We start from the raw sequence: 111,827 nt of genomic DNA, 5'->3' as shown, positions 1-111,827 counted from the left end.
GAGTTCCCAGCCCCGCCGGGCGTCCCCGCCCCGCCCCCGGCCGTCGGCGGGCGCGGACGGCACCGCCACCGTGCGCGGCCCCGCGGCCTGTCGGCCACCGGCGCCGGCGCGGTCCGCGGTACCGCCGTTCTTGGCGTCGCCCTCGGCGCCGGCCCCGGGATCCCGATCGGCGGCCGCCGTCGTCCGCGGGGCCACGTCCGGACCGAACTCCCGTACCAGGCGGGCCCGCACCTTCGCCGGGTCCCCGCCGGTGACGGTCCGCTCGCCGTCCGCCGTCGTGCAGGTCAGCGCCGCACCGTGCCGTCCGGTGAGGGCGGCGGCCAGCAGCGCCGCGTCCGTCTCGTGCTTGGCGTACGCCTGCGGATAACCGCTCTTCTGCACCCGCTGCGCGGCCACGGTGAGCGGCAGCCGCGAATAGCCCTGGATCTTCACCAGGCCGTCGAAGAACTCGTTCGAGGCGTAGACCGGGTCCATGATCTGCGCCGCGGTGCCCCAGCCCTGCGAGGGACGCTGCTGGAACAGGCCCATCGAATCCCGGTCGCCGTGGTCGATGTTGCGCAGCGCGGACTCCTGCATCGACGTCGCCAGCGCTATCGCCACGGCCCGCTCCGGCAGTCCGCGCGAACTGGCCACGGCGGCGATCGTCGAGGCGTTGGCGGCCTGCTGGGGCTCCAGCCGCAGCGTCCCGCCCTCGGCGGTCACCGTGCACTCGACGGGCCCGGGGCCCCCGATCACGCCGAAGTGATGGGCGGCGTAGCCCGCGACCCCCAGCAGCACCAGGGCGGCGGTGACCACCCGCACGGCCCGTCCCCGCTTCTTCGGGGCGCGCGCGGCGGGGCTGGACGTCGACGTCGGCTTCGGCACGCGCACACCGTACCGAAGGCCGCTGTGCCGACCACGGTATTCGTCCCCCGGTAGGGTCGGCCCCATGGAACGGCCCGTGCTCGATCTCAGTCAGGACGCCGCCGCGGTGACGGCGCAGCTCGTCGACATCCCCTCCGTCAGCCTCGCCGAGAAGCCGCTGGCGGACGCCGTGGAGGAGGCGCTGCGCGCCCTGCCGCACCTCACCGTCGACCGCGACGGCGACGCCGTGGTCGCCCGCACCCGTCTGGGGCGCGCCGAGCGGGTCGTGCTCGCGGGGCACCTGGACACCGTGCCCATCGCCGACAACGTTCCCTCCCGGCTGGACGACGACGGCATCCTGTGGGGCTGCGGCACCACCGACATGAAGTCCGGCGTCGCCGTGCAGCTGCGGCTCGCCGCCACCCTCCCCGAGCCCAACCGCGACCTGACCTTCGTCTTCTACGACGCCGAGGAGATCGAGGCCGAGCGCAACGGGCTGCGGCGGCTGGTCCGGCATCACCCCGACTGGCTGGAGGGCGACTTCGCGGTCCTGCTGGAGCCCACCGACGCCAAGGTCGAGGGCGGCTGCCAGGGCACCCTGCGGGTCCGTGTCGAGACCTCCGGCCGCCGCGCCCACTCCGCGCGCAGCTGGCTCGGGGAGAACGCCATCCACAAGGCCGCGCCGGTGCTGGCCCGGCTCGCCGCGTACGAGCCCCGGCAGGCCGTCATCGACGGCCTGACCTACCGCGAGGGCCTCAACGCCGTCATGATCGAGGGCGGTCACGCGGGCAACGTCATCCCCGACGCCTGTGCGGTCATCGTCAACTTCCGCTTCGCCCCGGACCGTTCCGAGGCCGAGGCCCTCGACCACGTCCGCGAGGTCTTCGAGGGCTTCGACGTGCTGCTCACCGACAGCGCCCCCGGCGCCCTGCCCGGCCTGTCCCACCCCGCCGCGGCGGCGTTCGTGGCGGCCATCGGCACCGAGCCGGCGCCCAAGGACGCCTGGACCGACGTCGCCCGGTTCTCCGCGCTTGGCGTCCCCGCGGTGAACTACGGCCCCGGCGACCCCAAGCTGGCCCACACCCGCGAGGAGCACGTCGCCGTCGCCGCCGTCCTGGAGGCGGAGCGGAAACTGCGCGCCTGGCTGGCGTAACGAGCTGTTAAGCGGCGCGTTCTTGATCCGCGCGGTGGGCGCGTGCGTACCCTGACCGGACCGGGGGACGCAGCGAAAGGAGCGCGACATGGACCATGACGCGGAGGAGGCGGCGGCGGCCGAGACGGCGGCGGCGGAAGGCAGCTCCGCAGGGCGAGGCTGGCCCGAGCGCCACACCGGCCCGGTGGTACGCCGCCGGGGCCAGGTGCAGAAGTCCACCACCGACCAGCGGCTGCTGGACACCCGCGGCCCGTCGGACTGGGTGCACGGGGATCCCTGGCGCGTGATGCGCATTCAGTCCGAGTTCGTCGAGGGCTTCGGCGCGCTGGCCGAACTCGGCCGTGCCGTCAGCGTCTTCGGTTCCGCCCGTACGCCCGAGGGCGCCCCGGAGTACGAGACCGGCGTCCGGATCGGCCGGGCCCTCGCCGAGGCCGGCTTCGCCGTCATCACCGGGGGCGGCCCCGGCGCCATGGAGGCGGCCAACCGCGGCGCGTGCGAGGCGGGCGGCCTCTCGGTGGGGCTCGGCATCGAGCTCCCCTTCGAGCAGGGCCTCAACCCCTACGTCGACATCGGCGTGAACTTCCGCTACTTCTTCGTCCGCAAGACGATGTTCGTGAAGTACGCCTCCGGCTTCATCGTGCTGCCCGGCGGCTTCGGCACGCTCGACGAGCTCTTCGAGGCCCTCACCCTGGTGCAGACCCGCAAGGTCACGCAGTTCCCCATCGTCCTGTTCGGCACCGCCTACTGGCAGGGCCTGGTCGACTGGGTCCGGGAGACCGTCGTCCACCAGGGCAAGGCGTCCCCGGTGGACCTGGAACTGCTGCACCTCACCGACGACGTGGACGAGGCCGTCGCGCTGGTGACCAAGGAGAGCGGCGACTAGCAGGCCGTCCCGGCCGGCGGCCGGCGCGGGCGGGTCCGTCAGGCCAGTCCGCGCCGGGCGACCGCCGGCGGTCGCCGGCCCGCGATGGAGGCGACCATGTCGAGCACCTGGCGGGTCTCGGCGACCTCGTGCACCCGGTACACCCGCGCGCCCAGCCAGGCCGACACCGCCGTGGTCGCCAGCGTGCCCAGCAGCCGTTCCTTGACCGGCCGGTCCAGCGTCTCGCCCACGAAGTCCTTGTTGGACAGGGAGACCAGCACCGGCCATCCCGTCGCCGTCATCTCCGGCAGCCGCCGGGTCGCCTCCAGGGAGTGCCGGGTGTTCTTGCCGAAGTCGTGCCCGGGGTCGATCAGGACGGCGTCGCGCCGCACCCCGAGGGCCACCGCCCGCTCGGCGAGCCCCACGGTGACCTCGAGGATGTCCGCCATCACGTCGTCGTACCCCACGCGGTGCGGCCGGGTGCGCGGCTGCGCACCGCCCGCGTGCGTGCACACCAGGCCGGCGCCGTGCTTCGCGGCGACCTCGGCGAGCCGGGGGTCGACGCCGCCCCACGCGTCGTTCAGCAGGTCGGCGCCGGCCTCGCAGACGGCCTCGCCGACCTCGTGGCGCCAGGTGTCCACACTGATCACGACGTCGGGGTGGCGCCGCCGCACCTCGGCGACGAAGTCGGCCGTGCGCCGGATCTCCTCCTGCGCCGAGACCTCCGCCCCCGGGCCCGCCTTGACGCCGCCGATGTCGATGATCGCGGCGCCCTCGGCCACGGCCTGCGACACGCGTGCCAGGGCGGGTTCGTCGCTGAACGTGGCGCCCTGGTCGTAGAACGAGTCCGGTGTCCGGTTCACGATCGCCATGATCACGGGCTCGTGCTCGCCGAATTCCCGTGTGCCCAGCCTCAGCATGTCGCGCCCGTCTCCTCGAAATGTGGTCCGCCGATCGAAGATAGTCGCCGTCCGCGCACCGCGCGCACAGCGCGGCGTGGCACGATCGTGCCGTACACGTCGGGCCGACCCCGGGAGAGGTCTTGTTCTGGTTCTTGCTCATCGCGCTGGTCGCGGTGGTCGCCGCGGTGGCCCTCGCGGTGCTCGGTGACGGCGGGGGGCTCCGTGACGTGGAGCCGGACCGGCTGGACGACCGGCTGCCGCGCGAGCGACCGGTGGGGCGCGCCGACATAGAGCAGCTGCGGCTGCCGGTGGCCGTGCGCGGCTACCGGATGCTCGACGTCGACGACGTGCTGGACCGGCTGGCCGCGGAACTCGCCCAGCGCGACGCGCACATCGCCGACCTGGAGGCGGCGCTGGCCGGGGCGCACGCCACCGCGTTCGGCGGCCCCTCCCTGGTCAAGGACGCCGCCCAGGACGCGGAGGACGCCGCCCACGAGCCCAGCGGGCCCGGCGGCGAGCGATGAGCGCGGTGGTCGTCGGGGCGGACGGCAAGGCGCGCTGCCCCTGGGGACTGGAGACCGGGACCTCCGCGGACTACCGGGAGTACCACGACACCGAGTGGGGCCGCCCGGTGCACGGCGAGGCACCGCTCTTCGAGCGGATCTGCCTGGAGGCCTTCCAGTCCGGGCTGTCGTGGATCACCATCCTGCGCCGCCGCGAGGGCTTCCGGAAGGCCTTCGCGGGCTTCTCGCCGGACGCAGTGGCCGTCTTCACCGACGAGGACCGCGAGCGGCTGCTCGGCGACTCCGGCATCATCCGCAACCGCGCCAAGATCGACGCGGCGATCTCCAACGCTCGGGCCGCGCTGGAGCTGCGCGAGGGGTACGAGGGCGGCCTTGACGCCCTCGTGTGGTCGTACGCGCCCGACCCCGCCGGCCGGCCCGCCCCCCGCACCTCCGCGGACGTCCCGGCCGTGACTGCGGAGTCCACCGCCTTGGCCAAGGACCTCAAGAAGCGCGGTTTCCGGTTCGTCGGCCCCACCACCGCCTATGCGCTGATGCAGGCCTGCGGCCTGGTGGACGACCACCTGGCCGGCTGCTTCGCCCGCCGCTGAGGCCGCGGGGCAGCCGGCCGCCGGAGGCCGTCAGCGCCCCAGGTAGCGGGGCTTCTCCTTCTTGAGGAACGCCTCGACCGCGATCCGGTGGTCCTCGGAAGCGCCCGCGAGGGTCTGCAGCTCGTCCTCCTTGGCCAGCGTCTCGACCAGCGAGTGCTCCTCGCCGTACGCCAGGGACGCCTTGACCGCCGCGTAGGCGACCGTGGGGCCCTCGGCGAGGCCGCGGGCCACCGCGGCGGCCTCGGCGGCCAGGTCGGCCGCCGGGACGAGCCGGTTGACGATGCCGAGTTCGTACGCCTCCCGCGCGGGCACCGTCCGCGGGAAGAGCAGCAGGTCGGCGGCGCGGCTGCGGCCGATGAGCCGGGGCAGGGTCCACGAGGCGCCGGAGTCGGCGGTCAGCGCGACGCCGACGAAGGAGGTGTTGAACGCCGCGGTGTCGGCGGCCACGCGGTAGTCGCAGGCGAAGGCGAAGCCGGCCCCCGCGCCGGCCGCGACGCCGTTGATCCCGGCGACGACCGGCTTGGGCATGGTCGTGATGGCCGTGACGATCGGGTTGTAGTGCTCCCGGACCGTGGACATGGCCGCGCCGCCGCCCGCCTCGCCGCTGAGCGCGACGTGCTCCTTCAGGTCCTGTCCCACGCAGAACGCCCTGCCGGTCGCGGTCAGCAGCACCGCCCGCACCACCCGGTCGGCGCCCGCCGCCCGCAGGGCGTCCCTGAGGGCGACCTTGGTCTCGATGTCCAGCGCGTTCATCGCGTCGGGGCGGTTCAAAGTGATGGTGGCGAGCCCGTCGCTCACCTCGTACAGCACGGTGTCGGCCATGTGATCCCCTTCGTCGCGGCTCGCGTTCGGGGTCAGCATGCCGGAGATCGCCGTACGCGAACATGTGGCGTCCATCAAACGCACGCGAGTGGGCGATCACCGAAATGGACGGTTTTGCGGGACCGGGTTCTCGAACGGATGGGAACCGATGTTGGTCATCGGGTCACCCGATGCGGGATAATGGCCGAGAACCAATGTGTTCGAGTCCGGTGGCGCCTGGGCCACCGTGTGCGAAGAGCTGGTTTCAGGAAGGGGAACGAGCATGGCGGCCATGAAGCCGCGGACGGGTGATGGCCCGCTCGAGGTGACCAAGGAGGGGCGGAGCATCATCATGCGCGTTCCGCTCGAGGGCGGCGGACGGCTTGTCGTCGAGCTGACCCCGGACGAGGCGGATGCACTCGGCGAGGCATTGAAGAAGGCCATCGCCTGAACCGGCCAATCCAAGCCTTGGGCCCCCGGCAGCACACCTGCGCCGGGGGTCGCTTGTTTGTTTTTCCGAACGGCCGGACGGTTGGCGGCGCGCCGGAATGCCGCGCGGAGCGGCACGGGCGGCGCCGGAATTGTCAGCCGCGCCGTACCGCGCAGAGCAGTCCGTCGTCGGTCGGCAGCAGGACGGGGGCGAGCGCGGGATTGTCCCGGACCGTGCGCATCAGCTCGCGCAGCCGGATCACCTCGGCCTCCTGGTGGGCGGCGTCCATCGCGCGGCCCTGGGCGAAGGCGCCCTCGAAGCAGACCAGCCCCCCGGGCCGGAGCAGGCGCAGGGATTCGCCGAGGTAGTCCGGGTACTCCAGCCGGTCCCCGTCGCAGAAGACCAGGTCGTAGCCGCCGTCGGCGAGGCGGGGGAGCACGTCCAGCGCCCGGCCGGGGATGCAGCGGGCGCGGTTGGTGGCGAAGCCGGCCTCGCGGTAGGCGCCGCGGGCCAATTGCTGGCGGTCGGGCTCGGTGTCGACGGTGGTCAGCACCCCGTCGGCGCGCATGCCGTGCAGCAGGTGGATGCCGGAGACCCCGGTGCCGGTGCCGATCTCCACGACCGCCTTGGCGTCGGTGGCCGCGGCCAGCAGGCGCAGGGTCGCGCCGGTGCCCGGGGAGACCGGACGCACGCCCGCCTCACGAGCTCGCGCGCGGGCTCGTATCAGCGCGTCGTCCTCGGCGACGAAGGCGTCCGCGAACGCCCAGCTCGCCTGCCGGTTGCCGGTAATTGCCCTCTCCTGTCCGCGTGACGGTTGCAGCCCGCCCGGCGACTGTATCCGTTGCGGTCGGGAACCCGGAGATGGGACCAGTCGTTGGGAGGTTCGACGGATGACGGGAAACGAGGGCCGCGCTGATGAGCTCGGCACTTATCCGGAGCTAACGGGCGAGGTGGATATGGTAGGGGCTCTACTGGACACCACCAGAGCCGATAGGGGAGGTGCGGCTGCGGCGGGTCACCGGGGAGTGCTGTCGCGCTTCCGCAGGTCGGCCGGCGAGCCGAAATCCGTGACCGATACAGCTGACGACCGTCCGCGCTCCGACGAGTCCTCGACAGTGGCCGCCAACGCGACCTTCGCCACCGACGGGGGTGCTCAGACGTGGACCCCTCCCTCCTGGGAGGAGATCGTCAGTACCCACAGCGCCCGGGTCTACCGTCTGGCCTACCGCCTGACGGGCAACCAGCACGACGCCGAGGACCTCACGCAGGAGGTCTTCGTCAGGGTCTTCCGTTCGCTGTCGACGTACACGCCCGGCACCTTCGAGGGCTGGCTGCACCGCATCACCACCAACCTCTTCCTGGACATGGTCCGGCGCCGCCAGCGCATCCGTTTCGACGCCCTCGGCGACGACGCGGCCGAGCGGCTGCCCAGCCGTGAGCCGTCCCCCGCGCAGCACTTCGCGGACACGCACTTCGACGCCGACATCCAGCAGGCGCTGGACACCCTCGCACCGGAGTTCCGCGCCGCGGTCGTGCTCTGCGACATCGAGGGCCTGTCCTACGAGGAGATCGCGGCGACCCTCGGGGTCAAGCTCGGCACCGTGCGCAGCCGCATCCACCGCGGCCGCTCCCACCTGCGCAAGGCGCTGGAGCACCGGGCGCCCGCCGCGCGTCCGGGCCGGGCTCCCGTGCTGACCACGGGCCGGGCGGCCCTGGAGGGCGGGAGCACGTGAGCAGCACCCGCGGCCGGCATCTGCTCTGCGCCGAGCAGCACCTGGGGGACCATCTCGCCGCCTTCGTCGACGGCGAATTGCAGGACGACGCCCGCGACCGGGTGCTGGCGCACCTGGCGACCTGCACCGAGTGCAAGGACGCGGCCGACGAGCAGCGCCGCATGAAGGACGCGATCGCCGCCTCCGCGCCCCCCACCCTCTCGGCGGGCCTGCTGGCCCGTCTGCAGGAGCTGCCCGCGGGCGACGGCGACGCGACGGGCGGCCCCTTCGACGGCGGCGGCATGATCCAGGCCGCCGGCCTCGGCGGCGAGCGGCTGAACGGCGACCTGTTCGGCAAGGCCCGAGAGGAGTTCGCGCTGCCGCTGTCGGCATCGTCGTCCCGGGGCTTCCGGATCCACGAGACGGCGCGTCCGAGCACCCCCGCGGCGCCTGGCCCGACGGGCTCGGCCGGCCGCGGCCGGCGGCGGTTCGCCTTCGCGGCGGCCGGCGCGTTCTCCATGGCGGCCATCGCCCTGGGCGGTGCGCTGCCCCTGGACGGCGCCCCTGAGCCCGGCATGGACGAGACCGGTGCCGCGGTGACCCCCCTGAGCTCGCAGCAGTCCGCCCGGCCCGCCGCCGATGTCTGGGCCAGGCCGACCGGCGACCTTCTGCACCCGAGCAGCGGTACGCGGCCCTTCGCGCTGACCTCGCCGACGGCCGGGGGCCGGATCGACCCGGCGGCCGTCGCGCGGTCCCTCCTGGCACCGGACCGGCGGGCGTCCGCCTCGCCCTCCGCGTCCGGGACGGCGGTACCGGCCACCCTGGCCGTCCCCGCGCCGGGCACGTCGGCCACGGCCTCCCCGCGCCCCGGCGGGAGCGCCCCGGCCTCGCCGTCGGGATCCGTTCCCGTCGCCTCGACCACCCCCCTGCTGGGCACCTTCCCCGTCAGCCGCTGAGCGGGCGGCTGCGGGCGGCGCCGAGTCCTGGTTCAATCCAGTCAGGACAGGTCGTCGTAGGGGAGCACTGTGGACCAGGGGAAGGCCGGCGGGCCGAAGTGGTGGAGCCGCCCGGAGCCGGTGTCACCGGCCCCGCCGGAGGCGCAGGCCCCGCCCCGGTCCGGGCCGTCCGCCGCGCAGCCCTCCGAGCCCGCGCAGGACGCCGTCCCGCGGCACGGCTCCGACCCGTACGACACCCCGCCGTACGGCGAGCCCGGGCCCTGGGCGCCCGCCCCTCCCGTCACCCGTCCGGCGGACACCGCACCGCCCTCTCGGCCTCCCCTGCCGCCCGCGCCGCCGTACACCGCCAACCCGGCCCCGCCGCCGCTCCCGGTCGGCCAGTGGCACCGCTACGACCCCTGGGCGGCCCCCGGGCCGCTGCCCGCCGCCCCCAGGACCTCCCGCCGCCGCGGCCCGCTGGCCGCCGGCCTGGTCGCCCTCACGCTGGTCGCCGGCGGCATCGGCGGCGCCCTGGGCGCGTACGTGGCGCAGAACGACGGATCGGAGCAGGTGACCCTGCCCCAGGTCACCCGGGACGCCGGGAAACGGGCCCCGGACAGCGTCGCGGGCATCGCCGCCAAGGTCCTGCCGGGCGTGGTCTACATCCACGTCAAGAGCGACAGCGGGGAGGGCACCGGCACCGGCTTCGTACTGGACGACGAGGGCCACATCCTCACCAACAACCACGTCGTGGAGACCGTCGCGAAGAGCGGCACCATCTCGGTGACCTTCAACGGCGGCCAGATCCGCTCCGCGAAGATCGTCGGCCGGGACACCGGCTACGACCTGGCGGTCATCAAGGTCAGCGGGGTCAAGGGCCTGCGCCCGGTCGCCCTCGGCAACTCCGACGCGGCGCAGGTGGGCGACCCGGTGGTCGCCATCGGCGCCCCGTACGGCCTGGAGGGCACCGTGACCTCCGGCATCATCAGCGCCACCCAGCGCCCGATCACCGCGGGCGGCGAGACCGAGGGCAGCGACGTCAGCTACGTCGACGCCATCCAGACGGACGCCCCGATCAACCCGGGCAACTCCGGCGGCCCGCTGGTGGACTCCCGGGGCCTGGTCATCGGTATCAACAGCGCCATCCGCTCCGCCGACACCGGCTCGGACCCCTTCGGCAACGGCGGCCAGGGCGGCAGCATCGGCCTGGGCTTCGCCATCCCCGTCAACCAGGCGAAGCGGGTCGCCGAGCAGCTGATCAACAACGGCAAGGCCACCCACCCGGTGATCGGCGTCAGCATCAATCTGCAGTACGAGGGCGACGGCGCCCAGGTGAGCCCCGAGGGCGAGGGCGACGGGGAGTCCATCACCCCCAACGGTCCCGGCGCCAAGGCGGGCATCGAGCCGGGCGACGTCATCACCGCGATCGACGGCAAGCGTGTGCACAGCGGCGAGGAGCTGATCGTGCGCATCCGCAGCCACCGTCCCGGCGACAAGCTGGCCCTCACCCTCAAGCGCGGCGGCAAGCAGCGCAGCGTGCAGCTGGTCCTCGGTTCGGCCACCGGCTGAGGCGGCCACGGGTTTACCCCGGCGCGGCCTACTGTTGACCCCGGGCCACTCCCGTCCACCTGGTTCGGGCAGGTACGGTGAGATGCGCCGGATTCCGTCCGCCGGCCGAGGACCGCGAGGAGCTGCACGGTGTTTTCAGACATAGGCGCGCTGGAGGTCGTCGCGCTCGTGATCCTTGCCGTGCTCGTGTTCGGGCCCGACAAGCTGCCCAAGGTCATCAGGGACGTCACGCAGTTCATCCGCAAGGTGCGTGAGTTCTCCGACAGCGCCAAGGCCGACATCCGCAAGGAGCTGGGCCCGGAGTTCAAGGACTTCGAGTTCGAGGACCTCAACCCGCGCAACTTCGTCCGCAAGCAGCTGCTGGACAACGACGAGCTCGGCCTGAAGGAGATCCGCAACGGATTCGACTTCAAGCAGGAGATGTCGGCGGTCACCGACGCCGTCCACGGGCGGGACAGCGGCTCCAGCGGCGGTTCCGGCTCCTCGGGTACGCCGGACCGGCTGCGCAAGCGGGACGGGCTGGAGCCGGGCGAGGCTCCGCCGTTCGACTCCGACGCCACCTGAACCGGGGCCCCTGCCCCGTTCAGGTCGCGCGAGTGGCTATTCTCCCTTTGTTTGCCCTTATGGAGGAGGCGCCGCGCGTATGGAGACCACAGCCGATCCAGCGGATCGTACGATCGACGGCTATCTCAGCGCCGACTTCGCCTGGTACGGGCTGGACGAGGCCTTCACCGGGCACCGCTGGCTCGCCCCTGTCGGCAGGAGCGCGGACGGCACCGTGGAGCACGGCTCGACGGGCCACGGAGACGAGCCCTCCGTGAAGGTGGAGCCCACACCGGACAACCGGCGCTTCACAGTGGTCGTGACGGTCGCTCAGCGTCCGGTGCGGCGCAGCGCCGACGGAACGGGCGTCCTGGAGGAGACCTCGGTGGCCTCCGCCGCATGGCTGGCCGGCTCCGGGCTGCTGTCGTGCACCTGGCCCACCCAGATGGAACGCCATCTGCGCGACGACTGGCTGGACCAGCAGACCGCCATCGCGTGGGACCTGGCCGACAACCTCGACGGTGCCGACTGGTCGACGCTCACCCTGCCGGTGGACGGTGAGCCCACGCCCTTCCACTACCGCGAGTCCGAGTACGGCTGGGTGATGGCCGGGTCCGCGCGCGGGGTGCACCTGGGCGCGTTCGGGCGCGGCATGAGCGCCTACGGTCTCGGACTGTCGCGGGTCAAGGACATCCACGCCTACGGGCGCTGACGCGCGGTCGCACACCAGGGGCGCCCTCGCGAGAGGACGCCCCTGACGCGGCGGCGCTGCCGCTCAGAACTTGTTGCGCGGCGTGATGCCCAGGGACATGCCGGCCAGACCGCGCTGGCGCCCGCCGAGCTTGCCTGCGATGTCGCGGAGCGCGGAGCCCGCCGGGGACTGCGGGTCGGTGAGCACGACGGGTCGGCCGTCGTCGCCGCCCTCGCGCAGCCGGACGTCGATCGGGATCTGGCCCAGCACCGGCACGTTGGCGCCGGTCGTGCGGGTCAGGCCCTCCGCGACGCGCTCGCCGCCGCCGCTGCCGAAGACGTCCACCATCTCGCCGCAGTGCGGGCAGGGCAGCCCGGACATGTTCTCGATGACGCCGACGATCTTCTGGTGGGTCTGCACGGCGATGGTGCCCGCGCGCTCGGCGACCTCGGCCGCCGCCTGCTGGGGCGTGGTCACCACGAGGATCTCGGCGTTCGGTACCAGCTGGGCGACCGAGATGGCGATGTCGCCGGTGCCGGGCGGCAGGTCGAGCAGCAGCACGTCCAGGTCGCCCCAGTACACGTCGGCGAGGAACTGCTGCAGCGCGCGGTGGAGCATCGGGCCGCGCCACACCACGGGGGCGTTGCCCGGGGTGAACATGCCGATGGAGATGACCTTCACGCCGTGCGCCGAGGGCGGCATGATCATGTTCTCGACCTGGGTCGGACGGCCGTCCGCGCCCAGCATGCGGGGCACGCTGTGGCCGTAGATGTCGGCGTCGACCACACCGACCTTCAGGCCGTCGGCGGCCATCGAGGCGGCGAGGTTCACCGTCACCGAGGACTTGCCGACGCCGCCCTTGCCGGAGGCCACCGCGTACACGCGGGTGAGCGAGCCCGGCTGTGCGAAGGGGATCTCGCGCTCGGCCTGACCGCCGCGCAGCGAGGAGGCCAGTTCGCGGCGCTGCTCGTCGCTCATCACGTCCAGTTCGACGCTGACGCCGGTGACGCCCGCGACCTTGGCGACCGCCGTGGTCACCAGGCTGGTGATGGTGTCCCGCATCGGGCAGCCCGACACCGTCAGGTACACACCGACCCGCACCGCGCCGCCGTCGGCGATGTCGACGGACTTGACCATGCCCAGGTCGGTGATCGGCTTGTGGATCTCGGGGTCGTTCACCGTCGCGAGGGCGGCGCGCACCGCGTCGAGCGAGACAGCGCCTGCGGGAGTGTCGTCAGCCATGGATCGATGGTACGTCGCGCGTGAACGGCCCATGACCCGCGGTGGTCGGGTTCACACGGCCCCGCGGGCCCTCACTCCGCGTCGGCGCGCGCCTGCTCGTGGATGTCCTTGAGCAGTTCCTGGAGTTCCGAACGGATCCAGTCGCGGGTGGCGACCTCGCCGAGTCCCAGCCGCAGCGCGGCGATCTCGCGGGTGAGGTACTCGGTGTCGGCGATGCTGCGCTCGTTGGCCTTGCGGTCCTGCTCCAGGTTGACCCGGTCGCGGTCGTCCTGCCGGTTCTGGGCCAGGAGGATCAGCGGGGCGGCGTAGGAGGCCTGCAGCGACAGCATCAGGGTGAGGAAGATGAACGGGTACGGGTCCCAGCGCATGCCGGGGGGCGCGAACGCGTTCCACGCCACCCAGGCGATGATGACCACGGTCATCCAGACGATGAAGCGGCCCGTCCCCAGGAAGCGGGCGATCTTCTCCGACAGCCGTCCGAAGGCCTCGGGGTCGTAGGCGGGCAGCAGGCTGATCCGGCGGACCAGCGGCTGGTCGAGCCGGACCCGGGGGCGCTCGTCACTCATCCCCGGCCACCCCGTGCAGCTCGGTCTCGCGCCAGTCCTCCGGCAGCAGGTGGTCCAGGACGTCGTCGACGGTCACCGCGCCGAGCAGCGAGCCGCCCTCGTCCACCACGGGCACGGCCACCATGTTGTACGTCGCCAGGAAGCTGGTGACGGCCGGCAGCGGGGTGTCGGGGCGCAGCGGCTCCAGGTCGTTGTCGAGCAGGGAGCTCACCAGCGTGAACGGCGGGTCGCGCAGCAGCCGCTGGAAGTGCACGGTGCCCAGGTACTTGCCGGTGGGGGTCTCGTCCGGTGGCCGGCAGACGTACACCTGGGCGGCCAGCGCGGCGGACAGATCAGGATTGCGGACCCGCGCGAGGGCGTCGGCGACGGTGGCGTCCGGGCGCAGCACGATGGGCTCGGTGGTCATCAGACCGCCCGCGGTGCGTTCCTCGTACGACATCAACCGCCGCATGTCGGCGGCCTCGTGGGGTTCCATGAGCCCGAGGAGGCGCTCCTGCACCGGCTCGGGCAGCTCGGCGAGCAGGTCGGCGGCGTCGTCGGGGTCCATCGCCTCCAGGACGTCGGCCGCCCGCTCCTCCTTCAGCTTTCCGAGGATCTCCACCTGGTCGTCGTCGGGCAGCTCCTCCAGGACGTCGGCCAGCCGGTCGTCGTCGAGGGCGGCGGCGACCTCGGCTCGGCGCTTGGCGGACAGGTGGTGCAGCACGCCGGCGAGGTCCGCCGGGCGCAACTGGTCGAAGGTGGCGAGCAGCGCCTCCGCGCCCTGCGCGTGCTCGTCCAGCGAGAAGCCGGTGACCGCCGACCACTCCACGGTCAGGGTCTCTCCCCGCCGCCCGCCGACGCCCCGCCACGCGAGCCCCACGCGCCCCTCGAATTCGCGCCGCAGCCCGCGTCCCCTGCCGCGGCGGACGAAGACCTTGTCGATCTCCCAGTCGCGGCGGGCCGGCAACCGCACCATCGACACGTCCAGCACGGTCACCTCCTCACCGGTGTCGACCAGCGTGACCCGCCGGTCCAGCAGCTCGCCGATGACCAGGGTCTCGGTGGGGCGCTGCTCGAAGCGCTGCATGTTGACCACGCCGGTGGTGATGACCTGGCCGGACTCCACACCGGTCACCCGCGTGATGGGCAGGAAGATCCGGCGCCGGCTCGCCACTTCGACCACCAGGCCGGGCACGCGCGGCGGGCGGCCGCCGACCCGCAGCATCACGATCACGTCCCGGACCCGGCCGACCTGGTCCCCGTTGGGGTCGAAGACCCGCACGCCGGACAGGTGCGAGAGAAAGACCCGGGAGGTTCCGGCTGCCATGCGGTCAGGCTAACGCCGCAGGTCGCACCAGGCGCGCGGGGATGCTCCACGGGGGCTTCGCACCGTGTTCACAGCTGTTCACCCGGCCGGGGGTACGCTTCGGTAGCTTCGGCTCCGCTTCGCCGTTCGAGACGGCGACGACGACCGCAGGAGGAAGAGAACACCGTGATCCCCGGCCGCCGTTCAGCCGCCCTCACGAGCCTCGTGTGCGCACTGGCGCTCACCCTGCTGACGGGATGTGCGGGTGATCCGGACGCGGGGACCAACGGCGTCGGCAAGCTGCCCCCCACCACCATCGAGAAGCGCGCCCGCACCGCGGCGGAGGCCGCCGACACCGTGCGGCTGTCCGGCACGGTGGTCAGCCAGGGCCGCACCTACACCCTCGACATGCGGCTGCGCGGCAACGGCGGCTTCGGCGAGGTCAGCACCAAGGGCAGCACCTTCGAGCTGCTGCGGGTCGGCAAGGACCTGTACCTGAAGGCGGGCGCGGGTTTCTACGGCGACGAGGTCGGCGCCAAGCTCAAGGACAAGTACGTCAAGGTGCCCACCGGCGATCCCGCCTACCGCCAGTTCAGCGGCTTCACGGACAAGGAGGTGCTGCTGGACGGATTCTTCGTGCTGCGCGGCGACCTCGCGCTCGGCGACCACCGCAAGGTCGGCTCCGTCCGCACCGTCGCCGTCACCGCGGACGGCGGCAGCGGCGGCACGATCGACGTCTCCCTGGAGGGCACGCCCTACCCGCTGCGCTACGAACGGGCCGGCGGCGCGGGCACGCTGACCATGGCCGACTGGGGCAAGGACTTCACGCTGCGCGCCCCCGACAAGGACGAGGTCGTCGACTACGGCCGTTCCGTGACGCCGTAGCCGCCCTCACCGGCGGCCGCGCCGCCGGAACAGCAGCTTCGGCAGACCGGCCGGAGCCGGCCGGCGGGTGGTGGCGGCGGTGGGAACCGGGACCGCGGCGCCGCTGTGCTCCGGCATCAGGCCGGGCCGCTCGGTGGGCGCCCCCGCGGGCTCCAGGCGCAGTACGCGGCACTCGCGCGCCCAGCGCCCGGTCATCGTCTCGGCGTCCGGCGCGTTGAGCCGCTTGCCCTTGAGCTCCGTGACGGCGGCGGTCCACGCGTCCTCGTGCGCGGGCAGTTCCGAGACCACGGCCGGGAAGGCGACCAGCCGGCCGCCCTTGTCCTTGCTGCGGAGCGTGACCAGGGCCGTACGGCCGGGGGTGAGTCCGGGCAGCGGTTGCTCGCCGGGGCCGCCGCCGACCACCACGACCGCGCCGTCCACCCAGGCGTGCCACAGCGCCTGACCGTCGACCCACAGCAGCCCGGACTTCTTCGCGGCCTCCTCGATGAGTGCCCGGTCCAGCAGGGGCTGCTCCACGGTTTCCGTCATGCGCCCAGCCTATTGCCTGCCCCTGCGGGGCCGTCGGCCGCACGCATCGTGAGACGACAGGGGCTCAGGTGGGGTACGGGCCTTACGCTGTGGGGGTCGTCGTCCCACCGCCCCGAGGAGAACCCGCGTGTCCGCCGCGCCGCCCACCAGCAGTTCCGGTTCGACGACGGCGGTGGCTGCCCCGGGCGCCGTCCCGCAGGCCAAGGCACCCCTGGACTTCGTCCTGCTGGCGGTGGCCATCGCCGGGGTGTCGCTGTCCGCCCCGCTCATCGCCGCGACGGCCGCGCCCGCGCTGGCCATCGCGTTCTGGCGCAACGCCATGGCGGTGGGTGTGCTCAGCCCGTTCGCGCTGCTGCGGCACCGCGCGGAACTGCGCGGCATGGGCCGGCGGGCCCTGGTGATGTCGCTCGCCGCGGGCGCGGTGCTGGCCCTGCACTTCGGGCTCTGGCTGCCCAGCCTGTCGATGACCTCGGTGGCCTCCTCGACGGCGATGGTCACCACGACGCCCGTCTGGACCACGCTCTTCCTGCGGCTGCGCGGGCAGCGGCAGCCCGCGCTGGTGTGGGCGGGCACCGGCCTCGCCGTTCTCGGCGTGGTCATCCTCACCGGCGTCGACCTGTCGCTGTCGCCCCGCGCCCTGGCCGGGGACGCGCTGGCGCTGGGCGGCGGCATCGCCGCCGCGGGTTACGTACTGCTGGGCGCGGAGGTGCGACGGACCGTCAGCACCACCGCGTACACCTTCGTCTGCTACGCCACCACCGCCGTGGCGCTGCTGGCGGCCTGCCTGCTCTCCGGCTCCGCGCTCGCCGGCTACTCCGGCACCACCTGGCTGAAGCTCGCCGCGCTGACCGTGGCCGCGCAACTGCTCGGGCACAGCATCCTCAACCGCGTGGTGCGCGGCCTCGGCGCCTCGACCACCTCCACGGCGATCCTGCTGGAGACGCCGGGGGCCGCGCTGGTCGCGGCCCTCTGGCTGGGTCAGACCCCGCCCGTGGCGGCCTACCCGGCGCTCCTGGTGATCCTGGCCGGGCTGGCGCTGGTCGTCCTCGCCGACCGCCGCAAGGGCTGAACCGGTCCGGTCTACAACCAGCCGTTGCGGCGCAGGATGCGGTGGATGGCGAGGCAGATGCCACCGATGGCGACCAGCACCATCGGGTACCCGTAGCGCCAGTGCAGTTCGGGCATGTGCTCGAAGTTCATGCCGTACACGCCGCAGATCATCGTCGGGACGGCGATGATGGCCGCCCATGAGGTGATCTTGCGCATGTCCTCGTTCTGCGCGACCGCCGCCTGGGCGAGGTTGGCCTGGAGGATCGAGTTCAGCAGGTCGTCGAAGCCGACGACCATTTCGTGGACGCGGGCGACGTGGTCGGCGACGTCCCGGAAGTACTTCTGGATCTCCGGGTCCACCACGCGCATCGGCCGCTCGCTGAGCATCTGCATCGGCCGCAGCAGCGGGGAGACCGCGCGCTTGAACTCCAGCACCTCGCGCTTGAGTTGGTAGATGCGCCCGGCGTCGGTGGCACGCGGGGACTTGCCCTGCGCGGAGAAGACGTCGATCTCCACCTCGTCGATGTCGTCCTGGACGGCCTCGCTGACCGCCAGGTAGTCGTCGACGACCTGGTCGGCGATGGCGTGCAGCACCGCAGAGGGGCCCTTGGCCAGCAGCTCGGGGTCGTCCTCGAGACGGTGTCGCAGCGCGCGCAGCGAGCCGTGGCCGCCGTGCCGGACGGTGATGACGAACTGCCGGCCGGTGAAGACCATGACCTCGCCGCTCTCCACCACCTCGCTGGTGGCGGTGAGTTCGGCGTGCTCGACGTAGCGGATGGTCTTGAACACCATGAAGAGCGTGTCGTCGTACCGCTCCAGCTTGGGCCGCTGGTGGGCGTGGACGGCGTCCTCCACGGCCAGCGGGTGCAGCCCGAAGACGTCCGCGATCTCGGAGAACTCGCGCTCCGACGGCTCGTGCAGCCCGATCCACACAAAGCCCTCGTCGCCACCGCCGCTCACCTTCTCCAGCGCCTCGCGCGGAGTGATGTGGTCGCTGCTGCGGCGGCCGTCGCGGTAGACGGCGCAGTCGACGACGGCGCTGGGCACGGTGGCGTTGCGGGAGCGGTCCGGGCCGTAGTCGTACGAAGTGCTGCTCTTGCGCAGGGCGGGACGGACGACTGCGCGGAGGTCGCGGATCATCGACATGGCAAGCTCCTTCACGGACTGGCCGGACTGAAATGCGGATCAGGGCAGGGTGATCACCGTTGATCACTGCGCAGTTCAGCGAGCTCTTCCGGAGGCGGCGGGCGGCCCGGGCAGACCAGGGTGCGGGCAGGGCGGCGACAAGGCACGCGGGTGCTCGCGGAGTGTTCCGAAAATCCTCTGGAGTTCCGTGAAATTTCTTGGTTTCACGGCCGGGTGGCCGGGTACGGAACGCTGGGGATCAGGAGAGATGCCGGGCGGAAGAGCTGCCGGTACTGCACGGTCGACTAGGATCCATTGCAGCCCCACCTCCTCCGGCCTGTCCCCGCTGGGGGAATACGAGCACGCCTCTACCGGCGTGGCCGACGGCTCACCATACCAGGAGCCCAAAGCGTCACAGCGCTCCTTTGCCCTTTTCATACGCGCTCTATGCTCGGCTCATGGTCGATGTACTGGGGCTGGTCGAGGCGCGTCTGCGCATGTCCTTCGGGGAGCCGGACGCGCGCGCGGCGATCACCTTCCTCGGGACCGAGCGCATCGAGGTGCTGCGGTTCCGCGACGTCCGCGATCTCCACGACGGGGAGGACGGGAAGGACGGGGCACTGGTGCGCTACGTGACGCTCGGCATGTCCCGTGCGCCCATGAACGACCCGGCCGGAAGCTCGGCCGGCGCCGCCCCCTCGACCTTCGCCGCGCCCCTGTCGGTCTCCGTCGCCGACCCCGTGCGCGGACCGCGGGCCGAACTCGTGCTCACCCTGCGCGCCGGGAGCGGCGCCGACATCGACCAGGTGCTGCGCCCGCTCGCCGTGCTGGCCGCCTCGCCCCAGGTCGAGGGGGTGGTCGTGGCGCCCGGCAACTCCCTGGACGTCGGCGAACCCCTGTGGCCCGGCGCCGCGTTCTCCGCCGTCCTGGTCGCCGAGCCCGGCGGCCTGGTCGAGGACCTCGTCCTCGATCCGCCCATGGACCCGGTCCGCTTCTTCCCGCTGCTGCCCATGACGGCCAACGAGGCAGCCTGGAAGCGCGTGCGGGGCGCCGGGCCGCTGCAGGAACGGTGGTTGCGGGCCGGCACCGACCTGCGCGACCCGCTGCGCGCTTCGGTACCGCTGTCCGACTGACGGCCGTGCCGCGCCGGTGCGTTGTACCGCCGGGTCGTGCCCGCGGCGCCACGCTGCCGGACCCGGACGGGTGATCGTCCTTGACGCGGGCACGCCGTGGTAGGACCGTGGGGCGGTATGAGGGGCGAACCCAGTTGCCCGAAGTGCGGTGGCCGGGTCCGCGCGCCCGGCCTCTTCGCCGACTCCTGGCACTGCGACGAGCATGGCGCCGTGTACCCGCTGCAGCCCGTCGTACCACCCAGTGTCGAGGCGCTCGGCGTCGTCGTCAGCCGGGCCCGGGTCCCGGTCTGGATGCCCTGGCCGCTGCCGGTCGGCTGGCTGTTCAGCGGTGTCGCGTCGGCGGGCGACGACCGCAGCGGCGGCCGGGCGACCGCGGTCGCCTGCTCCGGCCCCGGTCCGCTCGGCGGGCCGGGGGAGATGGTGCTGGTCGCGGAGGAACTGGGCGTCGGTCTCGGCGCGCGGTTCGCGGGCATCGCGGGGCCCGATCCCGGCCCGCAGATGTGCATCGGCAAGCCGCCGGCCGCGAAGGTGGTCGCCGCGGGGCGGCCCACCCCCCTGTGGCACGTGACGGGCACCCCGCTGGACCGGGCCGTGTTCGCCGGGGAATCCTTCGGCCTGTGGCTGTGGGCGATCGTCTGGCCCGAGGAGTCCGGGCTGCTCATCTACGACGAGCTGATACTGACCGATCTGCGCGAGGCCGGTGCCGAGATCGACCTCGTTCCGTGCGGGGCGCTCTCCCCCCGCCTGCTCTCCTGAGATTCCGAGGCTCGCCGGACAGTTATCCTGGTAATCGCAAGACCGCCGCCTCCTGGTGGTCGGCGCCGAGTACCGAGAGCCTTGGAGTGACGTTCGTGCGCATCGATCTGCACACCCACTCCACCGCGTCCGACGGCACGGACACCCCGGCCGGGCTGGTCCGTGCCGCGGCCGCCGCGGGGCTCGACGTGGTCGCCCTCACCGATCACGACACGGTGGGCGGATACGCCGAGGCCGGGAAGGCGCTCGACGAACTGCACGCCTCCGGTGACAGCGGCCTGACCCTGGTGACCGGCGCCGAGCTGTCCTGCCGGCACGACGGCGTGAGCATGCACATGCTCGCCTACCTCTTCGACCCGCTGGAGCCGGAGCTGTACCGCGAGCGCGAGCTCGTGCGCGACGACCGGACCCCCCGCGCGCAGGCCATGGTGGCCAAACTCCGTGAGTACGGCGTGCCGGTGACGTGGGAACAGGTGGCCCGCATCGCGGGTGACGGCGCCGTGGGGCGCCCGCACATCGCGCAGGCGCTGATCGACGCGGGCCTGGTGGACAGCATCTCCGAGGCGTTCACCCCCGAGTGGATCGGCCCCGGCGGCCGCGCCTACGCGCAGAAGCACGAACTGGACCCCTTCGCGGCGATCCGCCTGGTCAAGAACGCGGGCGGGGTCGTCGTCTTCGCCCACCCCGCCGCCGTCAAACGCGGGGCGGTCGTCCCGGAGAGCATGATCCAGGAGCTGGCCGCGGCCGGGCTGGACGGCATCGAGGTCGACCACATGGACCACGACGAGTCCACCCGCGCCCGGCTGCGCCACCTCGCCGCCGAGCTCGGACTGCTGGCCACCGGTTCCAGCGACTACCACGGCACGCGCAAGACCTGCCGGCTCGGTGAGCACACCACCGACCCCGACGTCTACCGCGAGATCGTCCGCCGGGCGACCGGCGCGGCTCCGCTCACCCCTTCCGCACACCGCTAGGCCCATGGATCTCTTCTCCCTGACCCTGTTCGGGTCCGTGTTCGTCACGCTCTTCGTGATCATGGACCCGCCCGGCATCACGCCGATCTTCCTCGCCCTCACCTCCGGCCGCGCGGGCAAGGTCCAGCGCCGCATGGCCTGGCAGGCCGCCTCGGTCGCGCTGGGCGTCGTCACCGTCTTCGGGATCTGCGGCCAGCAGATCCTGGACTACCTGCACGTCTCGGTGCCGGCCCTGATGATCGCCGGCGGGCTGCTCCTGCTGCTCATCGCGCTCGACCTGCTCACCGGCAAGGCGGACGAGCCGACCCAGACCAAGGACGTCAACGTCGCGCTGGTGCCGCTGGGCATGCCGCTGCTCGCCGGGCCGGGCGCGATCGTGACGGTGATCCTCGCGGTGCAGCGCGCACACGGCTTCGGGGAACAGGTGTCGGTGTGGCTCGCGATCGCCGCCATGCACGTCGTGCTCTGGCTGACGATGCGTTACTCATTGGTGATCATCCGTCTGATCAAGGACGGCGGCGTGGTGCTGGTCACGCGGCTGTCCGGGATGCTGCTCTCCGCGATCGCGGTGCAGCAGATCGCCAACGGCGTCTTCGGCTTCATCCGCGGCGAGGGCTGACGGTCCGTCTCCCGCCGTGCGGGCACGACGAGGGCCCCGCAGCCGCAGCGTACGGGGCCCTTCCGCGGTGTCCGTCAGGCCAGCTCGACCGGGCGGATGTAGATGCGCTGGCCGATCGCGGCGGCCTGCTGAACGATCTGATCGACGGAGGCGGCGTCCACGACCGTGCAGTCGACGGCGCGACCGTCCTGGTCGTTGAGGCGCATGATCTCGAAGCGCATGGTCTTCATGGCTTCTCCCTTCGTCCGGGCACTCCTCCATTGGAGTACGGGGCTGCTTCGCAGCCGTTACCTGCGTGGGTCATTCATGTATCCACAACTGTTGCCGGAGCGAAAACCTTCCCTGTCCTAAGGAAAATCTTCCGGCCGCCTTCTACCCGTTGGTAACAACGACCCGCGGTGGCCTGGGTTCCGGTTGTGTGTGCGGACCGGGGCGCCGGACAATGTGAGTTCTATGGAAGACGAAGCCCTTTCCGCCATCGCCGCCGGCATCGAGCGCACCAACGAGCTCCTGCAGCGGGTCCTCGCCGAGGTCGCCACGACCCCGGCGACCCACGCTGTGTTCGTGGACGCCGGGTACGTGTACGCCGCCGCCGGCCGCCTCGTCGCGGGCACCGAGGACCGCAGGGCTTTCGAACTCGACGCCGAGGGGATCATCGAGGCCTTCATCGACCGGGCCCGGAAACTGTTCCCGGACAGCCGGCTGCTGCGGGTCTACTGGTACGACGGGGCCCGCCGCCGCATCCACAGCGCCGAGCAGGAACGCATCGCCGAGCTGCCCGACGTCAAGGTGCGGCTGGGCAACCTCAACGCCAGCCGGCAGCAGAAGGGCGTCGACTCGCTGATCCGCAGCGACCTGGAGTCGCTGGCCCGGCACCGGGCGATCTCCGATGCCGTGCTGATCGGCGGCGACGAGGACCTGGTCTCGGCGGTCGAGGCCGCCCAGGGCTACGGCGCCCGCGTCCACCTGTGGGGCATCGAGGCCGCCGACGGGCGCAACCAGGCCGACCCCCTGCTGTGGGAGGTGGACAGCCTGCGCACGCTCGACCTGGACTTCTGCAAGCCGTACATCACCCGGCGCACCGCGCCCATCTACGGCGACGCGCCCATCCCCACCGGCCCCATCCCCACCCGCGAGGACGTGCACTTCGTGGGTGCCCGGGTCGCCTCGCAGTGGCTGGCGACCCGCGGCCGGGACTCCCTGGCCGAGCTGCTGCCCGGGCACCCCTACCTGCCGCCCGCCTACGACCAGGAACTGCTCGTCGAGGCGGAGGGCATGCTCAACATCTCCCTGCGCGGCCACGCCGATCTGCGACGCGTGCTGCGCGACGGGTTCTGGGAGCACCTGCAGGCCAGGCTCTGAGCCCCGTCGTCACCGTCCGCGGGGTCCCGCGGGCTCCCCGTTCCAGAAGCCGACGAGTGCCGCGGCCGTCTCCGCCGGCCGCTCCGTGTTGGGCGAGTGCTCCGCGCCCTCGACGACCACGCGCCGGGCGCCCAGCCGGACCGCCATCTCGTCCATCCACGGTACCGGCCACGCGTGGTCGACCGCGCCGGACAGCACCAGGGTGCGCAGGCCCACCGCCGCGAGTTCCGCCACCCGGTCCGGCTCCGCGATCAGCTGCCTGCCGGTCGCCGTCAGCTGCTCCGGCACGGTCCGCAGCCACCGCTGGTGCAGGAACTCCTCGATCTCGCCGGAGGCGTTCGCCGTGCCTTCGAGATCCTCGGCGTCCAGCTCGCGCATCCGCCGCCACACGCTCTCCATGTCCATCGCGGACAGCGCCTCCAGCAGCAGCTTGGTCCGTGCCTGCTGGGCCGACTCGATCGCCGCCGGGCCGGAACTCATCAGGGTCAGGGACGCCCACGGCAGGGCGTTCCCCGCGGCAGCGGCCGTGATCGCCGCGGCGCGCACCACCAGGCCGCCCATCGAGTGCCCCAGCAGGTGGACCGGGCCGGTGTCCGGGCCCAGCGCGGCGGTCTGCGCGAGGACGTCGGCGGCCAGCTCGTCCTGCGCGTACGCCGCCTCGTCACGCGGCCCCACCGACTCGTTCTGGCCCCGGCCGTCCACGGCGACGGCGCGGAAGCCCGCCGCGGTCAACGGGGCCAGCAGCGCGAGGAAGTCCTCCTTGCTGCCGGTGAAGCCGGGCACCAGCAGGGCCGTGCCGTGATGCGGGGTCCCCGCCGGCGGGACGGACTCCAGGACGGCGAAGCGACCGCGCTCGGTGGACAGCGGATGCGCGGTGACGTTCTCGGGCAGCGTCAGAAACGGCGGTCGGCTCATGCGCCGAGGCTATCCGCGGCGGGTTTCCGTCGTGCGACGAGTCCGCCACGACCGTGGCGCGCGACGGCGAACGGCCGGGCACCGCGGAGGGTGCCCGGCCGTTCGCCGTCGATCTCGTCCCGGCAGCGCCGGGTGGGGTGCGTCAGCCCGCCGTCTCGGCGTCCGCGGGCTTGGCCGTGCGGGTACGGCGCCGGCGGCGCGGGGCCCTGGCCTCGCCGCCCTCGGCCTCGGCGGGGGTCGCGCCGGCCGCCGCCTCGGCGGTCTGCGCGGGAGCCTCGGCCGTGGCACCGTCACCGGCGGCGGCACGCGTGCGGCGGCGGCGCGGTGCGGCGGGCGCCTCGCCGGCGGCCGTCTCCTCGGCCACCGGGGCGGCGGTCGCGGCCGCCGCGGCGGACTCCGCGCCCGTCCGGGTACGGCGCCGGCGGCGCGGCACGGGGCGCTCCTCGGCCGGTGCGCCCTCGGCGGTGTCGAGCACGGCCTCGGCGGTCTGCTCGGCGCCGGCGGCCGCCTCCGTCACCGGGCTCCCGCCGCGGGTACGGCGGCGCTGGCGCGGGGTGCGGGTGCGGGCCGGACGCTCCTCGGGCTCGGCCGCGGGACCGGCCGCGGGACCGGCCGCCTTGCGGCCGCCACGACCGCGGCCGCGGCCGCCGGTCTCGCCCAGGTCCTCGATCTCCTCGGCGTCGAGCCCGGCACGGGTGCGCTCGGCGCGCGGCAGGACGCCCTTGGTGCCCTGCGGGATGCCCAGCAGCTCGTAGAGGTGGGACGAGGTGGAGTAGGTCTCCTCCGGGTCGTTGAACGGCAGGTCCAGCGCCTTGTTGATCAGCTGCCAGCGCGGGATGTCGTCCCAGTCGACCAGGGTGATCGCGGTGCCGGACGCGCCCGCGCGGCCGGTGCGGCCGATGCGGTGGAGGTAGGTCTTCTCGTCCTCCGGCGTCTGGTAGTTGATCACGTGCGTGACGCCCTCGACGTCGATGCCGCGGGCGGCGACGTCGGTGCAGACCAGGACGTCGACCTTGCCGTTGCGGAAGGCCCGCAGCGCCTGCTCGCGGGCGCCCTGGCCGAGGTCGCCGTGGACGGCGCCCGAGGCGAAGCCGCGCTGCTCCAGCTGCTCCGCGAGGTCGGCCGCGGTGCGCTTGGTGCGGCAGAAGATCATCGCCAGGCCGCGGCTCTCGGCCTGGAGGATGCGGGAGACGAGCTCCGGCTTGTCCAGGGAGTGCGCACGGAAGATGTGCTGGGTGGTGTTGGCGACGGTCGCGCCCTCGTCGTCCGGCGAGGTGGCGCGGATGTGCGTGGGCTGCGACATGTAGCGGCGGGCCAGGCCGATCACGGCGCCCGGCATCGTCGCGGAGAAGAGCATGGTCTGCCGCTTGGCCGGCAGCATGTTGATGATCTTCTCGACGTCGGGGAGGAAGCCGAGGTCGAGCATCTCGTCGGCCTCGTCGAGGACCAGCGCGCGCACATTGCGGAGGCTGAGCTTCTTCTGGCCGGCGAGGTCCAGCAGCCGTCCCGGGGTGCCGACGACCACCTCGACGCCCTTCTTCAGGGCCTCGACCTGCGGCTCGTAGGCGCGCCCGCCGTAGATGGCCAGCACGCGGACGTTGCGCACCTTGCCGGCGGTCAGCAGGTCGTTGGTGACCTGCTGGCACAGCTCGCGGGTGGGGACGATCACCAGCGCCTGCGGCCCGTCGACGACGTCCTCGGGGCGGGCGCGGCCGGCCTCGACGTCGACCGGGACGACGACCCGCTCCAGGAGCGGGAGGCCGAAGCCCAGGGTCTTGCCGGTGCCGGTCTTGGCCTGGCCGATCACGTCGTTGCCCGCCAGGGCGACCGGGAGGGTCATCTCCTGGATCGGGAAGGGCGTGATGATGCCGACGGCTTCGAGGGCCTCGGCGGTTTCGGGGAGGATCCCCAGGTCACGGAAGGTCAAGGTGGTGGTCAGGATGCTGCCTCTTCTGTTTCTGGGCGCGGCGCCGTGCTGTGAAGCGGGGAGGGTCGAACGCAGGGAACTGCGCTGACCGCGCGGGGTGTCGTACGGCCATGGGCGGCCGAGGTGCGCGGGACCGCTGCCCTCGCGTGCGCCGCGAAGTGGGCCCCTCCCCAGACGCGGGGAGGGCGGTCGGTAGGAGCCGATCGGGCCACCGACCGGGCATCCATTTGTGCTCGTTCACAAATTACCCGCCGGTTCACCTGGCGGGCTCATACCACTGTACCCCGGAATCACACAGCCGAGGTGGTCCGATTTCCGGGATGCGGGACGGGACCCCCGGGGACTTCCGCGTGGCGGGGTCGTACGGGATGGTTGCCGGGCTGGTGGGGTTGGCTATTGTGCGCACCATGGAGACGCCTGAGACCCCCGCCGAGACCCCCGACGCTCCCACCATCGCGGCCCAGGACTGGGCCGCCGCGTCCGCCGATCCGCAGTACCGCGCCGCGGTGGTGGACCTGCTGGGGGCGCTCGCCTACGGGGAGCTGGCCGCATTCGAGCGACTGGCGGAGGACGCGAAGCTCGCGCCGTCCCTGGAGGACAAGGCGGAGCTCGCCGCGATGGCGTCCGCCGAGTTCCACCACTTCGCGCAGCTGCGCGACCGCCTGTCGGCGATCGAGGCGGCCCCGACCCAGGCGATGGAGCCCTTCGCGGCGGCGCTGGACGAGTTCCACCGCCAGACCGCGCCCTCGGACTGGCTGGAGGGCCTGGTCAAGGCCTACGTGGGCGACTCGATCGCCTCCGACTTCTACCGCGAGGTCGCGGCCCGGCTGGACACCGACACCCGTGAGCTCGTCCTCGCCGTGCTCGACGACACCGGCCACGCCTCCTTCGCCGTGGAGAAGGTGCGCTCGGCGATCGAGGCCGACCCCCGGCTCGGCGGCCGGCTCGCGCTGTGGGCGCGGCGGCTGATGGGCGAGGCACTGTCGCAGGCGCAGCGGGTGGTAGCCGACCGGGACGCGCTGTCCACGATGCTGGTGGGCGGGGTCGCGGACGGCTTCGACCTCGCGGAGGTAGGCCGGATGTTCACCCGGATCACCGAGGCCCACACCAAGCGCATGGCCGCCCTGGGCCTGTCCGCCTGATTCGGGCCCCGGCCGACGGCTCGCCTCCGGTGCGAGGTCCTACGCGGGGCGGGGCGCCGGCCTGCGGCGTTCCGCCCGGGGCCGGCGGACCAGCACCGACAGCAGTGCGGCCGCCACGGCCACGGACAGCGTCAGGTTGAGCGCGAAGAGCGCCGAGCCGAGCACCGTACGGGCGATGGAACCGCCGACGAGGGCGGCGACAGGGCCGGTGACCAGCGCGAGCGGCGCCGCGGGGAGGCGGTGCCGGGGGAGCAGCCTGGTCGCGGCACAGGCGACGACGAGCCCGGCGGCGGCGAACGCGATCGTTTCCCACAGCATGCGGCGGCCCCTCCCTGAGGTGACGGTCGCTCCGGGTCCTACCCCGCCGGACGGGAACATGAAACGGCGGGCCACCCCCTCGTGAGGGTGACCCGCCGTCGTCGTGCTCCGTAGCCGGTCCGGCTACAGCTGGGCCCCGAAGCCCACGCGGCGCTGGGCCGGCTCGCCGATCTCCACGTAGGCCAGCCGGTCGGCAGGGACGAGCACGCGCTTGCCCTGCTCGTCGGTGAGGCTGAGCAGCTTGCCGGTGCCCGTCAGGGCCTCGGCGACGGCCTTCTCGACTTCCTCGGCCGTCTGCCCGCTCTCGATGCTGATCTCACGCGGCGCGTGCTGCACGCCGATCTTGACCTCCACGGCTTTCGTCCCTCCGAACGGTCTGCGGTGTGCGCGGTGATTCGCGCCGTACGCAGGACACATTAGCCGCGCCCGCGCCCCGCCGATCGGCCGACGGGCACGCCCTCAGCGAACAGTCAGTGCTCGGTGCCGTGCAGCGGGAAGCCGGCGATGCCGCGCCAGGCCAGTGAGGTCAGCAGTTGCACCGCGGTGTCCCGGGGCATGGAGCTGCCGCTGGAGAGCCAGTAGCGGGCCACCACCTGGGAGACGCCGCCGAGGCCGACGGCCAGCAGCATCGACTGCTCCGTGGCCAGCCCGGTGTCCTCGGCGATCACCTCGCTGATCGCCTCGGCGCACTGCAGCGAGACCTTGTCGACGCGCTCGCGCACCGCCGGCTCGTTGGTCAGGTCCGACTCGAAGACCAGCCGGAAGGCACCGCCCTCGTCCTCCACGTACGCGAAGTAGGCGTCCATGGTCGCGGACACGCGCTGCTTGTTGTCCGTGGTGGAGGCCAGGGCCGTGCGCACCGCGTCCAGCAGGGCCTCGCAGTGCTGGTCCAGCAGGGCCAGGTAGAGGTCCAGCTTGCCGGGGAAGTGCTGGTAGAGCACGGGCTTGCTCACGCCCGCCCGCTCGGCGATGTCGTCCATCGCGGCGGCGTGGTAGCCCTGGGCGACGAACACCTCCTGGGCCGCGCCCAGCAGCTGGTTGCGCCGGGCCCGGCGCGGCAGACGTGTGCCGCGAGGGCGTGCCTCAGTCCGCTCGATGGCTGTCACGCCGCCTCCCAAGTGATGTCGTTCTGCGCTGCGGGTGCCATCGTACTTTTCGGTAGTGGGGCCATGCGCTGTGCGAACGCACATTCTCACCAAGTGGAACTCACCGGTAGTCGTCCTCGTCGAGTTCCACCACCCGCCGCTGCTCCGCCACATCCGCCGGATCGGCGTCGTCGGGCCGTTCGGTGATCGGGACATCGCGGTGCTGCAGCAGCTCGAGGTGCTGCTCGGCGATGTCGTACTCGGGGGCCTCGATGTCGGCCTCGGTGTCCTCCAGGTCGTCGGTGATGTCGGTCAGGTCGGTGATCTCGGTGAGGTCACCGTTGAATGTCTCGATGTCGTCGGACACGGGCACCTCCCTTCCTGTCCGGAATCGGCGGTCCCCGGGCTCGCGGGACCACCCGGCCGCCAGCGCTGTTCTCGCTTCGTCCGTCTGTCTCCCCTTGTTCCCCTCTTGCGAGGGTAGGAGACGTCATCGGCGCCCGCAGAGTGACGGGAGGGGCGAAAAAATCCGGGCGGCGCGTGTGAGGGCGAACACACAAGCGTACGCGTGATCGTCTCGTAACATTGCCCCATGTCCTCGACGGAGTCCCCAGAAGCCGCACTCGCCGCCGTGCCTCTGCCGCCTTCGGGGCCGGGGGCCGGGGACGGCGAGAGCGTGCGCGTGGTGTCCCTGCCCGGCCTGACGCTGACCGTCCGCTCGCGTGCGGACGAGGACGAGGGGCTGGCCCCCGCGCTCTTCGTGCACGGCCTGGGCGGTTCCTCCCTGAACTGGTCCCTGCTGATGGGCGTGCTGTCCGACCGGGTCCGCGGTGAGGCGCTCGACCTGCCCGGATTCGGCTACTCGCCGCCGCCCGACGACGGCAACTACTCGATCGGGGGGCACGCGCGCGCGGTCGTGCGCCTCATGGAGGCCTCCGGGCGCGGTCCGGTGCACCTCTTCGGCAACTCCCTGGGCGGCGCGGTGGCCACCAAGGTGGCCGCGGCCCGGCCCGACCTGGTCCGTACCCTCACCCTGATCTCGCCCGCCCTGCCCGAGGTGCCGCCGCAGCGCAGCGCCTGGCCGACCGGCATCCTCGGGGTGCCGGGGGTGGCCGCGCTCTTCACCCGGGCGACCCGGGGCTGGACGGTGGACCGGCGCACCCGCCAGCTGCTCGCACTCTGCTACGGCGACCCGGGCAAGGTGACCGAGGAGGCCTTCGCCGAGCACGCCGAGGAGTACGAGCGGCGGCTGGCCCTCCCCTACTTCTGGGACGCTCTGACGCGCTCCGCGCGCGGCATCGTCGACGCCTACACGCTGGGCGGGCAGCACAATCTGTGGCGGCAGGCCGAGCGTGTGCTGGCGCCGACGCTGCTGGTGTACGGAGGCCGGGACAGGCTCGTCGCCCCCCGGATGGCGTACCGTGCCGCGCGTACCTTCCGGGACGCGAGGCTGCTGCTGCTCCCCGACAGCGGGCACGTCGCGATGATGGAACACCCGGACGCGGTCTCGCGGGCCTTCCGCGAGCTGCTGGACGCCACGGACACGGACGCGCGGACGGATCACTGACGGCATGGGCAGGCACAGCGCACCGGGCGGCCGCGACGGCCGCCGCGACGACACTTCCGGCGGCATATCCGGCGGCTCGGGCAACGGCCGCCGCAGGCGCGGACCGGCCACCACGGTCCCGCCGCGTCCGGCCGGGCCGGGCACCCCGGCCCCCGGCGGCTGGGACGGCTTCCGGCCCGGTGACACCGCCCGGGACCGCCAGGAGGGCTCCGGGCACGGGCACCCGGAGCACCGCGAGCACTCCGCCTGGGGCCGGACCGGTTCCTGGGTCCCGCCGCGCACCCCGCGGGGCGCGCGGCCCGCGGACCTCGCGGACTCCGCGCTGGCGCCGGAGGACCTGCGGGACTCCGACGCCGCCGACGACCCTGCCGATACCGGCGGCCGGCCGTCCGGGCTGCTGCCGCGCCAGCGCACGGCCCCGCCGCCGCCCGGTCGGCGAATACCCGGCCCGCGGAAGGACTTCGTCGCCGCCTTCGACGCCGCCGCGCCGCCGGACGAGGCCGCCGACGCCGGCGATGCCGAGGACGCCGGCGATGCCGAGGACGCGCCGAAGAAGGGCTCCAAGGCGCGCGCGTTCACCGGAACGGCCGCAGCCGCGGTGGTCACCGTCCTGGCCGTCGTGGTGGCCGGGCAGCTGTACGGAGGCCACGACGGGAAGCGTCAGGCCGCGGCCGGCACCGCCGACGCGTCCCGGGCGGCGGAGGACTCCGCGTCCCGCTCCCAGGACCGGGCGACCCCCTCGACCCCACCCTCGGTGGCCGCCGCGCCGCTCACCTACGACCAGGCGATGGCCCGGCAGTACCCGCTCGACAAGGACCTGCACCTGAGCGGCGCCTTCCAGACCGTCGGCGGCCACCAGAACGCGCCCGGCGGGGGCAAGCGGCTGCGCGTGCGGGTCGACGTCGAGAAGGGCCTGCCGCTGGACGGCCGGCTCTTCGCCGACGCGGTCTTCACGACGCTGAACGACAAGCGGAGTTGGGCGCACGACGGCGCCCGCAGCTTCGAGCGCGTGTCAACCGGGCACGCCGACATCGTCATTACCCTGGCGAGTCCCGGAACCACGGCGAAGGTGTGCGCGGAATCCGGCCTGGACACGACAGTTGACAACGTGTCATGTGACGCGGCGTCCACTCCGCGCACCATGATCAACGCCTTCCGGTGGGCGCAGGGGTCCCCGACGTACGGCCCGGCGAGGATGCACGCCTACCGCCAGATGCTGATCAACCACGAGGTGGGGCACCGGCTCGGCTACAACCACGTGCTGTGCCCGAAGAACGGGGCTCTCGCCCCGGTGATGATGCAGCAGACGAAGTTCCTGACCATCGACGGGCTGACCTGCAAACCGAACGCCTGGCCCTACCCCCGTGGATAGATTTTTGACATCGGGCGATTCATCGTTCAATGTTTTCGGCATGCCGCAGCACCGCCCCGCCACACACGCCGACGCCAGCATCGAGCTGGCGCTCATCGGCGTGGCCGGGCAGAGCGTGGCCGACATCTCGTGTCGCCCTTCCATGGTGCCGGGCGCGTAAACGGGAATCCCCCCTTCACCGCCCCGGAGCCATCCGCCCGTGGGCGCGGTGCTTGACGCACGCTTTTCACCGGTTCCTCCGACGGGACCGTTCGCCGCTGCCTGCGGGTCTCTCTTTGCCCCGCCCTCTTGCCTCGCAGCCGCGAAAGGTCTTTTCGATGTCCAAGTTGTCCGTCACACCCCGCCGCCTCGCCGCGGCCGCCGTCGTCCTGGCGATCACCGGTGGCGCCGCCGCCTGCGGCCCGGAGGAGAACGGGGCCAAGGCGGCCGGCGGCGGCAGCAAGCCCGCCAAGGGCGGCACGCTCTACGTCCTCAACCAGTCGGCCCAGGAGGACTTCGACCCCGCCCGGCTCTACACCTCCGGCGGCGGCAACATACCCGGCCTGGTCTTCCGCACCCTGACCACCCGCAACCGCGAGAGCGGCGCTCCGGGTGCCAAGGTCGTCCCGGACCTGGCCACGGACAACGGCACGCCGAACGCGGACGCCACCGTCTGGACGTACCACCTCAAGGACGGCCTGAAGTACGAGGACGGCTCGCCCATCACCACCGCCGACATCAAGTACGGCATCGAGCGGTCCTTCGCCGCCGAGCTGTCCGGCGGCGCCCCGTACCTGCGGGACTGGCTGATCGGCGGCAAGGACTACCAGGGCCCGTACAAGGACAAGGGCGGCCTGGCCTCCATCGAGACCCCGGACGCGAAGACCATCGTCTTCCACCTGAACAAGCCCGAGGGCGACTTCCCGTTCCTGGCGACCCAGACCTCCTTCGCCCCGGTGCCGCAGGCCAAGGACACCGGCACCAAGTACGAGAACCACCCGTTCTCCTCCGGCCCCTACAAGGTCGTGACGAACCAGAACGACGGGCAGCACCTGGTCCTGGAGCGCAACACCCACTGGGACCCGAAGACCGACGAGGAGCGCAAGGCCTACCCGGACACGATCGACATCCAGTCCGGCCTGGCCGCCGCCGTGATCAACCAGCGGCTGTCCTCCGGCGCCGGCAAGGACGCGGCCGCCGTCACCACCGACACCAACCTCACCGCCGCCGAGCTCGCGAAGATCACCGGTGACAAGGAGCTGGCGAGCCGGGTGGGCACGGGCCACTTCGGCTACACCGACTACATCGCCTTCAACCCGAAGGTGAAGCCCTTCGACAACCCGAAGGTGCGCCAGGCCATCGCCTACGCGACCGACCGCACCACCGTCGTCAACGCCCTGGGCGGCTCCTCCCTCGCCGAGCCCGCGACCACCTTCCTGCCGGCGCAGAAGTCCTTCGGCTACACCCCGTACGACCTGTTCCCCGCGGGGGCGAACGGCAACGCCGCCAAGGCGAAGGAGCTGCTGAAGGAGGCCGGCTACCCCAAGGGCCTGACCGTCACCCTCTCCCACGACTCCAGCACCGGTGACGAGCAGGGCCCCGAGGTCGCCACCGCCCTGCAGGACGCGCTGAAGAAGGCCGGCATCACCGTCGAGCTCGACGGCCTGGAGTCCAGCGCCTACAGCGAGAAGATCCACGGCGTGAAGACCGAGCCGGGCTTCTTCCTCACCGGCTGGGGTGCCGACTGGCCGTCCGGCGGCCCCTTCCTGGCCCCGATCTTCGACGGCCGGCAGATCGTCAAGGACGGCTACAACTTCAACAACGCCCAGCTGGACGACCCGGCCGTGAACAAGGAGATCGACGAGATCAACAAGCTCACCGACCTCCAGGCCGCCGCCACCCGCTGGGGCGCGCTGGACAAGAAGATCGGTGAGCAGGCGCTGACCGTGCCGCTGGTGCACCCCGTCTACAAGCGCCTGTACGGCAAGGACGTCAAGAACGTCGTCATCAGCGACTGGACCGGTGTCCTCGACGTGGCGCAGGTCGCGGTCAAGTGACCACCACCGACGTACTGGTGGCGCCCGGCGCGGCCTCGGACAACTCCGGGGCCGCGCCGGGCGCCCGGCAGGTCTGGCGACGGCTGCGCGCCCAGCGCGCGGCCCTCGCCGGCGTCGCCGTGATCGCCCTGCTGGTCCTGGTGGCCCTCGCGGCCCCGCTGCTCACCGCCCTGGAGGGGCAGGACCCGGACGCCTACCACGCCTCGGCCGTCGACTCCGCCCTCGGCGGGGTCCCGCTCGGCTCCTTCGGCGGCGTGAGCGCCCACCACTGGCTCGGTGTCGAACCCGGGACCGGCCGCGACCTGTTCGCCCGGCTCGTCCACGGCGCCCGGATCTCGCTCGGCATCGGCGTCGGCGCCACCGTGGTGCAGGTGGTCATCGGCGTCGCCGTCGGCCTGGCCGCCGGCCTCGGCAACCGCGTGCTGGACGGCCTGCTCAGCCGGACCACCGACGTGATGCTGGCGCTGCCCACCCTGGTCTTCTCGATCGCGCTGCTGGCGATCGTCCCCGCCGGGTTCCCGCGCCCGGTGCTGCTGATCCTCGTCCTCGGCCTGCTCGGCTGGGGCGGCACCTCCCGCATCGTCCGCGCCCAGACCCTGACCCTGAAGTCCCTGGACTACGTGGCCGCCGCCCGGCTCGGCGGGGCCGGCCGCTGGCGCGTCGCCCGCCGCGAGCTGCTGCCGTCGCTGGCCGCGCCCGTGGTGACGTACACCGCGCTCCTGGTGCCGGGCAACATCGCCTCCGAGGCGGGGCTGTCCTTCCTCGGCATCGGTGTGAAGCCGCCCACGCCCTCCTGGGGGCAGATGCTGTCCTCGGCCACCACCTGGTACCAGGCCGATCCCACGTACGTGCTGCTGCCTGCCGGGCTGATCTTCGTCACCGTGCTGGCGTTCACCGCGCTCGGCGACGGGGTCCGCACCGCCCTCGACCCGCGGGCGGCCAGCCGGATCCGCGTGCTGGCGCGGCGGCGGAAGAAGGCGGGCTCCTGATGGCCATGACCCGGTTCGCGCTGCAGCGGCTGCTCGCGGCGCTGGTGGTCCTCCTCGTCCTGAGCGTCGTGGTCTACGCGCTCTTCTACCTCCTGCCAGGCGACCCGGCGCGGCTGGCCTGCGGGCCCAAGTGCAGCGCCGACCAGGTCGACCAGGTACGCACCCAACTCGGCCTCGACTCCCCGGCCTATGCGCAGTACCTGCACTTCCTGCACGGCCTGGTCGCCGGCACGGACGTCAGCACCGGCGTCGGGACCGAGCACTGCGGCGCCCCGTGCCTCGGCTTCTCCTACCAGAGCGGTGAGCAGGTCACCTCCCTGCTCGCCGAGCGCCTGCCCGCCACCGCCTCGCTCTCCCTGGGCGCGATGGTGCTGTGGCTGGTCATCGGCGTGGGCAGCGGGCTGCTGTCGGCCCTGCGCCACGGCGGGCTCAGCGAGCGGCTGCTGACCACGCTGACCCTGGCCGGCAACGCGGTGCCCGTCTTCATCATCGGCATCCTGCTGATGCTGCTGTTCGTCTCGGTGCTGGGCTGGCTGCCCTTCCCTTCGTACGTCCCGCTCACCGAGGACCCCGAGCAGTGGGCGTGGAACCTGCTGCTGCCCTGGCTCTCCCTGGCCATCCTGGAGAGCGCCAAGTACGCACGGCTGACCCGCAGTTCCATGCTGGAGACGCTCGCAGAGGACCATGTGCGCACGCTGCGCGCCTACGGCGTCCGCGAGCGTTCCGTCATCGGGCGGCACGCGCTGCGCGGCGCCCTGCCGTCGGTCATCGCGCTGTCCGCGCTCGACCTGGGGACGATGTTCGGCGGCGCGGTGCTCACCGAGTCGCTCTTCGGCATCCCGGGGCTCGGCAAGAGCCTGGTGGACTCGGTGAGCACCGAGGACCTGCCGGTGGTGGTCGGCCTCGTGCTGGTCACCGGCTTCTTCGTGGTACTCGCCAACGCCCTCGCGGACGTGCTGTACGCGGTGGCCGACCGACGGGTGGTGCTGGCATGACGTCACCGCTGATCGAGGTCGCGGACCTCACGATCGACTTCCCGACCGGGTCCGGCACGGTCCGCGCCGTGGACGGGCTCTCCTTCACCCTGGAGCCGGGCGGCGCGCTCGGCGTCGTCGGCGAGTCCGGCAGCGGCAAGAGCGCCACCGCCTACGCCCTGCTCGGGCTGCACCGCGGCACCGGCGCGGAGATCGGCGGCTCGGTGCGGGTCGCCGGCGTCGACGTGCAGGCCGCGCAGGAGCGCGAGTTGCGGCGGCTGCGCGGCGGACTGGCCGCGATGGTCTTCCAGGACCCGCTGTCCTCGCTGGACCCCTATTTCGCGGTCGGCGACCAGATCGCCGAGGTCTACCGCGTCCACCACCCCAAGGCCTCGCGCCGCGCCGCCCGGCAGCGGGCCGTCGAGGTGCTGGACCGGGTGGGCATCCCCGACGCGCCGCGCCGCGCGCGCTCACGGCCGCACGAGTTCAGCGGCGGCATGCGGCAGCGTGCGCTCATCGCCATGGCGCTGGCCTGCGAGCCCCGGCTGCTGATCGCCGACGAGCCGACGACCGCCCTCGACGTCACCGTGCAGGCGCAGATCCTCGACCTCCTGCACGAACTGCGCCGCGAGACCGGCATGGGACTGCTGCTGGTCACGCACGACCTCGGGGTGGTGGCGGGCAGCGTCGACCAGGTCCTGGTGATGAAGGACGGCCGCGCCGTGGAGCGCGGCACGGTCGCCGACGTGCTCGGCGCGCCGGAACAGGCCTACACCCGCGACCTGGTGGCGGCGGTGCCGCGGGTGGAGAAGGCCAGGACGCCGTCCGCGCCCGCGGACAGCGGCCAGGTCCTGCTGGAGGCCACCGGCCTGCGCAAGGAGTTCGGCCGGCGCGGCGCCCGGTTCGCGGCCGTCGACGACGTCTCCTTGACGGTGCGCGCCGGCGAGACCCTCGGCGTCGTCGGCGAGTCCGGCAGCGGCAAGACCACCCTCGGGCGGATGCTCGTCGGCCTGCTGGAGCCCACAGCCGGCGGCATCCGGCACGAGGGCGGCAGGACCGGGCTGCAGATGGTCTTCCAGGACCCGGTCTCCTCGCTCAACCCGCGGCGCAGCATCGGCGAGTCCATCGCCGACCCGCTGCGCACGGCCGGGGTCCTCGACGACACGGCCGTGTTGGCTCGGGTGCGGGAACTGCTGGAACGGGTCGGGCTCGACCCGGCCTGGTACCACCGCTACCCGCACGAGTTCAGCGGCGGGCAGCGGCAGCGGGTCGGCATCGCCCGGGCGCTGGCGCCCGGGCCCCGGCTCATCGTCTGCGACGAGCCGGTCTCGGCCCTGGACGTCACCACACAGGCCCAGGTCGTGGCCCTGCTGGGGGAGTTGCAGCGCGAACTCGGTATCGCGCTGGTCTTCATCGCCCACGACCTCGCCGTCGTCCGGCAGGTCAGCGACCGCGTGGCCGTCATGCGCGCGGGCCGCATCGTGGAGCACGGGCCCGCCGACCGGATCTACGACGCCCCCGAACACCCCTACACCCGGGGCCTGCTGGCCGCCGTACCGGTCCTGGACCCCGCCGTCGCGGCGGCGCGTCGCGCGGACCGGGTCCGCCTGGCGTGACCGTCCTGCCCCTGGGGCAGGATGGGCGCGGCCCGCGCGATGTGCGCGGGCCGGGGGCGAGGGGAGCACACAGGTGCGGCGGCGGGCGTTCATGGTGGGGGGCGCGGTCGCGACCGCGGCCGCGCTGGGCGGGGGCGTGGCGGGGGTGGCCTCGGACATCGTGCCCGAGAGCGCCGCGTTCCGGCGGCGGCTGGGCTGGACGGGCCCGGACGGGGTCGTCCCCGACGTGCCGGAGGGGCGGATCACCCGCCGCCGGGTGACCTCGCGGGCCACCCGCTCCCGCCCGGAGCTGGTCACGATCGACCCGCACGGCGTCCCCGCCGAGCAGGCGGACCGGCTGCCGGTGTGCCTGATGCTGCACGGCCGGGGCTCGTCGGCGTACGGCCTCGTGGAGCTGGGGATGGCCCGGTTCCTGACTCAGGCGGTCCGCGACGGCGTCCCGCCGTGCCGCCTGGTCGCCGTCGACGGGGGCGAGGCGTCGTACTGGCAGGCCTCGGGCGGCTCGGACCCCCAGCGCATGCTGCTGCGGGAGCTGCCCGGATGGCTCGGCGGGAGCGCTCCGCGCGCCGTGCTCGGCATATCCATGGGCGGTTTCGGCGCGCTGCGCTACGCCCGCTCCCGTGCCGTCGACGCGGTGGCGCTGCTGAGCCCGGCGCTGTTCCGCACCTGGACCGACGCGCGTGCGGTCGGGGTGTTCCAGGGACAGACGGACTGGACGGCGGACGAACCGCTGCTCCACACCGCGCAGTTGCGGGTGCAGCCCGCCGGCATCGGCCTGTGGTGCGGCCGCGAGGACCCGTTCCACGACGCCGCGCTGGAATTCGCGGACGCCGTGCACCCGGCGGTCGCGGCCTTCGACCACGGCGCGCACGACGAGGGCTACTGGCGCCGGGTCGCGCCCGACGCACTCCGCTTCGTCGGCGAACGCCTACTCGCTAAGAACGCCTGACACTCGCGGAAGTTACGTCTCTTCACCCCTTTCGGTGGCACGGCGGACAACCGTCCGTCATGCCCCCACTTCACCGGCATACGGTCATCGCGCCCGAAAAGAACCGGTGCCGAGAGGGGGCAGACGTGCGTATCGCATTACTCGCGGAGGGTGGTTACCCGTATGCGCGGGGCGAGGGGAGTGCCTGGGTCGACCGGCTCGTGCGCGGGCTCGACGCACACGAGTTCGCGGTGTACTCGCTCGGCCGCAGCGAACGGGCCGACGCCGCCGGGCTGCTGGAGCTGCCGGCGCAGGTGACCGCGGTGCGCACCCTGCCGCTGTGGGGCCCGGTGCCCCGTCCGGCGGCGGCCGGGACGAAGGCGCGCCGGCGCCGCTCCCTGGTGCTGGAGCACTACCGCGACCTGGTCGGGACGCTCGCCGGCGACGTCGGCGCCAACGGCGTGGCGGACCGTTTCGCCTCCGCGCTCTACGGACTGGCCGACCTCGCCCGTGAGGACGGCGGCGTCCCCGCGCTGCTCCGGTCGGAACTCGCCCTGCACGTCCTGGAGGACGCCTGCCGCGCGCCCGGCGCGCGCCCGCTGGTGGCCGACGCGGGCGTGGGCGACCTGATGGCCGTCGCCGACCAGCTGGAGCGCGCGCTGCGCCCGCTGACGGCCCCCTGGTACGACGAGTTCGGCGACGCCCTGGCCACCGCCGACCTCGCCCACGCGGTGACCGGTGGGACCGCGCTGCTGCCCGGCCTCCTGGCCAAACGGTTCTTCGGGACCCCCCTGCTGATCACCGAGTACGGCGTCCGCCTGCGCGAGACGCTGCTCGCCCACCGCGCCGCCGGCCTGCCCGCCCCCGTGCGCGCCCTGCTCGCCGCCTTCCACCGCCGCCTGGCCGGCGAGGCCTACGGCAAGGCCGCCCTCGTCACCCCCGGCAACGCCCACGCCCGCCGCTGGCAGGAGCACTGCGGGGCCGACCGCGAGCGGTTGCGCACCGTCCACCCCGGCTACCAGGGGACCGTGCCCGGGCCCGTGGAGACCGGCGGCTGCGACCCCGCCCTGGTGTGGGTCGGCCGGATCGAGCCCGGCAAGGACCTGATCGCCCTGCTGCACGCCTTCGGCGAGGTCCGCCGGCAGGAACCCGGCGCCCGGCTGCGCATCGTCCAGGGCGGCGCCGCCGACCCCGGCTATCTGCACCACTGCCGCGCGCTGGCCGCCCAGCTCTTCCCCGACGAGGCCGCCGACGCGGTGACGGTCGGCGAGAGCCCGGTGACCTTCGAGGAACTGGGCGCGCCCGGCGCGCCGGGCCTGGCGGAGGCGTACGCGGCGGGCGACGTGGTGGTGCTCTCCAGCATCGTGGAGGGCTTCCCGCTCTCCCTCGTCGAGGCCATGTTCTGCGGCCGGGCCACGGTCTCGACGGACGTCGGCGCCGTCCGCGAGGTCATCGGCGGCACCGGCCTGGTCGTCCCGCCCCGCAACCCGCGCGCGCTCGCCGAGGCGTGCGTCGCCCTGCTGCGCGATCCGGAACGGTGCCGGCGGCTGGGCGCGGCGGCCCGCGAACGGGCCCTGGAACTCTTCACCGTCGAGCAGAACCTCGCCGCCTTCCGGGAGATCTACCTCGACCTCGTCGCCCACGCCCCCGGCCGCAACGGGCCGCTGCGGGACGAGGACGGCGCGCCCGTGCCCTTCGGCCGGCCCGCCGAGGCACACGTCCCCGGCCGCTGGACGGCCGCCCCCACTTGGGCGCGCGCCCGGCGTGAGCCCGCGCTTGCCGGCACCGAGAGGCAGGACCGCGCATGAGCCGCCCGTCGCAGGAGCGGTGGCACGGCGAATCCGCGGCTCTCGCGGCCCCGGTGGCCGGTGAGCCCTGGGGGGACCCGCCGCCCCCCGCCCCCGCCGAGCCGGCCGGCCGCAAGGGCGGCGCCCCGCGCAAGCACGGCCCCGCCGACCCCGTCCGCGAACTGATGCACCGTCACCAGCGCCTGTGCGCCGAGGCGGTGGACCCGCTGGAGATCGTCGCCGGACTGGAGGCGCAGGGCGTCACCGACCGGGTCGCGGGTTCCTTCCGGCACCGTGACGTGTTCAGCCTCGCCGAGGAGCTGTACGCCCGCGTGCCCCGGGCCGGCGTGCCGGAACCGGCTGCCGAGGCGCCCACGCGGCCCCCGGTGCTGCTGACCCTCGCCCCCGGCCTGGTGTGCGCGGCCGCCACCTGGGCGCTGCAGGCCGTGCACTCGCTCGCGGTCGCCGCCGTCGCCGGGCCGCTGCTGCTGGCCGCGCTCTTCGCCGCGCTGCGCACCGGCCCGCTGCGGGCCCCCTACGGCAACGGCGCCGGCGGCACCCTGTGGGCCTGCTGGCTGCTGGGCTTCGCCGCCTTCGCCGAGGGTGTCCGGCAGCCGGCCGCCGGGGCCGTGACCACCGCGCTGGCGCTGTCGCTCGCGCCGGCCGCCTGGTGCGCGCACCGCTTCGCCGTACGCGCCCGCGGCCATCTGCTGCGCAGCCGCAGCCTGGAGGAGTTCGGGGCCGCCGTGCGCCCGCTGCTCCTCGGCACCCTGGCGCTCTACCTGGTCGCGGTCACGGCCCTGCTCTGCGCAGCGCGCGCCGTCGTCGGCGCCGCCTTCACCCCGGCCGCCCTCGTGGGGCCCGCGGCGCTGGCGCTGCTGCTGTTCACCGGCCGCCTGCTGGCGATCCACGGCTACCCCGACGCCGGGGCGGTCGGCACCGGCCTGGCCAGCGCCACCGAGGCGGTCTGCCTGGCCGCGGTCCTGCTCGGCCGGCTGTCGCTCGACCCCGGCTCGGTCGCCGCCGTCGCGTGCGCGGCGGCGGCCCCGGTGCTGGTGGCCTACGCGCTGTCCGCGCTGTCCCGGGCCTCGGCCCACACCTTCGCGGCGGTACCCGCGATGACCCGCCCCGCCCCGCGAGGCACGAAGAAGCAGTCAAGGAGCAACTGACGATGAACCACCGACCCCCGAACCCAGTGCAGGCCCCGCGGAGGCGCGCGCGATGAGAGTCCTCCTGCTCGGGGCCGACGGATTCGTCGGCCGTCATGTGGCGGAACGGCTGCTGGCCGACCCCGCCGTGCAGCTCACCGCGCTGGGCCGCAGCGACGACGCGGACGTCAGGTTCGACCTGTCGTCGGGGAGTCCGGGGGCGCTCGCCCGGTTCATGGACGCGGTGCACCCCGGCGTCGTCGTCAACTGCGCGGGGGCGATCCGGGGCGGCGCGCGCGAACTGACCCGGCACAACACGATCGCGGTGGCGACGGTCTGCGAGGCCATGCGCCGCAGCGCCACCTCGGCGCGGCTGGTGCAGGTCGGGTGCGCGGCGGAGTACGGGCCCTCGCCCGCCGGCAGTTCCACCGCCGAGGACGCGGTGCCGCGGCCGGGCGGCCCGTACGGGGTCAGCAAGCTCGCCGCGTCGGAACTGGTGCTGGGGTCCGGCCTGGACGCGGTGGTGCTGCGGGTGTTCACCCCCGTCGGCCCCGGCACGCCGGCCGCCTCGCCCATCGGCCGCCTCGCGGAGGCACTGCGCCGGGCGATGCAGTCCGGCGACGGCGAGCTCAAGCTCACCGGCCTGGGCGTGCAGCGCGACTTCGTGGACGTCCGCGACGTGGCGCGCGCCGTGCACGCCGCCTCGCTGTCCGCCGCGCAGGGCACGGTGAACATCGGCACCGGCCGGGCGATCGCGCTGCGGGAGGTCGCGGCGGGCCTGGCGGCCGCCGCGGGCTACACCGGGGCGCTGCACGAGGTGGAGGAGCCGCAGATCGCCGGCGGCGGCCCGCCGCACTACCCCGACGGCTGCGGGGCCTGGCAGCAGGCCGACGTCCGCACCGCGCGCGACCGGCTGGGCTGGCGGCCCAGGATCGCGCTGGAGGAGTCACTCGCCGACGTCTGGATGGAGGCGGCATGTCGGGTCTGACCTCGGCCGGAACACGCCGGCCGATCGGTCGCTGCGACGGGCTCGGCTTCGGTGTCCCCGCGTACGCGCACCCGCTGGTCGCCCCCACGGAGTGGGCCGAACTGGCCCGCCCCGAGGCGCCGCTGCACTGGGTGGTCGTCAACGTCTCCCGTGGCCCCGGCGCCCGCGTGGACCCCCTCTACACCGAGGCGGCCGTACGGCTGCGGGACGCGGCCGTGCCGGTCCTCGGCTACCTGGACGCCCGGCACGGGGCGCGCCCGTTCGGGCAGCTCGTCGCCGACGCCCACCGCTTCCTGGACTGGTACCGGGTCGAGGGCTTCTACGTCGACCGGGCCCCGACCACGCCCGCCGAGCTGCAGGACTGCCGGCGGCTGATCACCACGCTGCGCGCCCTGCTCGCGGTCGAGGGCGGCAGCCGCGGTCATGTCGTCCTCGGTCACGGCAGCCACCCCTTCGAGGGCTACGCCGAGATCGCCGACCAATTGGTGACGTTCGCCGGTCCCTGGACGCAGTACCGCTGGTCCGAGGCGCCCGAGTGGACCGCGGCCCATCCGCCCGAGCGCTTCTGCCACCTCGTGCACGGGGTGCCGGCCCCGCACCTGGAGAACGCCATGCGCATCGCCCGCTGGCAGGGCGCCGCCACCGTCTACTTCACCGACCGCACCGACCACGCGGCCTGGGAGGGGCTGCCCGGGTACTGGGCCGAGGCGTCGCGGATGCTGCAGAGCCAGCCGCCGCCCAGCATGTGACCGGTGGGTGTCTCGACCCTCGGGACGGCGGTCTTGGAATGAAGACGGGCGTGGCAGTGTTACGGGTAGAACCACCCGTAGTGATCGATCGACAAACGGAGTCCCCGTGTCGCTGCCACCCCTGGTCGAGCCGGCCGCCGAGCTCACCGTCGACGAGGTCCGCAGGTACTCCCGCCACCTGATCATCCCCGACGTCGGGATGGACGGGCAGAAGCGGCTGAAGAACGCCAAGGTGCTCTGCGTCGGCGCCGGCGGGCTCGGTTCGCCGGCCCTGATGTACCTCGCCGCCGCAGGTGTCGGCACGCTCGGCATCGTGGAGTTCGACGAGGTCGACGAGTCCAACCTGCAGCGCCAGATCATCCACAGCCAGGCCGACATCGGCCGTTCCAAGGCGGAGTCCGCCCGCGACAGCGTCAAGGGCATCAACCCGTACGTCAACGTGGTCCTTCACGAGGAGCGGCTCGAGGCCGACAACGTGATGGAGATCTTCAGCCAGTACGACCTGATCGTCGACGGCACGGACAACTTCGCGACCCGCTACCTGGTCAACGACGCCTGCGTGCTGCTGAACAAGCCGTACGTCTGGGGTTCCATCTACCGCTTCGACGGCCAGGCCTCGGTCTTCTGGTCCGAGCACGGCCCCTGCTACCGCTGCCTGTACCCGGAGCCCCCGCCGCCGGGCATGGTCCCCTCCTGCGCCGAGGGCGGCGTCCTCGGCGTGCTGTGCGCGTCCATCGGCTCCATCCAGGTCACCGAGGCGATCAAGGTTCTCACCGGCACCGGCGAGCCCCTGGTCGGCCGGCTGATGATCTACGACGCCCTGGAGATGAACTACCGTCAGGTCAAGGTCCGCAAGGACCCCGAGTGCGCGGTCTGCGGTGAGAACCCGACCGTCACCGAGCTCATCGACTACGAGGCCTTCTGCGGCGTCGTCTCCGAGGAGGCGCAGGCCGCCGCCATGGGGTCGACGATCACTCCCAAGCAGCTCAAGGAGTGGATCGACGACGGCGAGAACATCGACATCATCGACGTCCGCGAGCCGAACGAGTACGAGATCGTCTCCATCCCCGGCGCCCGTCTGATCCCCAAGAACGAGTTCCTGATGGGCAACGCCCTCCAGGACCTCCCCCAGGACAAGAAGATCGTCCTGCACTGCAAGACCGGCGTCCGCTCCGCCGAGGTCCTCGCCGTCCTGAAGTCCGCGGGCTTCGCCGACGCGGTCCACGTCGGCGGCGGCGTCATCGGCTGGGTCAACACGATCGAGCCGGAGAAGCCCGTCTACTGAGCCGCCACTTCGCTGAACCGGGGCTCAAGACACGAATTGCCCGCTGACCAGCGTTGACCGCCCTCACCGGTTGTCAACGCTGGTCAGCGCTGGTTTACCTGCCACGGCCCTGCGACGGCCCAGAGGCGGTGCTCGACTCGCAGGCGACACCCGCTTCAGGAGTTCGATCCGGGCCTGCTGCGGCGGCTTTCGTCGATTGGTGCGACGGCCGGGCAGAGGTGCGGGTGTACGCACCCGTCCAGCGTCGTTGATGTCAGCCGCTGATGTCAGCCCCCGCACGCGGTCCTTGCAGGGGGGCGACGCTGTTGAGCCATTGGGGTTGTCCCTGACGTGGCGGAGGATGGTGCTCATGTGTGCTCTTTTCGTCCCCCCTGAGCCTCGCCGCGTCTCGCCGGGCGAGTACCCAGTGTGGGACCAGGCTCTCGCCCTTCTGAACCGGGACCTGGCGGTGACGCTTCCCCAGCTGGAACCCCTGCAGCTGCTGGCCCTTCCGTCCTGCGACGCGGATGAGCCGGAGAATGTCTACGTCGCCATGGCCAACGGCGAGTGGCACGGCAACCACTTGGACCCGAACTCACAGGACAGCCTTGCCTCTGCACTGGCGAGCGTCGCCGATGCCGCGCAGGAGACCGTCATGGAGCTTCTGCGGAAGGCGTGGCCTCTGTGCCCCGAGCATGGCCTGGGCATGCATCCAAGGGAGGACACAGAAGAGCGACTGTCCTGGTGGTGCGCGGGAGAACGGTTGCGTCGCGGCCCGGCTCATATCCACGCCGCTGTGGGTGCACTCGACGCTTTGGGAGCGTCGATCCGTACACGGTCTTGAAAACCGTCGTGGCAGCGATGTCACCGTGGGTTCGAATCCCCACATTCTCCGCAGTAGGCCGGCGAAGGCGCTGGACAGAAGGGGTGCCCCAAGACACGGGGGCGCCCCTTCTTCGTGCGCGAGTGGCACCGTGCTTCCCCCCTGGTTTCCCGTCTGATCGGGCACGGAAGGGGCACGGACTGGGATGTCCTGCATGGTCGGTGCGACGGACTGGTTGAGTGCCGCTGATGGCGTGGACTTGGTGTGCGATTGCTTGTGGCGCTAGTTTCCGCACGAGTCGATGCGGCAGAGGCTTCTCGGAGGCGCCATGTGGGATGGCCCGTTCTACCGGGTGAAGCGCGAAGGCTACGAGATCTGCTTCGTGCCAGGGGCGGGCGAAGACCTGGAGGAGGTCTGCAACGTCGACATGTGGCTGACCTTCCCCGACGGTAATCGGTGGTCCGGGACGATATTCACCCTCGACGAGGTCCAGCGCCTGATGGACCGGTGGAAGGACACGGGCGAGTGCCTTGACGGCACGTACTTCTACTGCTGGGACGAACTCATCGTCAGCCATGCCGGCATCTCATCCATGGTTCGGGTGATCGATGACCTGATCGTCACGGGCGACTACGAATCGGCCCTTCGCCCGATCGGACCGGAGGACGACCTAGGCGACTGACTTCGGCGCTGGGCTCCTGGTACCCCAGTTTGGAAGAGGTGTGGCACGGACCGCTCGTCCGTCAGTCTTCGTCTGCGCCACCGATCCGCTGTCGAGCCGCCTGGAGACACTCGGCGTAGTCGGGCGCGAAGATCGTTACGAGCGACTTGTCGAGCGTGCCCGAGATCCGGTGTAGGGCCGACCAAACGGCCCGGTCGCCTACCAGGGAGTCGAAGGCGGCGGAGCCCTTCATACGTTCCAGCCAGTCGGACAGTACGAGGGCCTGGTCGCCAGTCAGCGTGATCGTCACCGAGTCTTCAGCCACGGCGGCACGATAGCGGGTGATCGTCTTGGCTCTCGGTGCCAGTAGCCCTGATCAGTTCTTCTGGAAGTGATGAGCCGTGCCTCCCACCTGGGCAGGCATCAGGGCCGTGGCTGCTGAACTGCGACGACGCCGTGGTCGGTTGTCATCGTCTGTCAGCAAGGGCTGGCCTCGGACGGCCCGACGACGGCCCCGCCCTCTGGGGCTACTGGTCTCGCCATTCGCGCCAGAGGCGTCGGCCAAGATCCATCAGGACCAGAACCAACAGCCATGAAATCCCCACAATCGGCTTTGCGTGACGCGCGCGGTCGATGGTGTCAATCGCGAAAAGTACGACTAGGGCCAGGAGCAAAGCACGTTTGGCCCAACTCCGGCGCTTGCCTTCAAGGGGGTTCTGCACAGTCGTCCTCTCGCAGGGCTGCACCCGGCGGCGGACGGCCGTGCCGGGCGGGACGGAGGCAGGAGCGGGGGCGCGGCCGGACGCGGGCCGCGCGCCCGGCGGAGCGTGAGTGACGCCGTGTGCCTTGATGAAGAAGGGAAAATCTTACCGCGCCGCGATCGCTTCATGATCGCCTAGGGCTCGTCATTGAGGTTCAGGCGGTGCCGTTGAGAGTGAGCGGGTGCTGTACTACAAAACCGATCGCCGCAGATCAGCGCTATACCGGATCATGTGTTCATGCCCCGAAGAGAGACCCTTGCCCGTGTCGACGCAGACCTGGCCGCGGGCCGGGTTCCCGTCGCGCGCCAGCGTTTGCGCGGTCTTGTTTCGTCCTTCCCGTACGACCTGACGCTCCGCCGGCGTTTGGCCGAGGTGTACCGGCTCTACGGCGACGCCGCCGAGGCCGGACGCTGGATGTACCTCGAAGAGGACCGCAACGCCGATGAGACCGCCGCCTTCGAGGCGCGGTACGGGTCTCCCGGGTGGCGGATGAAGGCACTCGCTTGGCGCGGCCCCGAGGCGTTGGCGGCTACCGCCTTCGCGGAGGGCCAGCTGGTCGCGGTGCGGACCGCCTGTGCCAAGGAACTGGGGCACCCCGTCGACTGGGACGACCCCGCCTCCTACCGGGACGGCCTGGAGGAGGAGTGCGAGGCGCCTTCCGGGCCGTGGACGGTCGGCGGCGTGCTGGCCGGCGTCGGCTGCCTGGTGGGGGCTGCTGCGTTCCTTGCGATCTGGGTGAATGGAGTCGTTGCCCTATTCGACTGAAGCAGCTCGCTTCGTCGTGGCCGCCGGTCCGGCTCCTCCGGCAGGGGTCACCTGGGGGCCGGCGTCTCCAGGGAATCCCGGCTGATCGCGAGCAGGACCAGTGGGGCGTCCTTCTTCGGCAGCGCGACCTCGTGGCTTCCGTCGGCCGTGGTCAGCTCGTAGAACGCCAGCCTGCCGTTGAGCGGCACCTTCTTGTCGAGCCGCGTGAGCGTGAACGGGCCGTCGAGGACGGTCTCCTGCTTGGTGCGGCGCTCCCGCCACACCAGCGGCCGCCCCTGGGTGACGAACAGGGCGCCGATCTTGAGGTGCTGGATCTGCCGGCCCTTGCCGAGGTCCAACAGGACCACGCGGCCGAGCGTCCTGCTGAGAGCCACCAGTTCGAGGGTCTGGCCCTGGAGCAGATCGGCGGCGTCCCGTGCGGGAGTACGGCGCTTGATGAAGGTCAGGGAAAGCAGCAGATCGATGGCGTTGTGCGAACCGGCGGCGCGCCGGGAAGCTCTCGGGGCGGTCATGGCGGTGATCTTGGCAGTCGTGGCGCGGGCCCGCAAGGCCAGGGGAGGCCACCGCGGGCGAGGTCCGCAGAGCCCGTCCGCACCCGCGGAATCCCGGCGCGCTGCCGGTTCGCCTAGGCGCCCCGCAGGCCGAGGTCGGCGCCGTCGCGAAGGTCGGGGAAGCCCTGGGCGATGACGGCCGCGGGGGCGAGGCAGGCGTGGCGGGTGGCGGTCGCGGCCGGGTGGTCGGCGCAGCCGAGCCGCTGGTAGGAGGCCACAGCGGCGCGGAGTTCGACCGCGACCGCACGCAGCGTGGCGAAGCCCTGCCGGCCCTCGATCTGTTCCAGGGCGAACGACGCGTCGGCTCCCGTGACCTTCGCGGCGTCGCCGCACTCGGCGGCGAACATCCGGGCCGACGAGGTCGAGCAGGGCGATCCCGTGCCGGAACCGAACCGCGCCTCGTTCGGAGTCAGTCGGGCCTCCAGGGCCGACTTCACGTGCTCGGCCGTGACCGCCTTCGACGATCGCGGGGCCTCCGGCGCGGCCGCCCCGTCGCGGTCCGGCCCATTTGCGGCACCGCCGCACCCCGTCAGCAGAGCGAGCGTCAGAATCACCATCGGCATCGGATGCCGCTTCACCAGGACCCCCCGGACGTGTTCATGGACGCGTCACACTATTCACCAGCGCCGGGCGCGCATCACGTCCGGGCGGTCGCTGATGATGCCGTCCGCCCCGAGGAGGACGAGCCGGGCCGGGCCGGGGCGCGCGCCGCGACGGCCGGCGGGGGCGGCAGACGAGTGGCTGCCGGTCCCGGTCCCGGTCCCGCCGCGGCGCACGCCCGCGTCAGCAGCCCTCGGCCATGGCCTCCAGCGATCCGCGGTGCAGGATGAGGTCGTCCGGGTCGTCCGGCATCTCCCGCTCCCCAAAACGCACCTGCCGGTAGCCCTCGTCCAGCATCACCACGGCGTGCCGCAGAGCCGCGTACAGGGTGTGGAAGTCCGGGTCGCGAGGGGTGTGCCCGGTCAGTTCCGCGTAGATCCCGGCGACCCGGTCGCGGTCCAGGAAGACGGGCATGCCCGGGAAGCCGGAGGCGGTCGCCAGCTCCTGGAAGTGGCGGTGCCGGTGCACCAGCCAGGCCAGGTCCAGTTCGCGCGGCCCGGCGCCGCTCATCTGCCAGTCCAGCACGGCGACGGGCGCGAAGTCGGCGTCGTAGACGATGGCGCCGACCCGGGCGTCGCCCCAGCTCAGCACGGAGGGACCGGGATCGGCAGGCCAGACGTCCTCCAGCCGGGCGAAGGCCCGCTCGATCACGGGGGAGGGGGCCCGCCCCTCGACGACCCGGGCGTAGCGGGCGCGTTGCGCGTCGACGTGCTCCCGCAGCCCGCCCTCCGCCGGCACCGAGTGGATCTCGGCGAGCACGCCCACCGTGGCGCGCTCCAGCCGCGCCCGTTCCTCCTCGGTGGCGTCGAAGAGCCAGTTGGAACCGTAGGTGTAGGGCATGACGTCCGGCGGCACCCGCCCGGCCACCCGCTCCATGACGAAGAACGGCGCGCCCAGGGGCTCCGGGTCGGTCTCCAGCCACAGCAGTTCGGGGACCGGGACCCGCGTGCGCGCGGCGACGGTCTGGACGGCGCGGTACTCGGCGGCGATGTCGGACGGCGGGAGGACCGCGGACGCCTCCGGGTCCGCCGCCAGCCGCAGCACGCAGGGCCGGATCCGCTGCCGGGCGGTGCCGGCCGGGTGCGGGACGGCGAGGTCGAACAGGACGGTCTCGCTCGACGGGCCTACGGCGACGGGCACCCGCACGTTCCGGCAGCGGGCGCCGGGGTGCTTGGCGTTCAGCCAGAGGTCGAGTCGGCGGCACAGCAGTTCGGGGTCACGGGTGGTCGTGCGCACCGTGGTCACAGGGCCTCCTTGCCGGTGGAACCGCTGGGGGTGTGGCGGCCGATGCTGCCGAGCTCAAAGATGCCGCAGCCGACCCGGCCGTCCCCGGCGCAACGCGCGGCATGATCGGTGACTCCGTACCCGGCCGGACGCACGACCTGCCGGTCGGGCCGGGTCGTCCGCCCGCGGGCGTGCACGAGCAGCTACCTGATGATGCGTCAGTGCCCCCTGTGCCGGGAAGAGGGCGTCAGGCCTCGGGTGCGTCGGACGCGGCGTCGGCCGGCTTGTGGCGGGCCCGGCTCGGCTGCACGCGCAGCGGCTCGCCCGGCATCTTCGGGTGGTCCGGCGGGTACGGCAGGTCCCCGAGGCCGTGGTCGCGTTCGTCGCGCTCGGCCAGTTCCAGCACGGCGTCCAGCCGGAAGGCCTGCCCCTCCATGTCCGCGTGGACGTCGCCCTCCTCGGCGTACCGCACCGGCATGCTGGCCAGGTCGAAGTCGCCGGGGTGGGCATCGGGCAGCTCGTCCCAGCGCAGCGGCGCGGAGACCGGGGCGCCCGGCCGGGGCCGGACGGAGTAGGCGGAGGCGATGGTGCGGTCGCGGGCGGTCTGGTTGTAGTCGACGAAGATCTTCTCGCCGCGCTCCTCCTTCCACCACGCGCTGGTCACCTGCTCCGGCATCCGCCGCTCCATCTCCCGCGCGATGGCGATGGCCGCCCGCCGCACGCCGGTGAACGTCCACTCCGGCACGATCGGCACGAAGACGTGCACCCCGCGCCCGCCGGAGGTCTTGGGCCAGCCGCGCAGACCCAGTTCCTCCAGCAGCCCGCGCAGCTCGCGGGCCACCCGGACCGCGTCGGCGAAGTCCGTGCCGGGCTGCGGGTCGAGGTCGATGCGCAGCTCGTCGGGGTGGTCGAGGTCCCCGCGGCGGACCGGCCAGGGGTGGAAGGTGAGGCAGCCCAGGTTGGCGGCCCACACGACACCGGCGACCTCGGTGGGGCAGATCTCGTCCGCGTACCGGCCGGAGGGGAAGCGGATGCGGCCGGTGGGGATCCAGTCCGGGGTGTTCTTGGGGGCGCGCTTCTGGAAGAACGACTCGCCGCCGATCCCGTCGGGGTAGCGCTCCATCGTCGTCGGCCGGTCGCGCAGCGCGCGCAAGATGCCGTCACCGACGGTGAGGTAGTAGCGGGCCACGTCCAGCTTGGTGAATCCGGACTCGGGGAAGTACACCTTGCCCGGGTTCGAGAGCCGGACCGTCCGCTCGCCGACGGTCAGCTCGACAGCCTCGCCCATGCCGCCACCGCCTCTCCCATGCGCACACGGTAGGCCCGACGGGCGTGCCCCGCCTGTCGGGCGGACAATCGCGGCATGGACCTCCCGGTGATGCCGCCCGTGAAGCCGATGCTCGCCAAGTCGGCTCCCGCGATCCCGCCCGGCATGCTCTACGAGGGGAAGTGGGACGGCTTCCGCGCCATCGTCTTCCGCGACGGCGGCGACGTGGAGATCGGCAGCCGTACCGGCAAGCCCCTGACCCGCTACTTCCCCGAGGTCGTCGAGGCGGTCCGTGCCGAGCTGCCGCCGCGCTGCGTCGTGGACGGCGAGATCGTCATCGCCCGGGACGGCCGGCTGGACTTCGACGCGCTGCTGGAGCGCATCCACCCCGCCGACTCCCGGGTGCGGCAGCTCGCCGGGCGCACCCCGGCCTCCCTCGTCGCCTTCGACCTGCTCGCGCTCGGCGACCGCTCCCTGATGGCGGACCCGCAGAGCTGGCGCCGCCAGGCGCTGGTGGACGCGCTCGGCCCGGTCCGGCCGCCGGTCCACGTGGCGCCCGCCACGACCGACATCGACCTGGCCCGGCAGTGGTTCGAGCAGTTCGAGGGCGCCGGCCTGGACGGGGTCGTCGCCAAGCCGCCGGACGTCGGCTACCGGCCGGACGAGCGCGTGATGATCAAGGTCAAGCACGAGCGCACCGCGGATTGCGTCCTGGCCGGCTTCCGCTGGCACAAGACCGGCCCCGTCGTCGGCTCCCTGCTGCTCGGCCTCTACGACGCCGCGGGCCGGCTCCAGCACGTCGGCGTCAGCGCGTCCTTCCCGATGCGCCGCCGCGAGGAACTGGTGGCGGAGCTGGAGCCGCTGCGCATGGAGGGCGTCGAGGGGCATCCGTGGGCCGAATGGGCGGACGCCGCTCCCGGCGGCCGGATGCCCGGCGCCCAGAGCCGCTGGAGCGCCGGCAAGGACCTCTCCTGGGTCCCGCTGCGCCCCGAACGCGTCCTGGAGGTCGCGTACGACCACATGCAGGGCGACCGCTTCCGGCACACCGCCCCGTTCCGCCGCTGGCGTCCGGACCGCGACCCGGCCGACTGCACGTACGCGCAGCTGGAGGAACCGGTCGGCTACGACCTGACCGACATCCTCGGCCGGTGAGGATCGGCGCGCGGGCGGTGGTTCGGACGCGGTGCCCGTGTGCCGCCGGGCCGGGGCGCGGCCACGGGGCGGTCAGCCCAGCGGACCGCGCACCGGTACCAGCCGCAGTTCCCGGGGCGGGCGCAGCAGGCCGCCGCCGCTCCCCGCGGGCCGCCGGGCCGCCCGGTGGGCGTCGGCGTCGGGGTGGGCGGAGAACCACACGACGACGTCCTCGCCGGTCCGCACCGGCAGCGCGGGGAAGCCGTTCATCGCGTGCTCGGTGCGGTGCACCGCGCGGGCGGACGGCGGGGCCGTGAAGCGGGCCGGATCCGCGGGATGGCAGATCGTCGCGACCACCAGCCCCGCGTCGTCCGGCACACGGTAGCCGGGGCCGCGCAGCAGCAGGACGTCGTCCGAGTCGATCATGGTGGCGTTGGCCTCGGCGCGGTGCGCCAGCCAGACCGGGCCGTCGTAGAACGCCCGCAGGGAGCGGGTCCTGGCCGCCATGTCCGGGAAGGCGCGCATCCATACGAAGCGGTCCGGTTCGTCCAGGTCGCGGAAACGGCCGCCGACGCGAATGCCGGCGGCCTCCTGGCCGGTGACGAACTCCCGCTCGAAGAGCGGGACGAGGATGCCGAGCCCGCCCGGGTGCAGCGTGTACTGGCGCAGTTCGACGATCTGCGAGGTGTCCATGGCGGGACGGTAGGGGCGGCCCACTGACATCTGCTGTCAGTGGGCCGGATTCACAACGCCTGCCGTCTGGTGAGCTGGGTGAACGCCAGCCAGCCGGGCAGCACCGGCAGCCAGAAGGTCAGCACGCGGAACAGCAGGACGGCCGAGGTCGCCGTCGCCGAGTCCAGCCGCCCGATGGTCGTCAGGCCCGCGATCAGCGCGCCCTCGACCGCCCCGAGACCGCCGGGGGTCGGCGCGGCAGACCCGAGCGCGTTGCCGGCCAGGAAGATCACGGCGACCGCCGCGAAGTTCACCTCGCCGTGGAAGGTGCGGACGCTGGCGTCCAGGCACAGCACGAAGAAGAGCGTCAGCAGCAGGGTGCCGCCGATGCCCGTCGTGAGCTTCAGCGGCTGCTGGAGCACGTCCAGCATGCGCGGCACCACGCCGGCGAACAGCGCCCTGATGCGCGTCGACGCGAAGCGCCGCAGGGACGGGACCGCGGTGACGATCAGGAAGAGCACGCCGACGGTCAGCACGCCGGCCATCACCGTCCGGGACGGCGACAAGGACGGCGTCTTCTCGGTGCCGGTCATGTAGCCGAAGACCATCAGCAGGGTGATGTGCGAGCCGAGGCCCACCAACTGCGAGGCGCCGACGCTCGCCACCGCCAGGCCCGGGCGCACCCCGGACTTCTGGAGGTACCGGGTGTTGAGCGCCACGCCGCCGATGGCGGCGGGGGCGACCAGCTTCACGAAGGAGCCCGCGATCTGGGCCAGCGTCGTCCGCAGGAACGACAGCTTCTCCGGCACGAAGCCGGACAGCGCCATGGCCGCCGCGACGTAGCTCGCCGCGGAGGCGAGCACCGCGACGATGATCCAGCCCCAGTTCGCCTCGGCCAGCAGGGTCGCCGGGTCGATGCTGCTGATCTGGGAGAGCAGGAAGTACGCGGCGAAGGCGCCGGCGATGATGCTCACCAAGGTGCGCGGCCGCACCCGCTCCAGCCGCACCGGCTCCACCGGGGCCTGCGGGCGGATCAGCAGCACCTGGTGGCGGATACGGGTGAGCAGGTCCTCCTCACGGGCCCCCTCCAGCGCGTCCTCCAGGGCCTTCTTCTCGGCCCGCCGCGCCGCCTTGGTCTCCTTGGCCTCGTTCGCGGGCTCCCCGCCGGCCACCCGCCGCGCCTTGGAGGCCGCGAGCACGGCCTCCCGCTCGCGCTGCGCCCGCTCCCGGGCGAGCTGCTTGAGCGTGGCGCGGGTGGTGCGGCTGAGCGCGATGGGCTGCAGCAGGGGCAGCGAGTTCGCGACCGCGTCCGGGCCCAGGACGGCCACGGCGGAGGCCACCGAGCGCCCGGGGCCGACGCGCAGCGCCAAGGTGGTGAGCAGTTGCGCGACGTCCATGCGGAGCACGATGTCGCCGGCCGCGATCTCCCCGCCGCGCAGGTCGGTCACGAAGACCGTGCCGGAACGATCCACCTGCAGCGACTCGCCGACCAGCCTGCGGTGCGCGATGCGCCGCGACTGCAGCGCCTTCACCTGCTCCCAGGCGCCGTGCAGGAGTTCGTCGGTGATCTCCCGGTCGGACAGCACGTCCAGCGAGCGGCCGCCCATGTGCTCGTAGACCAGCATCACCGCGTCCGGGCCGAGCTCGGAGGTGGCGATCAGCCGGGGGGCGTTCGCACCGGCGGCGATGGCGGCGTAGGCGAGCAGCGCCTCCTGCTCCAGCGCCTGGCGCAGCGACTGCAGGCTGCGGCGCTGGGTGATGCCGCGCAGCTGGAGCCGGCGCCACATGCGGTAGAAGAACCCGTGCGCCTGCTGCTCGCGGTCCACGACCGTGACGTCCAGCAGCGGGCCGTCCTCCAGCGTCACCAGGTAGCGGCGGCCCCGCTCGGACTCCGGGGAGTCCGGGAACTCGTCCTCCGCCCGGACCGCCGTCAGCGGCGCGAAGCCGACCCGGCGCAGGCCCGCCAGCAGGTTCTGGCCGGTCGGACGCACATTGGGCGAGCCGACGCCGTAGAGCGTGCCGTAGGCCACCGTCCAGCCGATCAGCACGGTGACGAAGATCGAGAACGGTGTGGTGTAGCCGCCCATGAGCACGGCGAAGGAGTCCAGGAAGAGCACCGACCACAGCGCCACCCGCCACCGGGGGCGGCGCGCCATCCCGACGGCGGTCATGTACGCGATGACCGGCGCGAGGTAGCCGTGGACGGGGTCGGTCAGACCGCCGCCGGGCGCGTCCCGGGTCAGCGCGTCCCGGATCGCGGCCGGTGCCGCGTCCGAGACCCACAGATCGGTGGCGAGGGACACGCCGTGCGCCAGGACGGCCGCCAGCACGCCGTCCGCGATGCGCAGCCCGTCCCGCTTGATCAGCCGCTCCACGGCGAACGCGACGGGCACGATGAGCACCGCCACGGTCGCCAGCAGTCCGGCGACAGTGATCAGCGGCTCGGGCGCGTGCGTGGCGCCCTGGGCGATGTCCTGCTCCACGCCGGAGGTCGTCGCGTGGGCGAAGCCGGCGATGCCCAGCACCAGCGCGATGCCGAGAACGCCGAACAGGAAGCTCATGAGGTCGACGGGCCGGTGCACGCGCGCGGGCAGCAGGGGTTCGTCCCTGGCCACCGGGTCGGTGTGCGGGCAGCTCTCGTCGTCGGCGGTGCCGGCGCCGTCGTCCGCGTCCGCGGGGGTGCTGTCTCCGGCGTCTCCGGCGTCTCCGGGGCCGGTGGGGCCCGCGGAGGATGTGACCTTCGCCTCGTTCCCGGTGGCCTTCGGTGTCCCGCCCCGCGCGCTGCCGGTTCCGGACGGCTCCGGGGGGCGGGCCGGTCCGTCACCTGCGGGCTGGGCAGGGCCCGTTGAGGGCGTCTCCTCGTGCCGGTCCCGGTCGTGCGGGGCGTCGGCCGCGACGGCGACCGGTTCGGTCGTCCGCGCGTCGGCCGGAGTACCGGCGGTACCCGCGGTGGCCGCCACGCGCGGTACGACGGCCGCGACCTCGGTGGTCGCCGGTGTCACCGGGGCGGTGTTTTCGCTGGTCAGAGGCGCGTCAGAGGCAGCGCCGACCGCGCCAGCGGCTTCGTTCCCGCTCACGTCGTGCTTGTCGTCTGTCTCTTTTTGATCTCGTATCACCAGTCACCGCCCGGATGATGGTGGCACGAGCCGCCCGCGCATGGGCGCAGGAGGGGGCAATTCGCCGCCATGAGCGCCCCCGCGCGCGCTCCCGTGTCCCGCGACTGTCGGTGCCCTCGGGCACGATGTGACGCATGAGCGAGGAGGAGACGGCAGACGGCCCCCCGGAGCTGCCCGCCTACGCGGAGCGTGTGCTGGAGGCCGCCGAGGGCATTCCGGCGGGCAGGGTCATGACCTACGGCGACGTGGCCGAGTGGCTGGGGGAGGGCGGCCCCCGGCAGGTCGGCCGCGTGATGGCGCTGTACGGGGGCGCCGTGCCGTGGTGGCGCGTGGTGCGCTCGGACGGCGGCCTGCTGCCCGGCCACGAGCTGGACGCCCTGGCCCACTACCGCGAGGAGGGCACCCCGCTGCGTCCGGCCCCGCAGGCCGCGAAGGGGCACATACCCCGTCTCGACATGCGCAGGGCCCGCTGGGACGGGACGGCGGCCCCGGACGGCCCCGGCGGTACGGACTGAACAGCGCACCCTCACACCCTCCAGCTTCCGCCATCCGGGCGCCGAAGATGCGGTCGGCCGTCCGTGAGGAGTACGGCGGGCGGCGGGAAGCGGCTCCCGCATCGGTACCGGAAGGGCGGGACGCGCGACGGCGCCGCCGGCCGGTGGCGTAGCGTCGGCACCCGGCCGTTCCCGGCCCGGCACACCAACAGCACATGAACGCACACGGAACCGGCGAACCACGTGACCTCCTCCTTCACTCGGCAGACGGACGCCGCCGCGCGGCGCTCCGGGGGGACGGCCGGGCCCGTGGGCGGCTACCGACTGCTACGGACCCCGCCGCAACCGGTGACGCCCCCTGAACTGGACGCCTCGCAGCGCGCGGTGGTTGAGCACACGGGCGGACCGCTGCTGGTCCTCGCCGGACCGGGCACCGGCAAGACGACCACCCTGGTGGAGTCCGTCGCCGAACGGGTGCGGCGCGGCACCGACCCCGGGCGCGTCCTCGTGCTCACCTTCGGCCGCAAGGCGGCCGGCGAGCTGCGCGACCGCATGGCCGCCCGGATGGGCGGCGTCCCCCGTGCCGGAGGCCAGGGGAGCGCGGCGGCCCCGGCGGCGACCACCTTCCACTCGTTCTGCTACGCCCTGGTCCGGGCCCACCAGGACCCCGAGCTGTTCGCCGACCCCCTGCGCCTGCTGTCCGGCCCCGAGCAGGACCTCGCCGTGCGCGAGCTGCTGGCCGGCGAGCCCGACCTGGAGCGCGCCGGACGGGGCCGCGTGCGCTGGCCCGACGAGCTGCGGGCCGCGCTGACCACGCGCGGCTTCGCCGACGAGGTCCGCGCCGTGCTCGCCCGCACCCGGGAACTGGGCCTCGGGCCGCGCTCCCTGGCGGCCTTCGCGGGCCGCACCGGCCGCCCGGACTGGACCGCGGCCGCCGGGTTCCTCGCCGAGTACCTGGACGTCCTCGACCTGCAGGGCGTCATCGACTACGCCGAGCTCGTGCACCGCGCCGTGCTCCTGGCCGGGCGGCCCGAGGTCGCCCGGCACCTCGCCGAGGCCTACGAGGCCGTGTACGTGGACGAGTACCAGGACACCGACCCCGCCCAGGTGCGGCTGCTGCACGCGCTGGCCGGCGGCGGCCGGACCCTGGTGGCGTTCGGCGACCCGGACCAGTCCATCTACGCCTTCCGCGGCGCCGACGTGAACGGCATCCTCGGCTTCCCCGACGCCTTCCGGCACCGCGACGGCCGCCCCGCCGACGTACGCGTCCTCGGCGTCGCCCGGCGCTCCGGCGCGCGGCTGCTCGCCGCCACCCGGCTGCTCACCGCCCGTATGCCGCTGACCCGGCTGCCGGCCGCCGCCGTCCGCGCCCACCGCGAACTGGCGCCGGTCCGCGACGGCGGCGCCCTGGCCGTCCGCACCTACCCGACGCCCGGCGCCGAGCTCGACGGCATCGCCGACGTCCTGCGCCGCGCCCATCTGGAGGACGGCCTGCGCTGGTCGGACATGGCCGTCCTGGTCCGCGCCGGTTCCCGCTCGCTGCCCGCGCTGCGCCGGGCGCTCACCTCCGCGGGCGTCCCCGTCGACATCGACGGCGACGACCTGCCGCTGCGCGACGAGCCCGCCGTGGCGCCGCTCCTGCTCGCCCTGAGCGTGTGCGCGCAGGCGGCCGTGTCCGAGCCGCCGCGGCTGGACGTGGAGGACGCCCTGACCCTGCTGGGCTCCCCGCTGGGCGGCATGGACGCCGCCGACCTGCGGCGCCTGGGCCGCGCCCTGCGCGAGGAGGAACGGGCCGCCGGTGTGGCCGTGCCCAGGCCCTCGGACGAGCTGATCACCGAGGCGCTCGCCGAGCCCGAGCGCCTCGTCGCGCACGACCCCTCGTACGCGCGCGGCGCCCAGCGCCTGGGCGGGCTGCTGCGGGCCGCGCGCGAGCTGCTGGCGGACGGCGGCACCGCCGAGGACGCCCTGTGGGCGCTCTGGGACGGCACCCCCTGGCCGGGGCGGCTGGAACGCGCCGCCCTGCGCGGCGGCGCGGCCGGCCGCAACGCCGACCGCGACCTGGACGCGGTCTGCGCGCTGTTCGACACCGCGGCGCGGGCCGAGGAGCGCACCGGCGGTCGTGGCGCGCTGAACTTCCTGGAGGAACTGGCCGCCCAGGACATCGCCGCCGACGTGCTGACCCGCCGCGCCGTCCGCCCGGACGCCGTACGGCTGATGACGGCACACCGCTCCAAGGGCCTGGAATGGCCGCTCGTGGTCGTCGCGGGCGTCCAGGAGGGGCTCTGGCCCGACCTGCGCCGCCGCGGCTCCCTGCTGGAGGCCGACCGCATCGGGCGGGACGGCCTGGCCGAGCCGCTGACACCCGGGGCGCTGCTCACCGAGGAGCGCCGGCTGTTCTATGTCGCCGCGACCCGGGCCCGCGACCGCCTCGTGGTCACCGCCGTGAAGGCCGCCGCCGACGACGGTGATCAGCCCTCCCGCTTCCTGCGCGAGCTCGGCGTCGAACCGGTGGACGTCACCCACCGCGCCCGGCGCCCCCTGGCCGTCGCCCCGCTCGTTGCCGAACTGCGCGCCACCACCGTGGACCCGGCCGCCTCGCCGGCGCTGCGCGAGGCCGCCGCCGAGCGCCTGGCCCGGCTGGCCGCCCTGGAGGACGCGGGCCAGCCCCTGGTGCCCTCCGCTCATCCGGAGCGCTGGTGGGGGCTGTACGAGCAGACCCGCTCCGAGGTCCCGCTGCGCGACCGCGACCAGCCGGTGGCGCTGTCGGGCAGCGCCCTGGACCAGCTGGCCAACACCTGCGCCCTGCAGTGGTTCCTCGGCCGCGAGGTGAAGGCCGAGCCCCCGGCCACCGCCGCCCAGGGCTTCGGCAACGTCCTGCACGTCCTCGCCGACGAGGTGGCCTCCGGCCGCACCCCGGCCGACCTGGACGTCCTGATGGAGCGGCTGGACTCGGTCTGGAACGCCCTCGCCTTCGACGCGCCCTGGAAGTCGCAGCAGGAGAAGGAGAACGCCCGCGCCGCCCTGGAACGCTTCCTGCACTGGCACGTCATGGAGCGCGGCCGGCTCCCCGTCGCCTCCGAGCACGGCTTCGACGTCACGCTGGAGACCGGCGAGGTCTCCGTCCGTATCCGCGGCAGCATGGACCGGGTCGAGACGGACGCCGAGGGCAATGCCTACGTCGTCGACTTCAAGACCGGCAGGAGCAAGCCCACCGCCGCCGAGGTGGAGCACCACGCGCAGCTCGCCGTCTACCAGCTCGCCGTGCGCGAGGGCGCGGTCGACGGGCTCTTCCACGACACCCGGCCCGCCCCGGGCGGCGCCGAACTCGTGCAGCTGCGCCTCGGCGCCGCCCGCAGGGACGGCGGGGACCAGCAGCCCACCGTCCAGTCCCAGGAGCCGCTGTCCGGGGACTGGGCCGAGGGTCTGCTCGCCGACGCCGCCGCCCGCGTCCTGGACGAGCGCTTCACCCCCTCCAGCGGCCAGCACTGCGACAACTGCGCCTTCAAGGCGGCCTGCAGCGCCCGCCCGGAGGGGCGGCAGGTGGTGGATTGAGGCCGGGGGCGACGCGACCAAAGGCGGTCAGCCGCCCGGTGCCTCGGTTGTCAGCCCGATGACCTGGGCGGCCTCCAGCAGGCGCTGGTGTAGGTGACGAACACGAGCGGATCCGCGCCCGCCTGGCCGGCGAGGAGTTGCGCCGTCGCGAGATGGACGGAATCACGTGACCTGAGCAGCGGATCGTCAGAGGCGGAGGCCGTGGCACGGACCGTCGCGTCGATCTCGAACCGGTAGAGCCTGGTGATCAGACCGGGGACGCCGGCGAGTGCATGCGGGGCGGATCGACGTAGGGCGCGCGGTACCTCCACCTCGACGAGCGACGACGACACCAGGGGTTCGTCGGGGCGGTTGTTCAGCCAGCCGACCGATTCCCCGGTGCCCAGCTCCCGGCGGACCATCTTGACGATCGCCGTCGAGTCGAGGTGGATCACCAACGCTCCTCGTCGCGCATCGAGACGAGTGCGGCCGCCGTGTCGATTCCCGGATCGCCGAGCGCGGGAGGCAGCGGGATCGGACCCGAGGCCGCGGGTGCGGCGGCGCGCCCTTCGGCGACCATGCGGTCCAGCAGGGACTGGCTGCCCGTGATGGGCACGAGGCGGGCCACAGGGGTTCCGCTCACGGTCACTTCCAGGATTTCGCCGTGCTGCACCCGCGCGAGCACGGCACTGGTGTTCCGGTCCGGCTCGCGTACCGGGATGCGCTCCATGGTGGTGGCGTAGGACGTGGTGTTCTGCATCACCAGGGCGGAACCGAAAGGGAGGGCGGCCGGGAGTCCCGGCGGCTCCGCCCGCTGTCGGTGGCGCCCGATAGCCTCCCCTTTGTGTCGTCCCGTATCAGCGGCCCCGACCAGCTCAAGGAGCTGCTGGGCATCCCGTTCACCCCGGAGCAGCTGGCGTGCATCACCGCGCCGCTCGCGCCGCAGGTGATCGTGGCCGGCGCCGGGTCGGGGAAGACGACGGTCATGGCGGCCCGCGTGGTGTGGCTGGTCGGTACCGGGCAGGTCGCGCCGGAGCAGGTGCTGGGGCTGACGTTCACCAACAAGGCGGCGGGGGAGCTGTCCGAACGTGTGCGCAAGGCGCTGGTCCGGGCCGGCGTCACCGACCCGGACCCGGGCGACCCCGACCACGCCCCCGGCGAGCCGCAGATCTCCACGTACCACGCCTTCGCCGGGCAGTTGCTGAAGGAGCACGGGCTGCGCATCGGGCTGGAGCCCTCCGCGCGGCTGCTCGCCGACGCGACGCGCTACCAGCTGGCCGCCAAGGTGCTGCGCGCCGCGCCCGGTCCCTTCCCCGCGCTCACCAAGGGCATCCCGGGACTGGTCAGCGATCTGCTGGCGCTGGAGGGCGAGCTCGCGGAGCACCTGGTGCCGCCCGAGCGGCTTCTCGCGCACGACCGCGCGTGGCTCGCCGAGCTCGACGGGGTCCGGCTCACCAACGCCGACCTGCGCCGGCTTCCCGAGACCGCCCGCGCCCGTACCGACCTCACCGGCCTCGCGGCCGCCTACCGCGCCGAGAAGAAGAGGCGCGACCTGCTCGACTTCGGCGACCAGATGGCGCTGTCGGCGACTCTCGCCCGCACCCGGCCGGAGGTCGGCCGCATTCTGCGCGAGCAGTACGCGGTGGTGCTGCTCGACGAGTACCAGGACACCTCCGTCGCGCAGGGCCTGCTGCTCTCCGGCCTGTTCGGCGACGGCACCGGCCACCCGGTCACCGCCGTCGGCGACCCCTGCCAAGCCATCTACGGCTGGCGCGGGGCGTCGGTCGCCAACCTCGACGACTTCCCCCGCCACTTCGCGCACGCCGACGGCACCCTGGCCCGCCGCCAGTCGCTGTCGGAGAACCGGCGCAGTGGTGGCCGCCTGCTGGACCTCGCCAATGAGCTCGCCACCGAGCTGCGCGAACGCCACGAAGGCGTCGAGGCCCTGCGGCCCGCCCCCGGTGCCGAGCGGGACGGTGTCGTGCGCTGCGCGCTGCTGCCGACGCAGGAGGAGGAGATCGACTGGATCGCCGACTCCATCGCCCACCTGGTCCGCACGGGCACCGCCCCGGGCGAGATCGCGGTGCTGTGCCGGGCGGCCGGACACTTCGCCGACATCCATGCCGCGCTCGTCGCCCGCGACGTGCCCGTGGAGGTCGTCGGCCTGTCGGGGCTGCTCGACCTCCCGGAGGTCGCCGACCTGGTCGCGGTCTGCGAGGTGCTGCAGGACCCGACCGCCAACGCCGCCCTCGTACGGCTCCTGACCGGGCCGCGCTGGCGCATCGGCGCCCGGGACCTGGCGCTGCTGGGAAGGCGGGCGCGGCTGCTGGTGCCGGGCCGCGGCGAGATCGCCGACCGGCTGGCGGCCGCCGTGGAGGGCGTCGACCCGGCCGAGGTGATCTCGCTGGCCGACGCCTTGGAGACCTTCGTCGACGGCGAGCCCGAGGACCGCCTGCCCTTCTCGCCCGAGGCGCGGGTGCGCTTCGCGCGGCTGGCCACCGAGATACGGGAACTGCGCCGCGCCCTGGCCGACCCGCTGATGGATGTGCTGCACCGGGTGCTGGCGGTCACCGGCCTGGAGGTCGAGCTCTCCGCGTCCCCGCACGCCCTGGCCGCCCGGCGCCGCGAGACGCTGCACGCCTTCCTGGACGTCGCCGCCGGCTTCGCGTCCCTGGACGGCGAGGCGACCCTGCAGGCCTTCCTCGCCTTCCTGCGCACCGCGGCGCAGTACGAGAAGGGCCTGGACAGCTCGCTGCCCGGCGGCGAGAACACGGTCAAGGTGCTCACCGCCCACAAGTCCAAGGGCCTGGAGTGGGACGTCGTCGCCGTCCCCGGCCTGGTCCGCAAGGGCTTCCCGAGCGAGCGCGGCCGGGAGCTGTGGCACACCAACGCCAAGGTGCTGCCGCACGCCCTGCGCGGCGACGCCGCCACGCTCCCCGACGTGGAGGAGTGGTCGCGGGCGGGTCTGGCCGCCTTCAAGACGGCGATGGCCGAGCACAACCGCGTGGAGGAACTGCGGCTCGGCTACGTCACCTTCACCCGCCCCCGCTCCCTGCTGCTCGGCTCCGGCCACTGGTGGGGTCCCACGCAGAAGCGCCCCTTCGGGCCCTCCGCCTTCCTGGACGCGCTGCGCACCCACTGCGAGGCCGGCCACGGCGAGGTCGAGCACTGGGCCGACCCGCCGGAGGAGGACGCCGCCAACCCGGCGCTCAGCCGCGGCACCGAGCCCGCCTGGCCGCTGCCCCTGGACCCGCAGGCCCTGGCGCGCCGCCGCGAGGCCGCCCGTCGTGTGCTGGACCACCTGGGCGCCTCCCTGCGGCGGACGCCCGCCGGCGCGGCACCGGTCGACCCCGACTGGCCGCCACCGGAGGAGGAGCCGCCCTTCGACGACGAGGAGCCGCCGTACGACGTCGGGGAGCCACCGTACGAGACCGAGGAGGAGGCCGGCGACTGGGAGGACTGGCCCGCCGAACGGCCCGCCGTCCCCGGGCCGCGGCCGGTGCCCGCGCCCGTGCCCCGACAGGAGGCCGTGCCGGAGTTCGGACCCGGACCCGGGCCCGAGTTCGGACCCGGACTCGATACCGGACCCGAGCCCGGACCCGGACCCGAGCACAGCGGCCGCGCGCCGCTGCTCCCGGAGGAGGCGCGGCTGGCCGCCTCCTGGGACCGCGACCTGGACGCCCTCGCAGCCGAGCTGCGCCGGGCCCGCGCCGCCGTGCGCGACGTGCCGCTGCCGCCCGCACTGACCGCGTCCCAGCTGCTGCGCCTGGCCGCCGATCCCGACGGCTTCGCCCGCGAGCTGGCCCGTCCGATGCCACGCCGGCCGCAGCCCGGCGCGCGCCGGGGCACGCGCTTCCACGCCTGGGTGGAGTCCCGGTTCGAGGAACTGCCGCTGATCGCCCCCGAGGACCTGCCCGGCATCGAGGGCGACGACGAGATCGCCGACGAGCGCGACCTGGCCGCGCTCAAGGAGGCCTTCCTCGCCACCCCCTACGCCGAGCGCACGCCCTTCCGCGTCGAGGCGCCGTTCCAGCTCAGCCTGGCCGGACGGGTGATCCGCGGCCGGATCGACGCGGTCTACCGGGACGGCGACCGCTACGAGATCGTCGACTGGAAGACCGGCCGCACGGGCTCCGCCGACCCGCTGCAGCTCGCGGTCTACCGGCTCGCCTGGGCCGAGCAGCACCGCGTACCGCCGGAACGGATCACTGCCGCCTTCCTCCACGTCCGCACGGGCGAACTGGTCCGTCCGCCCGCGCTGCCGGGCCGGGCGGCGCTGGAGCGACTGCTGCTGGGGGAGCCCGGAGGCGACGAGGGCTCCGGGGCCGTCGCCCGATAGGCTGAAGGCCATGAGCACCACCCCGGACAGCGCCGTCCGTACGTACATCGCGACCCACCGTGAGGCTTTTCTCGGCGCACTCGCCGAGTGGCTGCGCATCCCGTCCGTGTCGGCCGATCCCGAGCGGTCCGGGGACGTCGGGCGCAGTGCCCGGTGGCTGGCCGCGAAGCTGCGGGAGACGGGGTTCCCGGTCGCCGAGGTGTGGCCGACCGCGGGCGCGCCCGCGGTCTTCGCCGAGTGGCCCAGCGACGACCCGGACGCGCCGACGGTGCTGGTCTACGGCCACCACGACGTGCAGCCCGCGGCCCGCGAGGACGGCTGGGACAGCGACCCCTTCGAGCCCGTGGTCCGCGACGGGCGGATGTACGCGCGCGGCGCCGCCGACGACAAGGGCCAGGTGTTCTTCCACACACTCGGTGTCCGCGCCCACCTGGCCGCCACCGGCCGCACCACCCCCGCCGTGCACCTGAAGCTGCTGGTCGAGGGCGAGGAGGAGGCCGGCTCGCCGCACTTCGCCGACCTGGTGCGCGCCCACGCCGACCGGCTGGCCTGCGACACGGTGATCGTCTCCGACACCGGCATGTGGGACGAGGACACCCCGACCGTCTGCACCGGTATGCGCGGCCTCGTCGACTGCCAGGTCGACCTGCGCGGCCCCGACCAGGACATCCACTCCGGTTCCTTCGGAGGCGCCGTCCCCAATCCGGCCACCGAGGCGGCCCGGCTGGCCGCCGGACTGCACGACGCGGACGGGAGGGTGGCGATCCCCGGTTTCTACGACGGCGTCGTGGAGCTGACCGGGCGGGAGCGCGAACTGTTCGCGCGGCTGCCCTTCGACGAGAAGCGCTGGCTGCGCACCGCCCGGTCGTACGCGGCGGGCGGCGAGGCCGGCCACTCCACCCTGGAGCGGATCTGGGCCCGCCCGACCGCCGAGGTCAACGGCATCGGCGGCGGCTACCAGGGGCCCGGCGGCAAGACGATCGTGCCGGCCTCCGCCCAGCTCAAGCTGTCCTTCCGGCTGGTCGCCGGGCAGGACACCGACACGGTGCAGCGACTGGTCGCCGACTGGATCGCCGCGCGCGTCCCGGACGGCGTCCGGCACGAGATCACCTTCTGGGGCGCCACCCGCCCGTGCCTGACGCCTCTGGACCACCCGGCGCTGGGCGCGCTGACGCGCGCCATGGGGCGGGCCTTCGGCAAGGAGATCCTGTTCACTCGTGAGGGTGGTTCCGGACCGGCGGCCGACCTGCAGGACGTGCTCGGTGCCCCCGTTCTCTTCCTGGGAATTTCCGTGCCGTCCGACGGTTGGCATTCAGTGAACGAGAAGGTCGAGCTCGACCTGCTTCTGAAGGGCGTGGAGACCTCCGCGTACCTGTGGAGCGAGTTCGCGACTCTGTGAGCATCCGCAAGAATCCGCGCGCTACGGGGAGTTGACAGCAGCTTTGTCCGATATGCCTGGTACGTCCGGCGATGCTGGCACCGGGAAGAACTCCGGCCCGGTGTCCGAACCGGCGGCCCTCCCGCCCCTGGCCCGTTGGTCGGGCATCGACCGTGCCGCCCTGCACCGCCTCGACGAGGCGTGGCTGGCGGCCGCCTGGAGTCACCCCACGACCCGGGTCTTCGTGGTGTCGGGTGGCCAGGTGCTGGTCGAGGACACCCCGGACGGCGGGACCGAGCTGGTCATGATGCCGTCCTTCGAGGCCCCGGAGAGCGAGGTGCACCGCTACTTCCTCGGCATCGACGAGGACGGCGTGCGCTACTTCGCGCTCCAGAAGGACAGCCTCCCCGGCCGGATGGACGACGTCGCCCGCCCGGCCGGACTGCGCGAGGTGGGCGCGCTGCTCTCCGACCGTGACGCCGGGCTGATGGTGCACGCGGTGGCGCTGGAGAACTGGCAGCGGATGCACCGCTTCTGCTCCCGCTGCGGCGAGCGCACGGTGGTCGCCGCGGCCGGCCACATCCGCCGCTGCCCGGCCTGCGGCGCCGAGCACTATCCGCGCACCGACCCCGCGGTGATCATGCTGGTCACCGACGACCAGGACCGCGCGCTGCTCGGCCGCCAGGTGCACTGGCCGGAGGGCCGGTTCTCGACCCTGGCGGGCTTCGTGGAGCCGGGGGAGTCCCTGGAGCAGGCCGTCGTCCGCGAGGTCGCGGAGGAGGCCGGGGTGACGGTGGCCGGTGTGTCGTACGTCGCCAGCCAGCCGTGGCCGTTCCCCTCCAGCCTGATGCTGGGCTTCATGGCCTGGGCCTCGTCGTCGGAGATCACGGTGGACGGCGAGGAACTGCACGAGGCGCGCTGGTTCTCCCGCGAGGAGCTGGCCAAGGCGATGGAGACCGGCGAGGTGCTGCCGCCGCACGGCATCTCCATCGCGGCCCGGCTCGTGGAGCGCTGGTACGGCAAGCCGTTGCCGGTACGGCAGTGATCCCCGGCGTGATCGGGGTGGTGGCCGCAGTGGTGGGCGCGGCCGGATGAGCTGAGCGGACGGGCCCGGCCGCGGGGGTACCGCGCGACCGGGCCCGGGGGCCTCAGCTCGCCAGGGCCTGCTTGACCTGGGCGAGGCTCGGGTTGCTCAGCGGGATCGGCTCGGCGCCGCTCTCCGGGGTGACCAGCAGCGTCGGGACCAGCTGGTTCCCGCCGTTCACGGTCTCGACGAACTTCGCCGACTCCGGGTCCTGCTCGATGTTGATCTCCTTGAAGGGGATGCCCTCGCGGTCGAGCTGGCCCTTCAGGCGGCGGCAGTAGCCGCACCACGTGGTGCTGTACATCGTCACAGTTCCGGACATCGGTGTTCGCTCCTCAGGGGCTGGGGGTCTCGGTGAAGATAGCCTCCTGGGAACGCCAACCCCAGGGTCGCGCATTCCTTGCATTCGCATCCGGTGGGACTATCGGACCTCAGCTGTGGATAACTTTCCCGGGTGTCTCCCGGGACCTGGCAGCATGGCGGGGTGACTGCTCCAACCCACTCCCCGCTCTTCCCGGAGTTCTCCGCCGTCCCGGACTCCGCGGACGCCGTGCTCGCCGGGCTCGATCCCGAGCAGCGCGCGGTCGCCACCGCGCTGCACGGCCCGGTGTGCGTGCTGGCCGGCGCCGGTACGGGCAAGACCCGCGCGATCACGCACCGGATCGCGTACGGGGTGCGGGCCGGGATACTGCAGCCCGCCAGCGTCCTCGCGGTCACGTTCACCGCCCGGGCGGCCGGTGAGATGCGCGGGCGGCTGCGGCAGCTGGGCGCGGGCGGCGTGCAGGCGCGCACCTTCCACTCCGCGGCGCTGCGGCAGCTCCAGTACTTCTGGCCGCGCGCGATCGGGGGCGAGATGCCGCGGCTGGCCGAGCGCAAGATCCAGCTGGTCGCCGAGGCCGGCGCACGCTCCCGCATCCGGCTGGACCGCAACGAGCTGCGCGACGTCACCGGCGAGATCGAGTGGGCCAAGGTCACCCAGACCGTCCCGGAGGACTACCCGGCCGCCGCCGCCAAGTCCGCCCGCGAGGTGCCGCGCGACGCCGCGGAGATCGCCCGGATCTACACCACGTACGAGCAGCTCAAGCGTGACCGCGGGGTCATCGACTTCGAGGACGTGCTGCTGCTCACGGTCGGCGTCCTGGAGGACCGTGCGGACGTCGCCGAGGCCGTCCGCTCCCAGTACCAGCACTTCGTCGTCGACGAGTACCAGGACGTCAGCCCGCTGCAGCAGCGGCTGCTCGACCTGTGGCTCGGCGGCCGGGACAGCGTCTGCGTGGTCGGGGACGCCTCGCAGACCATCTACTCCTTCACCGGCGCCACCCCCGAGTTCCTGCTCGGCTTCCGCACCCGGCACCCCGACGCCACCGTGGTCAAGCTGGTCCGCGACTACCGCTCCACCCCGCAGGTCGTGCATCTGGCCAACGGACTGCTGTCGCAGGCCCGCGGCCAGGCCGCCCAGCACCGGCTGGAGCTGGTCTCGCAGCGCGAGGCCGGCCCCGAGCCGTCCTACACCGAGTACGCGGACGAGCCGGCCGAGGCGGAGGGCGCCGCGCGGCGGATCCGGGAGCTGATCGACGACGGAGTGCGGCCCAGCGAGATCGCCGTGCTCTACCGGGTCAACGCGCAGTCCGAGGTCTACGAACAGGCCCTCGCCGACGCCGGGGTGCCCTACCAGCTGCGCGGCGCCGAGCGCTTCTTCGAGCGGCCGGAGGTCCGCGAGGCGGGGATGCTGCTGCGCGGCGCGGCCCGGGCCAGTGATCCCCTGGAGGACGCGGACCTGCCCTCTCACGTCAGGGCGGTGCTGAGCACCCGCGGCTGGTCCCCCGAGCCCCCGGCGGGCTCCGGCGCGGTCCGCGACCGGTGGGAGTCGCTGGCGGCGCTCGTGCGGCTCGCCGAGGACTTCGCCCGCGCCCGCGAGGGCGCCGGCCTCGCGGACTTCGTCGCCGAACTCGACGAGCGGGCCGGCGCCCAGCACGCTCCCACCGTGGAGGGCGTCACGCTGGCCTCGCTGCACGCGGCCAAGGGCCTGGAGTGGGACGCGGTGTTCCTGGTCGGCCTGACCGAGGGCACGATGCCGATCACCTACGCCAAGACCGACGAGCAGGTGGAGGAGGAGCGCCGGCTGCTCTACGTCGGCGTCACCCGTGCCCGCTTCCACCTGGGGCTGTCCTGGGCGCTGTCCCGCTCGCCGGGCGGCCGCGGCGGCCGGCGGCCCTCGCGCTTCCTGGACGGGCTGCGGCCGGGCACGACCGCCCGGGGACGGGCGGGCGGCCGCCCGGCGGCCGGCGGCGGCGTGGAACGCGGCGCGGGCGGCCGGCGGCGACGCGGGCCGGTGCACTGCCGGGTCTGCGGGCGCACGCTCTCCGACGCCGGCGAGATCAAGCTGATGCGCTGTGAGGACTGCCCCTCCGACATGGACGAGGCGCTGTACGAGCGGCTGCGCGAGTGGCGGGTCGAGCAGGCCAAGGCGCTCGGTCAGCCCGCCTACTGCGTCTTCACCGACAAGACGCTGCTCGCCATCGCGGAGGTAAGGCCCTCCACGGAGGCCGAATTGTCGGTTATCTCCGGAGTCGGGGCCCGCAAACTGGACAAGTTCGGCGCCGAGGTTCTCGCCCTGTGCACGGGCTCCGGGACAGGTGATGAACCTGTTGCAGAAGACCCCGAAAAATAGTTTGCGCGCCCCGAGGAAATCCCCATAGCCTGCGTGAGCGCGGACGACGCGGCTTCGTGGAGGACCTTCCCGGAGCGGTGGAATCCGTGATGTACTAACCCCGCAAGACGTGTCCAGACCAGCCCCACGAGACGCCGAGAGGAGGCGAGACCAGTGATCACTTACATCGACACCACGACCGATCGCACGGTCGTCGCCGCCTGCCCGCTCGGTGCCTCGCTCCTCGGCACCGGTCTGTCCAGCAGCCTGTCCGGTCGTGTGTCCGCCCTGGGCACTCCCGCTCTCTCCCTGCGGGAGCGCGCGGGCGAGCGACCGACTCAGGCGCCGGCGGAAGCGGTAATGGCACAGGCCAAGGCCTATGCCTTTGCGGCGACCAATGGTGCCGGAAACCCGAAGACGCAGCAGCACCCGAAGTGGGCCTTCCGCGGGCTCGAACCCTGGAGTGATCCAGCCTGACAGACGATCAGGCCGGCGCCTTCAGGGCCGCGGAATCCCAGACCGGGATCCGCGGCCCTTCTGTTTTCCCACCCACGACAAACAGACGAGGAACGAAGCGAACGTGCACATCACCTCGCACGCACCGTCCGTACCCACCCCAGTTCGCCCGCCTGACCCGGAGGTCACCTTGATCCCCCTCACCGAGCTCGACGACGAGATCGAGCGCCTCGGCGTACCCGTCCCGTGCCGGACCTTCGACCCGGAGGTCTTCTTCGCAGAGTCCCCGGCCGACGTCGAGTACGCCAAGTCGCTGTGCCAGACCTGCCCGGTCCGTGAGGCCTGCCTCGCCGGCGCGAAGGACCGCCGCGAGCCCTGGGGTGTCTGGGGTGGCGAGCTGTTCGTCCAGGGTGTCGTGGTGCCCCGCAAGCGGCCGCGTGGTCGCCCGCGCAAGAACGCGGTCATGGCATGAAGCGTCCAGCCGTCGGAACGATCGATCGACCCCTCACGCACGACCCGATGAAACAGGCCCCGATGAGTCCGTCCACCAACGAACGCCCCGCACCTTCCGCCGGCGCGCCGACCGCGCGCCAGAACAGGAACCTCGAAATGCAACTCATGCCAGAAGCCCTGGCCCGTGCCCATATGCAAGAGCGCCTCTACGAGGCCGAGCACGAACGCATGGCGCTGCGCGTGCTCACCGCCCGCCGGCTGCAGCGCCGTGCCGAACGTGCCTCGCTGCGCGCCCGCCGCGCGCTCGCGATGGCCGTGATGCAGCAGCGGTAGCACAGCGGTCACACATCCGTAACGACACACAACCGCGGGGCCGGTCGATTTCGACCGGCCCCGCGATATCGTCGGGAAGTGGACCAGAAGACTCAAGTCGATCGGGTCGGGACTGCTCCCACGACGACGACGTGCGCCCGCTGCGGCGCGGTCGCCCACGAGCTCCCCCTCACCTGGACCTGCTCGGTGGAGAACGGCGGTCGCGTGTACTTCTGCGACGACTGCGCGCGCAGCAACATCCGCAGTATCGAGGGGCGGCTGGATTCCGCCTGGTGGTAGCGCCCTGACGACAGGGCACGCACCTAGGCCGAGGCGTCCTCGACCTCGGGCAGGGGTGCCTCCCCCTCCCCGGCGAACCCGGGCAGCCACTCGAGCAACTCGTCCCGCAGCCGCACGGTCGCCGACAGCTGGCACAGCACCCCGATGGTGCTCAGGGTCACCCGGTGGATCAGCAGGTACGAGGGCGGCAGGTTGAGCTGCTTGCCCAACTGGTGGGCGGGCGAGCGCGGGTCGGCGATCCGTGCGGCCTGCGCGCGCATCCAGTCGCGGGCGAAGGCGAACTCCTCCTCCGCCGCGGGCTCGATGATCGGCCGCAGATAGTCCAGCACGGCGTCCGGATCGAGGTCGATGGTCGGCCTGACGAAGCCCTCCTGGCGGAGCATCGCGTGCACCGACTCGGCGTCGTCCGCCAGCGCCATCCGCAGGGCCGTCCCTATCGGCACCGGGAGGCCCTCCGGAAGCCGGTCGACGGTGCCGAAGTCCAGCACGCCCAGCCGCCAGCCGGCCGCCGGGCCGTCGTCCACCAGCAACCGGAAGTTGCCCGGGTGCGGGTCGGCGTGCAGCAGGCCCGTACGGGCGGGGCCGGCGAAGAGGAAGCGCGCCAGCAGCTGCCCCGCGCGGTCGCGCATCTCCTGGCTGCCCCGGGAGATCACCTCCGCCAGCGGGACCCCGTCCATCCACTCGGTGACCAGAACCCGTTCGGTGCGGTGCACCACGTCCGGCACGAACACGTCCGGATCGCCGGCGAACTCCGCCGCGTGCGCGTGCTGGGCCTGGGCCTCCAACTCGTAGTCGAGTTCCTCCGAGATCCGGTCGCGCAGTTCCGTGATCAGCGGCTTGATGTCCATACCGGGGATCAGCGGGCCGAACAGCCTTGCCACCCGGCCCAGTTGGTTCAGGTCCGACAGCAGGGCGTCGCCCGCGCCGGGGTACTGCACCTTCACCGCGACCTTGCGGCCGTCGTGCCACACGGCGCGGTGCACCTGCCCGATCGAGGCGGCGGCCGCGGGCTGGTCCTCGAACTCCGCGAACAGCTCGCGCCAGTCCTCGCCCAGTCGCTCCGCCAGCACCCCGTGCACGGTGCGGGCAGGCATCGGCGGCGCCGCGTCCTGCAGTTTGGTGAGCGCCGCCCGGTAGGGGCCGGCCACCTCCTCGGGCAGCGCGGCCTCGAAGACGGACAGTGCCTGCCCGAATTTCATGGCCCCGCCCTTGAGCTCTCCGAGAACCTTGAAAAGCTGCTCGGCGGTCCGCTGCTGGAGCTCGATCGCGACCTCGTCCGCGGGGCGGCCCCCGAGTCGCTTGCCCAGCCCCAGTGTCGCCCGGCCCGCGAATCCCAGGGGGAGCGCGGCCAACTTGGCGGTTCGGGTCACCGCTTTACGCGGAAGATCAGACATGCGCCCCCACTTTCCGGTCGGTCACCCCGTCATTGTCCCCCGCCCTTCCCGAACCGCGGCACCCAGTTCCCGGGTCGCACCACATCCGCACCTGCGGTCCGCGGGGACCGGGCGCACCTCGGTGGTCAGCCGGGCGAGCCCCAGTTCCCAGCGCGCCCCGCAGCTCGGCGGCCTTCCACCGTCGACGAACGCCAGGGCATGGGCCGCCGCCAGGCCCGCGACCGTCGTGGCCAGTGCCACATCGCAGGCCGGCACCCCGCCACGGCCGGACCGCAGCTGCGCCAGCACCCGGGGCCAGGCCGCGTCCGCGTCGGCCATCCGCAGCCCCAGGCAGCCGGCGCACCCGGTGCTCCCCGGTACCACCAGCGGGCCGACGACCCCCATGCCCTCCAGCACCCCGGCGTACAGATGAGGGATACCGGCGGCGAGCAGCGGCTCGGCCTCGCGCGGGTCGGGCGCGTAGGCCGCCAGCCCGTCCCTCGGCGCGATCACGACGAGGGAGAGCCGCGGTTCAGGGCGGGCGGCCGGCCCCCGTCTGCCGACCGCGCCGGCCCGCGGATCGGGCGCGGCCCGCCGGACCAGACCGCGCGCCGCCGCGTCCCGGCGCTCCCCGATGTGGTCCGCCGGGATGCCGCCCGGGGCGGTGTCCCACGGCTCGACCCGGCCGTCGTCGTGCACGTCGACCCGGCCCACCCCCGCCGCCGAGAGCACCGCCGCGATCGTGCCCCCGACGCGCCCCGCCCCCATCACACGCACCCGGGTGCCGCGCCGCTCCTGTATCCGGGCGGCCGCTCCGCCGGGATCGGTGTGGACGACGGAGAGCGCCGCCAGGTCGGGCCGGAGCCGGTCCAGAGCGGCCGAGCGGTGACTCATCGCCTCCGACAGCTCGGCGTGCGAGGACGCGTCGTCCAGTACGCCGCCTTCGGCGAGCAGCCCGAGCAGCCGCCGGGCCTGGCGGGGCTCCAGCCCCAGTGACTCCGCCTCCCGGGCCAGCGGGCCGATCCCCCGTGTGCCGTCGAGCAGGTCCAGGAAGGCGGACGCGGCGCCGTCCACCGAGTCCAGCACGACGGCGTGGGCCGGGTCGACCCCGAATTGCAGGCTTTCCCGGCTGCGCCAGCTGCGGCGCATGGCGGGTTTGAGCATGGGACGCATCGCCACCCCCGTGGACGGGGACCCCCGAAGGGAGATCCCGGTGAATCCGTGGCGACCAGCATGCCCGGAATCCGCGAACCGGCCGCGAAAGTTATCCACAGGCGGCGGCAATGATCATTTGATCGGGAAATCCCGGCGCTGCGAGCGGGATGCCATCGTGATGTCGTCCGGTTGCTCGGGAACGCGCGTCTTTTTTCAGGTGAGCACACCCCGGGGTGGGACTTGACGGACTCCGGGCGGGTAACGTCGTGCCGTGTCCGCCGACCCCTCCCACAGTCTTTCCAGCCAGCCCTCGCGCGCCTCCCGGACCAGCGCGGTGGAAGTGCGCCGGAGTGCCCGTCGACGCCGCACCGTCTCGGCGTACCGCGAGGGCGACGTCACCGTGGTCCTCATTCCGGCGCGGATGTCCGCCGCCGAGGAGAAGCGCTGGGTGACGGTCATGCTCGACAAGCTCGCCGCCCAGGAGAGCCGCAAGATGCTCGGCGACGAGCAGCTCGCCGCCCGGGCCGCCCAGCTGTCCGCCCAGTACCTCGGCGGCCGTGCCGCCCCGCGCATCGTGCGCTGGGTCACCAACCAGAACTCCCGGTGGGGCTCGTGCACGCCGGCCGAGGGCAGCATCCGCCTGTCGCACCGGCTTCAGGGCATGCCCGAGTACGTCATCGACTACGTTCTCCTCCATGAGCTCGCGCACCTCCTGGTGCCGGGCCACGGGCCCGACTTCTGGAAGGTGCTGGAGTCCTATCCGCGCACGGAACGCGCGCGGGGATACCTGGAAGGGGTCGTCGCGGCGGCCCGCCTCCCGCACCCGCCGACGGCGCGCGAGGAATAGCCGGGGAATGGCCCGCCGTCGGAGTCAGCGGATAGCCTGACGCAACGCAGAGGCACGTACGTACGGATGGGGGGCGGTCGTTCGCAATGGCCAGGGAATTCCAGCGCGGCCACAAGGCCAAGATCAGTGATCTCACAGCGGGGACGGATCTGTACGTCGGCGTGCAGATCAGCGGACCCGGCCTGACGTTCGACATCAGCTGCTTCGGTCTCGACGCCGCGGAACAGCTCTCGGACGACCGCTATTTCATCTTCTACAACCAGCCCAAGTCACCCGAGGAGTCGATTCAGCAGCTCGGCGCGCAGGCCGGCGACACCGAGTCCTTCCGGGTCACGCTGGACCGCGTCCCGGAGCGGATCCACCGGCTCAGCTTCACCGCGACCCTCGACGGCTCCGGGCAGATGTCCCAGGTCGGCCCCGGCTACATCAGGATCGTCGCGGGCGGCGACGAAGTGGCGCGCTACGCCTTCAGCGGCGCGGAGTTCAGCACCGAGCGCGCGGTCATGCTCGCGGACATCTACCTCAAGGACGTCTGGCGCTTCGCCGCGGTCGGCCAGGGCTTCGACGGGGGACTGGACGCCCTGCTGAAGAACTTCGGCGGCGAGGTCGCCGAGGAGCAGCAGGCCGCCGTGCCGCCGCAGCCCGCCGCGGCGCCGGGCTTCGCCCCGCCGGCCGGGCCCGCGCCCGGCTTCGCGGCGCCCCCGGCACCCGCTCCCGCACCCCCGGCCCCGCAGCCCGCGCCGGCCTTCGGCGCGCCGCCCCAGGCACCCGCCCCGGCCCCGGGCATGCCCCCCGTCCACGCGGCGCCCACCATGGTGGCGCCGATGACCACCCCGCCGCCCCAGGCCCCGCCGCAGGCACCCGGGCAGCCGCCCTTCGGACAGGTCCCGCCCCCGCAGGCGCCTCCCGGGCACCCTGGTCCCCCCGGCCAGGTGCCGGGCCAGCCCCCGTTCGGGCAGCCCCCCGGCCAGCCGGCCTTCGGGCAGGCCCCCTACGGCCAGCCGCCGCAGGCCCCGTTCGGCCAGCCGCCCGCGGCCCCCGCGCCGTACGGTCAGGCCCCGGGCGCGCCGCAGGTCCCGCAGACTCCCGGCGCCGGCCTCGCCGCCGCCATGCAGAAGTACCGCGAGGTCCCGACCGGCCAGCGCTGGACGCAGCAGAACTCCAAGCTCGTCCGCGTCGACCTCTCCCAGGCCGGCGGCCAGCCGGTGCTCGCCCGCCAGGGCAGCATGGTGCTGTACCAGGGCAAGGTCGAGTTCGGCTACAAGGGCGCCGGTTTCGCCGGCCGCATCGTCGGCAACATGACCGGCCAGGAGATGCAGCTGATGCGCTGCACCGGCCGCGGACAGGTGTTCTTCGCCGAGGACGCCTCCTATCTGCACCCGATCGAGCTCCAGGGCGACGCGATCTGCGTCTCCGCGGAGCACGTCCTCGCCTTCGACGAGTCCCTCCAGCACGAGGTGCGCCGCATCGAGGGCCACGGCATCCCCGGTGGCGCGCTGTTCACGATGCAGTTCCAGGGCACCGGCACCGTGATCGTCAAGACCCACGGCACCCCCGTGGTGCTGCCGGTCACGCCCACCACCTACGCCGACAGCAACGCCATCGTCGCCTGGTCCGCCGCGTCGCAGGTGGTGCTCTCCAGCCAGGTGCGGCTGCGCCGGAACGCCTATCCGGGACACAGCGGGGAGACCGTGAACCTCCAGTTCCGCGGCGCCCCCGGCAACTTCATCGTCGTCCAGCCGTACGAGGTCTGAGGGAGCCCGCCATGGACCAGACTCTGATTTCCGGGTACTCCCCGGCACCGGTCACCGCCCGTATGGAGACCCACGGCAACAGCATGCTGAAGGTCGCCATGCAAAGCGGCCAGGACCTCTTCGCGCGCACCGGATCGATGGTCGCCTACGAGGGCTTCGTGCAGTACGAGCCCAACCCGCCCGCGGTGCGCCAGATGGCGTCGCAGTGGCTGACCGGGGAGGGCGCGCCTTTGATGAAGTGCACCGGCGACGGGCTGCTGTACCTCGCCGACTACGGCGCCGACGTCGTCTGCCTGTACCTCGCCAACGAGTCCCTGTCGGTCAACGGCACCAATCTGCTCGCTTTCGACGCGCATCTGCAGTGGGGCGTGGAGCGGGTCAAGGGACTGGCCAAGTTCGCCGGCCAGGGACTGTTCAACGTCGGCGTCTCCGGCACCGGCTGGGTGGCCATCACCTCGCGCGGCACCCCGGTCGTCGTCGACTGCGGCCGCGGCGAGGACGAGACCTACGTCGACCCGGACGCGCTCGTCGCCTGGTCGAGCGGGCTCAAGACCAAGTCCAAGCGCAGCTTCAAGGCCTCCTCCCTGATCGGGCGGGGCAGCGGCGAGGCCTTCCAGATCGGCTTCTCCGGCCAGGGCTTCGTCGTCGTACAGCCCAGCGAAGACAGCACCGACCGCCTCCGAGTCCGGGGCTGAGGGGGAGCGATCCATCATGCAGAGCCCGCTTTTCGGCTACACCGAGGTACAGACCGAGGACCAGTACGCCCTGCAGAACCCGTACCTGCTGCGGGTCAAGCTCGACGGCAGGAGCGACTGCCTGGCCCGCAAGGGCGCCATGGTCGCCTACCAGGGCCTGATCGAGTTCGACGGCGAGTACCAGAGCCACGCCCAGCGCAGCGCCCGCTACCGCACCGGCGAGGGCCTGGAGCTCATGCGCTGCTCCGGGCAGGGCACCGTCTACCTCGCCAACCTCGCCCAGCACATCCACGTCGTGGACGTGGACCACGACGGGCTGACGGTGGACGGCGCCTATGTGCTGGCGCTCGACTCGGGGCTGCACTGGGAAGTCATCTCGGTGGACAGCCAGTTCGGCATCTCGGGCAGTGGCGCCTACAACCTCAACATCTCCGGCCACGGCAAGGTCGCGCTCATGACCTCCGGCCGCCCGCTGCTGATGCAGGTCACCCCGGACAAGTACGTCTCCGCCGACTCCGACGCGGTGGTCGCCTGGTCGTCCTCGCTGCGCGTGCAGATGCAGGCGCAGACCAGCTCCTCCGGCGTCTGGCGGCGGCGCGGCAACACCGGTGAGGGCTGGGAACTCAACTTCCTGGGCCAGGGCTACGTGCTGGTGCAGCCCAGCGAGCTGATGCCGCCGCAGAACGCCCAGCTCGGCCAGGGAATGGCCGCCCAGTACGGCTTCGGCCAGCACGGCGCGCACGGCCAGAACCAGGGCAACATCTTCACCAACCGCTGACGCCGCCCCGGGCCCGGCCCGCGCGCCGGCTCACATCAGCGCGCGGGTGCGGGCCAGCAGCGTCCGTACCGACCCGTCGGCGACCTCGGCGATCTCGTCGTAGGCGTACCACTTGAGGTCCAGCGACTCGTCGCTGATCTCCTCGACGGCGCCCGGCGGGGCCACCGCCGCGTACTGCACGTCCAGGTGCCAGGCGCAGGGCGTGAGATGGCGGTCGAGGTTGACCGGCTCGGGGCGCAGCAGCGTCAGCCCGGCGATGCCGGACTCCTCGACGCCCTCGCGCAGCGCGGCCTGCGCCAGCGAGGCGTCCTGCGGCTCGCAGTGGCCGCCCATCTGCAGCCACATTTTGAGCTTCTTGTGCAGGGTCAGCAGCACCCGGCCGCCCTGCGGGTCCACCACGAGCGTGCTGCCCGTGACGTGCCCGGCGGAGCACGACTTCCACATGCCGTCGGGGTGCGCGTCGAGGTGCGAGAGGTAGTCCAGCCGCAGGTGGTCCTGGGCGGTGTCGGGCGCGTCCCACTCTTTGAGGACGCGCACGGCGTCGTCGTGCAGGCTCACTTCTCGTCGTCGTCCTTGCTCTCGGGCTTCTCCGGACTCTCCGGACTCTCCGGACTCTCCGGGCTCTCCGGGCTCTCCGGGCTGGCGGCGGTCCCGGCGCCGCCGGCGTCCTTGCCGCGGGCGGCCTCGCCGAGCATCTTGTCGAGTTCCGCGAAGTCCAGCTGCTCGTGGTGGACGAAGCCGTCGGGGTCGTCGAGGTCGGCGGCCGTCGGCAGCATGTCGGGGTGCGCCCACAGCCCGTCGCGGCCGTCGACGCCGCGCGCGTCGGTCAGCGACGCCCACAGCCGGGCGGCGTCGCGCAGCCGGCGCGGCCGCAGCTCCAGCCCGATCAAGGTGGCGAAGGTCTGCTCGGCGGGACCGCCGGAGGCCCGGCGCCGCCGCAGGGTCTCGCGCAGCGCTCCTGCGGACGGCAGGTGCGGTGCCGCGGCGGCGTGCACCACCGCGTCGACCCAGCCCTCGACGAGGGCGAGCGCCGTCTCCAGGCGGGCGAGCGCGGCCTTCTGCTGCGGGGTGTCCTCGGGCTGGAACATGCCCTGCTGCAGCGCGTCCTGCAGCGCCTCGGGGTTGGACGGGTCGAGCTGGCCGACCGCGTCCTCCAGCTTGGCGGTGTCGACCTTGATGCCCCGGGCATAGCCCTCGACCGCGCCGAACAGGTGCGCCCGCAGCCACGGGACGTGAGCGAAGAGCCGCTGGTGGGCCGCTTCGCGCAGCGCCAGGTAGAGCCGGACCTCGTCCTGCGGCACGCCCAGGCCCTCGCCGAACGCCGCGATGTTGGTCGGGATCAGCGCGGCCTTGCCCGCCGGGCCGAGCGGCAGGCCGATGTCGGTCGAGCCCACCACCTCACCCGCCAGCGTGCCCAGCGCCTGCCCGATCTGCGTGCCGAACATGGCGCCGCCCATGGAGCGCATCATGCCGAGCAGCGGGCCGGCCACGGCCTGCATCTCCTCGGGGAGCACATTGCCCATGGCGTTGCCGACGCGCTCGGCGACCGGGTCGACGAGTTCCTTCCACACGGGCAGGGTCGTCTCGACCCACTCCGCGCGGCTCCACGCCACCGCCGAGCCGGCCCCGGACGGCATGGACGTCACGCCGTCCAGCCACAGGTCGGCCAGGCGCAGCGCCTCCTCGACCTTCGCGCGGTCGGCAGGGCCGACGCTCGGGTCCTTCGCACCGCCGGAGGCGCCCTGGGCGACGGTCTGCCGGGCGATGTCCTTGGCCATCTCCCAGTTCACCGGGCCGCCCTCGTAGGAGAGCATCTGCCCCAGCTGCTGGAACGCGGCGCCCAGGTCATTGGGGTTGAGTGAGCCGAACATCGCGGCGAAGGGGTTCTCACCACCCGCGCCGAAGGGGTTGCCGCCGCCGAACCCGAAGGGATTGGCCGGACCCTGGGAGCCGCCACCGGAGCCGCTCGGCTTCTTGCTGTCGTCCCCGTTCCCGTCCTCGGGCTCCTCGGGAGGGACTCCGAATCCGAATGGGATGTCGCTCACGGTTTCCTCGGCTCTGTGTGTTGTGGGCTGTCCCTCCAGCCTAGACACGCGTCAGGCAGGATGGCTGCGTACGGACCGTGGTTGCGGACCGCGCACCTCGTACCGGAAACAACCGTGGGAGACACCTGGTGAGTTCCCCAGAACCGACCGTTCGCCCAGAGCGGAGCGGCGGCAGGGCCGCCGCCGGCCCGGTGGTCGCCGTGACCGGCGCCGCCTCCGGCGTCGGGCTGCGGCTGGCGCTGCGGCTGTCCGAGTCCGACCAGGTCAAGAAGGTCGTGGCGATCGACGAGCGGCGCGGCGACGTGCCCGGCGCGCAATGGCGCGTGCTGGACGTGCGGGACCCGGCGATCGCCGAGCGGCTGCGCGGTGTGGACGTCGTGGTCCATCTCGCGCTCGACCTCGACCTGGAGTCCGACCCCAAGGCGCGCAGCGCCTTCAATGTGCGCGGCACGCAGACCGTGCTCACCGCCGCGGCCGCGGCGGGAGTGCGGCGGGTCGTGCTGTGCACCTCGGCGATGGTCTACGGCGCGCAGCCGGACAACGACGTCCCCCTCGCGGAGGACGCGCCGCTGCGCGCCACCGCGGAGGCGTCCTTCGTGGGCGACCTGCTGGAGATCGAGCGGCTGGGCCGGCGTGCGCCGCGTGCCCACCCCGGACTCCACGTGACGGTGGTGCGCCCGGCGGTCCTCGTGGGCGGCACGGACACCGCGCTGACCCGGTACTTCGAGTCGCCTCGGCTGCTGGTGGTCGCGGGCAGCCGGCCGTGCTGGCAGTTCTGCCACGTCGACGACCTGGTGACGGCGCTGGAGCACGCGGCGCTGGAGAAGGTCGACGGCGAGATGACGGTGGGCTGCGACGGCTGGCTGGAGCAGGAGGAGGTCGAGGAGCTCTCCGGGATCCGGCGCATGGAGCTGCCGCCGGCCATAGCGCTGGGCGCCGCCTCCCGGCTGCACCGGCTCGGCCTCACCCCGTCGCCCGCCGGCGACCTGGCGTACACGATGCACCCCTGGGTCGTCAGCGGCAGCAGGCTGCACGAGTCGGGCTGGCGGCCGCAGTGGACGAACGAGGAGGTGCTCGCCGTTCTCCTGGAGGAGGTCGCGGGCCGCAACTCCGTCGTCGGACGGCGGCTGGGCCGCAAGGACGCCGCAACCCTGGGCGCGGCCGGCGCCACGGTCGCACTGGTCGGCACCGCCGCCATGGTGCGCCGGGCACGCAAGCGCCGGGGGGTGTGAGGGCCGTACCCGCCCCGGGGCAGCGCGGCGTACGGCCGGCGCGGACCCCGGGCAGTGAGAAAGAGTGCGGTGGAAAACAGTTTCCGCATAGTGGGAGATGAGGGAGCATGAGTCCCATGGCAGAGACGCACGAGGAACCCATCCGGCTCATCGCCGTCCGCGACACCGAGCTGTCCGTGGACGAGGTCTTCCGTGCGGTGGGGCACGCCTCCGCCGGGGGCACCGCCCTGTTCGTCGGCACGGTGCGCGACCACGACGGACCGTCGGGCGCCGAGGTCACGGCCCTGGGCTACTCCGCCCACCCCGGGGCCGAGGCCGAGCTGCGGCGCGTCGCGGAGAAGGTGGCGGCCGACTTCCCCGTCCGCGCCCTGGCCGCCGTCCACCGGGTCGGCGACCTGCGCGTCGGGGACCTTGCGGTCGTCGTCGCCGTCTCCTGCCCGCACCGGGCGGAGGCCTTCGCGGCGTGCCGGCGGCTGATCGACGACCTCAAGCGCGAGGTGCCGATCTGGAAGCACCAGGAGTTCGCCGACGGTACCGAGGAGTGGGTGGGTTCCTGCGCGCACTGAGCGCCGGGAGCGAAAGGGCCGGGGGCGCTGCCGCGGAGGAGGCCCGCCGACACGTTCGAACTGGTGTACTGGCGTTCATCGTCCATCGGACGGTCTACCTGCGGTTGCGTAACCCCGGACCCGCTCGGAACGTTATAGCAGCAAACGATTAGTCTGCTCATAGTTTCTTGATCGACTGCGCGATCCTCTTGCGCATACGGGAGGCCTCAGTGGCGGCGCTCGCATGGTTGCTCATTCCGGTGTTGGCTGCTGTCGCCGCCGCCGTCTGGGGAAGCTGGGCGGCGCGTACGCGCTCGACGGGGGACGGCGCCTCGCTCGCCGGGTACGAGCGGTTCCGTGAGGCCATGCAGCGCTCCGAGTCGGGCAGGGTCTGAGGGCCCGCAGGGCGCCTGCCGGTCACGTACCGTACTGTCGTTCCATGCCACGCCGCACCGCGACGCTGCTCGCGTCGACCCTGACGCTCATAGCACTGCTCTGTATTGCGCTGCTGATGCGCGTCCCGTACGCGGAGATGTCGCCGGGGCCGACCGTCAACACGCTGGGCGAGCACGACGGCGCCCCGGTGCTGCAGATCTCCGGGCACAAGACCTATCCCGCCACCGGGCACCTGAACATGACCACGGTGCGGGTGACCAGCGCGGACTACTCCATGAACCTGGTCGAGGCGGTGGCCGGCTGGCTGTCGCACGACCAGAAGGTCGTCGAGCACGACACGCTCTACCCGCAGGGGCAGACGGCCGAGCAGGCGGACCAGGAGAACGCCGAGGAGTTCACCCAGTCCCAGGACAGCGCCAAGGTCGCCGCCCTGAAGGAGCTGGGGATACCGGTCGGTTCCCAGGTGATCGTCTCCACCGTGGTGAAGGGCGCCCCCTCGGAGGGCAAGCTGCACGCCGGTGACGTGATCAAGGCGGTGGACGGCACCCCGGTCAAGGCGGCGGGCGACGTCGCCACGCTGGTCACCAAGCACCAGCCGGGACAGAAGGTGGTCTTCACCGTCGTCCCCAAGGGCGCCAAGGGCGACGCCGCCCGGGACGTCACCATCACGACGGGCACGTCCGACGACGACGGCAAGCGGCGCGCGATCGTCGGCATCCAGGCCGGCGTGGGGCACACGCTCCCGTTCAAGATCGACATCAAGCTGGCCGACGTCGGCGGACCGAGTGCCGGCCTGATGTTCGCCCTCGGCATCGTCGACAAGCTCACCCCAGGGGACCTCACCGGCGGCAAGTTCGTCGCGGGTACCGGCACCATCGACGACGACGGCAAGGTCGGCCCCATCGGGGGCATAGACATGAAGACCATCGGGGCACGCGACAAGGGCGCCGAGTACTTCCTCACCCCGGCCGACAACTGCGCCGAGGCCGCCCAGGACACCCCGAGCGGCCTCACTCTGGTCAAGGTCAAGACCATCGACGACGCCATGGACGCCCTCAAGGACATCCGCGCGGGGAAGACCGCCGACCTGCCGAGCTGCTCGGCGAACTGAGACGCGGCGGGCCGGGGCCGGTGCGGGCTTCCCCCGCCCGGTCACTCCTCGAACGTCGCCGACAGCGCCTCGGCCAGCCCCGGCACCAGGGTGGCGCCGGTCAGCACCTCGGTCGGCGAGTCCTTGGAGCGCAGCCGCACGGCGGACTCCCGGGCGCCGTCGCGCAGCACGGCCACCGTCATGCGCACCTCCTGGCGCTCGGGATGCGCGGCGACCCACGCGCCCAGCGCGTCCTCGTCCAGGCCGTCGGGGATGGCCTGCTCGGCGGACGGCGGCAGCATCAGCCGCTCCACGGTCAGCGCGCAGCCGCTGACCACCTCGGGCCACGCGATCGTGGCCAGGAACTCGTCGAGCGGCGTGCCGGCCGGCAGCTCGTCCTGCTCGATCGGGGTCAGCGCGCCCGCCGTCTGCTCGGCGAGGCCGAGTTCGTCGGCCAGCCCCGGCTCCTGTACACGCAGCCGGTCCGTGTCGACCAGCGCGAAGAGCCGGGCGGGCTGGTCCCAGCCCAGGCCGGACGCGTAGTCGTCGATCTCCAGGACGGCCTGGGTCAGCGGGTTCGCGGCGAGCGGGGCGCCGCCGGACTCAATATTGGACATGCCCAACATCCTGCCTGTTCTGTGACCCGCATCCCCAATCGAGCACCTTGGGGAACTGTGTAAACCGTGAGTAAGTTGCATCAGTGGGCGCCGGCCGGGCGTCCGCCGGAGACCGACTCTTGAGGTGCGCACCTTGGTATTCCAGATGCCGGACCGTGGCGGGAGTCCGCACGGGCCGCGGATCAGAGCGGGGCGCCCGTCGCGGCGAGCCCGGACGCTGCTCATGACGCTGGGGGTCCTGGCCGTACTGGCCATGGCCTTCGTCATGTTCGCCGGCTTCTGGACCGATTGGCTCTGGTACCGATCCGTCCACTACTCCTCGGTGTTCACCACGACGCTGTGGACCAAGGTCGGGCTGTTCTTCGTCTTCGGCCTGCTGATGGCGGTGGCCGTCGGCGTCAACGTCTACCTGGCGCACCGGTTGCGGCCGCCGCTCAGCGCGATGTCGCTGGAGCAGCAGAGCCTGGACCGCTACCGGATGGGCATCGCGCCCTACAAGAAGTGGGTGCTGCTCGCGGTCTGCGCCCTGGTGGGACTGATCGCGGGAGCGTCCGCCTCCAGCCAGTGGCGGACATGGCTGCTGTGGACGAACTCCACCCCGTTCGGCACCACGGACCCGCAGTTCCACGTCGACGTCTCCTTCTACGCCTTCGAGCTGCCCTGGTACCGCTTCCTGCTGAGCTTCGGCTTCGCGGCGGTCGTGCTCTCGCTGCTGGCCTCCGCCCTGGTGCACTACCTGTACGGGGGGCTGCGCATCACCTCCCCGGGCGGCCGCGCCACCGCCGCGGCGACCGGCCACCTGTCAGTGCTGCTCGGCCTGTTCGTGAGCCTCAAGGCGGTCGCCTACTGGCTCGACCGGTACTCGCTGGCGGTCAAGTCGGGCAACCTCAAGTCCGGTGACTGGACCGGGCTGCGCTATGTGGACGCCAACGCCTATCTGCCGGCCAAGACGATCCTCTTCGCGATCGCCATCATCTGCGCCCTGCTGTTCTTCGCCACCTTGTGGCGGCGTACATGGTCGCTGCCGCTGATCGGCTTCGGCCTGATGGTGCTGTCGGCGATCCTGATCGGCGGGCTCTACCCGGCGATCGTGCAGAAGTTCCAGGTGCAGCCGAACGAGGCCGCCAAGGAGCAGCCGTACATCCAGAAGAACATCAACGCCACGCGCCAGGCGTACGACATCGACGGCACAAAGGTGTCCGACTACGCGGGCAGCAACCCGGCCGATCAGAAGGACCCGGCGCAACGGGCGCAACTGCGCGCGGACGCCGACACCACCGCGTCGATCCGGCTCCTCGACCCCAACGTGGTCTCGCCGACGTTCCAGCAGCTGCAGAAGGCGAGCGGCTACTACTCCTTCCCCTCCACGCTCGACGTGGACCGCTACAAGGTGCAGGGCAAGGAGCAGGACACCGTGGTGGGCCTGCGCGAGCTGAACCTCGCCGGCATCCCGCAGCACAGCTGGATCAACGACCATTTCAAATACACGCACGGCTACGGCCTGGTCGCCGCCAAGGGCACCACCGCGACCGAGGGCGACGAGACCACGCGCGGCGAGCCCGTCTTCACCGAGTCCGAACTGCCGACCACCGGCGACCTCGGCAGGTACGAACAGCGGATCTACTACGGCGAGAGGACCAAGCAGTGGTCCATCGTCGGCGACAAGTCCACGCCGGAGATCGACTACAACACCAACGACGACGGTGAGAAGTCGTACACCTACACCGGCAAGAGCGGTGTCGGCCTGAAGAACCCGGTGACCCGGGCCGCGTACGCGGTGGCCTTCGGGGACCCGCAGATCTTCTACTCCGGAGCCGTCGGCGACGACTCGCGGATCCTGTACAACCGCACGCCCAAGGAGCGCGTCGAGGCCGTCGCGCCCTGGCTGACGATCGACGGCGACTCCTACCCGGCCGTCGTCGACGGCCATGTGGTGTGGATCGTGGACGCCTACACGACGAGCAACGGCTACCCGTACTCGTCGCGGACGACGCTCGGCGACACCACGGCGGACTCGCTGACCGACGGGCAGCGCGCGGTCCTGGCCCAGCAGAACCAGGTCAACTACATCCGCAACTCGGTCAAGGCGACCGTGGACGCCTTCACCGGTGACGTCACCCTCTACCAGTGGGACGACAAGGACCCGGTGCTGAAGACCTGGATGAAGGCCTTCCCGCACACGGTGCAGCCCAAGAGCAGCATCAGCGCCGGCCTGATGGCCCATCTGCGCTACCCGCAGGACCTGTTCAAGGTGCAGCGCCAGCTGCTGACGCGCTACCACGTCACCAAGGCGTCGACCTTCTACAGCGGCAGCGAGGTGTGGCAGGTCCCCAACGACCCGGCGACGAAGACGGGCAAGGCGGTGCCGCCGTACTACCTGAGCCTGCGCATGCCGGACCAGGCCGCCCAGACGTTCTCGCTGACGACGACCTACACGCTCAACCGGCGTGACAACCTGGGCGCCTTCATGGCGGTCGACGCGGACGCCACCAGCGCGGACTACGGCACGATCCGGTTGCTCAGACTGTCCAACAGCCGGGTGTACGGCCCGCAGCAGGTGCAGAGCCAGTTCAACTCCGATCCCGACGTGGCGGAGAAGATCAAGCTGCTGAGCGGCGGCGGCGGTTCCACCGTCGAGTACGGCAATCTGCTCACCATCCCGCTCGACGGCGGTCTGCTCTATGTGGAGCCGGTCTATCTGCGCGGTGCCGACTTCGACTACCCGCTGCTGAAGAAGGTGTTGGTCTGGTACGGCGGGCAGGTGGAGTTCGAGGACACCCTCGGTCAGGCGCTGAACGCGGTCTTCGGTACGGCGGACGGCGGGACCGCACCGCCACCGGAGACCGGCGGCACGGGCACCGCGCCGCCCCCGTCCAACGCGACGGTCGCCCAGGCCCTGGCGGACGCCCAGGCGGCGTACGACGCGAGCCAGAAGGCGCTGAAGGCCGGCGACTGGGCGGCGTACGGCCAGGCCCAGAAGGATCTGGCGGAGGCGCTGCAGCGGGCGCAGGAGGCCGAGAAGCAGGCGGAGAAAACGGGCTGAGCAGGCACTCCCCGCGTCGTGGTACGGTTGGGACACAACGACGCGGGGTGGAGCAGCTCGGTAGCTCGCTGGGCTCATAACCCAGAGGTCGCAGGTTCAAATCCTGTCCCCGCTACTGTTCGAGAGGGTCCGGAGTCAACTAGGCTCCGGACCCTTTCACTTGTACGGGGGAACTGCGCGCGCAGAGGTTTCGTCGGGGTTGATGTCGGGAAGTCGACAAAACGCTGAAGTGACCTCCTGGGACTGTCCCAACCCCGCAGGGTTGTTGCATACCAGGTGTACTGCGGGTACGGGTGGTGCGACGATGGACCTCATGGGGGATGGTGCAAGGCTGCTGAAAACTCGTCGGATCCCGGACAGCGGGTCCGCGGGCGGAACGACCCTGCCCGCGTCCGTTCCCGCGCAGACGGCTGCCTTCGCGCCGACCGTCGCCGAGCTGCTGCCCGGCCCGCGCGTGGGGTCCGCCGAGGAGGACCGGCTCATCGAGTCCGAACTGCCGGACGAGGAGAGCCTGGAGGCCCGCGAGGAGGCCGAACTCGAGGCGCGCCACCGGCGGGCCGCCGAGCACGGCGACATCGCCGCGGCGAGCGTCCTGGGCACCCTGCTGCTGCGCCGTGGCGACCTGGAGGGGGCCGAGCCGTACCTGCGCGCGGCCGCCGCCGGGGGAGACCGGCCGGCCGCCAACAACCTCGGACTGCTGCTGCACCAGCGCGGCCACTCCGAGGAGGCCGCCGGCTGGTGGCGCATCGCCGCCGTCGCCGGTTCCGCCGCGGCAGCGCACGCGCTCGGCCGGCACTTCCGCGAGCGCGGTGACGAGCCCGGCGCCGAGTACTGGCTGCGGCAGGCCGCCGAGTCCGGGCACACCCTGGGCGCGTACGCGCTGGCCGACCTGCTCGACCACCGGCGCGACGTCGGCGCCGAGCGCTGGTTCCACGCCGCCGCCGAGCACGGGCACCGCGAGGCTGCCTACCGGCTGGCCCGCATCTGCGCCGAGCGCGGCGAGGAGCGCGAGGCCGAGCAGTGGTACCGGCAGGCCGCCGCCCGCCGGCACCGCCGCGCCGCGCTGCGCCTCGGCACGCTGCTGGAGGAGCGCGGCGAGTACGAGGAGGCCAGGCGCTGGTACCTCACCGCCGCCCGGGACGGCGAGCCGCGCGCCGCCTGCGCGCTCGGCTTCCTGCTGCGCGACGCCGGCGACGTCGACGGCGCCGCCACCTGGTGGCGGCGAGCCGCCAACGCCGGTGACGGCAACGCCGCGAACGCGCTCGGCGCGCTGCACGCGCAGGAGGGCGAGACCCAGACCGCCGAGCGGTGGTACCGGGCCGCCCTGGAGGCCGGCGACGTCAACGGCGCCTTCAACCTCGGCCTGCTCTGCGCCGGCCAGGGGCGGACGGCCCAGGCCGAGCAGTGGTACCGCAAGGCGGCCTACACCGGGCACCGCGAGGCGGCCAACGCCCTCGCCGTGCTGCTGCTGCAGCGCGGGGACGCGGCGGGCGCCGAGCCGTGGTTCTCCAAGGCCGCGGAGGCGGGCAGCGTCGACGCCGCCTTCAACCTCGGCATCCTGTACGCCGGGCGGGGCGACGACGGCACCGCGCGGCGCTGGTACGAGCGGGCGGCCGCCAGCGGGCACAGCGAGGCCGCGCTGCAGGTCGCGATCGCCCTGCAGAAGGACGGTGACCCGCACGGCGCCGAGCGGCACCTGCGGTGCGCCGCGGGCGGCGGCAGCCCCGAAGGGGCCTTCCGGCTGGGCGCGTTGCTGGACGCGCAGGGTACGGAGGACGCGGCCGCGGAGGCGGAGGAGTGGTACGCGCGCGCCGCCGGCCAGGGGCACCGGCGTGCCCAGGTCCGGCTCGGCATGTGCGCCGCCCGGCGCGGGGACGTCGTGGACGCCGCCCACTGGTACCGCGAGGCCGCGGAGGGGGGCAGCCGCAACGGGGCGTTCAACCTCGGGCTCCTCCTCGCCCGCGAGGGCGCGGAGCCGGAGGCGGCCCTGTGGTGGACCCGGGCCGCCGACGCGGGGCACGGGCGTGCGGCGCTCCGGCTGGCGCTGCTGGCCGCGCGGCACGGGCAGCTCGCGGATGCGCAGGCGTGGTGTGCGCGGGCGGTCGAGTGCGGGCCGGTGGAGGTCGCGGAGCGGGCTGCGCGCCTGACGGACGCGCTGGAGCACGAACTGTCCGCGTAGGTTTTTTCCCCGCCCGCCCTCCCGGGTGCCCGGCGCGGTCAGTCACCCCGGCGCGCGTTTCGTGGGGGCCGGGTGCGGGGCCTCCGGGGCTGGGCATTCTGGACAGCACATTTCGGTGCCTCGGGCACGATCTGTTGATCACCCCGGTCATGCACCCAAATATGCTCCACAGTCCAGAACGCCCACCCCTACGACCCCGCCCCCTCCGTAGGTTGTCGCGCCTGATCCCCGGTGGGGGGTAGAAGCGGCACCGTGCCTGGGGCCGCCCGTTGGCGCAGCGCGGTCCGCGGGGCCAGCGCTCGCGCGGCAGGCCGCCGGGGCAGAGTGAGGCGATCGGGGTCACCCCGACCGCCCCCACACCCCCCCTCCGGTGCGGTCCGCGGGGCCAGCGCTCGCGCGGCAGGCCGCCGGGGCGGATTCAGGCAACCGCGGTCACCCGGACCGCCTCCATACCCCCCACCGGGGATCAGGCGCATATGGAGACGGAGGGGGCGGGGGAGTTGGGGGCACTCCCGGCCGGAGGCTGGGGGAGGGTGGATGTTCTGGACGGTGCGGGATATTTGTGCGCACCATCCGGGCAGGGACGGGATCAGCAGGTGCTGGAAACGCGCGTAAATATCCCAGTCCAGGACGTGCAGCCCCGGAGGCCCCGCACCCGGTCCACCCCGCACGCGCGTCGGGGCGCCCTGACTTCACAGGGCACCCGGGAGGGCGGGCGGGGAAAGCCCCCCCCAACCCCCCGGGAAGGATTTGCGCTGCTCAGGGCCGGGAGGTTACTCTAGGGACACAACGACGCGGGGTGGAGCAGCTCGGTAGCTCGCTGGGCTCATAACCCAGAGGTCGCAGGTTCAAATCCTGTCCCCGCTACTGATGAGAAGGCCCGGAAGCCAACGGCTTCCGGGCCTTCTTGTATGCCCCGGGTACAGCCCAGGCATGGATCGGGCAAAAGCGCGTGAACCTTTCGCCGTGGTCCCGGCGCGCCGGAGGATGCTGGAGGCGTGGCGAGGGCGGCGGCGCGAGGAGGCGGGGTTGCTGCGCAGGCGGCGTAAGCGGCGGCCGGCGGAACTCAAGGACGTGACGCGGTGGGGGCGGCTGTGCGCGTCCGGTGCGGTGGCCGAGTTGCTGGCGGAGCTGAGGGCGGCGGCGGAGGCCGGGGAGGGTGCCGCGTACGACCAGGGGGCCGCGCTGAAGGCGCTGGGCGAGGCGCCACCGGGGCTGTGGGTGTCGCTGGACCGTGCCGCGCGGACCGTGGAGGGACAGCGGCCGCCGGCGGCGGAGGAGGCCGATCCGCTGCGCCTGCTGCTGGCCGCGATGGACCGGGACGGCCGCACGCGGCAGGCCGCCGTGGAGGGCCTGGCGCACACGGGTGGCCCGCTGGTGGCCACCGCCTTGGCACTGCGGACCGCGGACTGGGTGGACCCGGTGCGGGAGCGGGCCGTCGGGGCGCTGGCGCTGCGGTCCGCGCCGGACGAGGCGGCCGCGGCGGTGCGGATACTGCTGCGGCTGCGGGGCAGGCGCCGGGCCGCGGGGGCGCTGGAGGCGTACCGGGAGGTGCTCGCGGCCCCGGAGGCCCGGCGGGCGGTGCGGGCGCTGGCCGCCGACGAGGAGCCGCTGACCCGGCGGTTCGGCGTGGAACTGGCCCTCGAGCTCGGGGAGTTCGTACGCGGCGATCTGGTCCGTACCGCGCTGCGCGACCCGGACCAGGTGTGCCGGCGGCTGTGCGCGCAGCGGCTGCTGGAGCTGGACCCGGACCAGGCGGGGCGGCTGCTGTGGGCCCGGTCCGCGGCGGTGCGGGAGCTGGCGGTGGCGGCGCTGCCGGAGGACGTTCCCGCGGCGCGGCTGACGGCGCCGCTGGCGGACCCGGCGCGGATCGTGCGGGCGCAGGCCCGCTGGCGGCTGTACAGCAGGGGTGAGCCGCCGGCGCTGACGTACCGCAGGCAGCTGGTGCGCTGCGGGCCGCAGAGCCCGTCGTGGATGGTCGCCGGGCTGGCCCTCGGGCTGGGGGAGTGCGGGGACGGTACGGACGTGCCGCTGCTGCTGCGGCTGGTCCGGGAGGCGCGCACGCCGTGGCCGCCGGCGGTACGGCGGGCCGCGGTGCGGGCCGTGGGCCGCCTGGCGCCGCGTGAGGACCTGGTCGGCCTGCTGGGGCCGTTGGCGACGGACGTGGACCCGGGCGTGGCCAGGGAGGCCATCGAGGCGCTTGCCAAGGTGGCCGGGGAGGTGCCGCCGGAGACCGTGTGGTTCGGCCGGACGCGGCCGGAGCCCGCCGTGCGGAAGGCGGCGGAACGGCTCCGTTCCGCGCAGCGTCAGGCGCAGTCGGGGCACAGGCCCCGGTAGGTCACCTCGACGTCGGAGACGGTGAACCCGAAGCGCTCGCTGTCGGGCAGGTCGGTCAGCGGGTCGCCGGCGGGGTGGACGTCCCGGATGGTGCCGCAGCGGGAGCACACCAGGTGCTGGTGGGCGTGGTGCGCGTTGGGGTCGTAGCGCTTGGCGCGGCCGTCGGTGGCGACCTCCATGACCTCGCCGAGCGAGACCAGTTCGCCCAGGGTGTTGTAGACCGTGGCCCGGGAGATCTCCGGCAGCCGGGTCGCGGCCCGCGCGTGCACCTCGTCGGCGGTCAGGTGGACGTGCTCGCCGTCGAGGACCTCGGCCACGACGCGCCGCTGCGCGGTCATCCGCCAGCCACGTCCGCGCAGTCGTTCCAGCAGGTCACTCATTGCGTTTCACCTATCCGTGGGATGGATCCAGCTTAACAGCGGCGGTCCGTGTTCCGAACCCGTACGACTTTGGCCCCCTTCTTGACTTGGACCTTGTCTATCGTAGGATCGGTTCCGGCGACAGCCACGGCACAGACGAACGCAGGGAGAAGGACGTGACGGTTCACAAGACCGGCCCGCTGACGACCGAGGCAGGGGCCCCGGTCGCGGACAACCAGAACAGCGAGACCGCGGGGGTCGGCGGACCGGTCCTGATCCAGGACCAGCTGCTGCTGGAGAAGCTCGCCCACTTCAACCGCGAGCGCATCCCGGAGCGCGTGGTGCACGCCCGCGGCGCCGGAGCGTACGGCACCTTCACGGTGACCGCCGACGTCACGCGGTACACCCGGGCGAACTTCCTGTCGGAGGTCGGCAAGCAGACCGAGACCTTCCTGCGGTTCTCCACCGTCGCCGGCAACCTGGGCGCGGCGGACGCCGTGCGCGACCCGCGCGGGTGGGCGCTGAAGTTCTACACCGAGGAGGGCAATTACGACCTCGTCGGCAACAACACCCCGGTGTTCTTCATCAAGGACGCCATCAAGTTCCCCGACTTCATCCACACCCAGAAGCGCGACCCGTACACCGGCTCCCAGGAGGCGGACAACGTCTGGGACTTCTGGGGGCTGTCGCCCGAGTCGACCCACCAGGTGACCTGGCTGTTCGGTGACCGCGGCATCCCGGCGAGCTACCGCCACATGAACGGCTACGGCTCGCACACCTACCAGTGGACCAATGAGGCCGGCGAGGTCTTCTGGGTCAAGTACCACTTCAAGACCGACCAGGGCATCAAGAACCTGACCACCGACGAGGCGGTCCAGGTCTCCGGGCTCGACCCCGACTCGCACCAGCGCGACCTGCGCGAGTCCATCGAGCGCGGCGAGTTCCCGACCTGGACCGTGCAGGTGCAGATCATGCCCGCGGATCAGGCGGCGGCCTACCGCTTCAACCCGTTCGACCTCACCAAGGTGTGGCCGCACGCGGACTACCCGCCGATCGAGATCGGCAAGCTGGAGCTCAACCGCAACCCGCAGAACATCTTCGCCGAGGTCGAGCAGTCGATCTTCTCCCCGGCGCACTTCGTGCCCGGCATCGGCCCGTCCCCCGACAAGATGCTGCAGGGCCGGCTGTTCGCGTACGGCGACGCGCACCGCTACCGCGTCGGCATCAACGCCGACCACCTGCCGGTGAACCGCCCGCACGCCACCGAGGCGCGCACCAACAGCCGCGACGGCCACGCCTACGACGGCCGGCACGGCGGCGCGAAGAACTACGAGCCGAACAGCTTCGGCGGCCCGGCCCAGACGGGCAGCCCGCTGTGGTCGTCCACCGCCGTGACCGGCTGGACCGGCAACCACGAGGCGCCCTCGCACGCCGAGGACAACGACTTCGTCCAGGCGGGCGACCTCTACCGGCTGATGTCGGAGGGTGAGAAGGAGCGTCTGATCGCCAACCTCGCCGGCTTCATCGCCAAGGTGTCGCGCGACGACATCGCCGAGCGGGCGATCGACAACTTCCGCCGGGCGGACGAGGACTACGGCAAGCGACTGGAGGCCGCGGTCCAGGCCCTGCGCGGCTGACGGGCGCTTGCCGTAACAGAACCGGAGGGGTTCAGGTGCGTCCAGGCACCTGAACCCCTCCGATCCATACCGGTCATCCCGTGCCCTCAGCCCGCCAGGGCGGCCGCCGAATGCGCCGGGTGCCAGCAGCGCACGATGTCGCGGACGGAGACCATACCGACCGCGTTGCGGTCCTCCATCACCACCAGGTGACGGAAACCGCCGCGCACCATGGCGGCGGCAGCCTCCTCCAGGGTCCACTGCGGTGCGGCGAAGACGACGTCGGTGGTGGTGTGGGCGGCGGCGAATTCGCCGTCGGGGCTCAGCCCCGCGCCGATCGCGTTGAGGATGTCGCGCTCGGTGAGGATGCCGAGCCCGCAGGTGTCGGGATCGAGGACGACCGCCGCACCCACCTTGCGGGCGGACATCAGTCGGGCGGCCTGGCGGAGGGTGTGAGCCGGGCCGATCGTGAGAACGACCGTGCTCATGGCTTCGCGTACGAGCATGGGATACCCCTTGGCTGCGTCGTGGGCCGTCTTGAGAACTGTTTCACAAATTCACAAGCTCACGCATTCTCATGTTCACATGCGGGACGTCGCGCAGCAAGGGGCGTGCGGAGGGTGATCGGTGGTGTACGGGGGCGGCCCGTGCCGGGTGCGGTTCAGGTGCGGTTCAGGAAACCGAGCATCTGCTCGTGCAGCAGTCCGTTCGAGGCCGCCGCATTGCCCCCGTAGGGGCCGTCCGTGCCGTCCAGGCTGGTGAAGCGGCCCCCCGCCTCCCGGATGATGACCTCGTTGGCGGCCATGTCCCACAGGCTCAGCTCGGGCTCGGCGCAGAAGTCCACCGAGCCCTCGGCGACCATCATGTACGGCCAGAAGTCGCCGTAGGCGCGCGTGCGCCAGCAGGAACGGGTCAGGTCCAGGAAGCCGTCCAGCCGTCCCTGCTCCTCCCAGCCGCTGAGCGAGGAGTACGCGAACGAGGCGTCCTCCAGCCGGCTCACCCGGGACACCCGCAGGCGCGTGGCGGAGGACAGGCTGCGCCCGGTGTACGCCCCGCCGCCCTTCACCGCCCACCAGCGGCGGCCCAGTGCCGGCGCGGAGACCACGCCGACCACGCCTTCGTCGCCGTGCTCCCCGCGCACCATGAGGGCGATGAGCGTGGCCCACACCGGCACGCCCCGGACGTAGTTCTTGGTGCCGTCGATCGGGTCGACGATCCAGCGGCGCGGGCCCGTGCCCTCGAAGCCGTACTCCTCGCCGAGGACCGCGTCGCGCGGCCGGGCGCGGCCGAGCTGACTGCGGATCAGCTCCTCGGCGCGTTTGTCCGCCTCGCTGACCGGCGTCATGTCGGGCTTGGTCTCGACCTTCAGGTCCAGGGCCTTGAAGCGCTCCATGGTCGCCGCGTCGGCGGCGTCGGCGAGGATGTGCGCGAGGCGCAGGTCGTCGTTGAAGTCCGGCATGGAGCGAACAGTATCGATCGCACCCTGTCGGGGTCACGCAGGGTGCGCGCGGAGGGTTGACACGAACCGACAGCACGTCAATTCTTTGCGCACGGCCGCTTTACCACGGCTTGGAGGCAATCATGCCGACAGCGCGCGAATCCTTGCTCGACGCGGCTTTGGCCGCGCTGTCCGCCCGGTCGTGGGCGACGATCCGGATGGTGGACATCGCGGCGACCGCCGGAGTGTCGCGGCAGACCCTCTACAACGAGTTCGGCAGCAAGGAGGGCCTGGCCCGGGCGCTGGCGCGGCGCGAGGCCGACGTGCTCGTCGCCGGTGTCGAACGCGTCCTGTCCGCCGCCGCCGACCAGGGCGGCGACCCCGGGGACTGCTTCGCCGCGGCCACCGGCCGGCTCCTGCAGGAGGCCCGCCGCAATCCCCTGGTGCGCGCCGTTCTGACCGGCTGCCGCGGGAGCCGCGTCCCGGCCGCCGCCATCACCCGTGTCCCCGTGCCCCGTTCGCCCGGGGCGCGGCCGCGAAGGAGCGACCTTCCGCTCACCCCCACCGAGGTGCTCGCCGCGCTGCGCACCCGTGCCGCCGCGACCTTGGAACGCGGCTTTCCCAAACTGGACCCGGCCGAGCTCGCCTGGGCGAGCGAGGCGGCGGTGCGTGTCGGCGTGTCGTACGTCATGGCGCCGCTGGCCACCGACGAGGATGCGTGCCTTCGGGTGGCCCGCCTGGTGCGCGGCATGCTCGGGCGCGGCTGGGTGGGCGCCGCCTGACCCCGGGAGGGCCGCAGGCCCGACGTGCGGTCAGTGCGCGGAGCCGGACAGCTGGAGACCGATGGCGCCCAGGACGACGAGCGCGACCGAGACCAGCTTGAGCGTCGAGACGACGTCGCCGAGGAACGCCATGCCGTAGATCGCGGTCCCCGCCGCCCCGATACCCGTCCAGACCGCGTACGCGGCGCCGACGTCGAGCTTCTTCAGCGACATGGTCAGCAGCCCGAAGCTGCCGAGCGCGAAGACGCAGAAGGCGATGGTCGGCCACAGACGGGTGAACCCGTGGGAGAGCTTGAGGCAGACCGCGAAGCCGGTTTCGAGGAGTCCAGCGACCACCACGAGGAGCCAGGCCATCGAGCGCCCTCCCGTTCCGTCCTGTCGATGAGCGATCATCACACAGCATGCCCGGAAATCGGGTGTCAGTCCCCTTCCTTGCGCTCCCGCGTCGCAAGGAGCCGGCGGAGCGAGAAGAGCCGGGCGGGTTCGGCGTGCCCGTCGGCCACCCAGGCGTCCAGCGCGCAGTCCGGTTCGTCGTGGCTGCAGGCCCGAGGACAGCCCTCCGTGCCCGGTACGAGGTCCGGGAAGGCGTTGATGACCCGTGAGGGGTCGATGTGCGCCAGGCCGAAGGACCGTACGCCCGGGGTGTCGATGACCCACCCCTGCTCGCCTTTGAGCGGCAGCGCCAGCGCCGAGGTGGTGGTGTGCCGGCCGCGTCCGGTGACCGCGTTGACGTGACCGGTCGCGCGCTGACGCTCCACCAGGGCGTTGACGAGCGTGGTCTTCCCGACCCCGCTGTGGCCGACGAAGGCGGTGACGCGGCCCTCCAGGTGCTCGCGGACGGCCGCGGTCGCTTCCTCGTCGAAGTTCTCGTGGCTGGTGACCACATAGGGGACGCCGAGCGGCGCGTACGTCTCCAGCAGCGTTTCCGCCGGGGCCAGATCGGACTTGGTCAGCACCAACAGCGGTTCCAGCCCGGCGTCGTAGGCCGCCACCAGGCAGCGGTCGATCAGCCGCGGCCGCGGTTCGGGGTCGGCGAGGGCCGTGACGATGGCGAGCCGGTCGGCGTTGGCGACGACCACCCGCTCGAAGGGGTCGGTGTCGTCGGCGGTGCGGCGCAGCACGGAGGAGCGCTCCTCGACCCGCACGATCCGCGCCAGGGTGTCCTTGTCGCCCGTCAGGTCGCCGACGATGCCCACCCGGTCGCCCACCACGATGCCCTTGCGGCCGAGTTCGCGGGCCTTCATGGCGGTGATGGTGCGGTCGTCGACGAGGCAGGTGATCCGGCCGCGGTCGACGGTGAGGACGAAGCCCTCCTCGGCGTCCTCGTGCTTCGGGCGGATGGTGGAGCGGGGCCGGTTGCCCTTGGGGTTCGGGCGGGACCGGACGTCGTCCTCGTCGGTGTGCTTGCCGTAGCGCCGCATGACCTCAGACCCGTACCGGGGACGCGGGGGCGGCCGGTGTGGTGCCCAGCATGGCCGTCCACATGTCGGGGAAGTCGGGGAGCGTCTTGCCGGTGGTGGCGACGTTCTCCACCTGCACGCCGTCCACGGCCAGGCCGAGGACCGCGCCGGCGGTGGCCAGGCGGTGGTCGTCGTAGGTGTGGAAGACCCCGCCGCGCAGCGGGCGCGGGCGGATCCGCAGGCCGTCCTCGGTCTCGGTGACGTCGCCGCCGAGCCCGTTGATCTCCTTGGTCAGCGCGGCCAGCCGGTCGGTCTCGTGCAGCCGCAGGTGGCCGACCCCGCGCAGCACCGACTCGGAGTCCGCCAGGGCGGCGACCGCGGCGATGCCCGGGGTGAGCTCGCCGACCTCCGACAGGTCGGCGTCGATGCCGTGCACCCGGCCGGAGCCGGTCATGACCAGGCCGGCGTCGGTCAGCTCGCAGGAACCGCCCATCCGGGTGAACAGCTCGCGCAGCGCGTCGCCCGGCTGGGTGGTGCGGGCCGGCCAGTCGGGGATGACGACCCGGCCTCCGGTGACCAGGGCGGCAGCGAGGAACGGCTGGGCGTTGGACAGGTCCGGCTCGATGGTGAGGTCCACGCCGAGCAGCGCGCTCGGGTCGACCCGCCACACGTTGGGCTCGCCGCCGTTCTCCGGGGTGTCGACCTTGGCGCCCGCGTGCCGCAGCATCTCCACCGTCATCCGGATGTGCGGCAGGGACGGCAGGGTCGGGCCGGTGTGGCGGACCTCCACGCCCTGGTTGTAGCGCGGGCCGGACAGCAGCAGCGCGCTGACGAACTGCGAGGAGGCGGACGCGTCGATCGACACCGCGCCGCCGTCCAGCGCCCCGCCGCCCTGCACGGTCAGCGGGAGCGCGCCGCGCCCCTCGTCGTCGATGCGGGCGCCGAGGGCGCGCAGGGCGTCGATCACGCCGTGCAGCGGCCGCTCGTACGAACGGGGGTCGCCGTCGAAGCGCACCGGCCCGTCGGCGAGCGCGGCGACCGGCGGCAGGAAGCGCATCACGGTGCCCGCGTTGCCGACGTCCACGGTCGCGGGACCGTGCAGCCCGGCGGGGATGACCCGCCACGCCTCGCCGCCGTAGGGGTTGACCACCTCGTCGATCTGGACGCCCATGGACCGCAGCGCCTCGGCCATCAGCACGGTGTCCCGGCTGCGCAGCGGCCGGCGCAGCCAGCCGGGCTCGGAGGCCAGCGCCGCCAGCACCAGGGCGCGGTTGGTGACCGACTTGGATCCGGGCACGGTGACCGTGGCGTCGACGGGGGCGGACGCGTGCGGTGCGGGCCACAGGGCGGTGTGCGCGGGGGTACCGGTCATGGAAACCAAGCGTAGTGGTTGAACGTGAGGCTGAATCGCGCACAAAGCGGACGAAACCTGACGGAAACAGGGGTCCGCCCGCAAGGGCTACACGCGGACTACAGCCCGAGCAGCCAGCGGCCGCCCCCGAACAGCGAGAACAGCGCGACGGCGTAGAAGAGCAGCATCCACAGCGCGGCCGGTGTGTGGGTGAGGCGTGCCAGCTGGTCCGCGTCCGAGCTCGGCGCCGCTCCGCCGCGGCGCTTCTGCTGGAGCTCCAGCACCGGGCGCACGCCCCCCAGGAGCAGGAACCACACCACCAGGTACGCGAAGACCGCCTGCACCTGCGGCTCGGTCAGCCAGGACACCAGGAGGAAGATCCCGCCGGTGACGAAGACCGTCAGCACGCCGTAGGCGTTGCGGATCATGAACAGCATCAGCAGGAGCAGCGCGGTCGCGCCCCAGAGCAGCAGTGTGATGTGCCCGGCCGCCAGGAGCAGCGCGCCGCCCGCCCCGAGCAGCGAGGGCGCCGTGTAACCGGCCGCGGCGGTCAGGATCATGCCGAGGCCGTGCGGCTTGCCGCGGGAGACGGTCAGCCCCGAGGTGTCCGAGTGCAGCCGGATGCCCTGCAGGCGGCGTCCGGACAGCAGTGCCATCAGGCCGTGGCCGCCTTCGTGCGCGATGGTGACGGCGTTGCGCGACAGCCGCCATATGCCGTGCGGGAGGACCGCGGCCAGGGCGACGGCGGCCGTCGCACCGACCACCCAGGCGGAGGGCGCGGGCTGGGTGCCGATGAGGGAGTCGAAGAGCTGCACGGTTCCGCACCCTATGACGGCGGGCTGTGCGCGCGCCGTGGCAATCTGGCACTCATGTGCGGTCGATACGCAGCGAGCCGGCGGCCGGAGGATCTCGTCGACCTCTTCGACGTGCGGAAATGGGATCCCACCGAGGCGCTGGACCCCAACTGGAATGTCGCTCCCACCGACAGCACCTACGCGGTGCTGGAGCGCCCCGACAAGGAGACCGGCGAGATCGTCCGGCAACTGCGCGCGCTGCGCTGGGGCCTGGTGCCGAGCTGGGCCAAGTCCCCCGACGTCGGGGTGAAGATGATCAACGCGCGGGCCGAGACGGTGCACGAGAAGCCGTCCTACCAGCGGCCGTTCGCCTCCCGCCGCTGCCTGCTGCCCGCCGACGGCTACTTCGAGTGGGTCACCGGCAGGGACGAGCGGCAACTGGAGGAGCAGGGCAGGAAGAAGCGGTCCCGCAAGCAGCCGTACTTCGTCACCCCCGCAGACGGATCGGTCTTCGCGATGGCCGGGCTCTACGAGTTCTGGCGCGACCGCACCCTGCCCGACGAGCACCCGCGCGCCTGGTGGGTCACCTGCGCCGTGATCACCACCGAGGCCGACACCGAGCCCTTCGCCGACGCCGACGAGCGCCCCGGGGGCCCGCGCGCCCTGGCCGACATCCACCCCCGCATGCCGCTGTGGCTCACCCCCGACCGCTGGGACGCCTGGCTCGACCCCACCCGCACCGATCCCGGCGCGCTGCGCGCACTGCTCGTCCCGCCGGGTCACGGGCTGCTGCGCGCGTACCCGGTGCGCTCCGAGGTCAGCAACGTCCGCAACAACGGGCCCGAGCTGGTGGAACCGATCGAGGCGCCGGAGGAGGCGACGTTGTTCTGAGCTGTTCCGACCGTCCGCGGTGGCAGACTGCGACGGTGAACGTGATCTCCGACACCGTCGAGACCGTGCCCACCCCGGTGGGGGACGCCCGTATCACCTGGCACCGGGCGCGCCGGGCGCGCGCCGTCGTCGCGCTGGGTCACGGCGCGGGGGGCGGCATCGAGGCCCGCGACCTGCGCGCGCTGGCGGCCGCCCTGCCGCCGCACGGCTGGACCGTCGCGCTGGTCGAGCAGCCCTGGCGGGTGGCAGGCAAGAAGCTGGCGCCCGCCCCGAAGACCCTCGACGCGGCCTGGACCGCGCTGTGGCCCGCGCTGGCCGCGCCGGGGCTGCCGGTCGTCGCCGGGGGCCGCAGCGCGGGGGCACGGGTGGCCTGCCGCACCGCCGACGCGCTCGGCGCGGCCGCGGTGCTCGCGCTGTCCTTCCCGCTGCACCCGCCCGGCAAGCCGGAGCGGTCCCGCGCCGACGAGCTGACCGGCGCGGGCGTCCCGGCGCTGGTCGTCCAGGGCGGCCGGGACCCCTTCGGGCGGCCCGAGGAGTTCCCGCCCGGCCACCAGCCGGTCGAGGTGCCGTACGCCGACCACGGATTCGCCGTGCCCAAGTCCGCGGACCTGGGCCAGGAGGAGGCCGTGACGATTCTCACGAACGCCGTGCTGGGCTGGCTGGGGGACCTCCCGCGACTTCGGGAATGAGCCGCGACCGGGCCGTGTTGTGCCAGGCGTCCACACGAAAGTTCGTACGTACAGTGAGGAAGCCGCATGGCGACAGCCGCATGCCGCGCCCGTGCCGAGGCGCCTTACCTGGCCTGGCCCGAGTGGCCGGCGATGGGTGGTGCGGCGGGCACGACCAGCGCACCGATCCCGCCCGGGATATCCTCCGATGGCGTGGGGTCCGTGTACGGCCCCGTGACCGTCGTGGAGGAGGTGGGTCCGGTCAGCGGCACTGACGACAGTACGTCCGAGGTACAGGAGCAGGTCCAGGTATCCCAGGAGTCGGACCTCGAGCGCAGTGCGCGCTTCGAGCGGGACGCGCTGGAGTACCTCGACCAGATGTACTCGGCGGCGCTGCGCATGACCCGCAACCCGGCCGACGCGGAGGACCTGGTGCAGGAGACGTACGCCAAGGCGTACGCGTCCTTCCACCAGTTCCGTGAGGGGACCAACCTCAAGGCGTGGCTCTACCGCATCCTCACCAACAGCTTCATCAACTCCTACCGCAAGAAGCAGCGCGAGCCCCAGCGCAGCGGCACGGAGGAGATCGAGGACTGGCAGCTGGCGCGTGCGGAGTCGCACATGTCCACCGGCCTGCGCTCCGCGGAGTCCCAGGCGCTGGACCACCTGCCGGACTCCGATGTGAAGCAGGCGCTGCAGGCGATCCCGGAGGAGTTCCGGATCGCGGTGTATCTCGCGGACGTCGAAGGCTTTGCCTACAAGGAGATCGCCGACATCATGGGTACGCCCATCGGTACGGTGATGTCGCGTCTGCACCGGGGGCGGCGGCAGCTGCGCTCGCTGCTGGAGGACTACGCGCGGGAGCGCGGGCTCGTCCCGGCGGGCGCGGGCGACGAGAAGGGCTCGGGCACATGAGCTGCGGCAACGCGCATGAGACGGATTGTTCCGAGGTACTCGACCATCTTTACGAGTATCTGGACAACGAGATGTCCGACGACGCCTGCGCCAAGTTCAAGCAGCACTTCGACGAGTGCCACCCGTGCTTGGAGAAGTACGGCTTGGAGCAGGCCGTCAAGAAGCTGGTCAAGCGGTGCTGCGGCCAGGACGACGTCCCCACGGACCTGCGGTCCAAGGTCCTCACCCGGATCGAGCTGATCCGCGAGGGCGAGGTCGCACCCGTCCCCGGCCCGCTCGAGGGCGGGGACGCGACCACCACCGCCTCCTAGCCAGCCACCGCGGACACCGTCCGCCCGGTCCGGCGGTGCCCCACGGCACCGCCGGACCGTGCCGTCCCACGGGTCACGCGGGAGGTCACGCGGGATCACCCGAAGGCGGGAATCCCGGCTGCTCCCGCTCCGGGCGGCGACCGCGCCCCTAGCCTCGTCACGTGCGTGAGATGCGGGTGGTGCGGGAACTTCCGCCGGCGGCGCGGGTGTACCTGCCGGTCGTCGTGCTCTCGTCCTGCGGCGCGCTCGTCACCGCGCCGTACGACGGCGTCCCCTGGGTGACCGCGGCCCTTCTGGCGTCCCTGTATCTCGCCGGGGAACTGGCCGGGGCCCCGTTGCCACCAGTGCTGTTCGCCGCCGCGATGTTGCTGCCGCCGGGCGCGGCCGCCCTCGTGGCGGTCCCGGGCGCGCTGAGCGCGCCGGTGCGGGGCGAACCCCGCGGAGTACGCAGGGTGTGGCACGCCGCGCAGCTCTCGCTGGCCGCGTACGCCGCGGCCCGGGCACGGGGGCTGCTCGACGGCGGACCGCCCGACCGCCTGCCGGGGCTGCTGCTCCCGGCGGCGGGCGCGGCGCTGGTGTTCTGGCTGGTGTCGGCCGCGCTGACCGGTGGGGTGCTGATCGCCGCCGAAGGCGTGCCCGCGGTCCCCGCGTGGCGGGACGCCCTGCTCGGCTCCCTCGCACCGCACCTGACGTACGCGCTGGTGGGACTGCTGGCGGCGGTGCTCTGGCAGGGCCCGTTCGGCAGCCTCGCCGCGGTCCTGGCGCTGCTGCCGACCCACATCGCGCGCTGGGTCGCCGGTCAGGCGCAGCGCGAACGCGCCACCCATCAGGCCACCGTGCGCGCCCTGGTGCAGGCCGTCGAGATCAAGGACCGCTACACCCGGGGCCACAGCGAGCGGGTCGGCCGCGCCTCGGCCCTGATCGCCCGCGAGATCGGCCTGCCCGCCGAGCGCGTGGAGGCCCTGCGGCTGGCGGGTATCCTGCACGACATCGGCAAGATCGGCGTCCCGACGCGCGTGCTGCGCAAGGACGGTCCGCTCACCCCAGAGGAACGCCGCATCATCGAGCTGCACCCCGGCTACGGCCACGACATCGTGCGGGGCATCGAGTTCCTGGACGACGCGCGGTCGGCGATCCTCCACCACCACGAGCGCATGGACGGCTCCGGCTATCCGCACGGCCTGGCCGGCGACGCCATCCCCTCCTCGGCCCGTGTGGTGGCGGTGGCCGACGCGTTCGACGCCATGACGTCGGCGCGCACCTACCAGCCGGCCCGGGAGGTCGGCGAGGCACTGGGGGAGCTGCGCCGGTGCTCCGGCCGTCACTTCGACCCCGAGATGGTCGAGGCGCTGGTGCGCATCGTGGACCGCGACGGCTGGAACCCCGCGCTCACCACGGACGAGCCGGAGCCCTTCGCCGCGCCCGGTCCCGTCGGCGTCACCCGGGTGGCCGGAAGGGTCGTGGCGCCGCGCCGGCACGCCCGCGGCCACGGCGGCGCGGACCGCGAGACCGGCCGCCGCGGCGGCAAGGGGCGGCGGGCGTGACCGAGCCGTCCGGCCGGGGGCACCGGCGCGCCACACCCGCGACGGCCGCGACGGCCGCCGTGACCGCGCTGCTGCGCCGTCGCCACCACCGCCGGCGGACCCCGTCGGTCGCGCACGTGGTGCACGCCCTCGCCCTCGGCGCCGGAGCCGCCGGGCTGGGCTGGACGGCCGTGCACGGGGTCGCCGACCCGGTGTCCGCCGCCGTGTTCGGGGCGCTCGTCGTGGTCGGCGAGGTGCTCCGGGTCGCCGAGGCGGACGGCAGGGAGGCGGCGCCCGTGGCGTTCGCCGGGGCGCTGGGGTACGCGCTGGTGGGCACCGAGGCGGTGCCCGTGGTGGTCACGGTCGTCGGCTGCGCCGTGCTGGCCGGACGGGTGCGCGGTGGGACGTGGGACGCCGCCGCCCGGCGGGTCCTCACCACCGGCTTCGCGGCGGCCTGCGCGCAGCCGCTGTACGGCGGCAGCGGCGGCCATCCGGTGTACGCCGTGGTGCTGCTCGCCAGCACGATCCTGTGCGACGCCGTCCTGGCCGCGTGGCTGACCGCCGCCCGCACAAGGGAGCCCTTCGCGCCGGTGCTGCGGGACGAGGTGGCCGCGCTGCCCGGCGTGGGGTCGGCGGTGTGCGCGGGCGGGGCGGTGCTGGCGCAGGCGGTGGAGGCGGCGGGGCTGTGGGCGGTGCCGGTGTGCGCGGTGCCGCTGCTGCTGACACAGACGGCCTTCCGGCGGCACGCGGCGATCCGGGCGACCCGGCGGGCGACGGTCGCCTCGCTCGCCCGGGCCACCGACCTGGCCGGCTACACCCCGGCCGGCCACGCCCGCCGGGTCGGCGCGCTCAGTCACGCACTGGGCAGGGAACTCGGCCTGGGCGGACGGGCCCTGGCCGCCGTCGAGCACGCCGCCCTCCTGCACGACATCGGCCAACTCTCCCTCGTGGACCCGGTACCCGGGGGCGCGACCGCGCCCCTGGACCCCGCGGAACGGCGCCGCATCGCCTTGCTGGGAGCGGCCGTCGTACGCCGGACGGGGGCGCCCGAGGAAGTCGCCCGGATCGTGGAGGGCCAGGCCGATCCCTACCGCGAACAGCCGCTCGCCGGGCGGATCGTGCGTACGGCCAACGCCTACGAGGACCTGGCCGGGGGCGGGGGCGCCGTGGGCCGGGGACTGCAGGCGCTGGAACGATTGCGCCTGGACACCGCCCAGGAATACGACCCCCGCGTGGTCGAGGCCCTGACCAGGGTCATTGCCAGGGGAGGGCAGTGAACCGGCCGGTAATGAGCGGGCGTACCAAGGGGCATGGTTGGATGCCCGCAGGGGCGCAGAGCGCCCAAGAGGCACGCATGTCGCCCATGCCGGCAAACCGGCAAGCCCGGCCGTGTGTGACGGGCCCTGCCGATGGCAAGGAGGACTGATGAGCACCGCTGAGCACGGGACGTGGGGGGACGGACGGGGCACCGTGGAGCACCAGCGAAAGCGAACGGCAGGCGGGACACCTTGAGGATCTTCGGCAGGGCACGCCATCGGCCCTCCGCCACCTGGCGGCAGGCGACCGATCGCGCGTTCACCCTGATCAGCGACGGGCGGTACGAGGACGCCGGCGCGCTCCTCATCCGCGCCGCGGATCTGGAGCCCTGGCGCTCGGAGTCCTGGTACAACCTCGCACTGCTGCACAAGTTCCGGCACGACTGGGAGCAGGCCCGCACGACCGGCCTGCGGGCCGTCGCCCTTCTCGACCGGGCCCCCGGAGCCCCCGACTGGTGGAACGTCGGCATCGCCGCCACCGCGCTGCAGGACTGGCCGCTGGCCCGGCGCGCCTGGCAGGCCTACGGACTGCGGCCCGACACCGCCGGGACCGGCCCGATCGACATGGAACTCGGCAGCTCCACCGTGCGGCTCTCCCCGGAGGGCGAGGCCGAGGTGGTGTGGGGCCGCAGGCTCGACCCGGCCCGCATCGAGGTGCTGAGCATCCCGCTGCCGTCCTCCGGGCGGCGCTGGGGCGAGGTCGTCCTGCACGACGGCGTGCCGCACGGCGAGCGCCGTACCGCCGACGGCGCCACGTACCCGGTCTTCGACGAGATCGAGTTGTGGGCGCCCTCGCCCGTGCCGACCTGGCTGGTGCTGCTGGAGGCGGCTACCGAGGCCGACCGTGACGCGCTGGAGCAGCTGGCCGCCGACGCGGGGTACGCCGCCGAGGACTGGTCGTCCTCCGTCCGGCTGCTGTGCCGCACGTGCTCGGAGAGCCGGATGCCCACCGACGACGGCTCCGACTCCTCCCGCGACCCCCACGACCAGGGCGAGCCGGGCCACCCCGGGCACCTCAGCCACCGCAGCCCGGGCGCCCTGTGGGCCCCTGAGCGGGAGTGCGGGATCGCCGCCCCCGTCGGGCTGGTGCGGGGACTGCTGGACAGCTGGGTGGCGGACAGCCCGGACACCCGGGACTGGCGCGATCTCGAAGAGGTCTGCTGAGCCGCTCGGGTGCACGTACCCTTGATGGGCTATCGAGCGTTGATGCAGGCCCCAGGAAGGCGTACGACGGACCATGTCGCAGCAGGACACCGAGCAGACCGCATTCACCGACGACGTCACGGACGCCGAGGAACGTGAGGCGGCCCACCGCGCCCGTGGCACGGCCCGTCCCATCACGGTCGTCGGCAACCCGGTCCTGCACCACCCGTGCACCCCGGTCACGTCCTTCGACGACGACCTGGCCGCCCTCGTCGACGACATGTTCGCCAGCCAGCGCGCCGCCGAGGGCGTCGGCCTGGCCGCGAACCAGATCGGCGTGAACCTGCGCGTCTTCGTCTACGACTGCCCGGACGACGACGGAGTCCGCCACGTGGGCCATGTCGTCAACCCGGTCATCGACGATCTCCCCGCCGAGCGCCGCGTCCTCGACGACGGCAACGAGGGCTGCCTGTCGGTCCCCGGCGCCTACGCCGAGCTGCCGCGCCCCGACTACGCGGTCTGCCGCGGGCAGGACCTGCACGGCAACGACATCGTCGTCGAGGGCACGGGCTTCTTCGCCCGCTGCCTGCAGCACGAGACCGACCACCTCAACGGGTACCTCTACATCGACCGGCTCTCCAAGCGGGACCGCAAGGACGCGCTGAAGCAGATGGCCGAGCTGACGCCGAAGTACGAGACCGTCCCGAACGACTGATCGTTTCGTGTCGCTACCCTGTTCGTCCCCGGCGTGATCACGCCGGGGACGAACAGGGGAGGGGCATTGCGCAACAGAGCGCTGACGGCTGCCGCGGCAGGCGCGGCCGCCCTCGTGGTCCTGACCGCACCGGCCGCACACGCGGAGGGCCGGGGCGACATCCGGATCACCAAGACCGTGGTGGACCACGGCACCAATGTGATCGTCGGGACGAAGAAGGTCGTTGAGTTCCCGGTCACCATGACGATCAGGGACGACTCGGGGATCAAGAAGGTCTCGCGCGTGAGCGCCTTCAACGCGACGAACGGGTTCGGACCCGTCGACTGGACCGGCACCCGCTGCGAGAAGAAGAGCGCCACCACGTCGGTGTGCACGGCCACGATGACGATCCACCCGGAGTGGATCCGGCCGTACGGCGAGGGCGGGATCGAGGGCTGGAACGCCAACCAGGTCGCGGGTGTGTGGCAGGTCAACGCCACGGTGAACGCGAACGACCGCGACTACTGGATCAGCGACAACATCGCCCGGTTCAAGGTCAAGCGCGCCTCGGTGCTCACCACCGACGCGGGCCCGGAGCCGGTCGCCAGGGGCGGCAAGCTCACCGTCAAGGGCAAGCTCACGCGGGCGAGCTGGCAGAGCCTGAAGTACGGGGGCTACGCGGGGCAGCCCGTGAAGCTGCAGTTCAAGAAGGCCGGCTCCACGAAGTGGAGCACCGTCAAGACGGCGACCACGAGCAGCAACGGCTCGCTGAGCACCAAGGTGACCGCGACCTCCGCGGGCAGCTGGCGCTGGTTCTTCCCGGGCACGACCACCACGGCCCAGGTGACCTCGGCCGCCGACGCGGTCGCCCTGAAGTGACCGCGGGCGGGGCCCGGCCGACTCGGGCCGGGCCCCGCTCCCACGGCTGATCAGAAGTCGTCGTCGAAGGAGACCGAGCCCTCGACCGCGACCTGGTACGCGGAGGCGCGGCGCTCGAAGAAGTTGGTCAGCTCCTGGACGTTCTGCAGCTCCATGAAGGAGAACGGGTTCTCCGAGCCGTAGCGGGCCGGCAGGCCGAGGCGGACCAGGCGCTGGTCGGCGACGCACTGCAGGTACTCGCGCATGGAGTCGGTGTTCATGCCGGGCAGGCCGTCGCCGCACAGGTCGCGGGCGAACTGCAGCTCGGCCTCGACGGCCTCCTCCAGCATGGCGGTGACCTGCTTGGCCATCTCCTCGTCGAAGAGGTCGGGCTCCTCCCGGCGGACGGTGTCGACCACGTGGAAGGCGAAGTCCATGTGCATGGACTCGTCGCGGAACACCCAGTTGGTGCCGGTGGCCAGGCCGTGCAGCAGGCCGCGGGACCGGAACCAGTAGACGTACGCGAAGGCGCCGTAGAAGAACAGGCCCTCGATGCACGCCGCGAAGCAGATCAGGTTGAGCAGGAAGCGGCGGCGGTCCGCCCTGCTCTCCAGGCGGTCGATGGACTCCACCGAGTCCATCCAGCGGAAGCAGAACTGCGCCTTCTCGCGGATGGAGGGGATGTTCTCCACCGCGTCGAAGGCGGCGGCGCGCTCCTCGGGGTCGGGGAGGTAGGTGTCGAGCAGCGTCAAGTAGAACTGGACGTGCACGGCCTCCTCGAAGAGCTGCCGCGACAGGTACAGCCGCGCCTCGGGGGAGTTGATGTGCTTGTAGAGCGTCAGCACCAGGTTGTTGGCCACGATCGAGTCGCCGGTGGCGAAGAAGGCGACCAGCCGGCCGATCATGTGCTGCTCGCCGGGCGAGAGCTTGGCGAGGTCGGCGACGTCGGAGTGGAGGTCGACCTCCTCCACGGTCCAGGTGTTCTTGATCGCGTCGCGGTAGCGCTCGTAGAAGTCCGGGTAGCGCATCGGACGCAGGGTCAGCTCGAAGCCCGGGTCGAGCAGGTTCTTGGTGGAGCTCATTACTGGCAGGCCTCGCAGGACTCGGGGTTCTCAAGGGAGCAGGCGATCGCGTCGGCGTCGGGCGTGGCCTGCTGAACGGGGATGACCGCCGGGGCCGCAGCGCGGGCCGACTGGGCGATGCGGGTGGCCGGGCGGGAGCGCAGGTAGTACGTCGTCTTCAGGCCCTGCTTCCAGGCGTACGCGTACATCGAGCTGAGCTTGCCGATGGTGGGCGAGGCCATGAAGAGGTTGAGCGACTGGCTCTGGTCGAGGTACGGCGTGCGGGCCGCGGCCATGTCGATCAGGGCGCGCTGCGGGAGCTCCCAGGCGGTGCGGTACAGGGCGCGGACGTCGGCGGGGATCCAGTGGAAGCCCTCGACGGAGCCGTTGGACTCGCGCAGGGCGTCGCGGGTCTGCGCGTCCCACACGCCGAGCTTCTTCAGCTCGGCCACCAGGTAGGAGTTGACCTGGAGGAACTCACCGCTGAGCGTCTCGCGCTTGAAGAGGTTGGAGACCTGCGGCTCGATGCACTCGTAGACGCCCGCGATGGAGGCGATGGTCGCGGTCGGGGCGATGGCGAGCAGCAGCGAGTTGCGCATGCCGGTGGCGGCGACGCGGGCGCGCAGGGCGTCCCAGCGCTCGGGCCAGTTCGCCTCGGTCGCGTAGTGGTCGGGGTGCAGGACGCCGCGGGCGGCGCGGGTCTCGGACCAGGCCGGGTGCGGGCCGTGGCGCTCGGCGAGGTCGCAGGAGGCCTCGTACGCGGCGAGCATGATGCGCTCGGCGATCCGGGTGGACAGTGCCGTGGCCTCGGCGGAGTCGAAGGCCAGCCGCAGCTTGAAGAAGACGTCCTGCAGGCCCATCACGCCCAGGCCCACCGGGCGCCAGCGCTCGTTGGAGGAGGCGGCCTGGCCGGTGGGGTAGAAGTTGATGTCCACCACACGGTCGAGGAAGGTGACGGCGGTGCGGACGGTGGCGTCCAGCCGCTCCCAGTCGATGACGTCCCCGCCGGTGCCGCCGTCCAGGACGAAGGCGGCGAGGTTGACCGAGCCGAGGTTGCAGACCGCGGTCTCGCCGTCGTTGGTGACCTCCAGGATCTCCGTGCAGAGGTTGGAGGAGTGGATGACGCGGCCGGGCTCGGCGGTCTGGTTGGCGGTGCGGTTGGAGGCGTCCTTGAAGGTCATCCAGCCGTTGCCGGTCTGCGCGAGGGTGCGCATCATGCGGCCGTACAGTTCGCGCGCCGGGAGGGTCTTGCGGGCCAGGCCCGCCGCCTCGGCCTCGCGGTAGGCGGCGTCGAACTCCTCGCCCCACAGGTCGACCAGCCCGGGCACGTCGGCGGGGGAGAACAGCGACCAGGTGCCGTCGGCGTCGACGCGGCGCATGAACTCGTCCGGGATCCAGTGCGCCAGGTTGAGGTTGTGGGTACGCCGCGCCTCCTCACCGGTGTTGTCGCGCAGCTCCAGGAACTCCTCGATGTCCGCGTGCCAGGTCTCCAGGTAGACGCAGGCCGCGCCCTTGCGGCGGCCGCCCTGGTTCACGGCGGCGACGGAGGCGTCCAGGGTGCGCAGGAACGGCACGATGCCGTTGGAGTGGCCGTTGGTGCCGCGGATCAGCGAACCGCGCGAGCGGATGCGGGAGTACGACAGGCCGATGCCGCCGGCGTGCTTCGACAGCCGGGCGACCTGGTGGTAGCGGTCGTAGATGGAGTCCAGCTCGTCCAGCGGGGAGTCCAGCAGGTAGCACGAGGACATCTGCGGGTGCCGGGTGCCGGAGTTGAAGAGCGTGGGGGAGCTGGGCAGGTAGTCCAGCCGGCTCATCAGGCCGTAGAGCGCGGCGACCTCGTCCAGCGCCCGGCCGGAGTGGTCCTCGGCGAGCCCGCAGGCCACGCGGAGCATGAAGTGCTGGGGCGTCTCGATGACCTGGCGGGTGATCGGGTGGCGCAGCAGGTAGCGGCTGTGCAGGGTGCGCAGGCCGAAGTAGCCGAAGCGGTCGTCGGCGCGGCCGGCGAGGGCGTCGTCCACCAGGGCGTCCAGCCGGGCGGCGTGGGTGGCCACGAACTCGGCGGTGCCGTCGGCGATCAGGCCCTCGCGGTGGCCGACGGCGATGGACGCGGAGAAGGACACCGCCCCCTCGCCCGCCGCCTCGTCGGCGATGGCGGTCGTCAGCAGCCGGGCCGCCAGGCGCGAGTACTGGGGGTCCTCCGAGATCAGTCCGGCGGCGGCCTCCGTGGCCAGCGCCCGCAGTTCCGCCTCGTCCGCCGCGGCGCTGCGGCCGCGCAGGGCGGCGGCGGCGACCCGGCCGGGGTCGGTGTCGGGGAGGTCTGCGGTCAGCTCCGTGAGGGAGCTCAGCAAGTCGGTTCCCAGTGAGGCGGGTTCCGATGCGGTGGCGGGTGCGGCGGGCGCGATGGTCACGTGTGCTCTCTCCCTCGAACGGCGACGACGCGAGGGGAAAGACGGGGCGCACGCAGGGCAGGGCATGCCGCGGCGCGTCCGCCGGCCCAACCCGCGAGGCCCGGACACTTCACCGTCCGGACGGAGCGCCGGACGGTGCCGTCGGCAGGTACTCGGACTCGCGGGCATACCTCGAGGCGCCCGCACACCGTTGCGGGGCAGTCCCGGATTCCCACCGGCTTCCCCTGCGTCGACAGCGGAGTCGAGCATACATCTAGTGGCGCCCGCCCGTGGCGCCACCAGATGTTGTGTCGGGGCGGTTACAGATTGCCCGGTTCAGGCATGCCAGTCGTGGCCGTCCCGGGAGTCGTGGACGTGTCCGGTCAGGGCGGCGAGCGCCAACAGGAGGAAGAAGACCAGTGCGGTGACGGTGGCGAGGAGGGTTTCCATGCCTTCGACTGTGCTCCTCGCCCGCCCCCGCCGGGAGTGGCAGGACTGACGCACTCCCTCGAAATCCTGCCAGGGCTCTGCCATGCTGGGCGCATGCTGCAGAACGTGGCCGTGGTGCTGCTCGACGGTGTCCATCCGTTCGAACTGGGCGTGGTCTGCGAGGTGTTCGGACTCGATCGGTCGGACGACGGGCTGCCGTCCTACGACTTCGCGGTGGCCTCCGCGGAGGGCCGCACGCTGACCTCCCCGGCCGGCTTCACCATCGGCACCTCGCACGGGCTGGAGCGCCTGGAGGAGGCCGATCTGGTCGCGGTGCCGGCCGGCGACTCCTATGTGCGCCGGGAGTACCCGCCGGAGCTGCTGCGGGCGTTGAACCGTACGGTGGACCGCGGGGCGCGCGTACTCAGCGTCTGCTCCGGCGTCTTCGTCCTGGCCGCCGCCGGCCTGCTGGACGGCCGCCGCTGCGCGGCCCACTGGCGGCACGCCGAGGAGCTGGCGCGGCGTTACCCGCGCGTGAAGGTGGAGCCCGACGTGCTCTACGTGGACGAGGACCCGGTGATCACCTCGGCGGGTACCGCCGCCGGGATCGACGCCTGTCTGCACCTGGTCCGCAAGGAGCAGGGCAGTGACGTGGCCAACGCGATAGCGCGTCGCATGGTGGTGCCGCCGCACCGCGAGGGCGGCCAGGCGCAGTACATCGAGCGGCCGCTGCCGCGCACCCGGTGCGACACCGTGGGCGAGGTGCTGGGCTGGATGGAGCGCCATCTGGACCGCGAGGTGACCGTCGACGAGCTCGCGGCCCGCGCCCACATGTCGCCGCGCACCTTCGCGCGCCGCTTCCAGCAGGAGACCGGGACGACGCCGTACCGCTGGCTGCTCGGCCAACGGGTGCTGCTGGCCCGGGAGCTGCTGGAGGCCACCGACGCGACGGTGGACGCGGTCGCCCTGCGCGCGGGCTTCGGCAACGCGGCGACGCTGCGTCACCACTTCGCCCGCTGGGTGGGCACCACCCCGCAGGCGTACCGCCGTACCTTCCGCCGGCCCGAGCGGGCGCGGTCCGCATGACGACGGGCCGCCGCCCCGTCCCAGGGCGGCGGCCCGTGACCGTGGGCCGCGCGGGCGGCCGTCAGCGGCCGGCGGCGACCGGCAGGTCCGGCTGATCCCCCGGCAGATCCCGCTGCACGCCGGGGTCGCCGGTGTCGGCGGTGTAGTCCTTCACGGCCGTCTCGTCCAGGCCCTCGGGCGCCTTGACGGCCCGCAGGACCAGGGTGAGGACGACGGTGACCACCACGTTGAGCACGAAGGCGGTCAGGCCGATGTAGCCGATCTGC

109 protein-coding genes, 3 tRNA genes, 1 pseudogene and 1 riboswitch (1 of these 114 running past the window's edge) are annotated in these 111,827 nt (G+C 72.9%); of the genes and pseudogenes, 70 read left to right on the top strand and 43 right to left on the bottom strand.

Annotated features, from left to right (window positions below; all coding sequences use genetic code 11):
- Positions 1-864 carry the 5' portion of a heavy metal transporter gene (locus tag ACIP98_RS25595; protein ID WP_401978098.1) on the bottom strand. The gene continues 162 nt to the left of window position 1, outside the view, so only the first 864 of its 1,026 coding nucleotides appear in the window; it begins with the start codon at positions 862-864; its stop codon lies off the left edge, out of view.
- 64 nt (positions 865-928) lie between these two features.
- Between ACIP98_RS25595 and dapE the strand changes: the two genes are divergently transcribed.
- Both dapE and ACIP98_RS25585 read left to right on the top strand, forming a co-directional pair.
- Complete coding sequence (gene dapE, locus ACIP98_RS25590) at positions 929-1,996, top strand: succinyl-diaminopimelate desuccinylase (protein WP_401978096.1); 1,068 nt, start codon at positions 929-931, stop codon at positions 1,994-1,996.
- A gap of 88 nt (positions 1,997-2,084) precedes the next feature.
- Positions 2,085-2,879, top strand: coding sequence for a TIGR00730 family Rossman fold protein (locus tag ACIP98_RS25585; RefSeq protein WP_319665554.1), 795 nt, complete (start codon positions 2,085-2,087; stop codon positions 2,877-2,879).
- Between the two features lie 38 nt (positions 2,880-2,917).
- Here the strand turns inward: ACIP98_RS25585 and folP are convergent, their stop codons facing one another.
- Entirely contained in the window at positions 2,918-3,778 is an 861-nt protein-coding gene (folP, locus tag ACIP98_RS25580; protein ID WP_319665555.1) for a dihydropteroate synthase, read from the bottom strand.
- A gap of 122 nt (positions 3,779-3,900) precedes the next feature.
- Here folP and ACIP98_RS25575 point away from each other — a divergent pair, with 122 nt between their 5' ends.
- A complete protein-coding gene (locus ACIP98_RS25575; protein ID WP_319665556.1) occupies positions 3,901-4,284 on the top strand; it encodes a DivIVA domain-containing protein in 384 nt (127 codons plus the stop codon).
- Positions 4,281-4,874, top strand: coding sequence for a DNA-3-methyladenine glycosylase I (locus ACIP98_RS25570; RefSeq protein WP_401978095.1), 594 nt, complete (start codon positions 4,281-4,283; stop codon positions 4,872-4,874). Before ACIP98_RS25575 ends, ACIP98_RS25570 begins: the two co-directional genes overlap by 4 nt.
- A gap of 30 nt (positions 4,875-4,904) precedes the next feature.
- On the opposite strand, the gene ACIP98_RS25565 is transcribed toward ACIP98_RS25570, so the two are convergent.
- Positions 4,905-5,696 (bottom strand): enoyl-CoA hydratase-related protein, encoded by a 792-nt coding sequence (locus tag ACIP98_RS25565; RefSeq protein WP_319665558.1) that lies wholly within the window; start codon positions 5,694-5,696, stop codon positions 4,905-4,907.
- Positions 5,697-5,958: 262 nt separating this feature from the next.
- Here ACIP98_RS25565 and ACIP98_RS25560 point away from each other — a divergent pair, with 262 nt between their 5' ends.
- Positions 5,959-6,126: a DUF3117 domain-containing protein gene (locus ACIP98_RS25560; RefSeq protein WP_018561471.1), complete on the top strand. Its 168-nt coding sequence runs from the start codon at positions 5,959-5,961 to the stop codon at positions 6,124-6,126.
- Positions 6,127-6,259: 133 nt separating this feature from the next.
- On the opposite strand, the gene ACIP98_RS25555 is transcribed toward ACIP98_RS25560, so the two are convergent.
- Positions 6,260-6,925 (bottom strand): O-methyltransferase, encoded by a 666-nt coding sequence (locus ACIP98_RS25555; protein WP_319665578.1) that lies wholly within the window; start codon positions 6,923-6,925, stop codon positions 6,260-6,262.
- Positions 6,926-7,061: 136 nt separating this feature from the next.
- Between ACIP98_RS25555 and sigE the strand changes: the two genes are divergently transcribed.
- From sigE to ACIP98_RS25530, 5 genes are all read left to right on the top strand, one after another.
- Positions 7,062-7,838: an RNA polymerase sigma factor SigE gene (gene sigE / locus ACIP98_RS25550; RefSeq protein ID WP_319665559.1), complete on the top strand. Its 777-nt coding sequence runs from the start codon at positions 7,062-7,064 to the stop codon at positions 7,836-7,838.
- The gene (locus tag ACIP98_RS25545) at positions 7,835-8,773 is read left to right on the top strand and encodes a zf-HC2 domain-containing protein (protein WP_401978093.1); all 939 of its coding nucleotides are present in this window, start codon (positions 7,835-7,837) and stop codon (positions 8,771-8,773) included. Before sigE ends, ACIP98_RS25545 begins: the two co-directional genes overlap by 4 nt.
- A 69-nt stretch (positions 8,774-8,842) precedes the next feature.
- Positions 8,843-10,321, top strand: coding sequence for a trypsin-like peptidase domain-containing protein (locus ACIP98_RS25540; RefSeq protein WP_319665561.1), 1,479 nt, complete (start codon positions 8,843-8,845; stop codon positions 10,319-10,321).
- A gap of 129 nt (positions 10,322-10,450) precedes the next feature.
- Entirely contained in the window at positions 10,451-10,885 is a 435-nt protein-coding gene (locus ACIP98_RS25535) for a sec-independent translocase (RefSeq protein WP_401978092.1), read from the top strand.
- A 79-nt stretch (positions 10,886-10,964) separates the two neighbouring features.
- Positions 10,965-11,576, top strand: a complete 612-nt coding sequence (locus tag ACIP98_RS25530; RefSeq protein ID WP_319665563.1) for a hypothetical protein — start codon at positions 10,965-10,967, stop codon at positions 11,574-11,576.
- A 63-nt stretch (positions 11,577-11,639) separates the two neighbouring features.
- Here the strand turns inward: ACIP98_RS25530 and ACIP98_RS25525 are convergent, their stop codons facing one another.
- The 3 genes from ACIP98_RS25525 to ACIP98_RS25515 form a co-directional block, all read right to left on the bottom strand.
- The gene (locus ACIP98_RS25525; protein WP_319665564.1) at positions 11,640-12,797 is read right to left on the bottom strand and encodes an Mrp/NBP35 family ATP-binding protein; all 1,158 of its coding nucleotides are present in this window, start codon (positions 12,795-12,797) and stop codon (positions 11,640-11,642) included.
- Positions 12,798-12,868: 71 nt separating this feature from the next.
- Positions 12,869-13,363: a DUF1003 domain-containing protein gene (locus ACIP98_RS25520; protein WP_319665565.1), complete on the bottom strand. Its 495-nt coding sequence runs from the start codon at positions 13,361-13,363 to the stop codon at positions 12,869-12,871.
- Entirely contained in the window at positions 13,356-14,669 is a 1,314-nt protein-coding gene (locus ACIP98_RS25515; RefSeq protein ID WP_319665566.1) for a magnesium transporter MgtE N-terminal domain-containing protein, read from the bottom strand. The genes ACIP98_RS25520 and ACIP98_RS25515 overlap by 8 nt, the downstream gene beginning before the upstream one ends.
- A 165-nt stretch (positions 14,670-14,834) precedes the next feature.
- Between ACIP98_RS25515 and ACIP98_RS25510 the strand changes: the two genes are divergently transcribed.
- Positions 14,835-15,533: a hypothetical protein gene (locus tag ACIP98_RS25510; RefSeq protein ID WP_319665567.1), complete on the top strand. Its 699-nt coding sequence runs from the start codon at positions 14,835-14,837 to the stop codon at positions 15,531-15,533.
- Between the two features lie 6 nt (positions 15,534-15,539).
- Here the strand turns inward: ACIP98_RS25510 and ACIP98_RS25505 are convergent, their stop codons facing one another.
- A complete protein-coding gene (locus tag ACIP98_RS25505; RefSeq protein WP_401978090.1) occupies positions 15,540-16,061 on the bottom strand; it encodes a hypothetical protein in 522 nt (173 codons plus the stop codon).
- A 127-nt stretch (positions 16,062-16,188) separates the two neighbouring features.
- Between ACIP98_RS25505 and ACIP98_RS25500 the strand changes: the two genes are divergently transcribed.
- A complete protein-coding gene (locus tag ACIP98_RS25500; RefSeq protein ID WP_401978088.1) occupies positions 16,189-17,130 on the top strand; it encodes a DMT family transporter in 942 nt (313 codons plus the stop codon).
- 11 nt (positions 17,131-17,141) lie between these two features.
- Here the strand turns inward: ACIP98_RS25500 and ACIP98_RS25495 are convergent, their stop codons facing one another.
- Entirely contained in the window at positions 17,142-18,257 is a 1,116-nt protein-coding gene (locus ACIP98_RS25495; RefSeq protein WP_319665569.1) for a magnesium and cobalt transport protein CorA, read from the bottom strand.
- 437 nt (positions 18,258-18,694) lie between these two features.
- Between ACIP98_RS25495 and ACIP98_RS25490 the strand changes: the two genes are divergently transcribed.
- The 4 genes from ACIP98_RS25490 to ACIP98_RS25475 all read left to right on the top strand — a co-directional run bounded on the left by ACIP98_RS25490 (position 18,695) and on the right by ACIP98_RS25475 (position 21,718).
- Positions 18,695-19,369: a suppressor of fused domain protein gene (locus ACIP98_RS25490; RefSeq protein WP_401978086.1), complete on the top strand. Its 675-nt coding sequence runs from the start codon at positions 18,695-18,697 to the stop codon at positions 19,367-19,369.
- Between the two features lie 117 nt (positions 19,370-19,486).
- On the top strand, positions 19,487-20,125 hold the full coding sequence (locus ACIP98_RS25485) for a DUF6758 family protein (RefSeq protein WP_319665571.1): 639 nt from the start codon (positions 19,487-19,489) through the stop codon (positions 20,123-20,125).
- Positions 20,126-20,220: 95 nt separating this feature from the next.
- Entirely contained in the window at positions 20,221-21,099 is an 879-nt protein-coding gene (locus tag ACIP98_RS25480) for a PHP domain-containing protein (RefSeq protein ID WP_319665572.1), read from the top strand.
- Positions 21,100-21,103: 4 nt separating this feature from the next.
- Positions 21,104-21,718, top strand: coding sequence for a MarC family protein (locus ACIP98_RS25475; RefSeq protein WP_319665573.1), 615 nt, complete (start codon positions 21,104-21,106; stop codon positions 21,716-21,718).
- A 74-nt stretch (positions 21,719-21,792) separates the two neighbouring features.
- Here ACIP98_RS25475 and ACIP98_RS25470 read toward each other — a convergent pair whose 3' ends face one another.
- On the bottom strand, positions 21,793-21,948 hold the full coding sequence (locus ACIP98_RS25470) for a hypothetical protein (protein WP_319665580.1): 156 nt from the start codon (positions 21,946-21,948) through the stop codon (positions 21,793-21,795).
- Positions 21,949-22,171: 223 nt separating this feature from the next.
- Between ACIP98_RS25470 and ACIP98_RS25465 the strand changes: the two genes are divergently transcribed.
- Positions 22,172-23,080, top strand: coding sequence for an NYN domain-containing protein (locus ACIP98_RS25465; RefSeq protein ID WP_319665574.1), 909 nt, complete (start codon positions 22,172-22,174; stop codon positions 23,078-23,080).
- A gap of 9 nt (positions 23,081-23,089) precedes the next feature.
- On the opposite strand, the gene ACIP98_RS25460 is transcribed toward ACIP98_RS25465, so the two are convergent.
- The gene (locus ACIP98_RS25460; RefSeq protein WP_401978083.1) at positions 23,090-23,995 is read right to left on the bottom strand and encodes an alpha/beta fold hydrolase; all 906 of its coding nucleotides are present in this window, start codon (positions 23,993-23,995) and stop codon (positions 23,090-23,092) included.
- Positions 23,996-24,137: 142 nt separating this feature from the next.
- Entirely contained in the window at positions 24,138-25,835 is a 1,698-nt protein-coding gene (locus ACIP98_RS25455) for a DEAD/DEAH box helicase (protein WP_401978123.1), read from the bottom strand.
- Positions 25,836-26,329: 494 nt separating this feature from the next.
- Between ACIP98_RS25455 and ACIP98_RS25450 the strand changes: the two genes are divergently transcribed.
- Positions 26,330-27,064 carry a ferritin-like fold-containing protein gene (locus ACIP98_RS25450; RefSeq protein ID WP_319665121.1) on the top strand — a complete coding sequence of 245 codons (735 nt, stop codon included), beginning with the start codon at positions 26,330-26,332 and terminating at the stop codon, positions 27,062-27,064.
- 39 nt (positions 27,065-27,103) lie between these two features.
- Here the strand turns inward: ACIP98_RS25450 and ACIP98_RS25445 are convergent, their stop codons facing one another.
- The 4 genes from ACIP98_RS25445 to ACIP98_RS25430 all read right to left on the bottom strand — a co-directional run bounded on the left by ACIP98_RS25445 (position 27,104) and on the right by ACIP98_RS25430 (position 28,834).
- A complete protein-coding gene (locus ACIP98_RS25445; protein WP_319665120.1) occupies positions 27,104-27,382 on the bottom strand; it encodes a hypothetical protein in 279 nt (92 codons plus the stop codon).
- 123 nt (positions 27,383-27,505) lie between these two features.
- On the bottom strand, positions 27,506-27,736 hold the full coding sequence (locus tag ACIP98_RS25440; protein ID WP_319665118.1) for a DUF3107 domain-containing protein: 231 nt from the start codon (positions 27,734-27,736) through the stop codon (positions 27,506-27,508).
- 116 nt (positions 27,737-27,852) lie between these two features.
- The gene (locus ACIP98_RS25435; protein WP_319665116.1) at positions 27,853-28,488 is read right to left on the bottom strand and encodes a TetR/AcrR family transcriptional regulator; all 636 of its coding nucleotides are present in this window, start codon (positions 28,486-28,488) and stop codon (positions 27,853-27,855) included.
- 100 nt (positions 28,489-28,588) lie between these two features.
- Positions 28,589-28,834: a hypothetical protein gene (locus ACIP98_RS25430; RefSeq protein ID WP_401978081.1), complete on the bottom strand. Its 246-nt coding sequence runs from the start codon at positions 28,832-28,834 to the stop codon at positions 28,589-28,591.
- 225 nt (positions 28,835-29,059) lie between these two features.
- On the opposite strand from ACIP98_RS25430, the gene ACIP98_RS25425 reads away from it, so the two are divergent.
- From ACIP98_RS25425 to ACIP98_RS25350, 16 genes are all read left to right on the top strand, one after another.
- On the top strand, positions 29,060-30,034 hold the full coding sequence (locus tag ACIP98_RS25425) for an alpha/beta hydrolase (RefSeq protein ID WP_319665114.1): 975 nt from the start codon (positions 29,060-29,062) through the stop codon (positions 30,032-30,034).
- A 4-nt stretch (positions 30,035-30,038) separates the two neighbouring features.
- Positions 30,039-31,406 (top strand): DUF3152 domain-containing protein, encoded by a 1,368-nt coding sequence (locus tag ACIP98_RS25420; protein ID WP_401978080.1) that lies wholly within the window; start codon positions 30,039-30,041, stop codon positions 31,404-31,406.
- A gap of 40 nt (positions 31,407-31,446) precedes the next feature.
- The gene (locus ACIP98_RS25415; RefSeq protein WP_401978078.1) at positions 31,447-31,566 is read left to right on the top strand and encodes an Ms4533A family Cys-rich leader peptide; all 120 of its coding nucleotides are present in this window, start codon (positions 31,447-31,449) and stop codon (positions 31,564-31,566) included.
- A 157-nt stretch (positions 31,567-31,723) separates the two neighbouring features.
- Positions 31,724-33,442 (top strand): ABC transporter substrate-binding protein, encoded by a 1,719-nt coding sequence (locus tag ACIP98_RS25410; RefSeq protein WP_319665109.1) that lies wholly within the window; start codon positions 31,724-31,726, stop codon positions 33,440-33,442.
- Complete coding sequence (locus ACIP98_RS25405; protein ID WP_401978076.1) at positions 33,439-34,431, top strand: ABC transporter permease; 993 nt, start codon at positions 33,439-33,441, stop codon at positions 34,429-34,431. The genes ACIP98_RS25410 and ACIP98_RS25405 overlap by 4 nt, the downstream gene beginning before the upstream one ends.
- A gap of 5 nt (positions 34,432-34,436) precedes the next feature.
- Complete coding sequence (locus ACIP98_RS25400) at positions 34,437-35,426, top strand: ABC transporter permease (protein WP_401978122.1); 990 nt, start codon at positions 34,437-34,439, stop codon at positions 35,424-35,426.
- Positions 35,423-37,021 (top strand): dipeptide ABC transporter ATP-binding protein, encoded by a 1,599-nt coding sequence (locus ACIP98_RS25395; protein WP_401978075.1) that lies wholly within the window; start codon positions 35,423-35,425, stop codon positions 37,019-37,021. The genes ACIP98_RS25400 and ACIP98_RS25395 overlap by 4 nt, the downstream gene beginning before the upstream one ends.
- A 73-nt stretch (positions 37,022-37,094) precedes the next feature.
- Positions 37,095-37,970, top strand: a complete 876-nt coding sequence (locus ACIP98_RS25390) for an alpha/beta hydrolase (protein WP_401978073.1) — start codon at positions 37,095-37,097, stop codon at positions 37,968-37,970.
- A gap of 125 nt (positions 37,971-38,095) precedes the next feature.
- Entirely contained in the window at positions 38,096-39,757 is a 1,662-nt protein-coding gene (gene pelF / locus ACIP98_RS25385) for a GT4 family glycosyltransferase PelF (protein WP_319665106.1), read from the top strand.
- A complete protein-coding gene (locus ACIP98_RS25380) occupies positions 39,754-40,905 on the top strand; it encodes a hypothetical protein (RefSeq protein WP_401978071.1) in 1,152 nt (383 codons plus the stop codon). Before pelF ends, ACIP98_RS25380 begins: the two co-directional genes overlap by 4 nt.
- A gap of 52 nt (positions 40,906-40,957) precedes the next feature.
- Positions 40,958-41,872 carry an NAD-dependent epimerase/dehydratase family protein gene (locus ACIP98_RS25375; RefSeq protein ID WP_319665103.1) on the top strand — a complete coding sequence of 305 codons (915 nt, stop codon included), beginning with the start codon at positions 40,958-40,960 and terminating at the stop codon, positions 41,870-41,872.
- Positions 41,860-42,621: a spherulation-specific family 4 protein gene (locus ACIP98_RS25370; protein WP_319665101.1), complete on the top strand. Its 762-nt coding sequence runs from the start codon at positions 41,860-41,862 to the stop codon at positions 42,619-42,621. The genes ACIP98_RS25375 and ACIP98_RS25370 overlap by 13 nt, the downstream gene beginning before the upstream one ends.
- A gap of 106 nt (positions 42,622-42,727) precedes the next feature.
- A complete protein-coding gene (gene moeZ / locus ACIP98_RS25365; protein WP_401978070.1) occupies positions 42,728-43,906 on the top strand; it encodes an adenylyltransferase/sulfurtransferase MoeZ in 1,179 nt (392 codons plus the stop codon).
- A gap of 448 nt (positions 43,907-44,354) precedes the next feature.
- On the top strand, positions 44,355-44,729 hold the full coding sequence (locus ACIP98_RS25360) for a hypothetical protein (RefSeq protein WP_401978068.1): 375 nt from the start codon (positions 44,355-44,357) through the stop codon (positions 44,727-44,729).
- Positions 44,703-44,780: transfer RNA gene (locus tag ACIP98_RS25355), tRNA-OTHER, on the top strand. The genes ACIP98_RS25360 and ACIP98_RS25355 overlap by 27 nt, the downstream gene beginning before the upstream one ends.
- A 256-nt stretch (positions 44,781-45,036) precedes the next feature.
- The gene (locus ACIP98_RS25350) at positions 45,037-45,390 is read left to right on the top strand and encodes a hypothetical protein (RefSeq protein ID WP_319665097.1); all 354 of its coding nucleotides are present in this window, start codon (positions 45,037-45,039) and stop codon (positions 45,388-45,390) included.
- Positions 45,391-45,451: 61 nt separating this feature from the next.
- Here the strand turns inward: ACIP98_RS25350 and ACIP98_RS25345 are convergent, their stop codons facing one another.
- Complete coding sequence (locus tag ACIP98_RS25345; RefSeq protein WP_401978066.1) at positions 45,452-45,694, bottom strand: hypothetical protein; 243 nt, start codon at positions 45,692-45,694, stop codon at positions 45,452-45,454.
- Between the two features lie 673 nt (positions 45,695-46,367).
- Between ACIP98_RS25345 and ACIP98_RS25340 the strand changes: the two genes are divergently transcribed.
- On the top strand, positions 46,368-46,895 hold the full coding sequence (locus ACIP98_RS25340) for a DUF6584 family protein (protein ID WP_401978064.1): 528 nt from the start codon (positions 46,368-46,370) through the stop codon (positions 46,893-46,895).
- 47 nt (positions 46,896-46,942) lie between these two features.
- Here the strand turns inward: ACIP98_RS25340 and ACIP98_RS25335 are convergent, their stop codons facing one another.
- The 5 genes from ACIP98_RS25335 to ligD form a co-directional block, all read right to left on the bottom strand.
- Complete coding sequence (locus tag ACIP98_RS25335) at positions 46,943-47,407, bottom strand: hypothetical protein (protein WP_319665091.1); 465 nt, start codon at positions 47,405-47,407, stop codon at positions 46,943-46,945.
- A gap of 113 nt (positions 47,408-47,520) precedes the next feature.
- Complete coding sequence (locus ACIP98_RS25330) at positions 47,521-48,003, bottom strand: hypothetical protein (protein ID WP_401978062.1); 483 nt, start codon at positions 48,001-48,003, stop codon at positions 47,521-47,523.
- Between the two features lie 226 nt (positions 48,004-48,229).
- Positions 48,230-49,291: a phosphotransferase family protein gene (locus ACIP98_RS25325; protein WP_401978061.1), complete on the bottom strand. Its 1,062-nt coding sequence runs from the start codon at positions 49,289-49,291 to the stop codon at positions 48,230-48,232.
- The gene (locus tag ACIP98_RS25320) at positions 49,288-49,467 is read right to left on the bottom strand and encodes a hypothetical protein (protein ID WP_319665141.1); all 180 of its coding nucleotides are present in this window, start codon (positions 49,465-49,467) and stop codon (positions 49,288-49,290) included. Before ACIP98_RS25320 ends, ACIP98_RS25325 begins: the two co-directional genes overlap by 4 nt.
- Before the next feature lie 50 nt (positions 49,468-49,517).
- On the bottom strand, positions 49,518-50,558 hold the full coding sequence (gene ligD / locus ACIP98_RS25315; protein WP_401978059.1) for a non-homologous end-joining DNA ligase: 1,041 nt from the start codon (positions 50,556-50,558) through the stop codon (positions 49,518-49,520).
- A 75-nt stretch (positions 50,559-50,633) separates the two neighbouring features.
- Between ligD and ACIP98_RS25310 the strand changes: the two genes are divergently transcribed.
- A complete protein-coding gene (locus ACIP98_RS25310) occupies positions 50,634-51,689 on the top strand; it encodes an ATP-dependent DNA ligase (protein ID WP_401978058.1) in 1,056 nt (351 codons plus the stop codon).
- Between the two features lie 72 nt (positions 51,690-51,761).
- Here the strand turns inward: ACIP98_RS25310 and ACIP98_RS25305 are convergent, their stop codons facing one another.
- On the bottom strand, positions 51,762-52,361 hold the full coding sequence (locus tag ACIP98_RS25305) for an NIPSNAP family protein (protein WP_401978056.1): 600 nt from the start codon (positions 52,359-52,361) through the stop codon (positions 51,762-51,764).
- A gap of 50 nt (positions 52,362-52,411) precedes the next feature.
- A complete protein-coding gene (locus tag ACIP98_RS25300; RefSeq protein ID WP_401978054.1) occupies positions 52,412-55,342 on the bottom strand; it encodes a flippase-like domain-containing protein in 2,931 nt (976 codons plus the stop codon).
- A gap of 248 nt (positions 55,343-55,590) precedes the next feature.
- On the opposite strand from ACIP98_RS25300, the gene ACIP98_RS25295 reads away from it, so the two are divergent.
- Together ACIP98_RS25295 and ACIP98_RS25290 are read left to right on the top strand one after the other, a co-directional pair.
- The gene (locus ACIP98_RS25295) at positions 55,591-55,971 is read left to right on the top strand and encodes an MGMT family protein (RefSeq protein ID WP_319665080.1); all 381 of its coding nucleotides are present in this window, start codon (positions 55,591-55,593) and stop codon (positions 55,969-55,971) included.
- Between the two features lie 222 nt (positions 55,972-56,193).
- Positions 56,194-59,502 (top strand): ATP-dependent helicase, encoded by a 3,309-nt coding sequence (locus ACIP98_RS25290; protein WP_401978053.1) that lies wholly within the window; start codon positions 56,194-56,196, stop codon positions 59,500-59,502.
- 50 nt (positions 59,503-59,552) lie between these two features.
- On the opposite strand, the gene ACIP98_RS25285 is transcribed toward ACIP98_RS25290, so the two are convergent.
- Positions 59,553-59,936, bottom strand: a complete 384-nt coding sequence (locus ACIP98_RS25285) for a PIN domain-containing protein (protein WP_401978051.1) — start codon at positions 59,934-59,936, stop codon at positions 59,553-59,555.
- On the bottom strand, positions 59,933-60,241 hold the full coding sequence (locus tag ACIP98_RS25280; protein WP_401978049.1) for a type II toxin-antitoxin system Phd/YefM family antitoxin: 309 nt from the start codon (positions 60,239-60,241) through the stop codon (positions 59,933-59,935). The genes ACIP98_RS25285 and ACIP98_RS25280 overlap by 4 nt, the downstream gene beginning before the upstream one ends.
- Positions 60,242-60,325: 84 nt before the next feature.
- Here ACIP98_RS25280 and ACIP98_RS25275 point away from each other — a divergent pair, with 84 nt between their 5' ends.
- The 3 genes from ACIP98_RS25275 to nudC are packed head-to-tail and all read left to right on the top strand — an operon-like array spanning position 60,326 to position 66,243.
- Positions 60,326-63,820: a UvrD-helicase domain-containing protein gene (locus ACIP98_RS25275; protein ID WP_401978047.1), complete on the top strand. Its 3,495-nt coding sequence runs from the start codon at positions 60,326-60,328 to the stop codon at positions 63,818-63,820.
- Between the two features lie 10 nt (positions 63,821-63,830).
- Positions 63,831-65,219 (top strand): dipeptidase, encoded by a 1,389-nt coding sequence (locus tag ACIP98_RS25270; protein WP_401978046.1) that lies wholly within the window; start codon positions 63,831-63,833, stop codon positions 65,217-65,219.
- A gap of 52 nt (positions 65,220-65,271) precedes the next feature.
- Positions 65,272-66,243, top strand: coding sequence for an NAD(+) diphosphatase (gene nudC, locus ACIP98_RS25265; protein ID WP_401978044.1), 972 nt, complete (start codon positions 65,272-65,274; stop codon positions 66,241-66,243).
- A gap of 103 nt (positions 66,244-66,346) precedes the next feature.
- On the opposite strand, the gene ACIP98_RS25260 is transcribed toward nudC, so the two are convergent.
- Positions 66,347-66,604, bottom strand: a complete 258-nt coding sequence (locus tag ACIP98_RS25260) for a glutaredoxin domain-containing protein (RefSeq protein ID WP_319665069.1) — start codon at positions 66,602-66,604, stop codon at positions 66,347-66,349.
- 162 nt (positions 66,605-66,766) lie between these two features.
- On the opposite strand from ACIP98_RS25260, the gene ACIP98_RS25255 reads away from it, so the two are divergent.
- The 5 genes from ACIP98_RS25255 (at position 66,767) to ACIP98_RS25235 (ending at position 70,453) form a co-directional block, all read left to right on the top strand.
- On the top strand, positions 66,767-68,953 hold the full coding sequence (locus tag ACIP98_RS25255; protein WP_319665068.1) for an ATP-dependent DNA helicase UvrD2: 2,187 nt from the start codon (positions 66,767-66,769) through the stop codon (positions 68,951-68,953).
- A 153-nt stretch (positions 68,954-69,106) separates the two neighbouring features.
- Positions 69,107-69,409: a hypothetical protein gene (locus ACIP98_RS25250; protein ID WP_319665066.1), complete on the top strand. Its 303-nt coding sequence runs from the start codon at positions 69,107-69,109 to the stop codon at positions 69,407-69,409.
- A 103-nt stretch (positions 69,410-69,512) separates the two neighbouring features.
- A complete protein-coding gene (locus tag ACIP98_RS25245; RefSeq protein ID WP_319665065.1) occupies positions 69,513-69,860 on the top strand; it encodes a WhiB family transcriptional regulator in 348 nt (115 codons plus the stop codon).
- Entirely contained in the window at positions 69,857-70,174 is a 318-nt protein-coding gene (locus ACIP98_RS25240) for a hypothetical protein (protein WP_319665063.1), read from the top strand. The genes ACIP98_RS25245 and ACIP98_RS25240 overlap by 4 nt, the downstream gene beginning before the upstream one ends.
- A 78-nt stretch (positions 70,175-70,252) precedes the next feature.
- Positions 70,253-70,453, top strand: coding sequence for a hypothetical protein (locus tag ACIP98_RS25235; protein WP_401978043.1), 201 nt, complete (start codon positions 70,253-70,255; stop codon positions 70,451-70,453).
- 23 nt (positions 70,454-70,476) lie between these two features.
- Here the strand turns inward: ACIP98_RS25235 and ACIP98_RS25230 are convergent, their stop codons facing one another.
- Positions 70,477-71,847 (bottom strand): ABC1 kinase family protein, encoded by a 1,371-nt coding sequence (locus ACIP98_RS25230; RefSeq protein WP_401978041.1) that lies wholly within the window; start codon positions 71,845-71,847, stop codon positions 70,477-70,479.
- Between the two features lie 21 nt (positions 71,848-71,868).
- The gene (locus ACIP98_RS25225) at positions 71,869-72,999 is read right to left on the bottom strand and encodes a TOMM precursor leader peptide-binding protein (RefSeq protein WP_401978039.1); all 1,131 of its coding nucleotides are present in this window, start codon (positions 72,997-72,999) and stop codon (positions 71,869-71,871) included.
- A gap of 253 nt (positions 73,000-73,252) precedes the next feature.
- Here ACIP98_RS25225 and ACIP98_RS25220 point away from each other — a divergent pair, with 253 nt between their 5' ends.
- From ACIP98_RS25220 to ACIP98_RS25205, 4 genes are all read left to right on the top strand, one after another.
- Positions 73,253-73,828, top strand: coding sequence for a M48 family metallopeptidase (locus ACIP98_RS25220; protein ID WP_401978038.1), 576 nt, complete (start codon positions 73,253-73,255; stop codon positions 73,826-73,828).
- 86 nt (positions 73,829-73,914) lie between these two features.
- Entirely contained in the window at positions 73,915-75,582 is a 1,668-nt protein-coding gene (locus ACIP98_RS25215; RefSeq protein ID WP_401978037.1) for a TerD family protein, read from the top strand.
- A gap of 11 nt (positions 75,583-75,593) precedes the next feature.
- Positions 75,594-76,277, top strand: coding sequence for an AIM24 family protein (locus tag ACIP98_RS25210; protein WP_319665055.1), 684 nt, complete (start codon positions 75,594-75,596; stop codon positions 76,275-76,277).
- A 16-nt stretch (positions 76,278-76,293) separates the two neighbouring features.
- The gene (locus ACIP98_RS25205) at positions 76,294-77,055 is read left to right on the top strand and encodes an AIM24 family protein (RefSeq protein ID WP_319665054.1); all 762 of its coding nucleotides are present in this window, start codon (positions 76,294-76,296) and stop codon (positions 77,053-77,055) included.
- A 30-nt stretch (positions 77,056-77,085) separates the two neighbouring features.
- On the opposite strand, the gene ACIP98_RS25200 is transcribed toward ACIP98_RS25205, so the two are convergent.
- Both ACIP98_RS25200 and ACIP98_RS25195 read right to left on the bottom strand, forming a co-directional pair.
- Positions 77,086-77,613 (bottom strand): NUDIX hydrolase, encoded by a 528-nt coding sequence (locus ACIP98_RS25200; RefSeq protein WP_319665052.1) that lies wholly within the window; start codon positions 77,611-77,613, stop codon positions 77,086-77,088.
- Positions 77,610-79,100, bottom strand: a complete 1,491-nt coding sequence (locus ACIP98_RS25195) for a zinc-dependent metalloprotease (RefSeq protein ID WP_401978034.1) — start codon at positions 79,098-79,100, stop codon at positions 77,610-77,612. Before ACIP98_RS25195 ends, ACIP98_RS25200 begins: the two co-directional genes overlap by 4 nt.
- 128 nt (positions 79,101-79,228) lie before the next feature.
- Between ACIP98_RS25195 and ACIP98_RS25190 the strand changes: the two genes are divergently transcribed.
- Together ACIP98_RS25190 and ACIP98_RS25185 are read left to right on the top strand one after the other, a co-directional pair.
- Complete coding sequence (locus tag ACIP98_RS25190; RefSeq protein ID WP_401978033.1) at positions 79,229-80,332, top strand: SDR family oxidoreductase; 1,104 nt, start codon at positions 79,229-79,231, stop codon at positions 80,330-80,332.
- A gap of 107 nt (positions 80,333-80,439) precedes the next feature.
- The gene (locus tag ACIP98_RS25185; RefSeq protein ID WP_319665047.1) at positions 80,440-80,898 is read left to right on the top strand and encodes a molybdenum cofactor biosynthesis protein MoaE; all 459 of its coding nucleotides are present in this window, start codon (positions 80,440-80,442) and stop codon (positions 80,896-80,898) included.
- A gap of 157 nt (positions 80,899-81,055) precedes the next feature.
- Here the strand turns inward: ACIP98_RS25185 and ACIP98_RS25180 are convergent, their stop codons facing one another.
- Positions 81,056-81,244: a hypothetical protein gene (locus ACIP98_RS25180; protein WP_319665138.1), complete on the bottom strand. Its 189-nt coding sequence runs from the start codon at positions 81,242-81,244 to the stop codon at positions 81,056-81,058.
- A 72-nt stretch (positions 81,245-81,316) separates the two neighbouring features.
- On the opposite strand from ACIP98_RS25180, the gene ACIP98_RS25175 reads away from it, so the two are divergent.
- On the top strand, positions 81,317-82,384 hold the full coding sequence (locus ACIP98_RS25175) for a PDZ domain-containing protein (RefSeq protein ID WP_401978032.1): 1,068 nt from the start codon (positions 81,317-81,319) through the stop codon (positions 82,382-82,384).
- 41 nt (positions 82,385-82,425) lie between these two features.
- On the opposite strand, the gene ACIP98_RS25170 is transcribed toward ACIP98_RS25175, so the two are convergent.
- Positions 82,426-82,980, bottom strand: coding sequence for a PPA1309 family protein (locus ACIP98_RS25170; protein ID WP_319665043.1), 555 nt, complete (start codon positions 82,978-82,980; stop codon positions 82,426-82,428).
- 145 nt (positions 82,981-83,125) lie between these two features.
- Here ACIP98_RS25170 and ACIP98_RS25165 point away from each other — a divergent pair, with 145 nt between their 5' ends.
- From ACIP98_RS25165 to ACIP98_RS25145, 5 genes are all read left to right on the top strand, one after another.
- Positions 83,126-86,023 carry a UPF0182 family protein gene (locus ACIP98_RS25165; protein WP_319665129.1) on the top strand — a complete coding sequence of 966 codons (2,898 nt, stop codon included), beginning with the start codon at positions 83,126-83,128 and terminating at the stop codon, positions 86,021-86,023.
- Between the two features lie 41 nt (positions 86,024-86,064).
- Positions 86,065-86,138 (top strand) — tRNA-Met (locus ACIP98_RS25160).
- Positions 86,139-86,327: 189 nt separating this feature from the next.
- Complete coding sequence (locus ACIP98_RS25155) at positions 86,328-88,202, top strand: tetratricopeptide repeat protein (RefSeq protein ID WP_401978030.1); 1,875 nt, start codon at positions 86,328-86,330, stop codon at positions 88,200-88,202.
- Positions 88,203-88,995: 793 nt separating this feature from the next.
- A tRNA-Met gene (locus ACIP98_RS25150) sits at positions 88,996-89,069 on the top strand.
- A gap of 66 nt (positions 89,070-89,135) precedes the next feature.
- Positions 89,136-90,539, top strand: coding sequence for a HEAT repeat domain-containing protein (locus ACIP98_RS25145; protein WP_401978028.1), 1,404 nt, complete (start codon positions 89,136-89,138; stop codon positions 90,537-90,539).
- Here the strand turns inward: ACIP98_RS25145 and ACIP98_RS25140 are convergent.
- The gene (locus ACIP98_RS25140) at positions 90,509-90,919 is read right to left on the bottom strand and encodes a Fur family transcriptional regulator (protein ID WP_319665038.1); all 411 of its coding nucleotides are present in this window, start codon (positions 90,917-90,919) and stop codon (positions 90,509-90,511) included. The genes ACIP98_RS25145 and ACIP98_RS25140 overlap by 31 nt on opposite strands.
- 155 nt (positions 90,920-91,074) lie before the next feature.
- On the opposite strand from ACIP98_RS25140, the gene ACIP98_RS25135 reads away from it, so the two are divergent.
- On the top strand, positions 91,075-92,535 hold the full coding sequence (locus ACIP98_RS25135; RefSeq protein ID WP_319665036.1) for a catalase: 1,461 nt from the start codon (positions 91,075-91,077) through the stop codon (positions 92,533-92,535).
- Positions 92,536-92,621: 86 nt separating this feature from the next.
- On the opposite strand, the gene ACIP98_RS25130 is transcribed toward ACIP98_RS25135, so the two are convergent.
- Together ACIP98_RS25130 and hisN are read right to left on the bottom strand one after the other, a co-directional pair.
- A complete protein-coding gene (locus tag ACIP98_RS25130) occupies positions 92,622-93,020 on the bottom strand; it encodes a CBS domain-containing protein (protein WP_319665035.1) in 399 nt (132 codons plus the stop codon).
- A 155-nt stretch (positions 93,021-93,175) separates the two neighbouring features.
- Positions 93,176-93,973 (bottom strand): histidinol-phosphatase, encoded by a 798-nt coding sequence (gene hisN, locus ACIP98_RS25125; RefSeq protein ID WP_319665033.1) that lies wholly within the window; start codon positions 93,971-93,973, stop codon positions 93,176-93,178.
- A 122-nt stretch (positions 93,974-94,095) separates the two neighbouring features.
- On the opposite strand from hisN, the gene ACIP98_RS25120 reads away from it, so the two are divergent.
- Entirely contained in the window at positions 94,096-94,734 is a 639-nt protein-coding gene (locus ACIP98_RS25120; protein WP_319665032.1) for a TetR family transcriptional regulator, read from the top strand.
- Positions 94,735-94,764: 30 nt separating this feature from the next.
- On the opposite strand, the gene ACIP98_RS25115 is transcribed toward ACIP98_RS25120, so the two are convergent.
- From ACIP98_RS25115 to ACIP98_RS25100, 4 genes are all read right to left on the bottom strand, one after another.
- Positions 94,765-95,088 carry a multidrug efflux SMR transporter gene (locus tag ACIP98_RS25115; protein WP_319665030.1) on the bottom strand — a complete coding sequence of 108 codons (324 nt, stop codon included), beginning with the start codon at positions 95,086-95,088 and terminating at the stop codon, positions 94,765-94,767.
- A 65-nt stretch (positions 95,089-95,153) separates the two neighbouring features.
- Positions 95,154-96,155 carry a ribosome small subunit-dependent GTPase A gene (gene rsgA / locus ACIP98_RS25110; RefSeq protein WP_401978026.1) on the bottom strand — a complete coding sequence of 334 codons (1,002 nt, stop codon included), beginning with the start codon at positions 96,153-96,155 and terminating at the stop codon, positions 95,154-95,156.
- A gap of 4 nt (positions 96,156-96,159) precedes the next feature.
- Positions 96,160-97,506, bottom strand: a complete 1,347-nt coding sequence (gene aroA, locus ACIP98_RS25105; protein ID WP_319665028.1) for a 3-phosphoshikimate 1-carboxyvinyltransferase — start codon at positions 97,504-97,506, stop codon at positions 96,160-96,162.
- A gap of 98 nt (positions 97,507-97,604) precedes the next feature.
- The gene (locus tag ACIP98_RS25100; protein WP_319665027.1) at positions 97,605-98,300 is read right to left on the bottom strand and encodes a M50 family metallopeptidase; all 696 of its coding nucleotides are present in this window, start codon (positions 98,298-98,300) and stop codon (positions 97,605-97,607) included.
- Between the two features lie 54 nt (positions 98,301-98,354).
- Here ACIP98_RS25100 and ACIP98_RS25095 point away from each other — a divergent pair, with 54 nt between their 5' ends.
- From ACIP98_RS25095 to ACIP98_RS25055, 9 genes are all read left to right on the top strand, one after another.
- Positions 98,355-99,170 carry an SOS response-associated peptidase gene (locus ACIP98_RS25095; RefSeq protein ID WP_401978024.1) on the top strand — a complete coding sequence of 272 codons (816 nt, stop codon included), beginning with the start codon at positions 98,355-98,357 and terminating at the stop codon, positions 99,168-99,170.
- Between the two features lie 44 nt (positions 99,171-99,214).
- On the top strand, positions 99,215-99,859 hold the full coding sequence (locus ACIP98_RS25090; RefSeq protein ID WP_319665127.1) for an alpha/beta family hydrolase: 645 nt from the start codon (positions 99,215-99,217) through the stop codon (positions 99,857-99,859).
- A 231-nt stretch (positions 99,860-100,090) separates the two neighbouring features.
- The gene (locus ACIP98_RS25085) at positions 100,091-100,753 is read left to right on the top strand and encodes a sigma-70 family RNA polymerase sigma factor (protein WP_319665126.1); all 663 of its coding nucleotides are present in this window, start codon (positions 100,091-100,093) and stop codon (positions 100,751-100,753) included.
- A complete protein-coding gene (gene rsrA / locus ACIP98_RS25080; RefSeq protein WP_319665023.1) occupies positions 100,750-101,064 on the top strand; it encodes a mycothiol system anti-sigma-R factor in 315 nt (104 codons plus the stop codon). Before ACIP98_RS25085 ends, rsrA begins: the two co-directional genes overlap by 4 nt.
- Before the next feature lie 179 nt (positions 101,065-101,243).
- Entirely contained in the window at positions 101,244-102,608 is a 1,365-nt protein-coding gene (locus tag ACIP98_RS25075) for an HD-GYP domain-containing protein (protein WP_401978121.1), read from the top strand.
- Between the two features lie 71 nt (positions 102,609-102,679).
- Positions 102,680-103,864 carry an HD-GYP domain-containing protein gene (locus tag ACIP98_RS25070; RefSeq protein WP_401978120.1) on the top strand — a complete coding sequence of 395 codons (1,185 nt, stop codon included), beginning with the start codon at positions 102,680-102,682 and terminating at the stop codon, positions 103,862-103,864.
- Positions 103,865-104,095: 231 nt separating this feature from the next.
- Complete coding sequence (locus ACIP98_RS25065) at positions 104,096-105,067, top strand: tetratricopeptide repeat protein (protein ID WP_319665021.1); 972 nt, start codon at positions 104,096-104,098, stop codon at positions 105,065-105,067.
- 73 nt (positions 105,068-105,140) lie between these two features.
- A complete protein-coding gene (def, locus tag ACIP98_RS25060; protein ID WP_319665019.1) occupies positions 105,141-105,761 on the top strand; it encodes a peptide deformylase in 621 nt (206 codons plus the stop codon).
- Positions 105,762-105,827: 66 nt separating this feature from the next.
- A complete protein-coding gene (locus ACIP98_RS25055; protein ID WP_401978022.1) occupies positions 105,828-106,619 on the top strand; it encodes a hypothetical protein in 792 nt (263 codons plus the stop codon).
- 50 nt (positions 106,620-106,669) lie between these two features.
- On the opposite strand, the gene ACIP98_RS25050 is transcribed toward ACIP98_RS25055, so the two are convergent.
- A complete protein-coding gene (locus tag ACIP98_RS25050; protein WP_319665015.1) occupies positions 106,670-107,680 on the bottom strand; it encodes a ribonucleotide-diphosphate reductase subunit beta in 1,011 nt (336 codons plus the stop codon).
- A complete protein-coding gene (locus ACIP98_RS25045; RefSeq protein WP_319665013.1) occupies positions 107,680-110,067 on the bottom strand; it encodes a ribonucleoside-diphosphate reductase subunit alpha in 2,388 nt (795 codons plus the stop codon). Before ACIP98_RS25045 ends, ACIP98_RS25050 begins: the two co-directional genes overlap by 1 nt.
- Positions 110,068-110,192: 125 nt before the next feature.
- Positions 110,193-110,333: riboswitch (cobalamin riboswitch) on the bottom strand.
- Positions 110,334-110,589: 256 nt separating this feature from the next.
- Here ACIP98_RS25045 and ACIP98_RS25040 point away from each other — a divergent pair.
- Positions 110,590-111,561: a helix-turn-helix domain-containing protein gene (locus ACIP98_RS25040; protein ID WP_319665012.1), complete on the top strand. Its 972-nt coding sequence runs from the start codon at positions 110,590-110,592 to the stop codon at positions 111,559-111,561.
- A gap of 61 nt (positions 111,562-111,622) precedes the next feature.
- On the opposite strand, the pseudogene ACIP98_RS25035 reads toward ACIP98_RS25040, so the two are convergent.
- Positions 111,623-111,827: pseudogene (locus ACIP98_RS25035) on the bottom strand (hypothetical protein); the annotation flags it as partial.

Origin of the sequence: Streptomyces sp. NPDC088354 (genome assembly GCF_044753585.1) — a bacterium.
GTDB lineage: Bacteria > Actinomycetota > Actinomycetes > Streptomycetales > Streptomycetaceae > Actinacidiphila.
This window is presented reverse-complemented; position numbering and strand designations above follow the sequence as displayed.

Bases quoted from the DNA above. Each gene is read 5' to 3' on its own strand.
- ACIP98_RS25140 (WP_319665038.1), bottom strand. From the start codon at position 90,919: ATGAGTGACCTGCTGGAACGACTGCGCGGACGTGGCTGGCGGATGACC.
- ACIP98_RS25420 (WP_401978080.1), top strand. From the start codon at position 30,039: ATGGGCAGGCACAGCGCACCGGGCGGCCGCGACGGCCGCCGCGACGAC.
- ACIP98_RS25040 (WP_319665012.1), top strand. From the start codon at position 110,590: ATGCTGCAGAACGTGGCCGTGGTGCTGCTCGACGGTGTCCATCCGTTC.
- ACIP98_RS25395 (WP_401978075.1), top strand. From the start codon at position 35,423: ATGACGTCACCGCTGATCGAGGTCGCGGACCTCACGATCGACTTCCCG.
- ACIP98_RS25525 (WP_319665564.1), bottom strand. From the start codon at position 12,797: ATGGCTGACGACACTCCCGCAGGCGCTGTCTCGCTCGACGCGGTGCGC.
- ACIP98_RS25465 (WP_319665574.1), top strand. From the start codon at position 22,172: ATGGAAGACGAAGCCCTTTCCGCCATCGCCGCCGGCATCGAGCGCACC.
- ACIP98_RS25400 (WP_401978122.1), top strand. From the start codon at position 34,437: ATGACCCGGTTCGCGCTGCAGCGGCTGCTCGCGGCGCTGGTGGTCCTC.
- ACIP98_RS25450 (WP_319665121.1), top strand. From the start codon at position 26,330: ATGGAGACGCCTGAGACCCCCGCCGAGACCCCCGACGCTCCCACCATC.
- ACIP98_RS25570 (WP_401978095.1), top strand. From the start codon at position 4,281: ATGAGCGCGGTGGTCGTCGGGGCGGACGGCAAGGCGCGCTGCCCCTGG.
- ACIP98_RS25455 (WP_401978123.1), bottom strand. From the start codon at position 25,835: ATGACCCTCCCGGTCGCCCTGGCGGGCAACGACGTGATCGGCCAGGCC.
- sigE (WP_319665559.1), top strand. From the start codon at position 7,062: ATGGTAGGGGCTCTACTGGACACCACCAGAGCCGATAGGGGAGGTGCG.
- dapE (WP_401978096.1), top strand. From the start codon at position 929: ATGGAACGGCCCGTGCTCGATCTCAGTCAGGACGCCGCCGCGGTGACG.
- ACIP98_RS25280 (WP_401978049.1), bottom strand. From the start codon at position 60,241: ATGCAGAACACCACGTCCTACGCCACCACCATGGAGCGCATCCCGGTA.
- ACIP98_RS25475 (WP_319665573.1), top strand. From the start codon at position 21,104: ATGGATCTCTTCTCCCTGACCCTGTTCGGGTCCGTGTTCGTCACGCTC.
- ACIP98_RS25050 (WP_319665015.1), bottom strand. From the start codon at position 107,680: ATGAGCTCCACCAAGAACCTGCTCGACCCGGGCTTCGAGCTGACCCTG.
- ACIP98_RS25225 (WP_401978039.1), bottom strand. From the start codon at position 72,999: ATGCGTCCCATGCTCAAACCCGCCATGCGCCGCAGCTGGCGCAGCCGG.
- ACIP98_RS25155 (WP_401978030.1), top strand. From the start codon at position 86,328: ATGGACCTCATGGGGGATGGTGCAAGGCTGCTGAAAACTCGTCGGATC.
- ACIP98_RS25215 (WP_401978037.1), top strand. From the start codon at position 73,915: ATGGCCAGGGAATTCCAGCGCGGCCACAAGGCCAAGATCAGTGATCTC.
- def (WP_319665019.1), top strand. From the start codon at position 105,141: ATGTCGCAGCAGGACACCGAGCAGACCGCATTCACCGACGACGTCACG.
- ACIP98_RS25490 (WP_401978086.1), top strand. From the start codon at position 18,695: ATGGTCGATGTACTGGGGCTGGTCGAGGCGCGTCTGCGCATGTCCTTC.
- ACIP98_RS25485 (WP_319665571.1), top strand. From the start codon at position 19,487: ATGAGGGGCGAACCCAGTTGCCCGAAGTGCGGTGGCCGGGTCCGCGCG.
- ACIP98_RS25520 (WP_319665565.1), bottom strand. From the start codon at position 13,363: ATGAGTGACGAGCGCCCCCGGGTCCGGCTCGACCAGCCGCTGGTCCGC.
- ACIP98_RS25095 (WP_401978024.1), top strand. From the start codon at position 98,355: ATGTGCGGTCGATACGCAGCGAGCCGGCGGCCGGAGGATCTCGTCGAC.
- ACIP98_RS25310 (WP_401978058.1), top strand. From the start codon at position 50,634: ATGGACCTCCCGGTGATGCCGCCCGTGAAGCCGATGCTCGCCAAGTCG.
- ACIP98_RS25305 (WP_401978056.1), bottom strand. From the start codon at position 52,361: ATGGACACCTCGCAGATCGTCGAACTGCGCCAGTACACGCTGCACCCG.
- ACIP98_RS25295 (WP_319665080.1), top strand. From the start codon at position 55,591: ATGAGCGAGGAGGAGACGGCAGACGGCCCCCCGGAGCTGCCCGCCTAC.
- ACIP98_RS25230 (WP_401978041.1), bottom strand. From the start codon at position 71,847: ATGTCTGATCTTCCGCGTAAAGCGGTGACCCGAACCGCCAAGTTGGCC.
- ACIP98_RS25370 (WP_319665101.1), top strand. From the start codon at position 41,860: ATGTCGGGTCTGACCTCGGCCGGAACACGCCGGCCGATCGGTCGCTGC.
- ACIP98_RS25330 (WP_401978062.1), bottom strand. From the start codon at position 48,003: ATGGTGATTCTGACGCTCGCTCTGCTGACGGGGTGCGGCGGTGCCGCA.
- ACIP98_RS25260 (WP_319665069.1), bottom strand. From the start codon at position 66,604: ATGTCCGGAACTGTGACGATGTACAGCACCACGTGGTGCGGCTACTGC.
- ACIP98_RS25505 (WP_401978090.1), bottom strand. From the start codon at position 16,061: ATGACGGAAACCGTGGAGCAGCCCCTGCTGGACCGGGCACTCATCGAG.
- ACIP98_RS25185 (WP_319665047.1), top strand. From the start codon at position 80,440: ATGAGTCCCATGGCAGAGACGCACGAGGAACCCATCCGGCTCATCGCC.
- ACIP98_RS25470 (WP_319665580.1), bottom strand. From the start codon at position 21,948: ATGAAGACCATGCGCTTCGAGATCATGCGCCTCAACGACCAGGACGGT.
- ACIP98_RS25375 (WP_319665103.1), top strand. From the start codon at position 40,958: ATGAGAGTCCTCCTGCTCGGGGCCGACGGATTCGTCGGCCGTCATGTG.
- folP (WP_319665555.1), bottom strand. From the start codon at position 3,778: ATGCTGAGGCTGGGCACACGGGAATTCGGCGAGCACGAGCCCGTGATC.
- aroA (WP_319665028.1), bottom strand. From the start codon at position 97,506: ATGACCGGTACCCCCGCGCACACCGCCCTGTGGCCCGCACCGCACGCG.
- ACIP98_RS25165 (WP_319665129.1), top strand. From the start codon at position 83,126: ATGCCGGACCGTGGCGGGAGTCCGCACGGGCCGCGGATCAGAGCGGGG.
- ACIP98_RS25495 (WP_319665569.1), bottom strand. From the start codon at position 18,257: ATGTCGATGATCCGCGACCTCCGCGCAGTCGTCCGTCCCGCCCTGCGC.
- ACIP98_RS25415 (WP_401978078.1), top strand. From the start codon at position 31,447: ATGCCGCAGCACCGCCCCGCCACACACGCCGACGCCAGCATCGAGCTG.
- ACIP98_RS25180 (WP_319665138.1), bottom strand. From the start codon at position 81,244: ATGGCCTCACGGAACCGCTCGTACCCGGCGAGCGAGGCGCCGTCCCCC.
- ACIP98_RS25445 (WP_319665120.1), bottom strand. From the start codon at position 27,382: ATGCTGTGGGAAACGATCGCGTTCGCCGCCGCCGGGCTCGTCGTCGCC.
- ACIP98_RS25120 (WP_319665032.1), top strand. From the start codon at position 94,096: ATGCCGACAGCGCGCGAATCCTTGCTCGACGCGGCTTTGGCCGCGCTG.
- ACIP98_RS25270 (WP_401978046.1), top strand. From the start codon at position 63,831: ATGAGCACCACCCCGGACAGCGCCGTCCGTACGTACATCGCGACCCAC.
- hisN (WP_319665033.1), bottom strand. From the start codon at position 93,973: ATGCCGGACTTCAACGACGACCTGCGCCTCGCGCACATCCTCGCCGAC.
- ACIP98_RS25515 (WP_319665566.1), bottom strand. From the start codon at position 14,669: ATGGCAGCCGGAACCTCCCGGGTCTTTCTCTCGCACCTGTCCGGCGTG.
- ligD (WP_401978059.1), bottom strand. From the start codon at position 50,558: ATGGGCGAGGCTGTCGAGCTGACCGTCGGCGAGCGGACGGTCCGGCTC.
- rsrA (WP_319665023.1), top strand. From the start codon at position 100,750: ATGAGCTGCGGCAACGCGCATGAGACGGATTGTTCCGAGGTACTCGAC.
- ACIP98_RS25240 (WP_319665063.1), top strand. From the start codon at position 69,857: ATGAAGCGTCCAGCCGTCGGAACGATCGATCGACCCCTCACGCACGAC.
- ACIP98_RS25175 (WP_401978032.1), top strand. From the start codon at position 81,317: ATGCCACGCCGCACCGCGACGCTGCTCGCGTCGACCCTGACGCTCATA.
- ACIP98_RS25145 (WP_401978028.1), top strand. From the start codon at position 89,136: ATGGATCGGGCAAAAGCGCGTGAACCTTTCGCCGTGGTCCCGGCGCGC.
- ACIP98_RS25560 (WP_018561471.1), top strand. From the start codon at position 5,959: ATGGCGGCCATGAAGCCGCGGACGGGTGATGGCCCGCTCGAGGTGACC.
- ACIP98_RS25170 (WP_319665043.1), bottom strand. From the start codon at position 82,980: ATGTCCAATATTGAGTCCGGCGGCGCCCCGCTCGCCGCGAACCCGCTG.
- ACIP98_RS25565 (WP_319665558.1), bottom strand. From the start codon at position 5,696: ATGGCCGACACCGTGCTGTACGAGGTGAGCGACGGGCTCGCCACCATC.
- ACIP98_RS25530 (WP_319665563.1), top strand. From the start codon at position 10,965: ATGGAGACCACAGCCGATCCAGCGGATCGTACGATCGACGGCTATCTC.
- ACIP98_RS25130 (WP_319665035.1), bottom strand. From the start codon at position 93,020: ATGCTCGTACGCGAAGCCATGAGCACGGTCGTTCTCACGATCGGCCCG.
- ACIP98_RS25205 (WP_319665054.1), top strand. From the start codon at position 76,294: ATGCAGAGCCCGCTTTTCGGCTACACCGAGGTACAGACCGAGGACCAG.
- nudC (WP_401978044.1), top strand. From the start codon at position 65,272: ATGCCTGGTACGTCCGGCGATGCTGGCACCGGGAAGAACTCCGGCCCG.
- ACIP98_RS25460 (WP_401978083.1), bottom strand. From the start codon at position 23,995: ATGAGCCGACCGCCGTTTCTGACGCTGCCCGAGAACGTCACCGCGCAT.
- ACIP98_RS25335 (WP_319665091.1), bottom strand. From the start codon at position 47,407: ATGACCGCCCCGAGAGCTTCCCGGCGCGCCGCCGGTTCGCACAACGCC.
- rsgA (WP_401978026.1), bottom strand. From the start codon at position 96,155: ATGCGGCGCTACGGCAAGCACACCGACGAGGACGACGTCCGGTCCCGC.
- ACIP98_RS25340 (WP_401978064.1), top strand. From the start codon at position 46,368: ATGCCCCGAAGAGAGACCCTTGCCCGTGTCGACGCAGACCTGGCCGCG.
- ACIP98_RS25410 (WP_319665109.1), top strand. From the start codon at position 31,724: ATGTCCAAGTTGTCCGTCACACCCCGCCGCCTCGCCGCGGCCGCCGTC.
- ACIP98_RS25380 (WP_401978071.1), top strand. From the start codon at position 39,754: ATGAGCCGCCCGTCGCAGGAGCGGTGGCACGGCGAATCCGCGGCTCTC.
- ACIP98_RS25425 (WP_319665114.1), top strand. From the start codon at position 29,060: ATGTCCTCGACGGAGTCCCCAGAAGCCGCACTCGCCGCCGTGCCTCTG.
- ACIP98_RS25350 (WP_319665097.1), top strand. From the start codon at position 45,037: ATGTGGGATGGCCCGTTCTACCGGGTGAAGCGCGAAGGCTACGAGATC.
- ACIP98_RS25210 (WP_319665055.1), top strand. From the start codon at position 75,594: ATGGACCAGACTCTGATTTCCGGGTACTCCCCGGCACCGGTCACCGCC.
- ACIP98_RS25115 (WP_319665030.1), bottom strand. From the start codon at position 95,088: ATGGCCTGGCTCCTCGTGGTGGTCGCTGGACTCCTCGAAACCGGCTTC.
- ACIP98_RS25585 (WP_319665554.1), top strand. From the start codon at position 2,085: ATGGACCATGACGCGGAGGAGGCGGCGGCGGCCGAGACGGCGGCGGCG.